The 115,343-nt window shown below is 58.7% G+C and carries 101 protein-coding genes, 1 tRNA gene and 5 pseudogenes (2 of these 107 running past the window's edge); 38 read left to right on the plus strand and 69 right to left on the minus strand.

Going from position 1 to position 115,343, the window contains the following annotated elements; genetic code table 11:
- Window positions 1-616, minus strand: partial view of a glucose 1-dehydrogenase gene (locus N3C12_03395; protein ID MCX8071487.1) — the 5' portion only. It extends 176 nt beyond the left edge of the window; 616 of the gene's 792 nt are visible here — the first part of the coding sequence; it begins with the start codon at window positions 614-616; its stop codon lies off the left edge, out of view.
- Window positions 617-622: 6 nt separating this feature from the next.
- Window positions 623-1,702: an amidohydrolase gene (locus tag N3C12_03400; protein ID MCX8071488.1), complete on the minus strand. Its 1,080-nt coding sequence runs from the start codon at window positions 1,700-1,702 to the stop codon at window positions 623-625.
- Between the two features lie 246 nt (window positions 1,703-1,948).
- Between N3C12_03400 and N3C12_03405 the strand changes: the two genes are divergently transcribed.
- Both N3C12_03405 and N3C12_03410 read left to right on the plus strand, forming a co-directional pair.
- Window positions 1,949-4,180 carry a PDZ domain-containing protein gene (locus tag N3C12_03405; GenBank protein MCX8071489.1) on the plus strand — a complete coding sequence of 744 codons (2,232 nt, stop codon included), beginning with the start codon at window positions 1,949-1,951 and terminating at the stop codon, window positions 4,178-4,180.
- Window positions 4,177-5,193: a DMT family transporter gene (locus N3C12_03410; protein ID MCX8071490.1), complete on the plus strand. Its 1,017-nt coding sequence runs from the start codon at window positions 4,177-4,179 to the stop codon at window positions 5,191-5,193. Before N3C12_03405 ends, N3C12_03410 begins: the two co-directional genes overlap by 4 nt.
- Here N3C12_03410 and N3C12_03415 read toward each other — a convergent pair.
- The 10 genes and pseudogenes from N3C12_03415 to N3C12_03460 all read right to left on the minus strand — a co-directional run bounded on the left by N3C12_03415 (window position 5,180) and on the right by N3C12_03460 (window position 11,845).
- Window positions 5,180-6,664, minus strand: a pseudogene (locus N3C12_03415) (aldehyde dehydrogenase family protein). The gene N3C12_03410 and the pseudogene N3C12_03415 overlap by 14 nt on opposite strands.
- Before the next feature lie 257 nt (window positions 6,665-6,921).
- Entirely contained in the window at window positions 6,922-7,374 is a 453-nt protein-coding gene (locus N3C12_03420) for a zinc-binding dehydrogenase (GenBank protein ID MCX8071491.1), read from the minus strand.
- A pseudogene (locus tag N3C12_03425) lies at window positions 7,372-7,701 on the minus strand (alcohol dehydrogenase catalytic domain-containing protein). The gene N3C12_03420 and the pseudogene N3C12_03425 overlap by 3 nt, the downstream one beginning before the upstream one ends.
- 141 nt (window positions 7,702-7,842) lie before the next feature.
- Entirely contained in the window at window positions 7,843-8,565 is a 723-nt protein-coding gene (locus N3C12_03430) for an acyl-CoA dehydrogenase family protein (protein ID MCX8071492.1), read from the minus strand.
- Window positions 8,566-9,033, minus strand: a complete 468-nt coding sequence (locus N3C12_03435; protein ID MCX8071493.1) for an acyl-CoA dehydrogenase family protein — start codon at window positions 9,031-9,033, stop codon at window positions 8,566-8,568.
- Window positions 9,034-9,056: 23 nt separating this feature from the next.
- Entirely contained in the window at window positions 9,057-10,136 is a 1,080-nt protein-coding gene (locus tag N3C12_03440) for an LLM class flavin-dependent oxidoreductase (protein ID MCX8071494.1), read from the minus strand.
- Window positions 10,133-10,471: pseudogene (locus tag N3C12_03445) on the minus strand (acyl-CoA dehydrogenase family protein). Before N3C12_03445 ends, N3C12_03440 begins: the two are co-directional and overlap by 4 nt.
- Window positions 10,472-10,492: 21 nt before the next feature.
- Entirely contained in the window at window positions 10,493-10,636 is a 144-nt protein-coding gene (locus N3C12_03450; protein ID MCX8071495.1) for an acyl-CoA dehydrogenase family protein, read from the minus strand.
- Between the two features lie 38 nt (window positions 10,637-10,674).
- The gene (locus N3C12_03455) at window positions 10,675-11,229 is read right to left on the minus strand and encodes an acyl-CoA dehydrogenase family protein (protein ID MCX8071496.1); all 555 of its coding nucleotides are present in this window, start codon (window positions 11,227-11,229) and stop codon (window positions 10,675-10,677) included.
- Window positions 11,230-11,236: 7 nt separating this feature from the next.
- Entirely contained in the window at window positions 11,237-11,845 is a 609-nt protein-coding gene (locus N3C12_03460; GenBank protein ID MCX8071497.1) for an XRE family transcriptional regulator, read from the minus strand.
- Window positions 11,846-11,981: 136 nt separating this feature from the next.
- Between N3C12_03460 and N3C12_03465 the strand changes: the two genes are divergently transcribed.
- A complete protein-coding gene (locus tag N3C12_03465; protein MCX8071498.1) occupies window positions 11,982-12,926 on the plus strand; it encodes a diacylglycerol kinase family lipid kinase in 945 nt (314 codons plus the stop codon).
- A 70-nt stretch (window positions 12,927-12,996) separates the two neighbouring features.
- Here the strand turns inward: N3C12_03465 and N3C12_03470 are convergent, their stop codons facing one another.
- Genes N3C12_03470 through N3C12_03485 form a run of 4 tightly spaced genes read right to left on the minus strand, consistent with a single transcriptional unit; the run spans window position 12,997 to window position 19,218 of the window.
- Entirely contained in the window at window positions 12,997-15,597 is a 2,601-nt protein-coding gene (locus tag N3C12_03470) for a hypothetical protein (protein ID MCX8071499.1), read from the minus strand.
- A gap of 38 nt (window positions 15,598-15,635) precedes the next feature.
- Window positions 15,636-16,877 carry an insulinase family protein gene (locus tag N3C12_03475; protein ID MCX8071500.1) on the minus strand — a complete coding sequence of 414 codons (1,242 nt, stop codon included), beginning with the start codon at window positions 16,875-16,877 and terminating at the stop codon, window positions 15,636-15,638.
- Window positions 16,874-17,476 carry an orotate phosphoribosyltransferase gene (gene pyrE, locus N3C12_03480; protein ID MCX8071501.1) on the minus strand — a complete coding sequence of 201 codons (603 nt, stop codon included), beginning with the start codon at window positions 17,474-17,476 and terminating at the stop codon, window positions 16,874-16,876. The genes N3C12_03475 and pyrE overlap by 4 nt, the downstream gene beginning before the upstream one ends.
- Window positions 17,473-19,218, minus strand: a complete 1,746-nt coding sequence (locus tag N3C12_03485; GenBank protein ID MCX8071502.1) for a hypothetical protein — start codon at window positions 19,216-19,218, stop codon at window positions 17,473-17,475. The genes pyrE and N3C12_03485 overlap by 4 nt, the downstream gene beginning before the upstream one ends.
- A 93-nt stretch (window positions 19,219-19,311) precedes the next feature.
- Between N3C12_03485 and N3C12_03490 the strand changes: the two genes are divergently transcribed.
- Complete coding sequence (locus tag N3C12_03490) at window positions 19,312-20,292, plus strand: ATP-binding cassette domain-containing protein (GenBank protein MCX8071503.1); 981 nt, start codon at window positions 19,312-19,314, stop codon at window positions 20,290-20,292.
- A gap of 13 nt (window positions 20,293-20,305) precedes the next feature.
- The gene (locus N3C12_03495) at window positions 20,306-21,085 is read left to right on the plus strand and encodes an ABC transporter permease (protein MCX8071504.1); all 780 of its coding nucleotides are present in this window, start codon (window positions 20,306-20,308) and stop codon (window positions 21,083-21,085) included.
- A 32-nt stretch (window positions 21,086-21,117) separates the two neighbouring features.
- Here the strand turns inward: N3C12_03495 and hemW are convergent, their stop codons facing one another.
- Both hemW and lexA read right to left on the minus strand, forming a co-directional pair.
- Window positions 21,118-22,344 carry a radical SAM family heme chaperone HemW gene (gene hemW / locus N3C12_03500; GenBank protein MCX8071505.1) on the minus strand — a complete coding sequence of 409 codons (1,227 nt, stop codon included), beginning with the start codon at window positions 22,342-22,344 and terminating at the stop codon, window positions 21,118-21,120.
- A complete protein-coding gene (gene lexA / locus N3C12_03505; protein ID MCX8071506.1) occupies window positions 22,341-22,946 on the minus strand; it encodes a transcriptional repressor LexA in 606 nt (201 codons plus the stop codon). Before lexA ends, hemW begins: the two co-directional genes overlap by 4 nt.
- 433 nt (window positions 22,947-23,379) lie before the next feature.
- Here lexA and N3C12_03510 point away from each other — a divergent pair, with 433 nt between their 5' ends.
- Together N3C12_03510 and N3C12_03515 are read left to right on the plus strand one after the other, a co-directional pair.
- The gene (locus tag N3C12_03510) at window positions 23,380-25,035 is read left to right on the plus strand and encodes a sigma-54 dependent transcriptional regulator (GenBank protein MCX8071507.1); all 1,656 of its coding nucleotides are present in this window, start codon (window positions 23,380-23,382) and stop codon (window positions 25,033-25,035) included.
- Between the two features lie 367 nt (window positions 25,036-25,402).
- On the plus strand, window positions 25,403-26,590 hold the full coding sequence (locus N3C12_03515) for a cytochrome P450 (protein ID MCX8071508.1): 1,188 nt from the start codon (window positions 25,403-25,405) through the stop codon (window positions 26,588-26,590).
- An 80-nt stretch (window positions 26,591-26,670) separates the two neighbouring features.
- On the opposite strand, the gene N3C12_03520 is transcribed toward N3C12_03515, so the two are convergent.
- Together N3C12_03520 and N3C12_03525 are read right to left on the minus strand one after the other, a co-directional pair.
- The gene (locus N3C12_03520; protein ID MCX8071509.1) at window positions 26,671-27,405 is read right to left on the minus strand and encodes an ATP-binding cassette domain-containing protein; all 735 of its coding nucleotides are present in this window, start codon (window positions 27,403-27,405) and stop codon (window positions 26,671-26,673) included.
- A complete protein-coding gene (locus N3C12_03525) occupies window positions 27,402-28,877 on the minus strand; it encodes an ABC transporter substrate-binding protein/permease (GenBank protein ID MCX8071510.1) in 1,476 nt (491 codons plus the stop codon). The genes N3C12_03520 and N3C12_03525 overlap by 4 nt, the downstream gene beginning before the upstream one ends.
- Before the next feature lie 1,148 nt (window positions 28,878-30,025).
- On the opposite strand from N3C12_03525, the gene N3C12_03530 reads away from it, so the two are divergent.
- Window positions 30,026-34,360 (plus strand): S8 family serine peptidase, encoded by a 4,335-nt coding sequence (locus N3C12_03530; GenBank protein ID MCX8071511.1) that lies wholly within the window; start codon window positions 30,026-30,028, stop codon window positions 34,358-34,360.
- On the opposite strand, the gene gspN is transcribed toward N3C12_03530, so the two are convergent.
- The 12 genes from gspN to N3C12_03590 all read right to left on the minus strand — a co-directional run bounded on the left by gspN (window position 34,357) and on the right by N3C12_03590 (window position 48,148).
- A complete protein-coding gene (gspN, locus tag N3C12_03535; GenBank protein ID MCX8071512.1) occupies window positions 34,357-35,262 on the minus strand; it encodes a type II secretion system protein GspN in 906 nt (301 codons plus the stop codon). The genes N3C12_03530 and gspN overlap by 4 nt on opposite strands.
- Before the next feature lie 29 nt (window positions 35,263-35,291).
- On the minus strand, window positions 35,292-35,894 hold the full coding sequence (locus tag N3C12_03540; GenBank protein ID MCX8071513.1) for a type II secretion system protein M: 603 nt from the start codon (window positions 35,892-35,894) through the stop codon (window positions 35,292-35,294).
- Window positions 35,894-37,411: a pilus assembly protein PilM gene (pilM, locus tag N3C12_03545; protein MCX8071514.1), complete on the minus strand. Its 1,518-nt coding sequence runs from the start codon at window positions 37,409-37,411 to the stop codon at window positions 35,894-35,896. The genes N3C12_03540 and pilM overlap by 1 nt, the downstream gene beginning before the upstream one ends.
- Before the next feature lie 24 nt (window positions 37,412-37,435).
- Window positions 37,436-38,620, minus strand: coding sequence for a type II secretion system protein GspK (locus N3C12_03550; GenBank protein ID MCX8071515.1), 1,185 nt, complete (start codon window positions 38,618-38,620; stop codon window positions 37,436-37,438).
- Window positions 38,613-39,365, minus strand: a complete 753-nt coding sequence (locus tag N3C12_03555) for a prepilin-type N-terminal cleavage/methylation domain-containing protein (GenBank protein MCX8071516.1) — start codon at window positions 39,363-39,365, stop codon at window positions 38,613-38,615. Before N3C12_03555 ends, N3C12_03550 begins: the two co-directional genes overlap by 8 nt.
- Window positions 39,349-39,747 (minus strand): prepilin-type N-terminal cleavage/methylation domain-containing protein, encoded by a 399-nt coding sequence (locus N3C12_03560; protein MCX8071517.1) that lies wholly within the window; start codon window positions 39,745-39,747, stop codon window positions 39,349-39,351. Before N3C12_03560 ends, N3C12_03555 begins: the two co-directional genes overlap by 17 nt.
- Entirely contained in the window at window positions 39,737-40,333 is a 597-nt protein-coding gene (locus tag N3C12_03565; protein ID MCX8071518.1) for a GspH/FimT family pseudopilin, read from the minus strand. The genes N3C12_03560 and N3C12_03565 overlap by 11 nt, the downstream gene beginning before the upstream one ends.
- A gap of 413 nt (window positions 40,334-40,746) precedes the next feature.
- Entirely contained in the window at window positions 40,747-41,160 is a 414-nt protein-coding gene (gspG, locus tag N3C12_03570) for a type II secretion system major pseudopilin GspG (GenBank protein ID MCX8071519.1), read from the minus strand.
- A gap of 88 nt (window positions 41,161-41,248) precedes the next feature.
- Window positions 41,249-42,481 carry a type II secretion system inner membrane protein GspF gene (gene gspF, locus N3C12_03575; protein ID MCX8071520.1) on the minus strand — a complete coding sequence of 411 codons (1,233 nt, stop codon included), beginning with the start codon at window positions 42,479-42,481 and terminating at the stop codon, window positions 41,249-41,251.
- Window positions 42,482-42,536: 55 nt separating this feature from the next.
- Complete coding sequence (gspE, locus tag N3C12_03580; protein ID MCX8071521.1) at window positions 42,537-44,246, minus strand: type II secretion system ATPase GspE; 1,710 nt, start codon at window positions 44,244-44,246, stop codon at window positions 42,537-42,539.
- A gap of 4 nt (window positions 44,247-44,250) precedes the next feature.
- Complete coding sequence (gene gspD / locus N3C12_03585; GenBank protein MCX8071522.1) at window positions 44,251-47,118, minus strand: type II secretion system secretin GspD; 2,868 nt, start codon at window positions 47,116-47,118, stop codon at window positions 44,251-44,253.
- Window positions 47,119-47,140: 22 nt separating this feature from the next.
- Window positions 47,141-48,148 (minus strand): PDZ domain-containing protein, encoded by a 1,008-nt coding sequence (locus tag N3C12_03590; protein ID MCX8071523.1) that lies wholly within the window; start codon window positions 48,146-48,148, stop codon window positions 47,141-47,143.
- Between the two features lie 130 nt (window positions 48,149-48,278).
- On the opposite strand from N3C12_03590, the gene N3C12_03595 reads away from it, so the two are divergent.
- From N3C12_03595 to N3C12_03635, 9 genes are all read left to right on the plus strand, one after another.
- Window positions 48,279-48,656, plus strand: coding sequence for an iron-sulfur cluster assembly accessory protein (locus N3C12_03595; GenBank protein MCX8071524.1), 378 nt, complete (start codon window positions 48,279-48,281; stop codon window positions 48,654-48,656).
- A 38-nt stretch (window positions 48,657-48,694) separates the two neighbouring features.
- Entirely contained in the window at window positions 48,695-49,360 is a 666-nt protein-coding gene (locus tag N3C12_03600; protein MCX8071525.1) for a bifunctional precorrin-2 dehydrogenase/sirohydrochlorin ferrochelatase, read from the plus strand.
- Entirely contained in the window at window positions 49,357-50,190 is an 834-nt protein-coding gene (locus N3C12_03605; protein ID MCX8071526.1) for a cytochrome c biogenesis protein, read from the plus strand. Before N3C12_03600 ends, N3C12_03605 begins: the two co-directional genes overlap by 4 nt.
- Window positions 50,172-51,455 carry a glutamyl-tRNA reductase gene (gene hemA / locus N3C12_03610; GenBank protein ID MCX8071527.1) on the plus strand — a complete coding sequence of 428 codons (1,284 nt, stop codon included), beginning with the start codon at window positions 50,172-50,174 and terminating at the stop codon, window positions 51,453-51,455. The genes N3C12_03605 and hemA overlap by 19 nt, the downstream gene beginning before the upstream one ends.
- Window positions 51,452-52,378, plus strand: a complete 927-nt coding sequence (gene hemC, locus N3C12_03615; protein MCX8071528.1) for a hydroxymethylbilane synthase — start codon at window positions 51,452-51,454, stop codon at window positions 52,376-52,378. Before hemA ends, hemC begins: the two co-directional genes overlap by 4 nt.
- 10 nt (window positions 52,379-52,388) lie before the next feature.
- The gene (cobA, locus tag N3C12_03620; protein ID MCX8071529.1) at window positions 52,389-53,924 is read left to right on the plus strand and encodes a uroporphyrinogen-III C-methyltransferase; all 1,536 of its coding nucleotides are present in this window, start codon (window positions 52,389-52,391) and stop codon (window positions 53,922-53,924) included.
- Complete coding sequence (gene hemB, locus N3C12_03625) at window positions 53,924-54,901, plus strand: porphobilinogen synthase (protein MCX8071530.1); 978 nt, start codon at window positions 53,924-53,926, stop codon at window positions 54,899-54,901. Before cobA ends, hemB begins: the two co-directional genes overlap by 1 nt.
- A 128-nt stretch (window positions 54,902-55,029) precedes the next feature.
- Complete coding sequence (gene infA, locus N3C12_03630; GenBank protein ID MCX8071531.1) at window positions 55,030-55,248, plus strand: translation initiation factor IF-1; 219 nt, start codon at window positions 55,030-55,032, stop codon at window positions 55,246-55,248.
- Between the two features lie 553 nt (window positions 55,249-55,801).
- Window positions 55,802-57,637 (plus strand): GAF domain-containing sensor histidine kinase, encoded by a 1,836-nt coding sequence (locus tag N3C12_03635; GenBank protein MCX8071532.1) that lies wholly within the window; start codon window positions 55,802-55,804, stop codon window positions 57,635-57,637.
- 872 nt (window positions 57,638-58,509) lie between these two features.
- On the opposite strand, the gene dksA is transcribed toward N3C12_03635, so the two are convergent.
- The 3 genes from dksA to nadB all read right to left on the minus strand — a co-directional run bounded on the left by dksA (window position 58,510) and on the right by nadB (window position 61,822).
- Window positions 58,510-58,902, minus strand: coding sequence for an RNA polymerase-binding protein DksA (gene dksA / locus N3C12_03640; GenBank protein ID MCX8071533.1), 393 nt, complete (start codon window positions 58,900-58,902; stop codon window positions 58,510-58,512).
- Window positions 58,903-58,945: 43 nt separating this feature from the next.
- Window positions 58,946-60,109 carry a 1-deoxy-D-xylulose-5-phosphate reductoisomerase gene (locus tag N3C12_03645; protein MCX8071534.1) on the minus strand — a complete coding sequence of 388 codons (1,164 nt, stop codon included), beginning with the start codon at window positions 60,107-60,109 and terminating at the stop codon, window positions 58,946-58,948.
- A gap of 93 nt (window positions 60,110-60,202) precedes the next feature.
- Window positions 60,203-61,822: an L-aspartate oxidase gene (nadB, locus tag N3C12_03650; protein ID MCX8071535.1), complete on the minus strand. Its 1,620-nt coding sequence runs from the start codon at window positions 61,820-61,822 to the stop codon at window positions 60,203-60,205.
- 107 nt (window positions 61,823-61,929) lie between these two features.
- Between nadB and N3C12_03655 the strand changes: the two genes are divergently transcribed.
- Window positions 61,930-62,002: transfer RNA gene (locus N3C12_03655), tRNA-Ala, on the plus strand.
- Between the two features lie 367 nt (window positions 62,003-62,369).
- Here the strand turns inward: N3C12_03655 and N3C12_03660 are convergent.
- The 13 genes from N3C12_03660 to N3C12_03720 form a co-directional block, all read right to left on the minus strand.
- A complete protein-coding gene (locus N3C12_03660; GenBank protein ID MCX8071536.1) occupies window positions 62,370-63,518 on the minus strand; it encodes an acyl-CoA dehydrogenase family protein in 1,149 nt (382 codons plus the stop codon).
- 36 nt (window positions 63,519-63,554) lie between these two features.
- Window positions 63,555-64,739: a patatin-like phospholipase family protein gene (locus tag N3C12_03665; GenBank protein MCX8071537.1), complete on the minus strand. Its 1,185-nt coding sequence runs from the start codon at window positions 64,737-64,739 to the stop codon at window positions 63,555-63,557.
- Between the two features lie 181 nt (window positions 64,740-64,920).
- The gene (locus tag N3C12_03670; GenBank protein ID MCX8071538.1) at window positions 64,921-65,901 is read right to left on the minus strand and encodes a deoxyhypusine synthase family protein; all 981 of its coding nucleotides are present in this window, start codon (window positions 65,899-65,901) and stop codon (window positions 64,921-64,923) included.
- A 64-nt stretch (window positions 65,902-65,965) separates the two neighbouring features.
- A complete protein-coding gene (locus tag N3C12_03675) occupies window positions 65,966-66,427 on the minus strand; it encodes a hypothetical protein (protein ID MCX8071539.1) in 462 nt (153 codons plus the stop codon).
- Window positions 66,428-66,433: 6 nt separating this feature from the next.
- On the minus strand, window positions 66,434-66,913 hold the full coding sequence (locus tag N3C12_03680) for a cytochrome c-type biogenesis protein CcmH (protein MCX8071540.1): 480 nt from the start codon (window positions 66,911-66,913) through the stop codon (window positions 66,434-66,436).
- A gap of 44 nt (window positions 66,914-66,957) precedes the next feature.
- Window positions 66,958-68,952, minus strand: a complete 1,995-nt coding sequence (locus N3C12_03685) for a heme lyase CcmF/NrfE family subunit (protein MCX8071541.1) — start codon at window positions 68,950-68,952, stop codon at window positions 66,958-66,960.
- 99 nt (window positions 68,953-69,051) lie between these two features.
- Entirely contained in the window at window positions 69,052-69,498 is a 447-nt protein-coding gene (locus N3C12_03690; protein MCX8071542.1) for a cytochrome c maturation protein CcmE, read from the minus strand.
- Between the two features lie 184 nt (window positions 69,499-69,682).
- Window positions 69,683-70,477 carry an acyl-ACP--UDP-N-acetylglucosamine O-acyltransferase gene (gene lpxA, locus N3C12_03695; protein MCX8071543.1) on the minus strand — a complete coding sequence of 265 codons (795 nt, stop codon included), beginning with the start codon at window positions 70,475-70,477 and terminating at the stop codon, window positions 69,683-69,685.
- 6 nt (window positions 70,478-70,483) lie between these two features.
- Window positions 70,484-70,675, minus strand: a complete 192-nt coding sequence (locus N3C12_03700; GenBank protein MCX8071544.1) for a DNA gyrase inhibitor YacG — start codon at window positions 70,673-70,675, stop codon at window positions 70,484-70,486.
- A 16-nt stretch (window positions 70,676-70,691) separates the two neighbouring features.
- The gene (locus tag N3C12_03705) at window positions 70,692-70,892 is read right to left on the minus strand and encodes a CcmD family protein (GenBank protein ID MCX8071545.1); all 201 of its coding nucleotides are present in this window, start codon (window positions 70,890-70,892) and stop codon (window positions 70,692-70,694) included.
- A 13-nt stretch (window positions 70,893-70,905) separates the two neighbouring features.
- A complete protein-coding gene (gene ccsA / locus N3C12_03710; protein MCX8071546.1) occupies window positions 70,906-71,613 on the minus strand; it encodes a cytochrome c biogenesis protein CcsA in 708 nt (235 codons plus the stop codon).
- Window positions 71,613-72,272, minus strand: coding sequence for a heme exporter protein CcmB (locus tag N3C12_03715; protein MCX8071547.1), 660 nt, complete (start codon window positions 72,270-72,272; stop codon window positions 71,613-71,615). Before N3C12_03715 ends, ccsA begins: the two co-directional genes overlap by 1 nt.
- 28 nt (window positions 72,273-72,300) lie before the next feature.
- Window positions 72,301-73,050, minus strand: coding sequence for an ABC transporter ATP-binding protein (locus N3C12_03720; protein MCX8071548.1), 750 nt, complete (start codon window positions 73,048-73,050; stop codon window positions 72,301-72,303).
- A gap of 128 nt (window positions 73,051-73,178) precedes the next feature.
- On the opposite strand from N3C12_03720, the gene N3C12_03725 reads away from it, so the two are divergent.
- The 8 genes from N3C12_03725 to N3C12_03760 all read left to right on the plus strand — a co-directional run bounded on the left by N3C12_03725 (window position 73,179) and on the right by N3C12_03760 (window position 79,269).
- The gene (locus N3C12_03725; GenBank protein MCX8071549.1) at window positions 73,179-73,709 is read left to right on the plus strand and encodes a DUF177 domain-containing protein; all 531 of its coding nucleotides are present in this window, start codon (window positions 73,179-73,181) and stop codon (window positions 73,707-73,709) included.
- A 68-nt stretch (window positions 73,710-73,777) separates the two neighbouring features.
- Entirely contained in the window at window positions 73,778-73,960 is a 183-nt protein-coding gene (gene rpmF, locus N3C12_03730) for a 50S ribosomal protein L32 (protein MCX8071550.1), read from the plus strand.
- Complete coding sequence (gene fabD / locus N3C12_03735; protein MCX8071551.1) at window positions 73,960-74,883, plus strand: ACP S-malonyltransferase; 924 nt, start codon at window positions 73,960-73,962, stop codon at window positions 74,881-74,883. The genes rpmF and fabD overlap by 1 nt, the downstream gene beginning before the upstream one ends.
- Window positions 74,880-75,629: a 3-oxoacyl-[acyl-carrier-protein] reductase gene (fabG, locus tag N3C12_03740; protein MCX8071552.1), complete on the plus strand. Its 750-nt coding sequence runs from the start codon at window positions 74,880-74,882 to the stop codon at window positions 75,627-75,629. Before fabD ends, fabG begins: the two co-directional genes overlap by 4 nt.
- 87 nt (window positions 75,630-75,716) lie before the next feature.
- The gene (gene acpP / locus N3C12_03745; protein ID MCX8071553.1) at window positions 75,717-75,965 is read left to right on the plus strand and encodes an acyl carrier protein; all 249 of its coding nucleotides are present in this window, start codon (window positions 75,717-75,719) and stop codon (window positions 75,963-75,965) included.
- Window positions 75,962-77,212, plus strand: coding sequence for a serine hydroxymethyltransferase (locus N3C12_03750; protein MCX8071554.1), 1,251 nt, complete (start codon window positions 75,962-75,964; stop codon window positions 77,210-77,212). Before acpP ends, N3C12_03750 begins: the two co-directional genes overlap by 4 nt.
- Window positions 77,209-77,625 (plus strand): copper resistance protein CopC, encoded by a 417-nt coding sequence (locus N3C12_03755; GenBank protein ID MCX8071555.1) that lies wholly within the window; start codon window positions 77,209-77,211, stop codon window positions 77,623-77,625. Before N3C12_03750 ends, N3C12_03755 begins: the two co-directional genes overlap by 4 nt.
- A 24-nt stretch (window positions 77,626-77,649) precedes the next feature.
- The gene (locus N3C12_03760; GenBank protein MCX8071556.1) at window positions 77,650-79,269 is read left to right on the plus strand and encodes a CopD family protein; all 1,620 of its coding nucleotides are present in this window, start codon (window positions 77,650-77,652) and stop codon (window positions 79,267-79,269) included.
- Here the strand turns inward: N3C12_03760 and N3C12_03765 are convergent.
- A complete protein-coding gene (locus N3C12_03765) occupies window positions 79,251-80,624 on the minus strand; it encodes an MFS transporter (protein MCX8071557.1) in 1,374 nt (457 codons plus the stop codon). The genes N3C12_03760 and N3C12_03765 overlap by 19 nt on opposite strands.
- 418 nt (window positions 80,625-81,042) lie before the next feature.
- Here N3C12_03765 and N3C12_03770 point away from each other — a divergent pair, with 418 nt between their 5' ends.
- On the plus strand, window positions 81,043-82,809 hold the full coding sequence (locus N3C12_03770; protein MCX8071558.1) for a PAS domain-containing sensor histidine kinase: 1,767 nt from the start codon (window positions 81,043-81,045) through the stop codon (window positions 82,807-82,809).
- Window positions 82,810-82,812: 3 nt separating this feature from the next.
- Here N3C12_03770 and N3C12_03775 read toward each other — a convergent pair whose 3' ends face one another.
- Genes N3C12_03775 through N3C12_03785 form a run of 3 tightly spaced genes read right to left on the minus strand, consistent with a single transcriptional unit; the run spans window position 82,813 to window position 84,060 of the window.
- Window positions 82,813-83,085, minus strand: a complete 273-nt coding sequence (locus tag N3C12_03775; GenBank protein ID MCX8071559.1) for a DUF507 family protein — start codon at window positions 83,083-83,085, stop codon at window positions 82,813-82,815.
- A 10-nt stretch (window positions 83,086-83,095) separates the two neighbouring features.
- A complete protein-coding gene (locus tag N3C12_03780; protein ID MCX8071560.1) occupies window positions 83,096-83,371 on the minus strand; it encodes a DUF507 family protein in 276 nt (91 codons plus the stop codon).
- A gap of 47 nt (window positions 83,372-83,418) precedes the next feature.
- Complete coding sequence (locus N3C12_03785) at window positions 83,419-84,060, minus strand: transcriptional regulator (protein ID MCX8071561.1); 642 nt, start codon at window positions 84,058-84,060, stop codon at window positions 83,419-83,421.
- A gap of 271 nt (window positions 84,061-84,331) precedes the next feature.
- Here N3C12_03785 and N3C12_03790 point away from each other — a divergent pair, with 271 nt between their 5' ends.
- Both N3C12_03790 and N3C12_03795 read left to right on the plus strand, forming a co-directional pair.
- A complete protein-coding gene (locus N3C12_03790; protein ID MCX8071562.1) occupies window positions 84,332-85,183 on the plus strand; it encodes a carbon-nitrogen hydrolase family protein in 852 nt (283 codons plus the stop codon).
- A gap of 117 nt (window positions 85,184-85,300) precedes the next feature.
- Window positions 85,301-86,518, plus strand: coding sequence for a molybdopterin molybdotransferase MoeA (locus tag N3C12_03795; protein ID MCX8071563.1), 1,218 nt, complete (start codon window positions 85,301-85,303; stop codon window positions 86,516-86,518).
- On the opposite strand, the gene N3C12_03800 is transcribed toward N3C12_03795, so the two are convergent.
- The gene (locus tag N3C12_03800) at window positions 86,515-86,724 is read right to left on the minus strand and encodes an alpha/beta hydrolase (protein MCX8071564.1); all 210 of its coding nucleotides are present in this window, start codon (window positions 86,722-86,724) and stop codon (window positions 86,515-86,517) included. The genes N3C12_03795 and N3C12_03800 overlap by 4 nt on opposite strands.
- Window positions 86,724-87,356: an alpha/beta hydrolase gene (locus N3C12_03805; GenBank protein ID MCX8071565.1), complete on the minus strand. Its 633-nt coding sequence runs from the start codon at window positions 87,354-87,356 to the stop codon at window positions 86,724-86,726. Before N3C12_03805 ends, N3C12_03800 begins: the two co-directional genes overlap by 1 nt.
- Window positions 87,357-87,761: 405 nt before the next feature.
- Between N3C12_03805 and N3C12_03810 the strand changes: the two genes are divergently transcribed.
- Entirely contained in the window at window positions 87,762-89,480 is a 1,719-nt protein-coding gene (locus N3C12_03810) for a matrixin family metalloprotease (protein MCX8071566.1), read from the plus strand.
- Between the two features lie 64 nt (window positions 89,481-89,544).
- Complete coding sequence (locus tag N3C12_03815; protein MCX8071567.1) at window positions 89,545-91,461, plus strand: molybdopterin biosynthesis protein; 1,917 nt, start codon at window positions 89,545-89,547, stop codon at window positions 91,459-91,461.
- A gap of 26 nt (window positions 91,462-91,487) precedes the next feature.
- On the opposite strand, the gene N3C12_03820 is transcribed toward N3C12_03815, so the two are convergent.
- The 11 genes from N3C12_03820 to lptC all read right to left on the minus strand — a co-directional run bounded on the left by N3C12_03820 (window position 91,488) and on the right by lptC (window position 102,686).
- Window positions 91,488-93,359, minus strand: a complete 1,872-nt coding sequence (locus N3C12_03820) for a trypsin-like serine protease (GenBank protein MCX8071568.1) — start codon at window positions 93,357-93,359, stop codon at window positions 91,488-91,490.
- 45 nt (window positions 93,360-93,404) lie between these two features.
- The gene (locus N3C12_03825; GenBank protein MCX8071569.1) at window positions 93,405-94,823 is read right to left on the minus strand and encodes a hypothetical protein; all 1,419 of its coding nucleotides are present in this window, start codon (window positions 94,821-94,823) and stop codon (window positions 93,405-93,407) included.
- A 232-nt stretch (window positions 94,824-95,055) separates the two neighbouring features.
- The gene (ahcY, locus tag N3C12_03830; GenBank protein MCX8071570.1) at window positions 95,056-96,330 is read right to left on the minus strand and encodes an adenosylhomocysteinase; all 1,275 of its coding nucleotides are present in this window, start codon (window positions 96,328-96,330) and stop codon (window positions 95,056-95,058) included.
- A gap of 128 nt (window positions 96,331-96,458) precedes the next feature.
- On the minus strand, window positions 96,459-97,673 hold the full coding sequence (gene metK, locus N3C12_03835) for a methionine adenosyltransferase (protein MCX8071571.1): 1,215 nt from the start codon (window positions 97,671-97,673) through the stop codon (window positions 96,459-96,461).
- A gap of 223 nt (window positions 97,674-97,896) precedes the next feature.
- A complete protein-coding gene (locus tag N3C12_03840) occupies window positions 97,897-98,178 on the minus strand; it encodes an HPr family phosphocarrier protein (GenBank protein MCX8071572.1) in 282 nt (93 codons plus the stop codon).
- Window positions 98,179-98,237: 59 nt separating this feature from the next.
- The gene (locus N3C12_03845) at window positions 98,238-98,699 is read right to left on the minus strand and encodes a PTS sugar transporter subunit IIA (protein MCX8071573.1); all 462 of its coding nucleotides are present in this window, start codon (window positions 98,697-98,699) and stop codon (window positions 98,238-98,240) included.
- A 27-nt stretch (window positions 98,700-98,726) separates the two neighbouring features.
- Window positions 98,727-99,254, minus strand: a complete 528-nt coding sequence (raiA, locus tag N3C12_03850) for a ribosome-associated translation inhibitor RaiA (GenBank protein MCX8071574.1) — start codon at window positions 99,252-99,254, stop codon at window positions 98,727-98,729.
- A gap of 25 nt (window positions 99,255-99,279) precedes the next feature.
- Window positions 99,280-100,773, minus strand: coding sequence for an RNA polymerase factor sigma-54 (rpoN, locus tag N3C12_03855; GenBank protein MCX8071575.1), 1,494 nt, complete (start codon window positions 100,771-100,773; stop codon window positions 99,280-99,282).
- 5 nt (window positions 100,774-100,778) lie between these two features.
- Window positions 100,779-101,531, minus strand: a complete 753-nt coding sequence (lptB, locus tag N3C12_03860) for an LPS export ABC transporter ATP-binding protein (protein MCX8071576.1) — start codon at window positions 101,529-101,531, stop codon at window positions 100,779-100,781.
- The gene (locus N3C12_03865; GenBank protein ID MCX8071577.1) at window positions 101,528-102,043 is read right to left on the minus strand and encodes a hypothetical protein; all 516 of its coding nucleotides are present in this window, start codon (window positions 102,041-102,043) and stop codon (window positions 101,528-101,530) included. Before N3C12_03865 ends, lptB begins: the two co-directional genes overlap by 4 nt.
- 46 nt (window positions 102,044-102,089) lie before the next feature.
- Entirely contained in the window at window positions 102,090-102,686 is a 597-nt protein-coding gene (lptC, locus tag N3C12_03870) for an LPS export ABC transporter periplasmic protein LptC (GenBank protein ID MCX8071578.1), read from the minus strand.
- A gap of 512 nt (window positions 102,687-103,198) precedes the next feature.
- Here lptC and N3C12_03875 point away from each other — a divergent pair.
- The 5 genes and pseudogenes from N3C12_03875 (at window position 103,199) to N3C12_03895 (ending at window position 109,594) form a co-directional block, all read left to right on the plus strand.
- Window positions 103,199-103,402, plus strand: coding sequence for a cold shock domain-containing protein (locus tag N3C12_03875; protein ID MCX8071579.1), 204 nt, complete (start codon window positions 103,199-103,201; stop codon window positions 103,400-103,402).
- Between the two features lie 165 nt (window positions 103,403-103,567).
- A complete protein-coding gene (locus tag N3C12_03880; protein ID MCX8071580.1) occupies window positions 103,568-104,296 on the plus strand; it encodes a CDP-alcohol phosphatidyltransferase family protein in 729 nt (242 codons plus the stop codon).
- Window positions 104,297-104,475: 179 nt separating this feature from the next.
- Window positions 104,476-105,540 (plus strand): annotated as a pseudogene (locus N3C12_03885) (cyclic nucleotide-binding domain-containing protein).
- Window positions 105,541-105,658: 118 nt separating this feature from the next.
- A complete protein-coding gene (locus N3C12_03890; protein MCX8071581.1) occupies window positions 105,659-106,777 on the plus strand; it encodes an anion permease in 1,119 nt (372 codons plus the stop codon).
- Window positions 106,778-106,945: 168 nt separating this feature from the next.
- Window positions 106,946-109,594: pseudogene (locus tag N3C12_03895) on the plus strand (hypothetical protein).
- A gap of 681 nt (window positions 109,595-110,275) precedes the next feature.
- Here N3C12_03895 and N3C12_03900 read toward each other — a convergent pair.
- The gene (locus tag N3C12_03900) at window positions 110,276-111,046 is read right to left on the minus strand and encodes a 3-hydroxyacyl-CoA dehydrogenase (protein ID MCX8071582.1); all 771 of its coding nucleotides are present in this window, start codon (window positions 111,044-111,046) and stop codon (window positions 110,276-110,278) included.
- A 428-nt stretch (window positions 111,047-111,474) separates the two neighbouring features.
- Here N3C12_03900 and N3C12_03905 point away from each other — a divergent pair, with 428 nt between their 5' ends.
- Complete coding sequence (locus tag N3C12_03905) at window positions 111,475-112,275, plus strand: M48 family metallopeptidase (protein ID MCX8071583.1); 801 nt, start codon at window positions 111,475-111,477, stop codon at window positions 112,273-112,275.
- A gap of 266 nt (window positions 112,276-112,541) precedes the next feature.
- The gene (locus N3C12_03910; protein MCX8071584.1) at window positions 112,542-113,606 is read left to right on the plus strand and encodes a methyltransferase domain-containing protein; all 1,065 of its coding nucleotides are present in this window, start codon (window positions 112,542-112,544) and stop codon (window positions 113,604-113,606) included.
- A gap of 9 nt (window positions 113,607-113,615) precedes the next feature.
- Here N3C12_03910 and N3C12_03915 read toward each other — a convergent pair whose 3' ends face one another.
- The 3 genes from N3C12_03915 to N3C12_03925 all read right to left on the minus strand — a co-directional run.
- Window positions 113,616-114,623, minus strand: a complete 1,008-nt coding sequence (locus N3C12_03915) for an aldo/keto reductase (GenBank protein ID MCX8071585.1) — start codon at window positions 114,621-114,623, stop codon at window positions 113,616-113,618.
- Window positions 114,624-114,682: 59 nt separating this feature from the next.
- Window positions 114,683-114,985 (minus strand): antibiotic biosynthesis monooxygenase, encoded by a 303-nt coding sequence (locus N3C12_03920; protein MCX8071586.1) that lies wholly within the window; start codon window positions 114,983-114,985, stop codon window positions 114,683-114,685.
- An 84-nt stretch (window positions 114,986-115,069) separates the two neighbouring features.
- A protein-coding gene (locus tag N3C12_03925) for an ATP-binding protein (protein MCX8071587.1) crosses the window boundary here: on the minus strand, window positions 115,070-115,343 show its 3' end. The gene runs 845 nt beyond the window's last position; the window shows 274 of its 1,119 coding nt (coding positions 846-1,119); the start codon falls outside the window, past its right edge; it ends in the stop codon at window positions 115,070-115,072.

Here is a 115,343-nt window from a genome sequence, read left to right on the forward strand (position 1 = left end):
TCTCGTCATTTAAAAACGGCACGAGTGCACTCGTTTCCGTGGCCCCGACGGCAATTGCATTTACCCGTACTTTGGGAGCGAACTCTTGCCCGAGAACGCGGGTCATGTGAGACAGCGCGGCTTTCGCTGTGCTGTACGCCACAAAACCGGCCAACGGGAAGCGGCCGGCCGCTGAAGAAATGTTGAGGACCACGCCGCCCCCGGCGGTTCGCAGCATGTGAGGGACCGCCAGCCGTGTCAGCACGAATGCCGAGGTTACGTTGAAGTGGAATGCTTCCTCGAACATCCGCTCACTGGTGTATAGGGCTTCGCACGGAGGAGTTCCGCCAGCGTTGTTTACGACGATGTCGATGCGGCCGAAACGATCGAGCGCGGCTTGAACCACACGTTCCAGATCGCTCCGTTGGTTTACGTCGCACGGAACCGCAACGGCTTGCCGACCGAAACATCGCGCCTGTGCCGCCGTGTCTTCGATTTGCGCCTCAGTGCGTGCCGCACAAACGACATCGGCCCCCATCTCCGCAAACGCCAGGGCGCAGGCCCGTCCGATGCCACGGCCGGCACCAGTGACAATGGCGACTTTATCGGTAAGCTTGAATCGGTCGAGCAGCGCCACGGGAAATCACGCAGAAGCAGGCAGTCGATAAAATCGTTCCGCGTTCAGGCCGAAAATTTTCTCCTTCGTTGATTCCGATAAGTCCTGACGCTCACGCAAGGGGCGGGTTGACTCCGGCCATTCGCTGTCCCAGTGGGGGTAGTCGCTTGCATACAGGATAAAGTCAGGGCCAAGCTGCTCAACGGCGAGTGGGATTGCACATTCACCTGCTTCACAGCTCACATACAACTGGCCGCGCGCGATGTATTCTTTAGGCTCGTGCTTGCACTCTGGAGTCAAGCGACCACGTTTTTCGAGATGTTCCTCCATCCGCTCCATAAAATACGGCACCCAACCCACCCCAGACTCTAACAAAGCCACACGCAAGTGTGGGTGCCGCTCAAAGACGCCGCCGAGAATTAGGGCCGTGGAGGCAACCATCATGTCGAACGGGAAGCTGATCACATGAACCTTCAGATAGTTATCGAAGCGTTCCGTCCCTAATTTCGGCAAGTGAATGCCCGGGGCTCCGTGGATTCCGAGGGGCATGTCGAGCTCCTCGGCTGCTGAATAAAAGGCATCGAGGTCCGGGTGGTCTAAGTTACGGTTGCGTAATACCGCTGGAATCATAGTGACCACCAACCCTAGATCCTTGGCTTCTTTCATGATTTCGATCGAAGCGGGCACATCCTCAATGGGCACCAAAGCGGCACCGAAAAAGCGCCCACGACCCTGCTTGCAGTACCCGGCCATCCACCGATTGTACGCGCGAGCGAACTCCGCTGCGAATTTGTTGTCCACAAAACCGGGTAACCCCAGCGCCGCACTAGGAAAGAAGACAAGTCGATCAATGCCGTCCTTATCGGCATCAGCCAATACGCCTTCGGGGGTGAACGGGTTTGCGCCGCGATCGAGGCACATCCCCTCTTCCGCTCGACACCCCGCTCCAGGCCCCTTGGACTGCGGGTACGGCCTGCCCTCGATGTAAAGAGCCGTCTCGCCGTCCCCAGGATCGCTGAAACGAATCTTGTCGGGGAAGCGTTCCATCAGTTCTGCAATCAGCTCGCGACCCTCGATGACGTGTGCGTCCGCGTCGACAACCCGCATCTTAAGCTCCTTGTTTTCCTGGTGAACAGTTGTTTGCCTGAACTGCGGATTTGAATCAAGCTGCGGTCCACGCCGCGCAGGAAGGGCCACATGCAGAGTCGCGGCCGATGCTGTGGATTTGCTAGCGTGGATCCAGTGAACCTTAAGATGGCACAAGTAGTGCGGGGACTCCTTGTTCTATGGTGTGGATTTCTGATCAGCGCGAGCGGTTGTCGGAGTGCACCACCCAGCCTTCCGGTGGGGAATATGACCAACGAACCGCAAGCTGTATTCCAGGCGGCCCGCTTTCATGTGTTGTTCCTCAACGGCGGTGGAACAAAGGAGCAAAATTACCAGTCGCATTTGTTACATCTCACGCACATGGCGGCATTGTTGCGTGCTGCTGGAGTGCCGGTTGAGAATTTTACGATTCTCAGCGGGGATGGTGAGGACGCCGCAGCCGATCTCGCGGTTCGCCCCCGCAGTCGGCTGGGGAAGAGATTTTGGCTTGTGGAGCATAGCCCTGGTGCGGCTTGGCTTCGCCCGCCGCTGAAGTTCGAGAACAGTACGCTGGCCCCCTTTCCTTTGCTGCCGGCAACGCGAGGGGTGTTGGCGAGCTGGTTTGCGCAAGCGAAGTCGCGCTTGAAACCGGGAGACACGCTTTTTTTGTTCGTCACGGACCATGGCACGAAGAACGAGGAGAACCCAGACAACAATTTCATTGTTTTGTGGGGGAAGGATGCACGCCTCTCTGTGGAGGATCTCCAGGCCCTCATCGCCCAGCTCGATCCTGAGGTTCGGGTCGTCATGGTGATGTCTCAGTGCTTCTCGGGTTCTTTTGCGCGATTAATGCTCACCAACGGAAACGAGCCCGCGGGCAACGTGTGCGGATATTTTTCCTCTACCAAAGAGCGCCCTGCCTACGGCTGCTACCCGGAGAACATGGGGCGCAATAACATAGGCCACGCGTTTCAGTTGATGCATGCGTGGTCGCGGGTTGGCAACCTCATCGAGGCTCATGAGATCGCTCTCGTGAGCGACGACACACCGGATGTGCCGCTGCGAACTTCGGAGTTGTACCTCGAATCGATTTTGCGGAAACGCGCAGCCGCGAAGGGAGTGGCTGTTGATTCCCTCGTGGACGAGCTCCTCGCTCAAGCCTGGCGCGATAAGGCCAAGTGGGAATCGAAACTGCGGCTTCTCGACCGGATCGGGCAGGCGTACGGGATGTTTTCGCCACGGTCTTTGGCAGAGCTTTCGGAGCGCACCGCCGCTCTGCCCGACTTAGCGGAGCAGTTGCAGAACGTGAGCCGCGCATGGCGTGGGGCTTGGCAAGATGCCAGTACCGCGAATTGGGAACGCTTTTTGGAACACCAGGGAGAATGGAGGACGCGCCTCGCTGCAATGGATCCGGCAAAACTCTCGGTCACTGACCGCGAGGCGTTGGCGCGAGAGCTCCTCCCAGCCCTGGAGGCCTTTACCAGGGAGCGTTCGGATGTTTGGACGCGCTTGAGCCGTTTGCGAGCGAACAGTCGAGACGCGCAGGCAGCGAGCTATCGCATGGAGGTGCGTCAGGGCGTGCTACTCCGGATGCGCTCTGTGCTCGTGCAAGTTGCAGGTCTGCACTACCTTGACACCGAGGGAAGCCCAGGGGAGCAACGTGCTTATGGTGCGCTGGTGGCTTGCGAGGAGGTTGTGCTGCCAAAAGGCAACCTTCCGCAGCCAGGCGTCCGCGTGGCAGCCCAATTTCCGCAATTCATGGAAGATGCGCGCCGGGCGCGGGCCTCGCTGCCCGCTTGGATGGGGATCCAGTTCCGAGCGCCCAACGAGGAGATGATAAGACGCAAAGGATTGCCTGCAGGCGCTGCCGCCGTGATCACGGTGTACCCAAATTCTCCGGCCGAGACCGCCGGGCTTCAGCAAGGAGACATCGTGCTCGGCCCTCCTGGGCAACCGTTTACCGAACGTGGACAAGTGAGAAGCTGGATCATGCTCTCAAAACCGGGTGAGACGTTGGAGTTAGAGATCCTCCGGGGCAACGAGCGGAAAACCATTCAGTTGGTCGCGGGCACGTATCCTCTTCGCTGGCCCACTTTACCTGGGCCCCCGCAAGTGGGCAGTGTGGCTCCGCCGTTGGAGGTAGAGACCTATCGCGGACAAGTGCCGAGGCAGCTTTCCGGAGGCCAAGCACATGTGCTTTTCTTTTGGGCCACATGGTGTGCGGCTTGCAAAGCCTCGCTCGCCGAGCTCACGGAGTTCGCCGCGGCGCGCGGTATCCGAGTCGTGGCCATTACTGATGAACCGCGCGCGCAGTTAGACCGCTTCTTTCAAACGTACCGTGGCCCGTTTCCCGAAGACGTCGCGATTGATGAGTACCGCAAGGCCTTTGTGGCTTACGGAGTGAGCGGGACTCCCACGTTCGTGCTGGTAAGCGGCGACGGACGCGTTTCCGCAGTGCGCGTTGGCTACGACGCGAAGCGAGGCCTCGGTCTCGAGTGAAGGAGATTGCGCTGGAGCCGCGGTACGATCAGTCCGCGCCGGATTTGCCTCTCGAGAGCGCGGGGAGGTTGTCACCTGAGCGAGTAGGCATCGTTCTGGTCGCGCTTTGCGCCGTGAACGGTGCCTTTGTACCTCCCGTCGCCAAGATCACGACTCGGGCTGCCGACCCGTTAGCGGTTACAATTGCCACCACGTGGTTGGCCGCAGCGACCGCCGTCGTCATCTTACTGGTGCGAAGAAGGCTCGCGGTATTTTTCCGACCAGCCGTGCTCTTTCCGTTAGCGGTTCTGGGTGCTCTGGGGACCTCCGTGGCTTTTGTTTTGTTTTTCACCGGTGCGGCTCGTGCGAGCGCAATTGAGACGCTTTTGTGTTTGCAAATCGAACCTGTGTATTCTCTCTTGTTGTCGTGGTTGGTGCTCGGCATACGGCCGACTTGGGAACGAGTGGCGGCTACTGCCCTGATTCTGAGCGGGCTGTTCGTGGCCGTTGGCGTGCAGGGGTTCAGCGTTGGCTCTGGCACTTGGTACCTGCTTGCGACACCCCTGTGCTGGCAAGTCTCACACCTCGTGGTTGTCCGTTGGTTGCGTGGGCTGGAAGCAGTGGTGCTGACGGCTGCCCGTTATATCTGGGGAGCCGTTCTCCTTTCGTTATTCACCGGTAAGGGGCCGTTAGCGGGCATCGACCGACTCGACTCGTCCCCGTTCCCGTGGGGTTGGGTCGCACTGCAGGGAGTGGTTCTCAGTTACGGGGGCACAACCTTGTGGTACGGCGCGATCGCGAGGATAGATCTCGCCAGGGCGACGGTGCTCGTGGTGCCCACGGTGCCGGTGTTGTCGATCCTTGCGAGCTTTTTCCTGCTCGGCGAGGTACCCTCGATGCAACAACTTGCAGGGGCCGCGATCACCAGTGTTGGTGTCTTCGCATTCGCACGCAAAGGCATTGAGGCAAGCGCGAGACCGCGCAGTGTGGGAGAGCCGGTGAGTGAAAATCGTCATACTCTCACGCCAGGCTGATCAGAACGTTCTTAATTTGCGTGTACTCGATCAGTGCTTCCGCGCCCGCCTCGCGACCAACGCCGCTTTCCTTGAAGCCGCCAAACGGCACCGTGTACGGCAGATTGCCATACGTGTTCACCCATACAAGGCCAGCTTGAAGCCGGTTTGCGAGCCGGTGAGCACGAGAGACGTTTGAGGTCCAAACCCCAGCCGCCAGTCCATAGCGTGTGTTGTTCGCGAGGGCGACTGCTTCCTCTTCGTTGTGAAAGCGGAAGACGGAAAGCACAGGACCAAAGATCTCCTCTTGGGCAACTCTCGAATTCGGCGGTACGTCGGCAAGGATGGACGGCGACAAGAAAAACCCAGGTTCGCGTTCCCCGCCGATACGCTGTCCACGGCACAGAAACGTAGCGCCCTCTTGCTCTGCTAGAGTTAGATAACTTTCCACGCGGGCACGATGCGCTTGCGAGATGAGCGGGCCGAGCGCAGTCGTCGGTGACAAGGGATCGCCAATGGGTAAGCCGGCACACAATGGGACGAATCGTTCAACAAACTCATGGAAGACGCTTTCGTGAACCAGGATTCGAGTCCCTGCAGCACAAGCTTGTCCGGACAAGGCGAGGCCGCCAAAGGCGATGTTGGTTACGGCGCGCTCGAGAGGAGCATCTTCAAACACAACCTGCGGTGATTTTCCTCCGAGCTCTAGAGTGATTTTTTTGAGATAGCGCCCAGCTAGCTCAGCGACGCGCCGACCCGTGGCACATCCACCCGTGAAGGAAATCTTATCGACGCCCGGATGCTCTACCAACGCCTCGCCGGTCGTTGCCGATCCGGTGATCACGTTCACCACGCCTGGGGGCACGTCGGCCTCGCGGCACAGTTCGGCAAACCGTAACGTGGAGAGCGATCCCAGCTCCGAAGGTTTGAGAACCACGGTATTGCCTGTCGCCAAGGCAGGACCGAGCTTTGACCCGATAAACACCAACGGTGTGTTCTACGGTGTAATCGCGGCCACCACCCCGTAAGGCTCGCGCCGCTAGTAGTCCAGCGAATCGTCGCCGTTCGGCAGCGGCACGACCCACCCGTAGATCTTGTCGCACCACGACGCATAGTACTCGAGATTGCGAATCAGGGCCTTTACCCCGAAGTTACGGGCTACCGTTTGTACCATGCCCACATCTAGGGACTCGATCAAATCAAGCTCCTCCCGGTGGGCGTCCGCGGCAGCAGCCAGCCGTTCCAACACGCGGCGGCGTTCAGTTGGTGGTGCCTTTCGCCAGTGGCGTTCGAAGGCTTGTCGGGCAGCTTGCACGGCGCAGTCAACGTCCTCACGGTCGGCGTCGGCGATTTCACCCCAGACCTCACCGGTTGTTGGGTCTTGTACCGGGAGCCGGGCACTACTGTGTGGTGCTTGCCACGACCCGTTCGCGAACAGCCGGGGCTCAGGAGCAAAAGCAAGCTTGGCTCGTTCGCTCGCGTGATCGATCATAACGGCATCCAAGCTTATGGGCGAATTGCGATTCGTTTGTAGGAACCCTGTCCGGCGGAGCCGGCGGCGGCAGCGGTGAAAGCTGCGTTGATCTCGTCCAGTGGAAAAACCTCGGCGGCAATATTGTGTAGCGGGTAGCCATGGCGCCCGCGCTGCAGAAACTGGAGAGCCTTCAGCAGTGAGTGGGCCGGATAGAGTGAGACGCCAACGATCGAGCGGTTAGGTCCGATCAGCAAGGAAGGGTCAGCGGCAAAGGTTCACCCGGGAACAACACTGCCAAGTGCCAGATACCGACCTCCGCGGCTGAGCATGCGAATCCCTTCTGGATAGGGCTCGGGTGTGCCCGCAACTTCGACGACGACGTCGGCTCCCCAGCCCCCGGTAAGTCGTAGGACCTCGGCGGTGCGTGCTCGGGGATCAGGCTGCTCCTTCAGGTCGATCACCGAGTCGGCGCCGAGCGAGCATGCCAGCGACAGTCGGGCCTGGTTGCCGTCGATCACGATCACGGGGTGCGCGCCGAGCTCCTTGGCTACCGCAACTGCGTACAAGCCGAGCCCACCGGCTCCCTGGATCGCAGCCGATTCGCCCCATTGGAGAGCGACTCGCTCGAAGCCGAAGATTAGCTGTGCAAGGGCACAATTTGCTCCTGCAAGTTCTTCATCACGGATTTCGTCCGGAGCACGAAAGCGCGGCTGTTCCTTGCGGATCAAGTAGTAGTCCGCGAATCCACCGACGAAGTGTGGAGTGACTTCACACGGGCGGTGCACCGTCGCAAGGCTCATCGCGCACGCGTAAGATCGCCCGCGCAAGCAAGCAGGACAGCTCTGGCACGGCACGTAATAAACCCAAACGATGCGGTCCCCCTTTCGGAGCGGGGCTCCCGCAGAATCCGTTTCCGCTCCCGGTCCGCACTTTGCCACGACACCAGTAGCTTCGTGCCCGAGTACGGTAGCACGCAGCCGACCCATACGTTCCATCTCCCCTTGCCACAGGTGCACGTCGGACCCGCAGATGTTCGCTTGCCGGATGCGCACGAGGACCTCGCCTGGTCCCGGAAGAGAAAATCATCGTAATTCTAAAGAACGCCGAGGTCCAACCAACACTGCCGCTCGCGCTGTCGTTGTCATCGGGTACCTTGCCTCCTTCGAGCCAGGGGGCCGCCGTACCGAGGGCCACAACTACGTTTCGCTTAGGCCGGTCAGCAGTCGTGAAATGATGCGCCGTTGGATTTGCCCGGTGCCTTCCACGATGTCCATGGCTTTTACGTCGCGGAACCACGTTTCCACCAGCCCGTCCTTGGTAGCACCAAGGTCTCCAAGAATTTCCATGGCTAGGCTTGTGACCTCTTGCGCAATTTGGGGGCAGTATGCTTTGGCCATCGAGGCTTCCAGGATGTTTGGCTGGCGAGTGTCCGCAAGGTAGGCGGCGCGCCAACACAACATCCGCCCGGAGACAATTTTTCGCTCCATCCAAGCAAGTTTATCCAGAGCCCGCCGGTACCAAGGACTGACGCGAGACCTGGGGCGGATCGAGCGGACGAACTCCATTGCTCGATCGTAGGCTGCTTGGGCAATGCCGATCGCCATCGCAGCCACGATCGGACGGGTGGCGTTAAAGCTCTCCATTGCGCCCTTGAAGCCAGAGCGTTCGCGGTACGCTGCTTCTCCCCCGAGCAAGTTCGCGGCCGGCACACAACAGTCTTCGAACACGAGTGCAGCGCTTTCATAAGCCACGAGACCCATTTTGTTCTCGATCCTAGCCACGCGGAATCCGGGTGTGCCGCGTTCCACCACGAAGGCGCGATGCCCGTCCCGCCCTAAAGCCGGATCCACGGTAGCCCATACGACGACCCAATCGGCGCGCGCTCCGTTCGAGCAGAACATCTTCTCGCCATTGAGAATCTACACGTCTCCCTCTCGCCGCGCGCGGGTGGAAATTGCTGCGACGTCTGAGCCAGCGCCGGGTTCGGTCATGGCGAACGCGCCCCAATGAGGCCGCGCTGGGTCGTTGAACACAGCAAAGAACCGCTCCTTCTGTTCTGGAGTTCCCAGCAGCGTAATCGGTGGGCCGCCGAGGCCAGGCCCCGGCAAGGACACCGCTACGCCCCGATCCCAGTACGCCATCTCCTCCGCCAGGATGACCCCGCGGCGTGCCGCTCGTCGTGCGGCGGCCGACGTGCTGGCTTCCTCACCCCAGCCGCGACGGCCGATTCCGAGGTCCCACACCAGTTTGTAAAATGGGCGGTCTCCTGGGATCGGCTCGTGCTTGCGGTCGGCCTCAAGGCCGAGTGGGCGCATGTGTTCGCGACCGAGCCAGCGGACCATTTCGACAAGGCGTTGTGTGTCGGTGTCGATCTCGAGTTGCAGCATATCTGCGTTCGGATACGGCGCGGTTAGGCGACTGCCCGTTCGGACTGCAGATCCCGCAACGCGGGGATCACGTACCGTTGCATCAGTTCCATGCTGTGCAGGACCTTGCGGTGGTCGAGGCCGCCCAGGCGCGTCCAGCACAACAACGTCGTGAACCCGAATAACGAGTGGAGCTGGCGAATCCGTTCGACGCATTCAATCGGTGAGCCGCAGACAACTGCACCGGCCATTTGTAATTGCTCCCACGTGACCTGTGCTGCCATGTCCCGTACGCCCACGTACGGTTCATAGGTCTTAATCGGTTGTTCACACGGCGGCGGGGCAATGTACTTGGCGAACGTTCGGTAGTACCAGATCACCGGATCGGCAAAGTCGCGGGCGGCCTGCTCTGCACTATCCCCCACGTAGATCATGATGAGCGCTGCCACTTGTTTGTTCGCCGGATCGTGGCCGTGCCGGCGCAAGGCTTCCCGGTGCGCTTGGAGGTTTTCGACCCCGGACCGGCCGCCAAAACCGAATACCGGGGCGCACAGGAGGTTGAAACCCTTCTCGCCAGCGGTGACGAAGCTTTCCGGGCTAAGCGCCGCCATCCATACAAGGGCATGGGGCTTCTGCAGCGGCTTGGGACGCACCGGCAGGTCTTCGATCTTGAAGTGGCGACCGCTGAAGTTCACGCGCTCCTTGGTCCAAGCTTGCAAAATGATCTCGAGGGATTCCTGGAACAAAGAGCGGGACTGGGTTTGATCCACTCCGTAGCCCCGGAACTCGTGCGGCTGGTAACCGCGCCCTACCCCGAAGTCCACCCGGCCGTCGCTCATGAGGTCGAGTAGCGCAAATTCTTCTGCGACACGCACTGGGTTGTGAAACGGCAAGATGACGATGCCCGTGCCCAGTCGAATGCGGTGCGTAACGGGCACGAGCGCAGCCAACATGAGCGCGGTGGAGACGCAGTACCCGTACTCCGAGAAATGGTGCTCTGCTGGCCAGACAGAATCGAAGCCGAGCTCTTCTGCTGCTTGAGGAATTTCCGGTTGTTCGTGAACGACCTGATACTCAGTTTTGCCGGCTGGGTTTTCCAACAGGTGAAGCATGCCGAACTTCATGAGCTCCCCTCCTTTTCCGATTGTTGAGGACCCGACGCCGTCGCTTGCAGCTCATGCGCATACGCATGCTCGAGATCGGTAGTGGCCGCATCTCGCCCGCCGCTCAGCAGCGTTAACACCCGCGCATCCCGCATCCATTTTTCGACGAGATGATCGCGTAGGAAGCCATGTCCCCCGAGCAACTGCACCGCTTCGCGCGTGACAAACAGGGCACACTCAGCCGCCTCGAGAAAGGCATGAGCCGCCAGCCGGGGAGCTTCCGCGCTCTTCTTTTCGTATGCATGTGCGGCACACCAAGTAATGAGCCGCGCAGACTCTATTGCTATTCGCATTTCAGCGAGCCGGAAGGCCGGCGCTTAATGTTGCGCGATAGGGCGCCCGAACACCTTACGGGTGCACGTGTAGTCGAGAGCATACTCGTGGGCGGCACGGGATACGCCGACCAGGATCGCCGCTAGTCCGATGCGGATCCGTGCCCAGACACGCTCGATCGCTTTCACCTCGGCAACTTGCCAATCAGCGCGCGCCTCCTGCAGCGTCAGGGTAGAAGCCCCAGCAGCTTCGACTCCGGCGGCTTCGGTAGGCGCGACATGAAACTGATTAGGACCAAGAACAAAAATCCCGTTCGCGGTGCGAAAGAGCACGTATGATGGCTGGCTGGGCAGTACGGTACAGTGGCGCTGATCGTTCCACCCCTCTCTTCGATGGCGAGGGGTCGCCCGTCCACGCAGCACACTCTCGTTTCTGGCTGTTCGCGGAAGCGCGCGACGATACGCTCTACGTCGCGACGGGGAAGGCCGTCGAACATGGGCAGAAGCCAAGCAAGATTTTCCAGCGTGAGGGTGGAACCGGGGTCGCCCCAAGCGAACTCCTCGAGTGCCACGACCTTGCTGAACAACCCCCGCCCACCGCCACCGAGCGATTCCGGTAGCTCCATGTCAGCAAATCCCAAATCAAGATATTGGCTGAACACCTCTTGGGGCAGGCCCTTTCGTTCGTGGCCGCGCGCCGATGGACGCAGAACATCGCGTGCGAACTGATGTGCGATATCGCGGATCAGTTGTTCTTCGGCCTCTAAGCCAAACTCGAACATCGGCGGCCTAACGCTGGTAGGAAAAGGAGCAAATCATGTACATCTCGGATTCCGTCTGCGCTGCGTTTTCCCAAAAGTGTGGAATGTCGCCTTTAAAATGGAGCACATCGCCGGGCCCGAGCAGATATTCTTGCCCGCGAATCTCGAAACGAATCCGGCCTTTCAAGCCTATGACAATCTCCTCGCCGTGGTACGAGATCGGCACCTCTTGACCGCTTTTCGCTCCGCGACCCAACCGAATGAGGAAGCCTTCCATTCTGGGGTTCACGAGGCGTTCGGCTATGTGCTCGATGACAATCGGGGCTCCCTTGATCTCGCTCACGCGCCCTTGGCCCCGCGAGGTAAAACGGAGGTCGCATGGGGGCTCGTCGAGCTCTGCAAAGTAACTAATCGGGCGGCCGAGTGCTTCCGCCAGGCGGATACAAACGGCCAATGATGGAACGAGCTTGCTGTTTTCGATCTTCAGGATCGTGCTTGGCGCAAGCCCGGCCTTTTCACCCAGCTCTCGCAATGTGAGCCCAGCTTCCTCGCGGGCGCGCCGGAATTTTTCCGCAGCTTGCCGCAGGGAGGTTCGAAGCCGTTCTTCTCGTGCTCTTTTGTGGGCGTGTCTGTTCACGCGCTGGATTCTGCCCGATAAGCAACGTTGTTGTCAATCAGCAACAAGACGCGCGGGTTACCCGGCGGGGGGCGGCGGGTAGCGTCTTTTGGCGACGTTGAGTAGTAAGGCGGCGGGACGAGGAGGACCGGAGCGAGTGGCGACGGAACAGACGCTGATCAGGGAGTTGTTTGTGCTGGTCAACCCTGTAGCTGGTGCAGGGCGAACAGCGCGTCGGTGGCCGGGAATTGCTGCTGAGCTTCAACGACTCGGATTCCGCGTGCGCGCTCATTTCAGCGAGGCTCCTGGTGCTGCGACGGAAAAGGTGAAAGAGTGGCTGCGTAGCGGGGTACGGCGTGTGGTTGCTGTCGGAGGCGACGGTACCGTGAATGAGGTTGCCAACGGGTTTTTGTCCTCGGGAACCCCACTGGTCACCGAAGCAGTGCTGTCGGTGATTCCCTCAGGCACGGGCCACGATTTTGCGCGCAGCGTCGGAATCCATTCCCTTCAGGATGCGTTTGCGGCCCTTTCGCATGGTCGGGTCTGCTCGATCGATGCCTGTCAAGCGGCGTTTGCTCAAGACGGTAGGCAGGCCTCGCGCTATTTCGTCAACGCCGCGGATGTAGGGCTCGGTGCTGCAGCCGCTGCAGCGGTAAATCGTTCGCGGAAACTGCTCGGTGGGCTGTGGACTTACGTGGCGGGTGCCGTGCGCGCTCTTTGGTCGTTCCGGTGCGCCAATGCCGTCGTGGAAGTGGACGGCACGCCAGTCACGAACGGCCCGACCGAGATGGTTCTCATCGCCAATGGGCGTTTTCATGCTGGTGGGATGCGGATGGCACCAATGGCCGATCCCAGTGACGGCTTGCTTGAGGTCCTCGTGCTGCGAGAAGTCTCGCGCCTGCATCTCTTGATGTCGCTGCTACCGCGCGTCTTTCACGGCCGCCATTTGGGGCATCCCGCGGTTACTCATGCAAGGGGAAAACGGGTGTTGGTCCGCAGCGCAGAGCCCTTGCCCTTTGAGATGGACGGGGAACAACCGGGTACGACGGACGTCGCCGTGGAAGTCGTTCCGGCTGCGTTGAGAGTCACCACATTGCCTTGAGCCGTGGCCTCAGGTGAGATTCGTCCGATGCCCACGGGAAAGGGGCGCCGCAGTCAAAATTTGGGCTCCCCTATCCCTGCGGTTGATCCGGGAGCAGCGCGAAAGACCGAAGCTGGTGAGGTTTCAATTGGCACTGCAGCCGGCCATCCTGAAAAGCGAAGGGCTCGCGTGTCCGCCGACCGTCGAGTCGTATGCTGTGGACTTTTTTGATCCGGAAGCCGAAGCGGACTGAGGCGGTGAGTTCACGGTCCCAGGGGTTCAACAACCGCAACCACAAAGCGCGGCCACGCAACGCGGGGAGCAGTGCGCTCAGGACTACGTCGCGAGGCTCGATCGAAAGGAGCGACTCACCGCCGTGAAGGATCGGACTTTCGCCGCCGATCACAGCCCAAAGCCCGGCGCTGAGGTCGCGAACCGTGTGCGCATCCACACCTTCGCTGAGCGCGATGCGGGTTTGGAAACGGCCAGAACACTGGGCTTGCGGGGTGGCAATAATCGGCCCAGCCAGTTCTGCTCGGGTCTTCAGGCCAGGCAAAGCGAGCCAGCCAACCGAACGGAGAAGGGTGATGGCAATCGTGCCATCTGGGGTCACTTCGGCCTCAGGGAGTTCCGGCGCAGTTACTGTGAGCCCGTTCACGCTGACGAAGCCATGATGGGGAAATGTTCGCGGCGGTGGGTGGACCCAATCGGGCTTTTCTTTGACCTTGGTGGAGCGGGTTGCGATGTCGAACGTGGTCGCAGCGGCGAACGCCGAAGCTGGCTGGCCTGTGGGGAATAAAAGCCTGAGCCGGTGGTCTTTTGCCGTGTTGAAGACGGTGACCTCGATGTCAAGGCGCGGAATGCCGGGAGCCACGCAAAGTTCTAGAACGAGAGGCAACGTAACCGTTTCGTCGCAGCGCTCTTCGCGCGACGCCTTTAACCCGCTCGGGACCCGTAGTTTCCGTTCGATCCGTAATGTTTGGATCCCGCTCGGGTGGTGCGTTCGGCGAAAGGCTACGCCGTCCAGTTGGGCCATACCCGGGACCGGATCGAAGTCGTACGTATCACCGCGGTCGCCCAAATCTTCCCAGTTGGCAAGCCCGACATAGCGGCTGCCGCTTGCAACGAATTCTAGGTCGAAAGTTCCGGTGGTTGTTGCCTGGACCCGCAGGAACTCGTTACGAATTTCCGTCCCTTCGTCGCACGATTCCGTCGCGGGTTGATCCTCCGTGTGCAATGGCAACTTGAGGCATCCAAATGGAGGAACATTGCGCGCAACAAACTCGATCGCCTGTGGCGGACGGCTTAGGTCGAGGCGCATGCGGGGGGCTTCGTGGTCCTCGACAACTCGCGCAGGAGTGTTGTCGATCACGAAGCCTCTGCCTACCCCCGTCGCCATGAGCAGGGGATGTAGGGAAAAATTACGCTCAGCATCCTCGCCGAATCCAAACCAGGGATGGGGATCGATCGGCAGTCGAACAATCTCCGTTCGCGGATACGGCGACGGGTTGAAAACGTAAACGGACCAAGGCTCTCTCGGAGGTGTTTCCCGGCGCTCGTCCAGGCCTGCCAGCCGGTCTAGAATGCGCCGCGTGGTCTCTTCGGCCAGTTCTCGAGCGACGTCGAATCGCGCTGCCATCTGGTCATGGACGCGGTCTTGCGAGCAGCCTCCTATAGAATCGTGGGCTTGATTTTGGAGGAGGGCCGACCAAGCCTGGTTCAGCGCGGCCCGCTCGTCGTGGCCAGTGATCGCCAATGTGAGTGCAGCCCATGGCTCCAACCAATGGAGAAGAAGCGATTCACACCGGCGATTTTCCGCTTTGGCGTGCATCCGGCTCGACCAAACCCCTGGCAGCAAATTCGCGATTCGGGCTCCGCGGAGCTCGCCCGAATAAGCAGTTGTCGGGGTTGGAAGAGCGTCAGCAAATTCGTCAAGTGTCGCCCGCGTCACTCGCACGCCACTCAAAATGGAAAGGACGCGAGCGACTTCGCCAGTGTGGGGCTGAGGGAAGGCGTGGTCAATGCCGTGCATTAAGAGCACGACCGGGTCACGGCTGGATTCACAGAGATCTTTGACGACGGATTGTAAAAACCGTGCGGCTGCGTGTGGATCACGGGGCAAACCAGCGGCGTTGAAGTATCCTTTGCGCAGGTGGTGGGCTGGCAGCGCGCTCCCATCGGGTGCCACCCAAAGGAACGTGGGCGGGAGGGAGTCGAGCTCGTCGCCGTTCCCACGCCAGTAAACAAAAAGCTTGAGGCCGAAGCCGGCAAAGAGCTGCGGAAACTGCGCTGGGTGACCGAACGAGTCCGGAGTGTAGGCCACGCGCGAAGACGCTCCGAACTGTTCAGCGAGCCGCATACCGAACAGCAAGTTGCGAACGTGCGTCTCCCCAGCGGGCAAGAAAGAATCTGGCTGCACGTACCAGGGCCCCAGGGCCAATCTACCCTCGCGGCAAAATCGGCGAAGATCTATTCGGCGCTCCGGCCGGATAGCGAGGTAGTCTTCCACGATAATTGCTTGGCCATCCAGAACGAAGCGATACTCGGAATCAGCGGCAAGGAGAGCAAGAAGGCGGTCAACGGCATCGACGAGGCGCGCACGGAACTCCTGAAAAGTCCGGTACCACTCGCGATCCCAGTGCGTGTGGCTCACGAGAAAGGCGTGTAGGGCACTAGGGATGGTTCCCGACATGATGGCTGACCTCACCACCGGCAGGCGCAGACGGCCTCCTAGGTCAGCAGTGCGGCCAGTTTGCGGCCCAACCAAACTTGCCGCCAGGCGTCTTCGACCTCTTCATCGGTGAACCCGGAGATCATGTCCTCTGCTTCTTCGGGAAGGGGGAAACCCAGCACGCAATCTTCGGCGAGGGCGATCGCGCGATCGAAGAGACTGTTCCCGAGGAGAGCGTAATTGAACTTGAGCTTCTTCCGCGCCCGTTCGATCTCGGACTTGTCGAACCCCCATGCAGCGGCATCCGCGCAGATGGACTCGATGGTCTTGCGCAAGAGTTTCACCTGATCTGGTGGGCAACTCGCACCGATGACAAACACCGCCCAGTCAGGTCCCCACATGGAGCCCGTATCCACAGTGTACCCGAGGCCGAGTCGCCCGCGAATTTCTTGGAACAGTCTTGTGTCTGGCCCGTCGCCGAGTACCTCGAGAGCCACTGCAGCTGCAAAAAAATCGCGCGGTGCCGCCGGTGCCTCGAGGAGCAAGGTGACATAACCGACCGTCCCTTGCTCGTGGCGGCGCAGGACCACAACTCGGCCGGGTTCTACCGGAGGCGGTTTGGGGATCGGCTTGGGGCCCCCGCAGAAAAATTTCTCGGCCAACTTCAGAATCCTATCCGGCTCGATGCCGCCGGCTACACCGAGCGACGTTGCACCGTGGACGAAATGTTGTCCCAGGAAATCGCGAATGTGTTGTGCACTCAGCTTCTTCAGAGAGCGTGCGGTGCCCGCGATCGGATGAGCCAGTGCTCCGCGGAAGAACCGGCAGAATGCAGTTTCCTCGAGCAATTGCACAGGGTCACTTTCAAAGCCGCGGAGCTCATCCATCACTACGCGCCGCTCTACTTCCCAGCGCTCCTCCTCGATAGCAGCGTGGTAGTACTGCTCTGACAAAAGCCACAGCGCCTTTTCGACGTCTTCATTGAAACACTCGATGATGAGCGTGATGGTCTCGTAACGTGTTACCGCATTGTGATGTCCACCCAGATCAGCGGCTAGCTCCGTGAGGCGTCGGTAGTCGAGGTTTCTTGTTCGCTGGAACAGCATATGTTCCGCTGCATGAGCCAGCCCGGGGTGCCGCCCATCGAAGCGTGCGCCTGCTCGTATGCTCAGGGCCACGGCTGTCAGCGGACCGCGGTGATGTTCTACCGTGAGTCTGAGATCCCGATAACGTGTTTGGAGCTTCCTGAGCGGAACCGTGCGCGGGTGGCTGCGTGTCTGTGACCGGAGCGGAACCTTCATGATTTCATTAGGAAGCGCCGGGCCGATTCGTAGTCGGCGGCGGTGACGAGGCCCATCTCCAAAAACTCTCGGAGTAGTTCGGAGATGGTTATTAGGTGGTGGCTCGTCACCCCCACTTGCTGCAAAGCCACCCTGCCCTGTTCTTCCCGATCCACCACCACGAGGACGTCGGTGACCACGAGTCCAGCCTGGCGCAACGGGGCAAGGGCCTCGAACTTAGCACCACCGCTCGTAAGGACATCGTCGACCACTAGCGCGCGCTCACCGGCTTGAAAGCGACCTTCGACCGTTCGCTCAGTACCGTAACTCTTCGCTTCTTTGCGGGCGTATACCAATGACTTTTCCGCTGCCAGGCTCATGGAGACCCCAAGGGGGATGCCAGCGTACGGGACACCAGCGATATGGTCATAGGCGATCGGGGCTGCCGCGGCTGCGAGCCACTCGCCCACCTTTCGCAGTGCTCTTGGAAAACCAACGATGCCACGTAGATCGACGTAGTACGGCGACTCGCGGCCGTCTTTCAGTCGGAAGCGACCGAATCGCAGGGCGGCAATCTCAGCGAGAAGCTCAGCCACATCTCGCGCAGTGGGCGCCGTCATCGTTGCCGCAAACGTCTCCGCCACGCAAGCAAGGCCACGGGTAACAAGACCAACGGGGAGATCGGTGCAGGAGCGGGTTTCCCGGTATTGGGGTCGACCCGGCAACTGCATCCGTCACCACCGCCCCCCGCAGGACGCGTGGGAGACGGCGTCGGTGCCGCTGTGGTTGAAGTAGCAGTGGCCGCGGAGGTGGGATTTACAGTGTTCGTCGGAGACGGTGGTGTAGGGCTCGACGTGGAACTCGGTGTCCCCGTCACCGTCGGAGGGACAGAAGTCGATGTGGGACTTGGCTCCGTCGGCGTTACCGCTGTTGCCGACGGACTCCACGTTGCCGTGCTCGAAGGCGTTGCGGTTGGTTCCTCGTCTGGCGTGGGGGTGGGCGTGCCGCCCGCAGGTGGCTTGCCGAACATCGGGTTTGCCACGAGATAGGCATCGATGCGCGAGTCCGTGTCAGTGGGAATTAACCGCGCCTTGGAAAGAAAAACGATGTGGCTACCATCTGCGGAAATACTTGGCGAAAAACTATCGCCATCGGCACTACCACCGTCGCTGGGTTTGCTGACGAGCTGAACTTCGCCATCCGTCAGGTCGACAACGAAGACATCCTCACCGGGCCAAGGGTCATCAGTGGACAGATTGGACGCACTGGACTGAAAGACCAGAAAGCGTCCATCGCGGTCTAATGCCGGCGCTACAGAGGGCGCATTCGCCACGTCTCCAGCTTGGTTACGGCTCCCGAGTCGAGTCGTTCCTTGGAGACGATCGCGGATGAAAACCTGTGAGCGCCCGCCAGTATCTCCGTCCAGATTCGTGGCGCGCGACGCAAAGGCGACAAAGCGTCCATCGCCGCTCAGCGCCAGGGTAGCCAGCTCTGCTTGGCTCGGGCCGTTGGCTTCGCTGCCGTCACTGGCCACGCTTGCCCGCTCGATGGAGTTATTGCAGCGGTCGCGCACGAAAACGTCGCGTGCTTCGTTCCGATCTCGTTCTACGAGGTTGGTGGCATCGGAAAAAAACGCAACGACACAGCCGTCCGTACTAATCGCGGGACCTGCACTTGCTCCATTTGCGGTGCGGACTTCGGTTGCCCCAAGAGCGGTCATCGTCATCACTGTGAGTGTGCCGGACTCACGGTCCAGCACAAATACGTCACTTGCTTCATTGCGGTCATTCTCTACAAGGTCATCGGCTTGCGACGCAAACGCAATCCAACGCGCATCTGGGGAAACCGCTGGAGGCAGGTCTGGCACGGTGCCGCCACCCAGTCCTTCGTTGGCTAGCGTTAGCGGGAAGGTACGGCGCGTAGTTCGGTCGAACAAAAACAAATCGGGCGTGTGGTTAAAGTCGCCGGTGACGAGGTTGGTTGCAGCCGATCCAAAAACAACAAGTAACCCATCGTCGGCGAGAACCCCCGGAAAGCTTCCGTCGTTGGCGTCCCTGCCTAAAAAGGAGACGCTGATCCGCTCTGCAGCGAGAGTGTTTGCGTCGACAACATAGACGTCGCTCTTCCCGTTGCGGTCCCCCTCCACCAAGTTACTTGCGGCGGTCAGCAACAGAACGACGCTCCCGTTACCATTTGGGCGTGCAAAAAGAATGTCTGCATCGAGCGCACCACCAGCACTTGGCTGACTCACCCGTACGGGCAGAGAAAGCACCTCCCTCGGGCAACCTGCGGCGATAAGATACGCAAATGCGGCCGATAGCAGCCCGATCGAAAGCGCCCTCCCCGACCAAATTCTCTCCATCCGCATCCCTCCAAGGCGAGACCGCGCATAGCACATGAGCGGACCATCGGACAACGTGGCAAGGGAGAAAGAGATCGCTACAAGGGCAGAGCCATGCTGGAGGTAAGCGCTTTGCGTCCTGCTGAGCTTGTCCGTGGGTTTCCCCTTGAAAGTGCGCTGGCGGTGCAATCGCTTACCCATCGATACGGGGAGAGAGTGGCTTTGCAGGAGGTATCTTTCGAGGTCCGGCGTGGGGAAATCTTTGCCTTACTGGGCCCAAACGGCGGCGGTAAGACGACGCTATTCCGTATTCTCTCGACGCTGATTCGTCCGACGGCTGGCGCCGTGAGGGCGTTCGATGCGTCGCTTGAGGAGCCTGGAAGGATACGGAGATATATCGGAGTAGTATTTCAGCAACCGAGCCTAGATCCCAAACTTACGGTTTGGGAAAATCTTGTGGCTCATGCTCGGCTGTACGGCTGTGCCGGAGCGGAGACGGTCGAGCATGCGCGCGAACTGCTCGATCGTTTTGGTTTAGGGGATCGCATGGGCGAGTTGGTCGAGCGCTTGTCCGGTGGATTGCAGCGCCGTGTCGAGCTCGCGAAGTGTTTACTGCATCGGCCACCATTGCTTTTGCTGGACGAACCGAGCACCGGGTTGGATCCGGGCGCACGCCGGGACTTCTTCCTTCTATTACGGGAATTGCAGGAGCGCGATGGCCTCACGGTTGTCTTCACCACCCACTTTATCGAAGAGGCCGACCGATGTGATCGCGTGGCCATCTTGCATCGCGGAAGGCTCGTAGCGTTAGGGTCGCCCGCTGCCCTTAAAGCTGAAGTGGGTGGAGACGTGCTTGTGATCCGCGGCGAGCAACCAGCCAAGTTGGCGGAGGCAATCGAACGAGAGTTCCAGCTTGGAGCGCGCGTGATTGACGGGATCGTGCGGATCGAATGCCCGAAGGCACATGAATGGGTTCCCAAGCTTGTAGCGCGCTTTGGCGACGCCATCTCCTTGATCTCATACGGGCGCCCCACACTGGAGGACGTGTTTGTCCACCATACGGGGCAACGGTTCTGGGTGGCCGAGTCTGTTTGAGCGGGATTGATCGATGGTCCGCTGGCTACTTCCCGTTTGGGGGCTTTGGTGGCGTGAAATGGTGCGCTTCGTCCGGCAGAGGAGCCGGGTGACCGGGGCACTACTGCAGCCATTGGTTTTTTGGCTGTTGCTCGGGGGCGGGCTGAATGCGTCGTTTAAGCCATCCGGGCTCAGCGAGTTTTCATATGTGGAATATTTTTACCCGGGCACCATCGTGTTGGTTCTCCTGTTCACCGCGATCTTTGCGACGATCTCGACTGTGGAGGACCGAAAATCGGGGTTCCTGCAAGGGGTCCTGGTTGCGCCGGTGTCGCGGGCCGCGGTTGTGTTGGGGCAGGTACTTGGTGCGGCCACTCTAGCCACGCTTCAGGGCACGCTGATGTTATGCTTCTCGCCGCTCGTGGGGATCCACCCGAGCGTCGGTCAGTTGCTTCTGACGCTCGTGGTGATGTTGGCCCTGGCGGTGGCTTTGAGTGGACTGGGTTTGAGCATTGCGTGGCGGATGGATTCCACGCAGGGCTTTCACGCAGTGATGAACATCCTATTATTGCCCTTGTGGTTTCTCTCGGGAGCGGTGTTTCCGATTACCGGTGCACCGCGCCTAATTTCCTGGCTGATGGTGGCAAACCCGCTCATGTATGGAGTCGCCGCATTGAGACGGAGCCTTTACTGGGGACAGTTAGGTGCCAGTACTGACCTCCCGGCGCTGGGAATCGGTCTTTTGGTGACAGGCGTGTTTCTCGCTGGAACGTTTGCATTAGCGGTGTACAGCGCGGCGCGCCGTTCTTTGTAAGAGTGCCTGTGCATCGGTGGGCTCGGCAATCATCAGCAGAACTCGGCAAAAACAGAGTCAGCAAGCAAGGTGCCCCGGGGAGACAACCGCCACCCGGATGCAGTGGTTTCTAGGAGGCCCTGCTCCAACAGAGTACTGACGACTGGGAACAACGCTTCGGCGTTTGCCCGAAATCGGCGAGAGAACGCCCGAGCGTCTACCCCGTCAGCGCGACGCAAGGCAAGAAACATAAACTCGCCCGCAGCGCGGCGGTAATCGAGTGACTCGAGCGAGACCCGGGCGTGGCCCTGGTCGTGAACCTGCTCCATGTAACGTCGCGGGCTCCGTTCGTTGGCCCAGCGAACCCCCCATCCAAGATTGCCCCCCACGGGTGAGAAACCGTGGGCGCCCGCCCCAACGCCGACGTAAGGTTCCGAGCTCCAGTACTTCAAGTTATGACGGCAAACGAAACCAGACTGCGCATAGTTGGAGATTTCGTAACGGGTGTATCCGTGCTCGTGAAGCAGCTCCTCACCCAGAAGAAACATCGCGGCTTCGATGTCCTCGTCAAGCGGGACAAGACGGCCTTGTTCGCGCAGCGCGTAGAACAGAGTGCCGTCCTCGTAAGTAAGATTGTAGGCGGACAGATGGGTTGGCCCGAGCGCGCAAGCCGTGCGCAGGTCCTCCTCCCACTGCGACAAACTTTGGCCTGGTAACGCATAGATGAGATCGATGTTGATATTTTCGAATCCGGCAACAAAGGCGCCCTCGACGGCACGCAGTGCTTCTTCGGTGTTATGCACCCGACCGAGAAGCCTCAGGTGTGTCTCATTGAACGATTGCACGCCTAAGCTCAGGCGATTGATCCCGATCTCCCGAAAAGAGCGCAGCTTTGCACTGTTCACCGTCCCTGGGTTGGCCTCCACGGTGACCTCGATATCGGATTGGCAGCGCCATGAGCGGGTGATCGTAAGCAAGATCCGTTCAAGCGAGCGCGCAGAGAAAAGGGAGGGCGTACCGCCACCGAAGTAAACGCTAGTCACCTCGTGACCGGCGAACCAGTCGCTTTGGCTGTAGAATTCAATTTCGTGGATCAGAGCGTTGACGTAGTCGTCTTCCGGCCAGCGATACACGGCCACACTGTTGAAATCGCAGTACGGGCACTTCGACACGCAGTAGGGAATGTGGACGTATACACCGACGCTAGATGGCAAGGAGTTGCGGGCCGGCTGAAGAGCCGCTTGGCCACTCGTCAGTTCCGGAGCTTCGGTCAACCTCACGCGTACCTACGTAGCACGGCAATTACGATGCCCCGGATCAGTACATCTTCGGGCCTCGCCTCGATCGGCGGCATGGTTGGATGAGCAGGGACGAGCCGTATCTTTCCGTCGGGTTCCGCGTGAAACCGTTTGACGGTGGCCTCCCCGCGGACCAGAGCCACAACCGTCTCACCGTTATTCGCGCTCGCCCGCTCCTCGACGATGATATAGTCCCCGTCCAGAATCCCATCGTCGATCATCGAGTCGCCTTTAACCCGGAGCACAAAGCAGTTGGGCCGGCGTACGAAAGATTCGGGAACGGCAAACGTCCCCTCTTGCTCTAAGGCTTCGATTGGTGCTCCCGCGGCGACGTATCCCAGGAGCGGTAATTCGATTGCGCCAGCCTGGGTTCCGCGGCGAACCGGCTCGATTGATCGACTTAAGTTGGACCGACGCCGGATCCAACCACGACGTTCGAGATTTGTAAGGTGCTTGTGCACGGTGGCAACTGAGGAAAGCCCAAACTCGGCACAGATTTCACCGATTGTTGGTGCGTATCCGTTGCGTTCCAGAAACGCACAAACGAAGTCGTAAATCTCCTTTTGTCTTTTCGTAATTCCCATGTGGAATTCGCTGTCCGAGTTCGATGCTCGCCGCCTAGCGAACGAATAGCGAAACCGCAACGGTTCCTGGGTTTGAGATGATCAGGTCACCGTTCCCAAGGGCGGACCTCGACCAAGTGGCACTCGGATCATTTCGCAAAATGCACTCGTTCGACTCACTCTGATTCACCCTGGACTGGCATCGCAGCCGGCTTTGGGTCGTTGAGCCACTCACTCTGAGTGAGTGGGCCACTCACTTTGAGTAGTGGCCCGTGGATCGGGGGCGTTTTAGAAGAACACGACAGAAGTGGCGTAGAATCAATGGCTTAGCGGTGCGTCCCGAGTCGAACCGGAAAAGGTGCGGTTTTCACGGTGGGCAGGACACACGCACGAAAACGAGGCATGGCGGCTGGCAAAGCACTTGCAAAGCATCCAAGGTCCGGGAGGAGTATCTATGCACACGCCAAATGCGAAGAAGGAAGGTGAAGGAATCGCGAGGGGACAGGGTGAGTTCATCCATCCGCGCATTGCCCATTGGGTGCAGTGCCTTACTGCGGCTCTCGGTACGGGGCAGGATCCTCTTCGAACCTTGGCCCAATTGGTTTGCAAGTGGAACGCCGCCGAACGCCCCGATGAGGAAGAGCTGGAGATCGTTCGCAGTATTGCCCGTGTCTGTCAAGAACCTCCGCTACGCCTGAGCTGGATCGGGTTTTACATCCAAGAGGGCGAGAACTTCCGCGCCGTTGAGCTGCCCCGGTCCGAGGGAGAGCCTTTGCTGCCTCCACTTCCCTATTCAAGGTTTGTGCAGGGGCTGGCTGATGCTGACTTGTTGATGGAGCGGTTTGACTGTGCTCCCTGGCTACCGTTGCACTTGTTTTTGGATCCGAGCGAGAACCGAGAGGAGTTCTGTCAGATACGGCTGCTTCCTTTGTTGGTTTTGGGCAGGATGGTTGGCCTCGTTTGCTTGCTCGCACCGGAAGCGCGCCGTTGTGTGGAGGACAATCTGGTTGTCCACCTGATGATTGCCTGTGCGCCGCTGAGTTTGTGGTGGGCGTTGCGAGGACCCGGAATTGGTGGTGATCGAGAGGAGACGAACTCCTCGCAGTGGAGCGCTTCTCGGTTAGATCGTAAGGATGTTTCCAGTCGGGGTTCACTAAAACCACTGGTGTTTCCGGAGCTGGTAGGCGAAAGTTCGTCGTTTCTTCATGCGCTTGCTCTGGCCCAACGATGGGCGGCTGGCCGTGCCCCCATCTTGATCACGGGCGAGACCGGGACTGGGAAGGAGCTCCTCGCCCGGGCGATCCATGCGCTGAGCCCCCGCCGCGGTGGGCCGTGGGTGGCAGTGAATTGCCCGGCAATTCCGCGGGAGCTGGCCGAAAGCGAGTTGTTCGGTCACGAAAAGGGAGCATTCACGGGTGCTACCGAAGCACGACCGGGACGTTTCGAGCGGGCCGATGGCGGCGTGCTGTTTTTAGACGAGGTTGGAGACTTGCCCGCTACGATACAAGCAAAGCTTTTGCGCGTGCTTCAGGAGGGAGAGATCGAACGTGTTGGTTCGGCAAGGGCGAAGAAAGTGGACGTGCGGGTGATCGCCGCAACCAACCGAGACCTTAACGAGGCGGTGCGGCTTGGTGACTTCCGTCGAGACCTTTACCACCGGCTTGCGGCATTGCCCATCCACTTACCACCGTTGCGGGAGCGAATAGGAGATATCGACCTCCTCGCCTGGCATTTCCTCCAAAAGAGCTGTGATCGATATGGCAAACGGATTGATGGAATGGCGCCAGGAGTGCTCGAGAAGTTGAAGGCCTACGATTGGCCGGGAAATGTCAGAGAATTGGAATACGTGATCGAGCGAGCTGTGCTGTTGGCTGGGGGACCATTCCTTCAGGTCGAACACCTCGCGGACTTAGAGGCGGGGCAAGGTCTCGTGGGTCTCAGCCTCAACGCACAACTACGCGTGGAAAAACTCAAGCGGGTGGAAGCAACCCTACGCCAGACCCAAGGCAATTGCGCCGAAGCTGCAAGGCTCCTTGGGATGTCGCGCGGCAACTTCGCACGCTTGCTCAAGTGTCTCCGCATCGACCCCCGACGATTTCGCCTGGAATGAAATCTTTTGCCAGAGACCTGCCACTCATGCTGCAAACGCTCATCGGTGGTGGAGGGGCAGGCGTGGTGGCGCTTCTCGCGAGCAGGGACGCGTTGTGAACGCGCGAGGGCACGCTTGAGTTGCGCGCCCTCGGGTGACGACAATCAAGGCTCGGTGGTTGCTCTCGCGCCTGGCTTAGGAAGCGCCACCCCGAAAGCGGGGGTTATCCCCAAGGACGCTTGATTATCAATCAAGCGTATGATTAAGACGTTTGCTTGAGACGAAGGCGACGCGAGGGTGAAATTGCATCGAACGGAGGGCCGCCCCGGATAACGTTTTGTGGACCTGAAAGTGCACCTGTACGAATTGGCGAGGAGGTCAGAAGTCCATGCCGACTACAGTAGAGTTGTTCGGCGGCACGATGATGAGTCCCGTCCCTAACCCCTACCCCGTTTACAAGCGCCTGCGCGACGAATGGCCAGTTGCGTTGGTGGATGGGATCTTCGGTCAGCACTACCTGGTAACCCGCTACGATGACGCGATGGCGGTACTGCGTGACGCTGAGCGCTTTTCCTCCCACGCAAACGCTCGTGGGATTGGGTTGGTGTTTGGTCGCACCATCTTGGAGATGGATGGCATTGAGCACATCCGGCACCGGCGGCTGATCACTCCCGCTCTCACCCCGAGGACACTCACGAGCGGCGCCCTCCCTACGGCGATCCGAGCGATGGCGCACGAACTAATTGACCGTTTCGCTGCTCGCGGTGAGGCCGAGCTGGTGGAAGAGTTTACGTTCCTTTTCCCAATTCGGGTTTTTACTCAGCAGTTTCTGCAACTGCCTGAGCAGGACGCGAAACAGTTCCATCACTGGGCTTTGGATCTCATCAGTATCGCCGATGATCCTCCGCGCGCATTTGAGGCAGCCAACGCCATTGTGAACTACCTGCGGCCGGTGTTGGAGCGCCGACGGCGTGAGCCGGGGGATGATCTTATTAGTCTCTTGGCCACTGCGCGGGTCGATGGCGAGCAGCTTTCGGATGATGAGATCCTCAGTTTCTGCCGCTTGCTGGTCCCGGCTGGCGCAGAGACCACCTATCGGTTGTTAGGGAGCTGCTTATATGCGCTACTCACGCACTCCACCGTCCTCGAAGACGTGCGAGCCGGCCGCGTTTCCCTGGATCAAGTGATCGAGGAGACGTTGAGGTGGGAGTCACCGGTACAATATGTGACGAGAGAAACCACGGTAGACACTGAGCTTTCTGGCACCGTGATCCCGAGGAAAATGCTGGTGAGCGTTGCCTTAGGGTCCGCCAATCGTGACGAACGGAAGTACCCGGATCCCGACAGGTTTGACCCGACGCGCGACACGGAAGGGCATCTGGCGTTTGGTTTTGGGCGCCATTACTGCGCTGGTTCGCACCTGGCTCGTCTTGAAGCGCGCTTGGCTCTTGAGGTGCTATTAGGCCGATTGCCCGACCTCGTTCACGACAGAAGGTTTGCTGACAAAATTGTGGGACTAGCGTTCCGCTCGCCGGATGCATTGCATGTAAAATTTCGTACCGAAAAGATGGTCTAACGTCTGGCCTGTCAGTAGACCGCAGGGCACATTCTGCCGGGCCTTTGAATTGCCCAAAGTTGGCACGCTGCGGGACGCTTCTAACGAACCGGCTCGGCACCGACGGCGCTGTTGAGCAGCGTGGGCGGGCCGAACTGAACCAACCGTCCGCCGTTGAGAACGGCTACATGGGCAGCAAGTTGGCGCGCAAGCTGCGGTTGGTGGGTGACCATTAGCGTCGCACCTCCACGCTGCTGGAACTCCATTAAGACTTGCACGAAGCGGTCCACATTGGCGGCGTCCAAAGCAGAAGTCGGTTCATCGAGGAGCAGAAGTTGCGGTTCCATGAGCAGAGTGCGCAACAATGCCACTCGTTGCTGCTCTCCGCCCGAGAGTTGTCGAGGGTAGAGCTCGGACAGGTGGGAGATACCAAGGCGTTCAAGACCCGCGCGGGCTCGATCCCGAGCTTCACGCGGCGCCAGCCGCCGCACTCGAACGGGTGCCTCGATAAGGTTTTGCAAAACTGTGAGGTGGGGGAACAGGTGCAAATCCTGGAAAACCATGCCAACTGTCCGGCGAAGTTGCAGCAGCAGCTTTGCATCCGCGCGCTCGCAGAGGCCCGGGCGAAGTCGAATTCCGGCAACTTCGATCTCACCGCTGGCGAGCGGTGTTAGGTAGTTGAAGGTGCGCAGGAGTGTAGTCTTGCCGCTTCCCGAGGGTCCTACGATGGCGACGAGCTCTCCTGCCATAATCTCGAGTGAAACTCCCTCAAGTATGCGCTTCCCGTCGAGCGCCACAGAAACATCACGTGCACGGGCGATGCTTTGCGAACTCATTGACCCTTTCCGAGCTTTTGCTCCAACCGCCGCGCGAGGCGGGAAAGAGGAAGGCTCATCGCCATATAAAGCGCGGCGCAGAGCAATCCAGGGAGAAGCCAACTCCGCACATCGACAGCCGTGATGGTCATCTGCTTGGTGAGCTCAACGACCGTGATCACGGAGACGATGGACGAATCCTTCAGTAAAGCGATGAAATCATTAGCCGTTCCGGGCAGAGCGACACGCACTGCTTGGGGCATTAGGATTCGCCGAAGGGCCAACCAACGTGACATTCCTAAGGCAAGTGCAGCCTCTTGCTGGCCTTTGGCTACCGCACGAAAACCGGCTCGGTACAATTCCGCTTCGTAGGCGGCGTAATTCATGCCCAGACCCACCACTGCTGTCGTGAATGCGTCGATCGCGATGAGGCGCGCGAGTCCGTAGTAGAGCACGTAAAGTTGAAGGAGTACGGGCGTTCCCCGAAACAACTCCACGTACCCTTGTACAACCGCCCCAATCAATGGATTCCCGTATTCTCGAGCTATGCTCAGGATAAAACCGAACCCGACCGCAACCCCCATGGCAAGAGTCGAGAGCAGAAGGGTAACTGCTGCCGCTCTCAGAAAGAGCGCGGCCTGGTTTGCCAAATTGATCGGAGCAGCCGTTTGGTCTCCGATATGCGGCAGGCCGCGTGCTGGCTCGATTCCCCAGCGGCGGAGGATGGCTGGAAGTTCGCCACGTTGTTCTAGAGAGTCCAAGGCTTGCGAGATCGCTTGTTGCAATGCGGAATCTTGCGGACGCAGAACCATCGCATACGTGCCTGAGCCGATTTGTGCCGCTTCCACGAGGCGAGCATGACGTGGCAGGTAACGGCGTGCAATCACATCGTCGATGACGACTGCGTCGATGCGGCTGACTTCTAAGTCGGTTAGCGGCTCGTCCACACCTTCGTATAGCACGAGGCGCACGTCAGTCTGGGAGCGGAGAATTTCGTGTGCGAGCGAGTTTGCAAGCGTTCCCACGCGCTTCTCCTGGAGGTCGGCAAGCCCCCGCACCCTGTAGGCGTCCTCCAACCGAACGATCAAGCTCTCGCGGAAACTCGCGTAAGGCCGCGTTAGGGCGAATGCCCTCGCGCGTTGGGACGTCACCTCGATACCGTTGACGGCGACATCGAAATTTCCTCGTTCGAGCGAGGACAACAGGGTTGACCAATCGTTTTGCACAAATTCCGCCCGAACTCCGAGTTCTCTGGCCACCGCTTCCAGGAGCTCCACCTCGAAACCTAGGAGGCGAGTGGGATCAGTGGGGTCGCGGAACACGTAAGGCTCGCCCCCTTGCAAATCCCCGCCCCAACGAAGCACGCCCCGTTGCAGAACCCTCGCAAGGCTGGCGTCGCTACTTTGGTCGGCTGCAGTGGCCGTTGCTTGAATGAGCCCAAGGCAGGCGAAAAAGAAAATCGCGCGCAAGCCCTTGCCCGGATGTTTCAGCACCTTGTTGGCATCAATGCACCCCCTTCGTTCCCGTTGCATCGTTTCAGGAGCGAGCGGCCGTAAGTTTCGCAAGCCTCAGTGGTGTTTTAGCAGCGAAGCGAGTCCGATAGTCGTCGTGTTTGGAAGAGCGGATGCCCCAAGCGTTGTTTCCAGTCGGTACGAGACTCAGGCTGCTCAAGCGCGAACGAATTACGAAGCCACGATGACGGGAGCCACACACCAGGCTGTGGGGCCGCGGGAAGGTTCTATGTCAACGACGCAGACGAACGCGGCGTCGTCGGGATGAGTTGGCCAAAGTTGACTGAATACCAGAAAGTGCAATCGCAGGCGTTCTGGATCGCTTTCAACGCGACCAAGCGCATAACTTGCGCTCTCAGGGGGCAGCGGCAAACGCAAGCCCAGTAGCGACGGCTCCCACCTCTCGTACGCATGAAGACCTTGCTGCCAAACGCCTTGAACCTCGGCTGGCCAAGCGGCGAGTGGTCCAGGCCACGTGGCGAGCGACACCAAACGCAACTCGCGTAATTCTAAGGAACCCCCGGGGGAATTTTGTGCAAAGAGCGAGGATAACGATTGGTAGCTAGCAGCCGGAGTTCGCCATTCTCGCACGGCGCCAAGAGCGGGCGCTTCCAAAGAACCCTGCGGTGGGAGCACGGCTGGAGGCTGGGCTGTGCGCAACACCTCCGATTCGACCCTCAAAGCGGATGGCAATTCTATTTGCGCCGGGGCTTCTTCGTCAGGGTGCCACGGGTCTAAGGAAGGTGTTGGGGGGTTAACTGGCCAAGAAGCCCATGCAGCATCGTCGGTAACCAGCTGGGAGGCTGCACCACCATGCATTTCCGGACCAATGGCAGCATGTTCCTCTAGGTGTAGGGACTCTCGAGCCAAACGCCTGCGCCAGCGGGCGTCCGCCAAGCGTGAGAGGAGCGGCATCGAAACGATTAAAAGAACAGCGAGGGTGACGAACGCCACCTCCACGAGCGTAACGGCCGGCGCGGTAAGAACGAAGCGCTCCATTGCTGTACGAAAAAGCGCAAAGGCAGGGGCTTGGCAAGAACCACTACCCTAGAAGTCTTGTTACAAGTTGTGCCACTGCCCTGCCCTCTGGTATGGCGACGGGCCACGGACGCATCCACGAAGGAGTATGTATGACCAAACGAGACTGGTGGTGGGCGGTGGTGCCTGCGGTGGTAGCTTATTCGCTCGCGTCTGGATCACGCCTGTCTGCCGAGTTCCCTTATCCAGCGAATCCGCGCCCGTGTGGTGCTTCGCAAGTGGACGAGGGTTGCATCGAAGCCCGTGATTTCGCCGCTTACTTATTCTTGCCGGAGGCGACGCCTCCTCTGGTTCCCAATGATTTTACAGGGGGCTCCAGCTGGAAGCTTGGGAGTGGTCAGACTGGAAATCCCGAGATCGACTCAAGTCCGCAGGAGCTGTTCGGTGTCACGGGGAGCAGCGTCGACCGCGCCTGGCAAGTGACCACGGGGCGGCCAGATGTACTGATTGCGGTTTTAGATTCGGGCATTCGCTGGCACCGGCAACTGCCGGATCTCGTGGGCAAGTTCTACTTGAATCGCGGCGAACTTCCGATTCCGGAAAATTCTTCGAACGAGTTCGACCCTTGGGACCGCAACCGTGACGGCGTGTTCAACGTGCGAGATTACGAGGCCAGTGGGGGCTGGCCACAGGATTCCCGAGTGGGAGACGCGAATGGCAACGGGCTTTTGGATCCGGAGGATTTGATCTTTCTCTTCTCAGACGGGCGCGATGATGACGGGAATGGCTACGTGGATGACATCTCCGGGTGGGATTTCTTCGAAGATGACAACGATCCGTTGGACGAGGTGGAGTACGGCCATGGCACTGGTGAAGCGCACGACTCGACGGCCGAGGCGAACAATGGGGGCTCAGTTGGGACGTGCCCAAATTGCATGGCGTTGATGGTGCGAGTGGGGGATAGTTTTGTCGCCGAGGTGAACGCATTTGCTCGCGGAGTCCTCTTTGCCGTGGACAGCGGGGCCTCGGTCATCCAGGAGGCCCTCGGCACGCTGAACCACTCGAGCTTCGGTCAAGCAGCAATTGACTACGCCTATCGCAGAGGGGTGGTCGTGATCGCCTCGGCGGCGGACGAAGAATCCCGACATCACAACTTCCCCGCGGCGTACGAGCGGACGGTCGTTGTGAACTCGGTCACGCGGTTCGCATCGATTGCGGGGTTAACGATGGAGCCTCAGTCGTACCTTTACCTAAACGGGTGTACCAACTACGGGCCTCAGATTGCGCTTGCGGTGCCATCGACCGCGTGTTCCAGCGAGGCAACTGGACTCGCGTCTGGTATTGCTGGGCTTGTACAGTCGGCTGCACGAAACGAAGTCGATCGGGGGCGGCTCACACGATATCGCACCGATACAGGCAAGTTCGCCCCTTATGCACTCTCGGCCAACGAGGTGAAGCAACTCCTCATCCAAAGCGCGGATGATATTAACTTTGACGCTCGGCCAGACCTTGGCTTGCCGCAGAACTACCAGGTTAGCCTCGCCCTTCCACAAGGCATTCAGTCGGCGCGTTTTCCGTCCATTGCTGGTTTCGATCAATATTTCGGCTACGGGCGCATCAATGCGCGGCGCGCGGTAGAACTGGTGCGCGAAGCACGGATACCGCCTGAGGCGGAGCTGTGGAGCCCAAAGTGGTTCACAATCGTCTCGCCCGACCAGGGCAGTCTGGAGGTTGAAGGTCGTGTCGCGGCGAACCGCTCTCAGGGTTTCCACTGGGAACTGGCTGTGGCGCCGGGTGTGCAACCTGCGGAATCCGATTTTGTCATCGTGGCAACCGGAGAAGAAGAACGGGCTCGCGCAGGAATCCTCGGTCGAATCGATCTTGTCGATCTTGCGGCTCGCATGCCGCACGGGGCGGAGGGGCCACCCGTGGCGGTGGGCGGGCAGCCGGATCCGGATCGTTACACGGTCACTGTGCGCTTGCGGGTTCGCGACGCTACCGGCAATTTCGGTGAGGATCGCCGTGCTTGGTTTCTGCACCGTGACCGAGACGCGTTTCCGGGCACGCCGAAGAGGTTGGGGAGCGACGGCGCAGCGGCTCCAGTGTTCGTCGACGTGACGGGCGACGGGGCAGACGATCTTGTCGTGGCAACGTCCGAAGGGACTGTTCATCTCTTCACCGGTGCAGATTTGCAGGAGCCTCCGGGATGGCCGGTTCACACGGACCCGATGGAAGTGCATCTGGACTCACCGGCTTTTCGCAGCGGAGAGCTGAGTGTTCCCCATGCGCCCATCCTTGGCATGCCGGCGGTGGGCGACCTCGACCGTGATGGGCAGGTGGAAATCGTCGCAGCCGACTTGTACGGCAAGGTCTACGTCTGGCAGGCGAACGGGCAACGGCGCCCCGGATTCCCAGTGCGAACACACCTCGAATTTTCCTTCCCTTTAAGATCGGAACGGGAGCAATTGCCGGATATGCGCCTCGTGCCAGATCGGATACACCGGCTCGACCCTGATAACCGGTTGGCGCGAGGCTTTGTTGCGGGGCCGGTATTAGGCAACCTCGATAGTTCCGAGGATGGTTCTCTGGAAATCATTGCCGGCGCCATGGATCGTCATGTTTACGCATGGTTTTCCGATGGTCGCCCGGTCCCAGGCTGGCCGGTATTGCTGAAAGACCCGACGAAAGTCCTGAGCGTGGATCCCGTGACAAATCGGGTGCAGTTGGCGCCCGGGGCCGGTCAGCGAATGGGGACCAAGATTATCGTTCCGCCTTCCCTGGGAGACCTCGACGGCGATGGACGCCTCGAGGTGGTTGCCGCAGTGAATGAAGCGTATCGGGAAAGGATGAGCGCGGTGATTACCAACGTAGTCTTAAACTTCCTGCAAGTCGGTGGGGCGCTTGAAGGCGGCAACACGCGTGTGTACGCAATCGACTCTGCCGGTACGAATCGCGGCAGCAGGCCGGTTCCCTTTGGTTGGAATGCTGAGGCTTTTCTGCCCGGATGGCCTGTGAAGTTAGCCATGTTGACCACTGAGTTGCTTCCAGTCGTGGGCACCGGAAGCAACGGTCCGGCGGCGCTTGCTGATTTGGATCGTGACGGGAAACTAGAAGTGGCCGCGTCTTCCATGCTTGGTCCGGCGTACATTTTTCGGGCCACCGGAGAGTCGTTCCTGGGTAACGCCGCGGGCACAATCCCGCGCACCTTGGCTGCGGATGTCTTTGGGCCAGGTTCTCCGGCAGTTGATGGTCCCAGTTACCCAGCGTTGGGAGCTGTCGTTTTGGCCGAGATGTTGGGCCCCGGGCAAGGTTTTCAGGCGTTGGCTCCCACGGCTGGCCTGGGCAAGTTATTGGACGCGAATCTTCCAGCTCGCCAGTTCCCGGCGGAGAACCATTTGGCGATGTGGGACGTTATGTCCGAGGGACGGCTCGCCGATGTGGCAAAATTCCGCGTTGGCTACCCCCATGTAGTTAACGATCTGCAATTTTTCGTAGCGCCTGTGGCTGCGGATATCACGGGCGACGGTATTGCCGAGGCGATAGCGGGTAGTGGTGTTTTCGACCTCTACGCGGTTGACGCTTTCGGCGCGGAGGCACCAGGGTGGCCGAAGTTTACCGGAGGGTGGAGCATTGGCTCACCAGCAGTTGGCGACTTGGATGCTGATGGCCGACTCGAAGTTGCTGCGGTAACGCGTGAGGGCGGCTTCTTTATCTTCCGAACCCAAGGTCGCAGTTGCGGTCACATCCCGTGGCGCCAATATCATCACGATCCTTGGAGTACCGGGAACTACCACACGGACGCATGGTTGCCCGCTCCCCCTTTTGGGAGCGTGAGTCTTGTTGGTGAGAACGTAGTGGTCCTGTCAGGTCCGGCTACACCGGGTGACGATTCATGGTGTGGGGCGCCTGCACGAATTGAGCTCCGAGCGTCGTTAGAACCCGTCGTTGGGCCGGACTCGTTTGAACGCGCAACCCTTTTGCCACTGACTTCTCCGCCTCAGGCTGCAGGACGCGACAATCCGCTTAGAGTCGGGGCACGGCTTCCCGAGGGCGTTTTTGGCCGACTGTACTTTGCTGCGCGCACAGAAGACGAGGCAGGAAACCGCTCCCGGATTGTGGACTTGGGGGTCGTGGAGGTGCTCGCACCGAGCCCAACGCAACCAAAGACGGCAACACCGTCGTCCACAATGAGTCCGCTCCCGACGCCCACAGAGGCGCCCACCGCAACCTCCACTGCTACGCTGACAGCTACGTTGCCTCCTCCCACACCCACGGTGAATAGCCGCCTTCCAACCCCGACCCGCTCCGCAGTGGGCAACGCTGCAGCTCATCGAGACGACTCGGGAGCATGCGCGGTGGTCGGTGATGCTGAGAATGATCGTGGCAGCGTCCTAATGCTGTTCCTGGTTGGACTCGCAATCGCCTGGTGCCGCCCGCGCCAATGGTGGGGAATCGGGTGGCGGAAGCCAAACTGCACGGACGCTTAGCGGATCTTTGGATGGGCAAGCGTCCCGGATACGGTCACAGGGGCGTCGGGTTTGCCCCCTGCTGGTTTGGGCAGAAGTGCGAGCACCGCTTTTACGGTATCTGAGGCGCTCGTGCCTGGTGCAACCGTGAGGCGGAGATTGAGCAAACTTTCGCCGTATGGCTCTCGTAGCGTGATTTGGCCGCTGCCTTGTATGATTAGGTCCCCCGAGGCTGAAATATCGGTGAGTTCCACCTTGCCGGGCGAGACGCGAATCTTGGACTTGACCTGCTTGAACTCTAAGTCCGGCACGGGCCACCCGCTGATTTTCGCCTGGCTGAGCCGGAGGTTGTCCACGACCAGCTCGCCGTTTGCCTGACCTTGTTGAAACGCGGTGCCACGGAGTTCAAAGGCGATATTCCCAGCGACCGCCCCAGTGATTTGGCCCTCTTCAAGCTGGCTCTGTAAGGCGCGATAGCGACCCAGTTGAACCCGCTGCCATGTGAGCACACCATTAAGCCCGGCCTCACGATACTGCAGTGCACCGTCAAGCAACCCTCCGTACAGTTCGGCTCCGATCTTTGCCGCGTAGACGTTACCCCGGGCCCACTCTGACCAAAGTGGCCTCGCCCACACGCTGGAGAGTTCGAGCAGTGGTGGTCGCCCATCTTCTGCCCCACCAATACGTAACCCAGTGAGCTGGTAGCCTTTCCACACCGATAACCCTGCGCCTTGAACTCTCAGGGGCAGGGGGCCGCGGTCTAAACTGTGGAGGGCCCTTCGAATGAGGAGATCATGGGGAAACGTAAACGCCAAGGCGATCAAAAAGACCACGAAGGTGTATCCAGCATACAGCCAAAACAGCTTCCGGGTAAGGAATTCTGGAATGCCTAGTTGAGGGAGGGGGATGGGCCAGAATCGCATGGGCGACACTCTCATCGGTACCGTGTGCCTCAACTCGCCGGTATGGGACGCTCGCTCGCCTTCTCTGCGGGTTTCTCGGCAGGCTTGAGCACAGCGACAATAGCTTGAACGTCGAAGCTGTAGGGGTCGTTCATCCTCTTTTTGATAGCCACGCGGGAGAAGTGCAGCGGGTGTTCACCTTTTTCGACCCGATGCAGAAGATCCACGATTTGCGGCAGTGCGACTTGGGTCAGTTTGATTTCCACCATTTCTTCCAGAAACTCTGGAGCTTCTGGCTTCGGCCGCGTTGTGGGATTTAGGGAAACAATTTTTTCCCGGCTCACCGCCGCGGTGACGACTCCTTGTAAGTAACCCAGCAAATTGAAGTTCGGGTCAACTTCGGAGATGTCCCCGTACGCTTCGAGCTGTCGAAGCAGCTCAAGGTAGTATTCCCGCTCTCGTTGGAGCTCGGCGAGCTCCTTTTCTTTTAACGATAACCGGCGGGATAGTTGTTCCATACTTACCTGCAGGGGATCCCACACAAACGTGTACCCGAGGATCAACACTGTGGCGACCGCAGCGAAGACGAGAAGAACCCGCTCACGAGGTGCAAGTCGGTCATAATATCTCGAGAGTGAGCCAAAATCGAACACTAAATCCTCCCCGGAGAGCGGCTGGAAGCCGGTGACCCAGCCTTGTTCAGGGTGAGAATCATGCGAAAGTCGACACGACCGTCCGGTGCGGTCTTAATATCCTTCACCTGCACGTCGGCAAAATATTTGCCGTTGGCGATGGCTTCACGGATCGCGTTCGGGGTGTCTAACGAGTCGGTGTGTGCGCGGATCTTAATTTCCTCTGTGTCCATCACATACTCATCGACCTCCAGCTTCAGGTGTTCTGGAACTGCCGTACTAATCGCGTGAAGGGCGTCAATTGCAGTTGCACCACTCGGCGGCGCAACGCTCCCGAGTAGTTTGAGTCGTCTTTCCGCGGCTACGATTTCTTCTTTGATTTGCCGGCCCTCATCGACGATGCGTTGCACGTCCGGCAGAGTTTGGCGGAACACGTAACGAATCTGGCTGTTGATTGCTGCAAGTTGGGCTTCCAGGAAACGATAGTTTAAATACGTTTGGAGCACGAACAGACCGACGGCAAGCGCTCCAAGGCTCGCGGTTCCCCAGAGGGCACGCCGTAACTCTTCTTGGCCGCGATGGTATGCAAACTCGCCCCTACGAAAATTTAGGCCATAACAACGGTCTGGTTGGATCTCCCTGAGGGCTAATCCGATCGGAGCAGCAAACCCGGCGATTTGGTCGCGTAAGGTACTTGGCAGACCCTTCAGGGGAGATTCTTGGATGCGGTTTACGACCAGGCCGAGTTGGTCTTGCAGTTCGCGGGAGAGCAAATCGAAGTAGATACCTTCCCCAACCAGCACGCAGGTCGTTCCCTCGTCGAGCGGTCCTCCATTGAGAGCGAACAGCGTCCAACGCAGCTCTGCGACGATGTCGTTGATCGTGTTTTGCAGAACATCAAGGTGTCCATTGTCGCTGCTGGGGTGCTGCTCCCTTGTAACTTCAGGGGGGGTTATGGTCCGAAGTCCAACCAGTGTGCCGCCGCGATGAATGGCCACGGCCAGCCGGTCAATCTCCCCTCCAACGAACACAGCATGAGATGGCAAGGGCGCATCCAAAAGTTGCAGCACGTTGAGACTCGCGAGAGGTGCGAAGTCGACAATTTTCGGGTCAAGACCGGCAGCTTGTAAGGCCTGAAGGTGACCTTCGAGCTCCCCTCGGGGAACCAATGCCGCTAGGACGTTACTGCCGTTCTTTTCCTTTGCCAGTACTTGGTACGCTATCACAACCTCGTCGAGATCGAACGGCACTTGAGTTTCCAGTTCGTAGGGAACCGTTTGTTCTAATCGCTTCCGATCCTTGAATGGGAGAAAAAATGTCCGGAGGGTGACAACTTCTCCAGGCAGCGAAGAGACCACCGTATGAGGAGAGAAACTTATCTCAGCGAGGAAATTTCGCAGCTTGCCTTCGAGAGTGTCGGTCGAAGACAGAGGTAACTTGTGTAGTCCGACGATGCGGTAGTCGCGGAAGGAAGCCTCGATCAGGGCTGCGCGAACCTCGTGGCTTTGAACTTCGAGAGCTAATACTCGCTGGGGCATGGTCCTCTTGGCGCGTGTGCTCGGCTAAAATTCAACGAAGTCCGCGTTTTCTGCTTCGGGACGAAAAAGAACGGCGCCACCCTCCTTTTGCCAATATAGTCGTGTGAGCTTCCAACGCGTCACTGTACCACCGGTTGCGCCCGGCTGCACCTGTTTGGGATCCCGTCGAACGAGCATTACAGCGGACCGACTGATTCCTCCCATGCCAGTCATCGGATTCAAATTAACGATGGCTGTAGCTCGGATAGAGTAGACATTGCTTCGCGCGCCCAACATTGTACGAGCATTTCGGTATATGGGGTCCTGATTCGTTGAGGCCGAATTCACCAACGTAAGGACACTGCTTGCTTGTAATACTTGGCTTTGCCGCTGCTGGATGATTTCGTCCACAACCTGCGCGTCCCCAATAATCGCATTGAGGACCTCGCGCGGGGCGGTATTCGCGTTTACCTGGCTCGGAAACGGCCACCCGTACGCTGTGACGTATGGCCGGAGGCGGCGCAATTCTTCTTGTGTGACGAATCCGGGAACGGCGGTAACCTCGTCTAGCGAGCCGAAGTACAATGTCGTTAATGGCGGAGGAGTGGCTGCCGCACCGGGGGTAAGTCCAGCGGGCGCGCCAGGAGTGGGTGTCGTGCCGGGCATGTTCGGACTTCCAATTGGTCCGAAGTACAGCTCGAACAGTTGGTTCCAATAATCGTCGAGAGCGGTGATTGCTTCCGGCCGGGAGTTCATCAAACGCCCGAGAGTAAATAGCCACGCCTGATACCTTTGGGGGGCCTGCTCTGGGTTGGGATTCAGGCGTCCCGCCCGCCACTCGGCTTGGGTCTGAGGTCTCGTCAAGTTGATGTTGACCTTTCCACTCTCATCCCAGATTTCTACGCGCAGGCGTGAGTTGGGTGGGAGAGCGATCAAACCTCCGCCGTCGTCAATCTGGCAAGCTTTGCCCTCCCGCGCCTGCAGTGGGCACCATTCTTCGAGGAACGAATCGGTGAGTGGGTCCTGATCTTGAACGAGCAAGGCTTCGCCCAACGTGATACCTGAACGCGCCAGCAGTGCCGCTTGCAGGCTGTGGACGGAGTTTCGAGCCATCCGCGCGTCGATTTCTGCCGAAAAGAAGAACTCGGTTACGGTGATCGTCAGGAGAGCGACCACCGCGAGCGCCATAACCAGCGCCACGCCGCGTTCCCGCTTTCTGAAATTAGCCAAGTACAGCACCTCCTGGGCCCGGAGTTGGTGGGGGAACGTATAGAAGCAGGTCGACGCGGGTGCTGAACTCGACGTAGCCGCCACTGTTGTCGAACAGAAAGAGCTGGATTTCCACCACTGGTGGAAGGCCAACGGGTGTTTGGCCCGGTTGCACGGGAACGGTTGTATCCCATGAATTCAGCCAAGAACCGGTGGCGGGATCCAGATACCGGAGGCGGAGCCCGGCAACGCGGTCCACTAAGTAGACGTCGCTGGTCAAAGCACTCGTGGCACTTTCGTTGACAGCGGAACTTTCGGACGTGGCTTGTGCGAGTGGGTCGAGCAGGATCTCCTCGTGACGTAGCAACGCAAAGGCCCGCGGGACGTCCGGCATCGGTTCGAGCAAGTAAGATACGAAGGTTCTCCCCCCACGCCGCCCACCGACACTGCGATCGCGTTTGGTATCGATCACGAAACCAACCTGATCGGTGGGTACTGCGTCGTTTCCCGGTACTCCGATAAACCAGACGGCTCCCCGACTGGCGACGCCGGGAGCCAAGGCACGCTCGAGGTCGTCTGCCATCCGCATGACCGCATCTCTCCCCGCGGCGAAAAGTTCCGCACGTTCCTCCGCGCGCGCCTTGCCATCCAGTGTCCGCCACAGGACGCCGTAAACGGTGGTCGCCATGACCGCGAAAATGGTGATCGCGAGTAGCAATTCGAGCAGGGTGAAGCCTGCGGATGGCTTCTTATTGTGCGGCATCATGAACGAAGAATGTGACCTCGCAGGCATTAGGATTTCGAGGATCCCAGAATACCCGCAAAACGACTTGTCGCATGCCATCGAGCCCAGTTGGAAAGACCTCTTGATCGTAGAAGAAGCCGGGGTATCCATCGATCGGGCCGGCTTCGTTGCGGACGCTATCCAGCCCTTGCTGAAGCGCTTGGTAGTGCACTAGGCTGGCTCGCTCACGGGCGAGCAGAACGGCGCGGGCCAGATTTTGATCGTAAATAATCGTTGCAATGTTCCTTGCGTGCCAACCCAACAAAGTCACGAAGGCAATGGCGATCACCGCCAACGCGATGAGCACCTCGAGCAGTGTGAACCCACAGGTGGCCTTCCTTTCGGGCTGGAGTTTATCTGGCATAGCTGGGTTCCCAATAACCCAACTGGCCTCGTAACCTCTGAGCACGGGGATCGAACCACAACGTGTAAGCCTCGTGCGAGGTCGCAAGGTGAATCACCGTGGGCTCAGTGGTCCCGTCCGGATAAAAAAGGGTGAAGATGCTCCCTTGGGCAACTTTCACTCCTTCTAAGGGCAAGGCGACGTCGGAAATGAACACGTTGTCTCCCAGAGATACGCCCCGGGCGAGAGAGCCGACCTCAGAGACGAACTGAGCTAAATCCATACTTCCACTTTCATCCAGCGCGGCCCAGTACCGTTGCTGGTCGAGGTCGAAGTGCAGCCGGTAGGTCACACCGCTGAGCACGGCTTGGTTGCGCAAAAACCGGAACGTGAGCTGCAGCCGCTGTGCATGCGCAAGTAATTCGGCGCGCTCCCGGTTGCGAAAACGCGGAACGACCGCCACGAGCACCACGGATAGCAAAAGCAGGACGAGCGATAGCTCGATCAAGGTGAATCCGTGGTTGCCACCGAACCATCCCCGCCTCGCTCGAGCGAGAGAGGGCCGAGCCGTCCCTATTTCCTGAGTGTGCGCGTCCAACCAGAGCATGGTTAAGCCCTCGCCTCGTGGGAGGCGATGGCGGACATCGCTGCGCCAGCTGGGGAATCATCCCTGCTTCCAAAGACTGCAATCACCGCAGAGGAAAAAAGTGACCAACGGAGCGCATCGGTAATCCAGGTGCTTTTCCAAGACGCGGTCAGGTCGCTTGTGGAGCCCCGTCGGCGTTCCCGACCGTGCCACAGAGAATCATGCAGATCAGCGCAAGGACGAATGTTGAAGTAGACGCTTACTGGGGCCAGGGAGTGCTGCTCCGCACTGCACTCCAACAGACCGGATGAGCCATGCTTCGAGCCCAGCTTACTTTCTTGTGTGCTCGTGTTTGAGTCCCTGTCTTCCGACCAGTGAGGCGGACTGTCGTACAACAGCGGATCACCTCCCTGACCCAGCTGGTCGATCCGAGGTCAGCCGCGGTTGTCGATATCAGCGTTTTTCCCCTCCCCTCCTTCTTGTCCGTCTGCCCCGTACGACTTGATCACAACTGTGTTGCCATCCGAGAAGTACACGTAGGGGTTGCCCCATGGGTCAACCGGAATCTGCGCCAGATACCCGTCAGGATTCCAATTCCGTGCATTGGCAGGCCGCTGGACAAGTGCTTGAAGGCCATCCTGGGTGCTTGGGTAAAAACCGTTGTCTAGCTTGAACAGATTCAACGCTTGCTCAATCGCCTTGATATCGGCAGCTGCTTTGGTGCGTCGGGCCTCGTCGGTCCGACCGATAATTTTCGGCGCGACCAACGTAACGAGCAAACCGAGGATGAACACGACGACCATGATTTCGATCAGCGTGAATCCTGCGGCGTTTCTCAACGAGCGCATCGTAAAACCTCCTTCGCGATGGACTCCATGCTTGTTCGCGTTCCAGTTTAGCGAGGGTAACACCAGAAAGTGCGTGCTCAAAGGACGCTTAGCGGACAAGCTGATTCATCTCGAAGATGGGCAGTAAAATGGCGAGCACGATGAAGAGGACCACCGCCCCGCCAAATAGGATCATCAAAGGCTCTAAGATGCTCGTGATTGCGGCGACGGCCGTGGACACTTCGCTGTCGTAGGCGTCGGCCGCTTTGGTAAGCATGGTTTCGAGCTGCCCGCTTTTCTCGCCCACGGCGATCATGTGGACAAGCATCGGAGGGAACAATCCGCTCTTTTTGAGCGGCGGCGCAATGCTTTGGCCTTCGCGGATGCTGTTTCGTGCCTCTTCGATGGCCTGCGACAGCACGGCGTTACTAACAACGTGTTTCACAATTTCTAGCGCCACCAGCAGGTTGATGCCGCTGTTGAGCAATGTTGCCAAGGTGCGGGCGAAGCGTGCTAACGCAACCTTACGGATTAGGTTGCCGAAGTATGGGATCTTTAAAACGGTGCGGTCGAACCGCAGCCTGCCGGTCGGAGTACGTCGGCTCATTTGAATGGCAATCACTGATGCACCGAGAGCTGTGACAAAGAGCCACCAATAATCTTGAGCTAGCCCGCTCACCGTCAGCAAAATTCTAGTCATGAGTGGGAGCGTGGCTTGGTTTTCCGCGAAGATCTTCGTGATTTTCGGGACCACGTAAGAAAGCAAGAAGAGGAGGATTGCTGTGCCTGTCAGCGCCATGAGCGTAGGATAGGTCAGCGCCGAGCGGACTTTATTCCGCAGCTGCGCATAGTTCTCCGTGTAGTCCGCTAACCGGAGGAGTACGACATCGAGCGCACCGCTCGCTTCCCCCGCCCGTACCATATTGACATAAAGGTCGTTGAACACACGCGGGTGGGCTTTCATTGCGTCAGCCAGAGCTCCACCTTCGGTGACCAGCTCCCGCACCTGGGAGAGAACGCGCTTCGTGCGCGCACTTTCCGTTTGTTCGATGAGAGCTGAAAGGGCTTCGACCAACGGGATCTTGGCCCCGACAAGGGTGGCGAGTTGGCGCGTCAACAGGGCGAGCTCTTCAGGGGTGATCCGCTCGAAGTATCGTCCGATTTGCCATCCCCCTAGGGATTGTTCCGCCTTGCTTGTTCGTCGTTCCTGCTCGACGAGCTCGGTGGGGAAAACGCCTTCGCGCCGAAGTTTTTGCCGAGCTCCCTTGGGATTTTCAGCGTCAATGATGCCGCTGATTGCTCTCCCAGCAGCGTTAAATCCTCTATAGGCGTATACCGGCATAACCGTTACGATTAGTTCGTCCCCAGGTAGCCGAAGCTGCGGATGCCGATCTGCCTCACACGATATCGTCCTGTGTGACGCGTAAGACTTCCTCTATCGTGGTGATCCCAGCAAGCACTTTCTCGGCCCCGTCCTCTCGCAGCGTGTTCATACCGTGGGCTGTGGCTGTGCGGCGGATTGAAGCTGCGTCTGCATTTTTCATCACGAGGGAACGAATCTCGTCATCGACAACCAAAAGTTCATGGATCCCTGTCCTGCCGCGGTACCCTTTGCCCTTGCATTGGGCACAGCCTGGCCCCTGCTTGTAGATTTCCCGCCCGCCGAGCTGTTGGGGAGTGATGCCGACCTCCTCAATTTCCTCTCTTGTGGGACGGTAAGCAACTCGACACTCCGTGCAAACCCTCCGGACCAGGCGTTGCGCCATCACGGCGATCACTGAACTAGAGACCAAGAAGGGTTCGATACCCATGTCGAGCAAGCGGGTCATGGCACCGAACGAGTCGTTGGTGTGTAAAGTGGAAAACACGAGGTGGCCGGTAAGCGCCGCCTGAATTGCAATCTCAGCCGTCTCCGTGTCGCGAATCTCGCCGACCATGATCACGTCGGGATCCTGACGCAGGATTGAGCGAAGCCCGTTCGCGAAGGTCAAATCGATCTTCGGGTTCACCTGGATTTGCCCGATGCCGTGCAACTGGTACTCAATCGGATCTTCAATCGTGATGATGTTTTTATCGGTTGTGTTGATCTTAGCGAGGCAGGCGTACAACGTGGTTGTTTTACCGCTACCGGTGGGGCCCGTAACCAGGATGATCCCGTGGCTCTGGCGAATCAATCGGTTGACCGTTTCGAGCTTGTTTCCGGTCAGCCCGAGCTCCTCTAACTGGAGCAAGGTGCTGGCCCGATCGAGTAAACGCATGACGACACGCTCCCCGTGGGCGGTCGGCACGATGGAGACGCGGATGTCGATATCCTTTCCTGCCAGCCGAATGCGAATTCTCCCGTCCTGCGGGAGCCGTTTTTCCGCAATGTTCAGCCCGGCCATCACCTTGATTCGGGAAATAATAATCGGCTGGAAACGTTTTGGCGGCGAAAGGATGTCGTACAGTACGCCGTCGATCCGGAATCTGACCAAAAGGTCGCGCTCATACGGCTCAATATGGATATCGCTCGCTCGATCCTTCGAGGCTTGAAAAATTAATTGGTTCACCAGGCGGATGATCGGCGCTTCCTCGTCCGCGTCCAATAGATCCCTTGGTTCCTCAAGGTCAGCGAGTTCAAGGTCGAGCCGCTCTGTGTCCAGATCGTCCATGAGTTCGGAGGCCGACCCGGCAGTGATTTGGTCGTAGGCGCGGTTAATCGCGTCTAACACAAGTGGGGCGGGAGCGACAAACACCTTGATCGGGTGGCGTAGAAGCACGCGGAGGTCATCCAGTGCGCCAATCTGGCTTGGATCCGCAGAGGCGACCACCACCGCGTTGCCTTCTCTGGCAACGGGTAGCAGGAGGTAGCGCTTGGCGAAGTTGATGGGCACTTGTTGCACAAGATCGAGCACGTCCTCTTCCGGCAGACGATCGCGAAACGGCAGGCCGTAGTGGTGGGCCACAGCACGAGCCCAGGTTGCACTGTCAATTGCCCCCATCTCCTGGAGAACGTCGCCCAGACCTTTGCCCTCCCGCTGGCGTTCGCGTGCCTTCTCTAAAACCTCCTCGCTGAGGTTACCGTACTGCACGAGCAATGCTTCGAGGGAACGAGCCGCGACCGCCATGGAACTAGCTGAGTTTCCAGTTTGCTTCGTTCACCACGGGGATTTCAACCGCCTCCCTCCAGTGGAGGAAGGTGGGAGGATTCGTGCTGACCCGCATGCCCTCCGGATAGGAGGCAAATGCTTCGGCTGGACTGTCGAACACCTCCAGGCAGAGATACCGAGCACGGTAACCACCCGACTCGAACCGGTAAATCGCCCCCTTTTGAAACATGAGTGCAAGTGGCGCATCGCTCGGAACAGCCAGCGCTAAGAGCCCGTTGCTAGTTTCGAGACTCGGGAGTGGGCGACCCGAATCTTCCAACAACGCTAGCAAGATGTAGCGATTTGTGGAGCTTTTGGGCCGGCTTCCCACGTCCGCACCCTGCGCATCCTGCTCATGATTTCTGGACTCGACATCTGGGTCGGACTGCCGCCTCTGCTCTGGGTTGCCATTGTGATTGGCTCCGGGTTTGTAGACCTCGATGCGAGAGCGGGTTCCGCGCTCCGACGGCTCGCGGTCTTCCGGGGCGGGTTCGATGGACGGCCTCACCTCCCATGATGGCGCATATAGCTGCTCCCACCGCGGCGGACGCTGGCCCATTTCCTCGTAAGGTTTGCGAAGGACACGATCGCGTTCGGATACAGCAACGTTCCGCTGGTCTCGTTCGTTGCGAATGATGTGGGGCGTCAAGAAAATCAGCAAATTCGTCTTCCGGTTGCGGGTCGAGTCGAATCGAAAGGCATTTCCAATGACCGGAATGTCCCCCAAGAAAGGCACCTTGCTCACATTCTTCCCACGAGCTTCGAACATGATACCGCCAATGACAACGGTTTGCCCGTCACGAGTAACGACACTTGTCGTAGCCGACCGGATTGTGGTTGTCGGACCAAGCTGAGGATCGTTGGAGATCACATCGGAGACCTCTTGGAAAATATCCAACCGAACTTGCCCACCTTCGGAGATTTGCGGGGTCAATCGCAGGGTGATTCCGACATCTCGCCGCTCGATTGTCGCAAAGGTGTTACTCAAGTTCACGTCGCTCGTTGCTCGGCTGGCAATGAACGGAACGTTCTGACCAGAAACGATCTCAGCAGGTTGATTGTCGGTCGTCAGAACCGTGGGGGCTGACAAGATGTTGGCATCGGAGCGGCTCTCAAGCGCGCGCAAGAGAGCTTGTTGCGCCGGAATCGTAACACCGTTGACCGTGACCGTTTGCGAGCTCGCGGCGGCAAGCACGAGGCCCGATAAGTTGGTCGGATTGAGTAGCTGGTTGATGTTCCCGCTGAGGTTTGTGCGGCCAAAACCCACTCCATTGGGAATCTCGGTGGCTCCTTGGAGTTCGATCCCGAGTTCCCGACTCAAGTCCAAAGAGACCTCGGCAATGATTGCCTCTACGTAGACCTGTCGCCGGCGGACGTCCAATTTCTCGATCACCTCACGGAGTGTTTCAAAATCCTGCGGCGAGGCGTTGATGATGAGTGCATTCGTTGCGGGGTCAGCACTAATGCGCACCTGCCCTTCGAATTCGCTTTGCTGGCCAGGTTGTCCGCCGGCAACGCCCGGCGTGGTGCCGGCTAAGCCCGGGCGCCGTCCGGCCAAAGAGCCGGCCGCACCAAAACCTGTTTGCCCAAGGCCCAAGCCAATCCCCGGAGCGAGTCCCCCGAAGCCAAAGCCTCCGAAGCCAGGGGTGAATCCGCCGAAACCGGGGGTCCCAAACCCGCCTAGACCAAACCCCCCGCCGAAACGCCCGATGCCGCTAGTGAGGCCGCCCCGCACACCCCCGAATCCAAAGCCGCCTCGCAAGCCTCCGATGCCCCCGAATCCGAACGGGCTAAAACCACCAAAGCCGGCGCCAGCGCCGACGAGCGAAGAAAGTACTGGAATGAGTTCAAAAGCGTTTGCGTATTTGAGGTAGTAAACGTGAATCCTGCCTGTCCCCAGAGGAAGAGGCACATCCAGTCGCGCGATCAGATCTTTGATCCGCCGGGCCTCGGCTGGGCCAGCAACCAGAATCAACGAGTTAGTTCGCTCGTCCGGAATAATTTTGAAGGCACGCTCGGGGGTGACGCCACCACTAATGGCTTGACCGCCAGCTGCCGGCGTACCCGGGCGCGGTGCGGTTCCCCGACGTACTCGCGCGTCGGGTGCCGCCCCTGGTTGCGTTGCAGGAGCTCCCGTGGTTTGCGCTGAGGGTTCTTCCAAAAGCTGTTGCAGCAAAGCGGCAATGTCACCGGCGAACGCGTAATTCAGCCGCACAACTTCAATCTCTTGCTGCTGCCCCTCCACGTCTAATTGAGAGAGAATCTTCGCTAACCGATCCGTTTGTGCCGCTGTGTCAATGATGATTAGGGTGTTGGTTGGGGTGTAGGCGGTTAGCAATCCGTCGGGTGAGGCTAATGGCTGCAGGATTGCAACCATGTTATTTGCGTCCACATACTTGAGCCGAATCAGTCGCGTGATGTATTCGTCGCGCGGTTGCGGCCGCGTTTCGGGCAATACGGTATCGATGGTTGAAGTCTTCGCGTCCTTCGTCGGAAGAATTTTGATGATCGAACCAGCGGGTACCGTGGTGAAGCCTTTGACTTGAAGGACCGACTGGAAGACTAAGTATGCCTCGTCGACCGAAATTTTCCCGGGCGAAATGATGGTCACCTTGCCGCGCACCTTCTCGTCGACAATAAAGTTTTTGCCAGTGATGTCACTGATGAACTTCACTAAGACGGCAATATCAACGTCTTGGAAGTTCATCGTGATTTTGGCTGGTTCACCATCCTCCACTTGCTCTTGCACAGCGCTGGATTCTTCCTGCTGAGCGGAGGCCATCCCGATCGGGAGCGGCCATGCCCCGGTGACGGCACCAAAGACTGCAAACATAAAACCCCAACGCCGCATACCACCCCTCATGTTCCCTCGCCTAGCGGATTTTGTAGATGGTCTCGAACGGTTGCTTATTTCGGATCCCCGCCACCTTGATTTCGCTTGTGTTCCGCAATTCCTGAAACAGGGCCAAGGCTCTCGCTGGGTCACTCAAGTCTTGCCCATTAATGCTTTGGATAACATCTCCGTTGCGTAGCCCCAACTGCTCGAAAATACTCCCCTGGCGAATGGCGAACAACCGAAATCCGGTCGACTTGCCGTTTTCGAAATGCGGCACCGCCCGCATCTGGGTGAGTAGCTGATTCATATTATCGAGTTGACGATCAACTTCTGCGCGGTCGATATGGTACTCGTTCTCTGCGACTTGCTGGACATGAGGGTTCGGCGCGACGGCTGACGCGCTCGGATCGGGGACTGTGGACGGAAACGACGCATTCACAATCACCCGCTGTCCACCCGCTGTTGGCGCTCCAATCGGAAGGCCGCCAGCCCCGGGTTGAGCAAGCTCGAGGATTTCTTCAAATCCACCACGATCGAGAACGACATGGTCCCAGCGGATCTCCTTCACTGTGGCAGCGCCTGGAACTTGGTCCCCGACGCGATACACTTCTTGTTTCCGACTGGCCAGGTCCTCAATGACGCAGTAGGATGGTCCCTTCGTGTGCAGGGAGACGCCCCAAAGTTTCAAATTCAGCTTCGTTGGGGGCGGCGGCGCTTCGACCTTGACCTCTTCAACCGGCTTCGCCGGGTTGAAAATGTCTCTCGCGCTAATCGCACTGTAGGCCGCTAGCGGCCGCTTTGCAGGTTTTTGGATCGGCGGAGGCGGCGGCTTCAGCCGAACCTCAGGCGGAACCGCCAGGTGGGCCGCAATTGCCCAGCTCACCGCCGAGGCCGCGAGGTAAGCGACAAGCGTAAGCAGCGCAAAGTTGACCCATATGAGGTGGCGCGGAGAGAACTTCATCACGGCAACTGCGGTCCACGGGGTGTATAGACGAACGGGCTTTGGCGATTCAAGCAAACGACCTGCCGAGTCGATTGACTGCATGAGGTTGCACCGATACGTTTGCTTGCGACGACCCACCAACGCGAAACTTCACTCGTGTGAGACTGTTGGTTACCTGGTACAAGTATCGATGATCCTATTTTGAAGGCTGTCAACGGAGGTGTGCAGCAAGATGACCATACCCGATCGAAAGGAGTGTGATTCCGGTCACTTCGAAGTGGTCCGCCTCACGGCTGTTGCAGCAGAACAAGCCAGGCAAGCTCTGGCTCGGCGGGGGCTCGAGGATGGTGTGTTGCGGGTTGCCGTTTCGGGAGGCGGATGCTCTGGAATGCAATATTCGTTGACGGTCGAGGCTGCCCCGAAACCGGGAGACTACCTTCTCGATGACCAAGGTATCCGTGTCGCAGTGGATGAACAGGCTCTTCCGTACATCCGGGGTACGGTGATCGATTATGTCTCCGGCCTCCATAGTGCGGGGTTCAAATTTTTGAATCCGAATGCAACCCGGACCTGCGGCTGTGGGTCGTCTTTCTCAGTGGGCGATTCGTAGGGGTAAGATCGGAGCGTGTACACTCCGGAAAGGGGCAGATGAGGTATTTACCGATCTTCCTCGATTTACGTGGCGCGAGTGGGGTTGTGGTGGGAGGCGGTGAGGCCGCTTTTCACAAATGCAAAGTGCTTCTAGAAGCTGGCGCTCGGGTGACTGTGGTGAGTCCTACCCTCGTGCCCGAGTTCGCTCCGTTGCTGGCTCATGAGTCCTGCAGGCACGTTTCGAGGAATTACCAGAGGGGGGATCTGCACGGGTGTCGCATAGCGGTGGTGGCAACGGACGACCCTACAGTGCAGGAAGCCGTTGTAACCGAAGCGAACGAGCGTGGGGTCTTGGTGAATGCCGTCGATCGCCCTGACCTCTGCGCATTTGTGATGCCTGCGATTCTGTCGCGCGGCGACATCGTGATTGCCGTGGGGACGTCGGCAACCTCCCCAGGATTCGCCGCCGCTTTACGGGACCGCATTGGACGCTGGTTAGGGCCCGAGTATGTTGCCGCTTTGGGTATAGCGCGGGTTTTGCGCGAGCGGTGGCAGTCCGGGAAGATCCCGATGGAAGAGCGACGACGGAGAAGTAGATTGTTGTTGGAAGAGGATTTTTTGGCCGCTCTTCGGCGTGGAGATGTAGCTGCCGTACAGAAGAGCATCTCCTCAATTGAGGGAGAAGAGGTCGAGCTTCCTTCGCTGCAAGGGCTGAGCTCATGAATGAGCTGCCTTTAGGCCTGGCGGTTTGCGGCTATCTGCTGGCTACAGCGGCGTTTCTTTTTCATGTGGTGTCGGGATCGCGGCAAGCGAGAAAACTAGGGCACGGGGTGCTTATTGTGGCCGTCTGCGGGCATTTCCTTGCCCTAGCGATGCGGGTCTTCACCGCCGGTTATCAAGCGCTCGCGCCACTGCCAGAGCAGCTTTCGCTGATGAGCTTTTTCGCTGTTTGTGTGTACCTCCTGGTCTCCCTGCAGGTTTCCCTCGCAGCGGTGGCCGCAATTGTTGCCCCTTTGGCTGCGATCGGAACGATTGCTGCCTATTTTTTCGAGGTGGGCCACCAGGCTGTGAAGGCACCCAGCGCGGGGATTTTGTTGCCCATACACATCGGACCGACACTTCTCGGCTACGGCGTCTTTGCCCTGTCCTTTTGCCTAAGCGTGGCTTACCTGGCTCAAGAGCGACAACTGAAATCAAAGGCCCGTAGCGGCGTGTTCCGGCGCTTACCGTCGCTCGAAACGCTCGACCAGTGGAATCATCGGTTCGTCGCTTGGGGCTTTGTGTTCTTCACGATCGGTATTCTCAGTGGAGTTTGGTTGGCGAGACAAACGTGGGGAGAGCTGTGGTCCTGGGAGCCGCTTCAAACGTGGTCTGGAATCGCGTGGGTTTTCTACGCGGCTTTGTTGCACTTACGCAGCATTGGCTGGCGGGGCAGACGCGCCGCGCGGCTTGTGGTTTACTCTTTTCTCCTCCTTTTGGCTTCATTCATCGGGGTCAGCATGTTCTTCCCAGGCCGCCACGGGGTCCAAACATCATGGAGCCTCAACTCCTGATTGTAGGAGTCAACCACCACTGGGCTCCTGTTGAGGTGCGGGAACGCTTGGCGATCCAAGCAGAGGACGTTGCCGAGTTTTTAGGCTCGCTGGTGCAGTCGCCTGCAGTGGAGGAAGCGGCGCTACTTTCAACCTGTAACCGCGTGGAGGTCCTTGTGGTCACTAGGGATGGGGAGGAGGCGGTCGCAGCCGTCACTGAGCGGCTGGCCTCCGTAGGGCAGTGCCCACGGGAGGAACTCAACGACAAATTGTTTCAGTATCGAGGCAGGGAAGCGGTTCGTCACCTGTTCCGCGTGGCGGCGAGTTTGGACTCTCTGGTCGTCGGAGAACCGCAGATTTTGGGTCAGGTGAAGGAATCGTACCGCAGCGCGTCTGCGGCTGGGACGATCGGCGTTATATTACATCGCTGTTTCCACAAAGCGTTTGCGGTTGCCAAACGCGTTCGTACCCGCACCGGGATTGCCAGTCGGGCAGTGTCTGTGAGCTCGGCGGCGGTTGAGCTTGCTTCGAAGGTGTTCGATCGCCTTGATGACAAGACAGGCCTGCTGATCGGTGCCGGCACGATTGGAGAATTAGCGGCACGGCACCTTTTGTCGCACGGCTTGCGGAGCTTGTTGGTCGTCAATCGCAGCTTTGAGCGCGCCGTGGCCGTGGCGAAGCAGTTTGGGGCCACTCCCGTGCCTTTCGAGGAATTGACGCAGGCTCTGGTGTGGTCGGACCTCGTGATCGGCGCAACCGCTGCCCAGGATTTTATCTTAACCGCGGATGCCATCCGTCAGATCTTACGGCAGCGAAAATTCCGCCCCCTTTTTTTGATCGATTTGAGCGTGCCCCGGAACTTCGAGCCGAAGATTAACCAGATTGACCAAGTGTACCTGTTCGACATCGATGATTTAGCCCTCGTCGCCGAACAAAACCGCGAGCAGCGCGCTGAGGAAGCTGAGCGCGCCCAGTGGATTGTTGATGCGGAAGTGGATGCTTTTATGCGGTGGCTCCAATCGTTGCAGGTTGTGCCCACCATTGTCGCTTTGCGACATAGGTTCGAAGCCCTCCGTCAACAAGAGTTAGAACGTTTCTTGGTGAGCCACCCCGGGCTTGATCCGCGGTTGCGTCAGGAAATGATTGTATTTTCTCAATCGTTAGTCGCCAAACTCTTGCATGCTCCTCTCACTCAGCTCAAGCGTGCCGCTAGTAAAGAGGAGAGACTCTACTTGGCTGCCGCGCGAAAATTATTCCAACTGGATGAAGGCGAGGGCGATCAGTGAGCGTTCGCGTGCGCATCGCGACTCGTGGCAGCAGGCTGGCGCTGACACAAAGCGAATCCGTTGCACAGCTCATCCGCCAGGCCAGGCCGGAATGGACGGTTGAGTTGGTTTCCGTGCGAACTGCGGGGGACCGTTTTGTGAACCGACCGCTCAGCGAAATTGGCGGCAAAGGCTTGTTTGTGAAAGAAATCGAAGAGGTGTTGCTTCGCGGCGAGGCCGAGTGCGCTGTGCATTCCGCGAAAGATCTGCCGGCGCGTCTGACAGAGCGGCTGGTGATTGCAGCCGTCCCTCCTCGTGCAGACGTGGAAGATGTACTCGTAACCCCTCAGGGACACGCTCTCCATGAACTTCCTCCGGGTTGTACCCTTGGTACCAGTAGCCCACGGCGGGCCGCATTACTTCGTTGGTTACGCCCCGACGTACAGGTTGTTCCTCTGCGTGGCAACGTGGAAACGAGATTGGAGAAGATGACGCGAGGCGAAGTGGACGGAGTTCTTTTAGCCTTGGCAGGGTTACGCCGTTTGGGAATCTCGAATTTGGGAATGGTACGATTAAATCCAGCGTTCTTTCTTCCAGCAGTCGGCCAAGGCGCTTTGGTGGTCGAGACAAGGGCCGACGTTTGGGCAGAGCAATTGCGTTTTCTCCACGACGCTGTTGCCGGCTTTGCGTTGGCGGCGGAGAGGGCTTTCCTCAGCACTATCGGAGGAACTTGCCATACGTCTGTCGGGACGTACAGCATTGTCGAGGACGGAAACATCACGCTGCACGGTGTGGTGGCCGACCCGAACGGACACCAAATTGTGCGTGGCGTTTGTAAGGGAACCCTAAAGGAAGCGACAAGCGTGGGCATGGCGCTAGGCCACCAGCTCCTTGCCTGCGGGGCGTCTCAGATCCTTGCGGGGGATCGGCCGAGCTCAAAGTGAGGGGGAAGCCATGCGCGGCAAAATTGCCCTCGTAGGAGCTGGCCCGGGCGATGTCGGACTGATTACGTTGCGAGGACTAGAATGGATTCGCCGTGCCGACGTGATTGTGTACGATTACCTGGTTAATCCGAGTTTGCTCGACTGGGTAAAACCCGGCGCCGAATTGATCCTCGCGGGAAAGCACGGCGGAGGCTCGCGGGTCGAACAAGGTGAGATCACGAAAATCCTCGTAACGCAGGCGAAGGCTGGCAAAACGGTAGTGCGCCTCAAAGGAGGCGATCCTTTCGTGTTTGGCCGCGGAGGTGAAGAGGCGGAAGCAGCAAGAGATGCAGGTGTAGAATTCGAAGTTGTTCCCGGTGTGACGTCCGCCTTAGCCGTCCCGGCCTATGCGGGGATTCCCGTGACGCATCGCGAGCTCTCTTCTTCGATCGTGATTGCCACCGGTTATGAATACCCTAATAAGCCTCAGCTCGCTGTACCCTGGCAGCATCTCGGACATCGCAGCCAAACCCTGGTCTTGCTGATGACCCAGCGGCAACTCCGCAAAAATATTGAGCGGCTATTGGCGATAGGTCGTGAGCCGGACACTCCGGTCGCAGTGATCCAGTGGGGGACACGCGCGCGCCAGCGGACGGTCGTTGGCGTTCTGGGTGATATTGCGGATCAGGTAGAGGCAGCAGGACTTCGGCCCCCGGTTGTAGCCGTGATTGGCGATGTCGTGCAGCTGCGTCATCGGCTAAGCTGGTTTGAAAAGAAACCCTTGTTTGGCAAAACGGTCCTGATTACGCGGCCGAGGTTGGAGGCCAAAGAGCTTGCCGATCAGTTTCGTGACTTGGGTGCCGAGGCGATCGTGTTTCCAACCATTGAAATCGTTCCTCCTGAATCCTTCGATGCGCTCGACGGCGCATTGGCAACCCCCGGCCGGTTCAACTGGGTCGTCTTTACGAGCGCGAATGGCGTCCGGGCCTTTGTTGATCGGCTGCGCGCTTTGCGCCGAGACATCCGCGAGTGGCACCACGCTCGAATCGCGGCGATCGGACCGCAGACAGCGAAGACGGTGGAACGTTTCGCACTGCGGGTGGATGTCGTAGCGTCTGACTACCGAGCGGAGGGGCTGGTGCAGGTGTTCGCTAGTTTAGGTGTGCGGGGGCAGTCTTTTCTGCTTCCGCGCGCGGCGGGTGCGCGCGCGGTGTTGCCGGAAAGTTTAGTTGCCTTGGGGGCCGAGGTCGTGGAGGTCGAAGCCTACCGCAGTGTAGTTCCCTGCGCCGTGAATGCTCCACTCGTAGCCGACGCGGTTCGCTACAAAGCAGTTGATCTCGTGATTTTTACAAGCTCGAGCACCGTGCGTCACTTTGTGCAGCTGGTCTTTGAACAACAAGGTGTCCCCGTGCAGGGACTGCCGGTAGCGTGTATCGGGCCGGTGACGAGCGAGACGGCACGCAATTACGGGATGGATGTTCGAGTCGAACCCGAGAAATTCACCGTGCCGGCACTTGTGGATGCCGTAGTGCGCTACTTTGGCAGTAGTTCGAAAGGAGAGTGCTGATGCCTTTTCCAGAGGTTCGAATGCGTCGACTGCGGCGCGCAGAGGGGCTCCGTCGACTCGTCAGAGAGGCGACGGTGGCTGTTGATGATTTGGTTCAGCCTCTTTTTGTTGCCCCTGGCCGTGGCGTGACCCAGCCGGTACAGAGCATGTCTGGTGTGGCGCGGTTGTCTGTTGACCGTGCCGTTGAAGAGTGCCGCCGAATCGTGGACCTGGGAATTCCAGCGGTCATTTTATTTGGAATCCCAGAATTTAAGGATGCAACCGGGTCTAGCGCGTGGCGTGAAGACGGTGTCGTCCAGCAAGCCGTGAGGGCGATTAAACGTGACGTCCCGGATCTGGTCGTGATCACGGATGTTTGCCTGTGCGAGTACACGGACCACGGCCATTGCGGCGTGGTCGCGGGGACAGATGTGGATAACGACGCTACCCTTGACCTGCTGGCAAAAACGGCGGTTTCTCATGCGCAGGCCGGTGCAGACATGGTTGCTCCTTCCGACATGATGGATGGACGAATTGCCGCCATCCGAGAAGCATTGGACTCCGAGGGTTTTGAACACATTCCGATTCTTTCTTACGCCGCCAAGTTTGCCTCGGCGTTCTATGGCCCGTTTCGGGAGGCCGCAGGCTCGGCGCCTGCCTTTGGTGATCGCCGAACTTATCAAATGGACCCGGCAAACGGGAACGAGGCGCTGCGCGAAGTTGAGCTCGACTTAGACGAGGGCGCCGACGTCGTAATGGTCAAACCGGCTATGCCCTACTTGGATGTCGTATGGAGGGTCAAAGAGGCCTTTGGCTGTCCGGTGGCCGCCTACCAGGTGAGCGGCGAGTACGCGATGATCCAGGCACTCGTGCAATCGGGTTTGGTCGATGAGAAGCGGGCAATTTTAGAGAGCCTCATCGCAATTCGGCGTGCAGGGGCGGATTTCATCCTCACGTACTTCGCTGCGAAGGTAGCTGCGTGGCTGCGGTCCTCTTAGGAATAGCGAAAATCGAGAAGTAGATTTCCGCGCGCGGAAACCAGCTTGCCGCTTCTTGGCAGGTGCGACTAAGCTTTGCTAGCTTTTGTAACTAGCTTACTTGATTAATAAGGAGGAGGTTCTACTGAGTGAGTCGTGAGGATCTAATTCAGATTGAAGGCACCGTGAAGGAAGTTCTCGCAGGCGGTCAATTCTTAGTGGAATCCGACAAAGGGCAAAAGTTCATAGCGAAGATTGGTGGGCGCATGCGTCGTTATCACATCCGCGTCATCCCCGGGGACCGCGTGACTGTGGCTGTTTCCCCTTATGACCCTTCGCATGGCCTGATTATGTACCGGAGCAGCTAGAATCCATCGGGGTTGCTATTCGCACTGCGCGGCGCGTTAGCTGGCCATCCAAAGCCGGGCGATGTGGCGCGGTTTGCCAAACCGTGTCGCCGGGAATTAGGTTGGCTGCCCTCTTTTACCGAGGGCCCGTTTACTCAGGACTCCCTCAAAAGGTACAGTTCTGCAGATAAGCTGTAGGCTTGGAGGCCAACTGCTTGGCATTTCGAGCCTCCGAATCTTTCCGCGCAACATCCATTGGTAGGTGGCTGAGCACCATCGGGAGGCTCCCCGATGCCCGACCGCCTTTCATGCAAGATGCCCTGCTGGCAGAGCTAGTTTGCGGGCTCTGTTCCTGTCTTCCTGGTGGTGGTTCGCAGGTCAGTGCGGAGTTGTCGCTTGACGGGTGGCGCGCTGGTCATCTGTTCGGCTCCTCCGTGCGCTTGCCCGTCTGAAGTGGGTTCCGCGTGTGCGCGGTATGTCCTTCGAGCGATCGTGATTTGGCGACGGGTATGCCCTTGGAGTCGAAACAGTTTTCTCGTGCTTGTGTCAAATCTTAGCTGTTACAATGCCGGTGATGAGATCTGCGACCCGGGCGGCCCGAGCGTACCGTCGAGAACTGGAAATCTTGATGATCCGGCGTCAATTCGCGGGATTTTGGGTGGGGTGCGGCTTCGTTGGGCTGTTTGCGATTTTGGAGTCGCGCTTTTTTCCGGAGCGGATCCCTTACCTAGCTGCATGGCTGCTTGGCGCTGCTTCGCCGATGCTGTTGGTTTTGTGGCTGCGCCGAGTTTTACTGCGACGGTTCATGGTATCCTGGGCAACGGCAGTTGCCCTCGGGGTTACGCTGCTCACTTTGGTCGGCTACGCGGCAACCGTGGGGGCTGACTCTGCCGTTACTGGGGCGCAAGTGATGGTCGGGTTGCTCGTCGCTGCCGTGGTTTTCCCATGGCCGGCAGCGTGTCAGCTTGCGGCAGGGCTTCCGCCCTTGGTGGCCTATGGTTGGCTGGCTTGGATCCAACCTTCTGTCGCACCTGCTCCTTACATCCTTGCTGTTGTAGGCACGGCGGTTGCCGCATCTGTTTTAGTGGCGCGCCACCTTGACCTACAGCGTTGGGCGATTTTTCGCGAGTCACGGGCGCGGGACGAAGCGATGGTCGTTACCCGCTCTCTGCTGAAGATGGCCCGTGAGCTGGGCTCGGCGGTGGACCCGCGAGTGGTTCTCGACCGTATCGTTCACCGCGCGAGGGCACTGTTGCATGCCGACTGGTGTGTAATTCTACTCCGTGCACCGGACACGACGACGTTTCGCATCGCGGCGGGCTCTGCTCTACGGTTGGATCTCTTGGAGGAGGCAACAGGCCTCGAGTTTAGGATCGAGGACTACCCTACCCTGCACGGGCTTTCGGATCCCGCCACGCTTGTGGAAGTCTCTAGGCGAAATCCACCGGATGCTCGGTGGAGGGCGTTGATGCGATACTTCCGAACACGCGCCATGGTGGTTGCACCAATGGACCTGAGTGACCGTGTCATTGGTCTGCTGGCCGTTGGTCGCGGTGCGACCGATGAAGGCTTTCCTCCGCGTGACCACCGCATCTTACAAGGCATCGCCCGACAAGCGGCTATTGCATTGGAAAACGCCCGTTTGTTTTCCGATCTCGAGAAGGCCAATCGCTTAAAGTCAGAATTTGTCGCGACCATGTCTCATGAGTTGCGCACGCCTCTAAACATTGTCATCGGTTACGCCGACCTCCTTGCGGAACATGCGTTTGGCCCAGTCCCCGAGGCAGCGGCGGAGCCCCTCGAACGCATCCGTGAGCAAGGTCGCGAACTGTTGCAGTTGATCGACGCGACCTTGGACGTCAACCGGCTCGAATCAGGAAACGTCGCTCTTGACATCACTGAGGAGCGATTGAGCAAGTTCATGGCTGGACTCACGGAGCAGCTCCTGCGTTTACCTCGGGCAGCGGCCGTCGAATTTAAAGCCATGGTCCTCGCCGACGGTTGGGTGCGCACGGACGTTAATAAGGTGGCCATTATTCTGAAAAACCTAGTGGGGAATGCACTGAAATTCACTAGCGAGGGAGAGGTTCGCCTAGAAGCGGCGGTGCTCAATAGTGGCACCGTCCGATTTGTCGTGGAGGACACCGGTCCAGGGATTCCGGAAGCGGAACAGGAGAGGGTCTTTGATATGTTTTACCAAGTCCAACGCCCGGGGGAGCTTCCGCGAGGCGTGGGGCTTGGCTTGTACATCGTTCGCCAGTTTGTTTCGCTCGTGGGCGGGACGGTTGCATTGCGAAGCGAAGAGCGGAAGGGCACGACATTTGTTGTTGAAATCCCAGCGGCACGCCGCGTCACTGAGGCCTCCACGCATCCCGAATCGACGCGTCCCGAGCTGGTGCGGCACGATTAAGGTGCGAGGTTAGGCTTTGTGCGTGCGAGCACCGCCTTCTCTGACAAGCAGAGGGACGGTTTGGACTGCCCCAGGCGAGAGCGTTTTGCAGCGTTCAGGCTCGATTTACGGAGAGGTCCGACAAACGTGTCAGCGTTGGCGAGGAGACGCGGAGCTTCCACGAAATTGCTGGCGTTTCCCGCTTTGTTGCGACGACAGCCCCCGAGGGTAACGGTGCTCTGTGTTGTAGCTACTTTTTTCGACGGGCGCCCGGGGGAGACGCTTGAAGCTTGGCTGCTCGCTTTTGTTTTGTTGCCCGTGCTTTGGTGGTGGCGGCCGGAGACTTACCCGACTTCCTCGCCGTTGAGGCTCTTCCGGATGAGCCTGTTTTTCGGTGCTGTCCAATCTTCGGCACCGTAGCCCGTTTGGCTTTGGGCTCCCTTTGACTGGTCCGACCTTCGGCTTGGGGGAGAACCTGGTATTTCACCTTGCTTGCTAACTGCCCGAAAAGAATGCTCAGCATGTTAGCATCTCGGCTCGCCAAAGCATCGTTGAGCCTCTGAGAGTGGTCCTCGAGATATGTAAGCGCGTAGCGGCGCCCCCCCACCTCGACCGTATCTGGCACCCGCTCCTTAGTACGGATGATACGAACAATTTCCTGAAGGATCTCTTTGTCGAGGGGCGTGGTGGTCAACCTCAGGTCTCCCTTTCACCGCGGCAGTTGCCGCATCGCCGCAATCCGATAGCATGAAATTCAAGGCAACGAAAGCAAAAAGATCCTGTTCGGGTTTTGGCCTGCCCCCGGTCCCGTACCTCTCACGGAAGCCTCGATGGAGGGTGTTCAGGGTTGTCTAGCGTCCGCCTTTCGTGAGGTACCCCCTGCCTGAGCGCGCTCAAGAGTGTCCTGGGCGCCGTTCAAGCTCTTCTTGCTCCGCCTTACAGTTGACGCAGAAAGTGGTCACCGGGCGGACCCGAAGCCGATTGAATCCGATCGGTGCATCGCAAGATTCGCAATATCCGTACTCGCCCGACTCGATACGGCCGAGTGCTTCGTCGATTTTAGACAGCAGTTTCCGCTCGCGGTCCCGGACACGCAACAGCGCGATGTGATCTGCCTCAATGGATGCGCGGTCGCTCGGGTCGGGCGTATTGACCGTGTTGGCATTGAGTCCCCCAACAGTCTTCGTGGCTTCCGCGAGAATTTCCGCCCGGCGTTGTAGCAACAATTCCCGCAGCACCGCAATTTGCTCTGCGGTCAACGAACCGCTCATCCTTTCGGCTGGCACGGGCTGACTCCGTACCACTGCGAGCGGCAACAGTAAAGCGGAACTAAGACGCTAAGCTCGCGACCGCGGATCGAGCGTGCCGCCGCGCCCATTGGTCCGCTTCGAGAACACGGTCCAAACTAGAGACCTCTCTCGGTTCATGTGCGTGAAGCACTGCCTCAACGATTTCAGGAATGTCCACGAAACGAATGCTGCGGGAAAGGAAAGCCGCAACCGCCTCTTCGTTGGCAGCATTAAGCACGGCGGGCGCCGTTCCCCCGCGCGCCAGTGCCTCATATGCAAGTTGCAGACATGGGAACCGCTCAGGATCCGGCGACTCAAACTGAAGATGCCCAGCGCGCGCTAAGTCGAGGCGGGGGAGGTAATCGAGTGGGAGCCGGTCGGGATAACCGAGTACGTAGGCAATCGGAATCGACATGTCGGGGATGCCGAGCTGCGCCAGCAAGGATCCGTCTTGGTACTCGACAAAAGAATGGACGATGCTTTGTGGGTGAATGACAACGTCAATGCGCTCTCGTTCGAGGCCAAAAAGCCAGTGTGCCTCGATCACCTCCAGCCCTTTGTTCATCAGCGTCGCCGAGTCGACGGTAATTTTGGCCCCCATTTTCCATGTCGGATGCTGCAGTGCCTGGTCCGGAGTCACGTGCACAAGTTCCTCCTTGGGTGTTCGCAAAAAGGGGCCGCCCGAGGCGGTTAAGATGATCCTGCGCACGTGTTCGGGGCGGTGTCCTCGGAGCGCCTGAAAAATTGCATTGTGCTCGCTGTCGATCGGCCACAGTGTTGCTCCCGTTTCTTTTGCGGCTCGGGTCACCAGAGGACCGGCAGCGACCAGTACCTCTTTGTTCGCTAATGCGACTGCCTTTCCGAGTTGCACCGCCCGCAGCGTGGGGACGAGCCCAACTGCGCCGACCAGCGCAGAAACGACAAGCTCTGCCTCAGGCGCCGTGGCGCACAATTCAAGCCCTGATGGACCATGGACGACCTTGCCTCGAAAGTCCGGAAACCGCTGCCGAAATTCGTCTGCAGCGTCTTCAGACCCGACGGCAACGAGTCTGGGCTGAAACTTCCGTGCCTGGTCGACGAGTCGCTCCACGCGCGTCCCAGCCGCTAGGGCAACGACGCGAAACTTGTCGGGAAAACGACTGACCACGTCAAGCGTCGTCGTCCCGATGGATCCTGTCGAACCAAGAATGCTGATTTGCTTCATGCGACCGCAGTCATCAAAACAACGGGCGATTATCCGTTCGGGGCGTTCTCAAAAACGCTCTTTCCCCATTCGCGAACAATAATGGAGAATGCTTCAGCAGACATCGCAAACAAACGGCTCTCCCGGCACCAAGATGGTATCGCGTTTCCAATGCAGGTCATCCCGCTGCGGATAGTTGATATTGTAGTGCAGGCCGCGGCTCTCCTTTCGGGCGATTGCGCACTTGATGATCAATTCTGCCACTAAGGCGATGTTCCGGAGTTCGATCAAATCGGCCGTGATGAGAAAGTCCCAGTAGTATTGCTCGATCTCCTCTTGGAGAAGGCGAATGCGTTTGAAGGCGCGCGCCAGCCGGCGATTGGATCGGACAATGCCGACATAGTTCCACATCATGCGGCGCACCTCGTCCCAATTCTGGCTCACCACCACCATTTCATCGCTGTCTACGGCTTGTCCAGGGTTCCATTCTGGGAGATCGGGCAGGGGGTCGCGATCTTCTTGGACCAAGTGAACAGCCGCCATTGCGGCGCGGTGCCCAAACACGAGTGCCTCGAGTAAAGAATTCGATGCCAGTCGATTTGCACCGTGTAAGCCCGTCATTGCCGTCTCCCCGGCCGCATACAGTCGGCGGATGTTCGTGGCCCCATCCTTATCCGTGATCGCTCCTCCGCAGCAATAATGGGCCGCCGGTACTACAGGAATCCACTCCCGCGTGATGTCGATTCCGTATTGAAGGCAGCGCTGGTAAATTAGAGGAAAGCGCTCACGCGTGAACCCCGGGTCTCGGTGAGTAATATCGAGGTAAACGCAGTCGTACCCATGCACCTTCATCTCGTTGTCGATTGCTCGGGCAACAATGTCGCGAGGGGCAAGTTCTCTCCTGGCATCGTAATCCTGCATGAAGGCTCTACCGTCGGGAGTCCGTAACACTGCACCTTCGCCGCGCAGGGCCTCGGAAATTAAGAACGATTTTGCTTGCGGGTGGTACAAACACGTCGGATGAAATTGAAAGAACTCCATATTGGCAACGGGTACCCCTGCGCGGAACGCCATCGCAATGCCGTCGCCAGTGGCTACGTCGGGATTCGTTGTGTAGAGGTACACCTTGCCGGCACCGCCCGTCGCTAACAACGTCGCTCTCGCCTGAAACCGACAGACGGTGCCTTTGCTGATATCTAAGACGTAGGCACCCCAGCACTGAGGCTGGCGCGCAGTGGGACGGAATTTGGCGTCTATGAGCAAGTCTACCGCCAAGTGGCGCTCGAAAATGGCGATGCTTTCCTTCGAGCGTACGGCGGCCAGTAATGACCGCATGATCTCGTGTCCAGTTGCATCCGAGGCGTGCAGAATGCGTCGATGGGAGTGGCCGCCCTCTTGACCAAGGTCATACTCGCCGTCCGAATTGTTTTTCGTGTCGAAACGAGTTCCGAGCTCGATGAGCTCTCGGACATGCAGAGGACCCTCGCGGACAACGAGCTCAACGACATCTTCATGGCACAGCCCCGCACCTGCTTCGATGGTATCTCGTGCATGCTCTGCAAATGAGTCTTCCGGACTCCACACGGAGGCAATACCGCCCTGTGCATATTCGGTCGCACTCTCCGGCAGGAAATCCTTGGTGATGACCGCAACACTACCGTATGGCGCGACTTTGAGAGCGAACGTCAACCCCGCCAATCCACTACCGATTACCAGGAAGTCGTAAGCATGCACAGTTTGTGCTGTATCACAGAAGGGCCACTGGCCGCCATGTCGAGAATGATCAGGGATGACCCTTGCGAGCGTGTTCCGGCTTGGGTATTCGACTCCCAGTGACTCACGGGGCCGTAGCTCAGTTGGGAGAGCGCTAGAATCGCACTCTAGAGGTCGGGGGTTCGACTCCCCTCGGCTCCATTCCTTTGTCGCCAAGAGCCGATGGACGGCTGGGGCGCAATTCAGTCGGGTCAGCCAGCCGGACGAAAGGAACGTGATCTGGTGGTGACGGCGGTCTGCCCAACGGCTCTTTTAGGTCGCTTTTAGTCGCATGGCGAGCAGCCCGGGCCCGTAACTTCAAGGGCGACGCCTCCCTGGCCGCAAGGCGGAGGCGACAGCAAAATTGCGAATTGTGTGTGTGGCTCTGGTTCTCGTGCAACCCGCACGCGATCCTGCATGCGCAAAGCTCCCGCATTATAGGTGCCCAGCGGGAAAGTGACAGATTCATCCGCTCGGGATACACACAAGTGTCAATAATCGTGGGCCGCACACACCCACAGCAAAAGATCTAAGCCAAGCCCAAACGTCGCGCGATGATGACTTTCATGATCTCGTTCGTGCCGGCATAAATCGTTTGAACGGCGGCATCTGCGTAGTCCATAGAGATCGGGTACTCTAGCATGAAGCCGTACCCACCATGGAGCTGTAGGCACTCGCTCGTCAGCCTTTTCTGAAGTTCAGTGGTCCACCACTTCGCCATGCTGACTTCCTTGACGATTTCTTCGTTGCGGCAGTGGGCGACTAAAAGCTTGTCGATGAACGCTTGGCCAATCTCGATTTCAGTTGCGAGCTCGGCAATTTTAAACTGGGTATTTTGAAACGACGCTATCGGTTGCCCGAAAGCTTTCCGCTGCTTGACGTAGGCGATCGTGTCGTCCAATGCCCGTCGGCACGACGCCAGGGAAGCTACGGCGATGCAAAGGCGCTCCTGCTGGAGCTTTTCCATGAGCATCCGAAATCCTTCGCCTTCTCGGCCGAGTAGGTTCTCTTTGGGCACGACACAGTCGTCAAAGAAGAGCTCGCTCGTGTCTTGTCCGCGCAGCCCCAGTTTTTCCAACTTCCGGCCCCGACGAAAACCGGGGAAGGTGGACTCCACAAGCAAGAGACTGATTCCCCGATGCGGAGGCTGCGCCTCCGGATCCGTCTTGGCGACAACGATGAACAGATCTCCAATCTGACCATTCGAGATGAAGGTTTTCGCGCCATTCAAGACGTAATGATCCCCTTCCCGGCGCGCACGAGTTTTGACTGCCGCGAGATCCGAACCAACACCAGGCTCTGTCATGGCGATCCCCAAGATCAACTCTCCGCGGATCGCGGGGACCAAGTAGCGTTGTTTTTGCTCCTCGGTGCCATAAGAGGAAAGATACGGCATGCAAATGTCGGAATGCAGCGAGATCATCATGGCGTGCGCGCGTAGGTACGCCATCTCCTCCATGATAATCGCGTCGTACAAAAAATCGCCGCCGGAACCACCATATTCGACTGGCTGGTTTGCGCCAAGAAAGCCCTCGGCTCCGGCAAGCCGCCAGATCTCTCGATCTGTCATACCTTGCCGGTTCCACTTAGGAATCCGGGGTACGATCTCTCGCTCGGCAAACTTGCGAAACTGTTCCCGAAACAGTTCGTGACTGGGAGTGAAAATGTCCCGTCGCATAGGCCGTGCAGGTTATACTTGCAGAGAAATTGAGCTTCAGGCCGGACTTGCTGCTGGCAAAGTAGGAGCTTCCTCCAGGTGATCGACGGGAGGACCTGCTTCCAGCCAACTTTCTGCGGCTCGAACACCGGCCATATACATTTGGTTCAGGACGTGCCGGTCAAAATAAAGATACGATCCTGCATTGAAAACACCGTCTTTGGCCGGACGAACAGCTTCGTACAAGGTCACGGCGCGGTAAGAACCCCGGTCGAGGGCGGCAAGGCGGTTCCGCTCCAAAAGTAGCTTTCGGTCGACGTTATATGCGTTTTCTAACAGGCTATCCACGGTTCGCTCAACTGCGCGGCCGAAATGGGCCAACGGTTCAGCGCCCGCCTCGGCCGGCTCGGTGATGAGAACTGGTATGATTTCTTCGGCACCAAGGGCCACAACCGGAGCTAATGGAGTGTTGACCAGCAAGCCCCCGTCCCATAGCAAATGCGGACCGATCCGCACGGGCGGGAATAATAAAGGAATGGCGCAACTGGCCATAATCATATCGACCGTAATGGCATCGACGATGTGATAGTCCGGCGGACGGGTGAGTGGGGTCGAGCGTGTGACGAAGCGCACCACCCTCCCACTGTGGGCATCAACCGTGTTGACGGCCAAGTGGACGCGGTCGGTGGGCACCTTCTCACCGCCGAGAGCTTCAACCAATCGGTCACGTAGCGCGGTCGTGTCGGCCAAAAATGGCTCGGTGATGCCAGAGAGAAATTCACTGACCAAGTCAAAGCGCGTTGCAAGAAGGTACTCGACCAGAAAAGCGAGGAGATCGCCGGGCTGGGGCGGTAGGTGTCCACTCAGTCGTTGTGCTAGCTGGCGCCAGCGCTTACCGGGTAAGAGGAAACAGAGCGTTTCTCGGAATAATAACCGTAGGAGCGTGCGTGTTGCGCTGGAAAAGAACTGCGGGCTTGCGGTGGCCGGCGGATTGTCGCCGATGGAGTGCCAGAAGGCAAGCATCTCCTTCGGCGTTCGTCCCGCGGCAATGAGTGCTGCGTTAATGGCACCTGCCGACGTTCCCGAAATAGCAATCGGGCCCGCAGCAAAACGAGGGTCGTCGAGGAGGCGCTCGTACACACCAACCTGAAAAGCGCCACGCGCTCCTCCCCCGGAGAGCACCATGCCCATTCTTCGCTTGTATTTGGATCCCTGGTTGAGCTCTCGCCGTTCTCTCCGCACCGCACCACCTCCCAGGCTTTGTGAATGCGTTGTTGGTGCTTTACCAGCTGGCGGGTCGCCAATGAAGCAGGAGTTAACCTCGGGGGGCTTCAACCCGTACAAAGCGCACCAGGGAGTAAGAGCCTAAACCGGCCCCGCAGGGGCGCCACAGAGCTTAAGCTGGGGTCACAATCACAAAGTCCTACCACCCTAACACCCAAGCGAAGATTAACGGAGCGACAATTGTTGCATCGCTTTCGATGACGAAACGTGGCGTGTCCACACCTAACTTGCCCCAAGTGATCTTTTCGTTTGGTACGGCACCGGAATAGGATCCGTAACTCGTCGTGGAGTCGCTGATCTGGCAAAAGTAAGCCCACAGTGGCGTATCGCGGCGACCCAAATCCTGGTGGAGCATTGGGACCACGCAAATGGGGAAGTCCCCAGCGATCCCTCCACCAATTTGGAAAAAGCCGATTCCTGGCTGGGTTGCGTTGCGCAAGTACCAGTCCGCAAGCCAGGTCATGTATTCAATCCCAGACCGTACAATTTCCGGCCGGAGCTCTCGCTTGATCACATAAGCGGCAAAGATGTTGCCTGTAGTGGAATCCTCCCAGCCTGGAACAACGATGGGAACGTTGTTCTCGGCGGCAGCCACTACCCACGAATCCCGCGGGTCAATTTCGTAATACTTTTCCAGTTCACCTGAAAGAATCAATTGGAAAAAGTATTCGTGTGGAAAGTATCTCTCCCCGCGATCCTGCGCTTTCTTCCACACGCGGTAGAGATGTTGTTGGAGTCTACGGAAGGCCTCCTCCTCCGGAATGCAGGTGTCGGTGACCCGGTTGTATTGTTGCTCGAGAAGAGCCTGCTCGTCTGCTGGCGTTAAATCCCGGTAGTTCGGCACCCGTTTGTAGTGCGAGTGCGCAACGAGATTCATCACGTCCTCTTCCAAATTGGCGCCCGTAGCCGAGATGATGTGAACTTTCTTCTGCCGAATCATCTCAGCGAGGCTTTTCCCGAGCTCTCCAGTACTCATCGCGCCAGCGAGCGCGACCAGCATTTTCCCGCCGCGATCGATAAGGTCCGCATACGCACGGGCGGCGTCCATCAAAGCAGCCGCGTTGAAGTGCAAAAAGTGATGCTCCATGAAGCGTGAAATAGGCCCTAGATCCCGTTTCATCGCGCGCAACAAATTGATTCAAGGCAATCGGAGATTCAAGGGCTTGGGCCAAAAATTGTTCGCCTTACGGGGGCCGCTGTTCTTGCGTTCCCCGCGCGGTGCTCTCCCGCGCGGCTCGCGACTCCTTGTGGAGCCGCTGGCCGCACGAGAAGCAAAAACGTCCGTGAACCGGTTGCTCTGCACCGCAGCTGGGGCAAAGGTGCCGTGCTGCTACTTCACGAGCCCTGAGCGCCGGATCGCTCGAACGGGAGAGCTCATCAAGGGCAGCAAAGATGATCGGAGCATATCGATTACGGATCGCTTCGTAATCTTCGATTGTAAGCTTGTTCATCTGCAACTCGAATTCGGCCTCTTTGATCGCTGCGAGGGCCTCGTCTTTTTGCCGTTCTAGGACACTTCTTTTGTCCGCATCGAGCGAGCCTGTCGTCCCCACGGGCTCCTCTGAGATGAACTGTGACCAAAACGGCCACAGTACATAGAGAAGGCCTACGCTTGTGAGTGCAATCACGAGGAGCACGCCCATCATCGATCGTTAAAGCTCCAAGCGATCGAGTTCCTGACGTAAGCGTTTCTCATCCTCGCTGGCGAGCGGTTTACCTGTGAAGCCATTGGAAGCTGTATCTCTCCTGCCACCAGAATTTCTAGACCAACGTCGTAAGGTCCAACCGACGAACAGGAGTCCAAACCCTACCGCGAGGAATGGCATAAGCCACGCAAGCAAGTTGAAGCCACGCATCGTGGGCGATGACAGGATTTTCTCTCCGTACTTGGCCTCAAAGTACGCCAGGATTTCTCTCTTGGTTTTCCCGAGCGCGATCTGCTCGCGAATCTCTTGGCGTAAAGGAATGGCTGATCCGCAGTCAACGTGATTACAGCTATGAACGGTAAGGCCGCACCCGCACTGGCAAGTCAGAGACTCCTCAATCTCTTGAAAGTTAGCCGCCCTTTGGGGCTCAGTTGCCAGAGCCGCCACTTGGCCAACTAGAAAAACGTTCAGAACAACGAGCCTCATCGGCGCCACGAATTGCGCGCCTAAAGAAGTTCGCACACGACGGCTCATTGCGATCGCACTTCAGCGGCTGAGCGGCTGGTTTGCCACTCCCGAGCAAGTGCCCGGCGTCGTTCTGGCCAAGCCGCAATGAGGGCACCCAGGACCAGAACTGCCCCACCCCATTCTAGGAACCCCACTAGCGGGTTTATATAAGCGAGAATCGTCGCCGTTTGGGTTTTACCATCAAAACTCCCGAAGACCACGTACAAATCCGAACCCCAGTACGAGCGAACTGCAACCTCGGTGGCAGGCTGCTCCGGCTTCTTATAAAAGCGCTTTTCGGGCTTTAGGACGTCTCGCACCCGACCGTCTTGGAGGATTGATATGTGGGCTGCCAAGTGAGCACTATGCGCGGTCTCCCACGATTCCACCCGTTCGAACCGAAGTTGGTATTTCCCCACGGCGAACGACTCCCCCGGCTTGACCGTTACTTGCTCTTCGATCCGGAAGGCAGAAGTTCCGGTGATCGCCAGAAAAATCATGACCACACCGAGATGAACGATGTACCCCCCGTAGCGACGGCGGTTCTTCGCGGTGAGTTGCACCAGCGCGACATGCCATGATTCTCCAACTAACGTCTGGCGAGCTCTCATGCCCCGCCAGAACTCTTGGAGGATCGTTGTAGTCACGAACGTGCACAGACCAAAAGAGATCAAGGCATAAGCGTTGCGAACCCCGAAGCTAAAACATATCGCGCCGACCGCGAAGGCAGCACACGCGGGCCAGAGGAAATTCCCCCGTAGCGACGACCAGGAGGCTCGCCGCCAAGCGATCAACGGCCCTACTCCCATCAAGAATAGGAGGAGCAGCCCAAGCGGGGTGTTGACTCGGTTAAAAAAAGGAGGGCCTACGGTAATTTTGACGCCTCGGACGGCTTCTGAGATCACCGGGAAGATCGTTCCCCAGAACACGGCGAACGCCATCCCCACAAGAACCAAATTGTTCACTAGGAAGGCCGCCTCGCGGGACAGCATCGAATCGATTTCGTTCTCGCTGCGTAGCGCAGGCAGGCGCCACACGAGCAAGGTAAGGGAAACCGCCGCAGCGATCCCGAGAAAGCCGATAAAGAACGGGCCTAAACCCGATTGGGTAAAGGAATGAACCGACGAGATCACACCGCTGCGAGTCAGAAAGGTTCCAAACACGGTCAGGAGAAACGTCAAGATCACCAAGATCATGTTCCAGACTTTCAGCATATTCTTCTTTTCTTGGATCATGACCGAGTGGAGGTACGCAGTGCACGTGAGCCACGGCATGAAGGCAGCGTTCTCTACTGGATCCCACGCCCAGTAACCGCCCCAGCCCAGAACGCGATATGCCCAAAGCGCACCGAACAAGTTTCCCAAACTTAAAAAAAACCACGCAAACAGGGTCCACCGTCGAGTAGTGCGGATCCAGACGTCGTCCAGCCGCCCGGTTGCGAGCGCCGCCATCGCAAATGCAAACGGCACCGAGCAACCAACGTATCCCAGGTACAAAGATGGCGGGTGGATGGTCATCCAATAGTTCTGAAGGAGTGGGTTTAGATCTCGCCCGTCTCCGGGGGTAAAAGCCAAGCGTTGGAAGGGCGGTGTGACGAAAACGAGCAGGGAAACAAAAAACAGCGCAATTGCCGTGAGAGTGGCGGTGACAAATGGCATTAAGTCACGGTTTTTCTCGCGGTTTTGCAGAACAACGATGGCAGCCATGGAAGTGAGGATCGTGAGCCAGAACAGCAGAGACCCAGCTTGGCCTCCCCAAAGTGCTGCGATTGTGTAGTGAAGCGGCAGCGTACTGCTGGAGTATTGTGCGACGTACTCAACGTTGAAGTCGCGACTGACTAGCGCGCGCAGTAGGTCGGCCGCTGCTACCGCAACGAAGGCCCAACCGGCAAGCACGGCGTTCTCTGCGCTCCGAACCCACTCGCTGCGCCGCAGGAGCCCGCCCGCGAGCGACGAAAGGAAGGCGTAAAGAGTGAAAACCCAAGCAACGATGAGCGCGATTTCACCACTGTCGGTCATCAATATTCTCTCCCGGTGGCCGTGAGTTCCCGCGTGCCGCCACGAGCGGAGCCGCTTGCACCGTTAGCCTTTCGTCTCGATTACCATTGGGCCCTTTGGTTAGTTACCTGCAGCCTGCGAGCCATTGGCCGGCTCCACAGGCTCGTACTTCGAGGGGCATGACGTAAGCACGCTTTGAGCGCGGAGGACAGACCCGTCGTACTGCCCCTCGACGATCACATCGCTGCCTCCCTCGTCGCGAAACATATCGGGAACAACCCCGGCGTAATACACTCGCACGACGGACGTGGGATTGCTCTCGTCCGTAAAATCCCCGAGTTCGAACCAGACCTCCTCTCCTTTCGGCCCCGAGCGGCGCTGCACAGACCCGGGTGTAACTCGCCCTGCCACCCGCACTCCTTCGCCAATTAACGAAGTCCGGCGCTGTGCGAACTCTTCCACGGTGATGTAGTACACCGCCGCCTCGCGCACGCCGGTGTACATGAGGTACGCAACCACTCCCACGAGAACACTTGCTGCAATTTTAATGCGCACCTTACGGCTCATGGTGAGGTCCGCTTAGTGGATTGGGGTTGCAGCCGCAACAGTGCTGCGCGAAACCGCCTTCGTGCAGAGGCATTTGGTTGCTCGGAGAAGTATCGTCAGTGAACCCAATAAATGATTCTTCCTTCCAGGACGGCGTTGCTGTTTTTTGGTGAGCTGGGTCGTTCACGCGGCGGGGATCTCGCTCTTACTCGTCAGCATCCGATGGCGATCGGGGAGGCCGACACACCCCTCGGCGAGACGACCGAATGAACTGAATCAAGTAGCCGACTTCCTCCGTAAGCTGCTCCGTTTCCAGTTCATTCAATCGCTCTTGGAGATTCCCACGCCGGAGAAACAGTTGCCGAAACGCCTTCCGGATGGCCCGAACCTGGTCCGCGGTGTAGCCGGCCCGGTAGAGTCCAATGCGGTTGACGCCACGCACGGTGTGCGTACCGTCAGCAATACAAAACGGAGGGACGTCTCGGGAGGTACGAGAAAGGCCTCGCATCAAAGCAAGTTTTCCTACACGAACATACTGATGCACAACACAGTTCCCGGAGATGAACGCCCCGTCTTCTACGTGGACATGACCCCCGAGGAGCGCTCCGCTCGCCAAAACCACATTGTTTCCGAGCGTGCAATTGTGCGCGACGTGTGAGTGCGTCATGAGGAAGTTGTCATGTCCAATACGGGTGACGGAACCTTTCTGGGTCCCACGGTGGACTTGCACGAACTCGCGGATCACATTGCGATCCCCGATCTCAACCAGGGAGTCCTCCCCCTTGTAAGAGCGATCTTGCGGAACATCCCCGATCACCGCGCTCGCATGAATCCTGTTTTCCGCGCCGATCTTGGTTGGTCCCAGAACCACCGCGTGAGCACCGATCTGGGTTCGAGCTCCAATCGTGACCGCCCCCTGAATGACCACATAAGGCCCGATTTCCGCTGTCACATCGATTTCGGCCTGAGGATCGATAATGGCGGTTGGGTGAATCGGCATGGTCGATCAGTCGCGAGGCTTAGGCGCCAGAGGATCGCTCGAGTGCTCGCAGTTAGTTTCGTGAGGTTCTTCTCCAGGAATGCGGTACGCCTCGGATGCCCATCGTCCAAAGTCCACAGCCTGACAACGTTGAGAACAAAATGGCCGCCATGGATTTTCTTCCCACCGAACGGGTGTGCGGCACACAGGGCACGTCAGCGAACGCACAGCCGGATCACCTTCCGTTGGCGTGCCGACGACCTTCGGCGTCCGTGAAGGGAGTAGAGCCGCCAGAACTTTGCTGATCGAGGAGTCGTAAGAGTTCTTGCAGTTGCTCCTCGAGACGCCGAGTCCGTCTGGCCATCACCCAGAGATAGAGGAAGAGCATCGCCCAAACAGCGGTGTAGGCAGCGAATAAGAAATGCAAGGAGTCCATTCGTTTCGCCCCCTTAGTACCGCTGCAACAGAGATCGTTCTATGGCCCAAATGGTTTCTTGCAGGCGTGCTTGCGCAGCGCGCACGCGCAAGAGCCAGACAAACAATAACAACACTGCGATGAACGCGATCAGGAGAGTGATCTGCATGCGCGGATCCGTGAGGCCGGTGCCCCCTTCGCGAGTGACTAAAACGGCCGGGTGAATGGTGCGCCACCAATACACGGAGCGGTTGATGATAGGAATATCGAGCGCGCCCATGATTCCCAAAATTGCGGCATAACGTGCGCCCTGCTCCGGATCGACGGTGAGATTGCGGAGCATCAGGTAGGCAACGTAAATGAGCCAGAGAATAAGTGTGGTTGTAAGCCGCGCATCCCATGTCCACCAGGTACCCCAAATCGGCTTTGCCCAAATCGGGCCGGTGATCAAGACAAGGGTACAGTACAAAACGCCGATCTCCGCGCTCACGTAGGCGATGCGATCCCATTTGGCATCATTCCGCCAGAGGTAGATGGCGCTCGCAACCGCAGTAACCCCGAACGCGATGAATGTCACTACCGCGAGAGGAACGTGGACATAAAAGATTCGCTGGACAACCCCCTGCACGCGATCGGTTGGAACGTAGATAAACACCGCCGCCAGGGCCAAAAACATTGCGGCACCGCACGCCGGAGGCACGATGCGTTCGAGCCAGACGCCACCAATCGGGGAAGTATGCATCACTGTTCCACTACATATTCGAACAGCAACCAAGCAACAACCAGTGCTGCAATATCAAAACCTACCATTAGATGGAGCCAGGCCACGGCGTCGCCCAGTGCTTGGCCTTGCAAAGAACGCTGGGTGACTTCGACCCCACCTAAGAAGAGCGGGACCACCAGCGGTAATAACAGAAGTGGCAGCATGATTTCCCGGGCACGGGTGCGAATCGAAACCGCGGAGAAGATCGTGCCTAATGCGGATAGCCCTAAGGCGGCGAGCCCCGTGGCAACAAACCACGGCCAACAAGCGGCAGTAAGTTCGACGTCAAACAATACCACAAACAAGACAATCAGGGTCGCCGCCGCCACCAAAAGGTATACGAGGGTCGAAGTAACCTTAGCCAGGTACAGAGTCCCCCGATCGAGTGGGCTGAGCAACAGCCCTTGCCAGGCGTCGTTTCGCTCATCGGGAGCGAATGCCCGACCAAATCCGTAAACTGCGGCGAACAAAAAGGCCACCCAAAATGCGCCCGGGGCAGCGCTCGTGCGTTGGGGTGAGGTTGGGTCGAACGCAAAGCTCAGCACGAGGAGAGTCAAAACCCCCATGAGTAAGACGGCGGCCAGTACCTCCCGCGTCCGCCACTCGAGCAGCAAATCCTTCTTAACGAGCTCCCACATTGGTGTACGCTCGAGACGCGTGTTCGCCTCACATCGCGGTACGCATCCACTGCTTGTACGCATTAACCAGGACCCGCGGCATCGGGCCATCGTAAACGATACGGCCGGAGCGCAAGCAAATGACTCGTTGGCAAAAGGTTTCCGCCTGAGCGAAGTCGTGCGTCGACATCACCAACGTCCTCGCTTCACCCCTGCAGATGGTCCCCAAGTAACCCATCACTAGGTCGCGGCCCTCAGCATCGATTCCGGTTAACGGCTCGTCCAGCAGCAGTAGCTTTGGGTCGTGAATAAGCGCCCTTGCAAGTCCGGCGCGCTGCTCGAGCCCTCGCGAGAGGCTACCAACCGGGCGTTCTCGCCAGCCGATTAACCCAAGCTGCTCGCAAACTTCGGAAACCCTCTCGCGAGGCCTAGGAACACCATACAAACGCGCGTAGAGAGTGAGGTTCTCTCTTACGGTGAGCTGGGGATACAGGAGACTTGAGTGGCCCAGGTACCCAATTTGTCCACGAATCCAGCACGCCTGATCCCCAGGGGATTTTCCAAACAGCCGCAGAGTGCCCTCGCTAGGAGACCACAAGGTTGCAAAGAGTTTTAACAAGGTGCTCTTCCCCGCTCCGTTCGGGCCAACGAGCACTACCGCTTCCCCTCGGCGAATCTGGACATCCACCGAACGCAAAGCCCAATCATAGCCCAAGCGCTTTCCGAGCCCGCTCGATTGGACACAGGCTGATTGCTGAACACTGGAGTCCTGCGGCGAGCCCCGTTGCGCAAACGTCATGTGTCCATCCACCTCTCCAAGAACGGCAAAGCAAACATAAACCTCCGCCCACTGCTAGCGGTGCCTTGAACCTCTAGCAGGGCTGGGCTACGGGAATCGTGCTCGTCTTTCTTCTGGAAAGTTCCGCTGTGAAGCTTATTGTCCGCGACATTCAAGAGGAGCCACGCAGAGTCGTCTACGAGGAGCCAGTTGGTGCGCTGAACGCGCTGCTGGCCGCTGGCGGAGTGTGCGATTTTGAGCTGCCGCGCAATGCGAGCGTGCGGCTAGATTATTACCGGGTCGGCGTCGAGGTCTTCCTGCAGGGGCACATCACGGGACAGGCGATTGGCCATTGTGCTCGGTGCCTCGAAAGTTACCCCTTTGAGTTCGGCACGGACTTTTCGTTGGTGTTGGTGCCTCGGGAGGATCTCCCGGTCAATATGGAACTCACTGAGGATGATCTCGATCTCGCCTATTATCAGGGCGAAGAGATTGACCTTGGCCCGATCGTCGATGAACACATCATCCTCGCACTGCCCACGCGCCCGCTTTGCAATGAGGCGTGCCGAGGATTGTGCCCCACTTGTGGGGTGAACAGAAACATACATCCCTGCGCTTGCGAAACTGAGCAGAGGGACCCACGGTGGGCGGCCCTTAGAGAAATTAAACTGACTCGTTAGGCTGGCAACAGCTCGTCCTAGTAACAGTCGCAGAGCTTTGGCGGGGTGTATAGTGGAGGAGAATCACTATGGCTGTACCAAAAAGAAAGACATCAAAGTCCAAGCGTAACAAGCGGCGCGCTCACGACGCCTTGGTGCCAGTGACCGTCACCCTGTGCCCCGAGTGTGGAGAGCCAAAACTTCCGCACCGAGTTTGTGCGCACTGTGGGTCGTACCGAGGCCGGAAGGTCGTCAACATTGGCGTTGACTAATGAAGGCGATCTTACTCTTCCCCGGCCAAGGGTCACAGACCGTTGGCATGGGGAGAGCTCTTTACGAGCGTCACGCTTATGTAAGGGAGCTCTTTGCCGAGGCCGACGAAGTCCTGGGGTTTGGGCTCACGCGCCTTTGCCTGGAGGGGCCCGCGGACCAACTGACCCTCACCGCTAATGCTCAGCCGGCTTTGCTTTTAGTGAGCACGGCATACTGGTTTGTATTGCAGCGGGAGCACGGCATCCAGCCAGTTGCGGCTGCTGGGCACAGCTTGGGAGAGTTCAGTGCGCTGGTCGCGGCCGGGTCGCTCGTCTTTGCCGAGGCTTTGCGTTTGGTTCACGAACGGGGACGGGCCATGCAAGCCGCAGTTGCCCCAGGACGAGGTGCCATGGCGGCAATTTTCGGACTGGATGCGGATGCCCTGGCGGCTCTATGCCGCAAGCACTCGCAAGGTAGTGTGGTGTCGCCAGCGAATTTCAATGGCGCTGGGCAGATCGTGATTGCTGGTGAGAGACAGGCGGTGGGCCGGGTTGTCGCCGCAGCAAAAGAGGTAGGAGCCAAGCGGGCGGTTTTCCTTCAGGTAAGTGCTCCCTTCCATTGCGAGCTCATGGTACCGGCCGCGGCCCGCCTGGAGGAAGTCCTTTCTGAGACAAAAATTTGCCCGACAGTCTTTCCCGTGCTGTCGAACGTTACCGCGGAGCCATACCCGTCCGACGTATCGGAAATGCGACAGTTGTTGGTGCGGCAAGTAACGGCGCCAGTTCAGTGGGAACGGTGTGTCCGCTCGCTGGTCGAGTATTCGTGCGGCACAGCCATCGAGGTTGGGCCAGGGAGAGTTTTGACGAATCTTGCGAAAAGAATGGTTGCGCACTGGAACTGCCTTTCGGCGGATGATCTCGACGGACTTCGGGGGATGCCGTGAGTGGGGAGCTTGCTGGGCAGGTGGCTTTAGTGACGGGTGGCTCGCGTGGGATTGGCCGGGCCATTGCGACTAGGTTGGCCAGAGCCGGAGCGCGGGTCGTCGTAAATTACTTGCAAAACCAAGAGGCCGCATTGGCCACCGTTCAGGCAATTTCCGCTGAGGGTGGAGAAGCTGAGGCGATTGCTTTTGATGTGAGCGATGCGCAAGCTGTGCAAGGTGCCGTCAAAGAAGTGGTCGGCCGTCACGGCCGCATTGATATTCTGGTGAACAACGCTGGCGGCACATCGGATCAACTTCTTTTACGGTTGAACGAAGAGGAGTGGGATCGCGTTTTGCGGGTCAATCTGACCGGCACCTTCTTGTGCACCAAAGCCGTTCTTCGTTCGATGTTGCGTTCTCGCTACGGCCGTATCGTGAACATCAGTTCGGTGGCGGGCCATTTGGGAAACATCGGGCAGACCGCCTACTCTGCTGCGAAGGCGGGTATCGAGGGATTCTCACGATCGTTGGCGAGGGAAGTGGCGACCCGGAACATTACGGTAAATGTCGTCGCCCCAGGGTTCATTGCAACGGAAATGGTCGACAGACTCCCCGAGGAGCTAAAGCAGGTGTACCTTCAGTTGATCCCGATGGAGCGTTGGGGCAAACCTGAAGAGGTTGCAGAGACAGTCCTGTTTCTAGTACAGCCTGCGGCAGCGTACATTACCGGCCAAGTGATCGGTGTGAATGGCGGACTGTACATGTGACCGATTGTAGAGAACGCAAGCTACGTTTTTGCCCGAGCAAGTGGTCGCACAGGGCCCTGGGCCTGCATCCCTGATAGGAGGTTGATCATGGCGTCATCGGTCGAAGCAAAGGTAAAGGAGATCATTGCCGAGCAGCTTGGAGTCAGTGAGGATGAGGTGACCCCCTCGGCATCGTTTATCGAGGATTTAGGTGCTGACTCGCTCGATATCGTCGAGCTGATCATGGCCCTCGAGGAGGAATACGATTTGGAGATCAGTGACGAGGAGGCGGAAAAGATTCGTACTGTCCAAGATGTGATCGATTACATTGAGTCCCACAAGCAAAGCGCACGATGAGCGAACTCGCTCGGACCGACCCCGAGATTTATCGCATCTTGCGGCTGGAGGCCCAGCGACAGGAGTACAACCTGGAGCTGATTGCTTCCGAAAACATTGTGAGCCGTAGCGTCCTCGAGGCGCAGGGCTCCATCCTGACGAACAAGTACGCTGAAGGCTACCCGGGCAAGCGGTACTATGGGGGTTGCGAGTACGTGGACATGGCCGAGCAACTAGCCATTGATCGTGCCAAGCTCCTTTTTGGTGCAGACTATGTGAACGTGCAGCCGCACTCTGGGTCGCAGGCGAACATGGCTGTGTACTTTTCGCAGCTGGAGCCTGGGGACACGATCCTAGCGATGGACCTGACGCACGGGGGGCATTTAACCCACGGAAGCCCGGTCAACTTTTCTGGCAAGTTTTTCAAGGTGATCCCGTACGGGGTTCGGCGGGACGATGAGCGCATCGACTACGAACAAGTCGCTGCGCTTGCCCGTGAACATCGACCGCGGATGATTGTCGTGGGTTACAGTGCCTATCCACGCGAGATCGATTTCGCCAAATTTCGCGCCATTGCCGACGACGTAGGCGCGACAGTGATGGCGGACATCGCGCACTTTGCAGGTTTGGTTGCGGCAGGCATTCATCCCTCTCCGATTCCCTACTGTGAATTTGTGACCACCACGACGCACAAAACACTGCGAGGCCCCCGTGGCGGTATGATCATGTGTAAAGAGCCGTATGCGAAAAGCATCGCCTCGTCAGTGTTCCCAGGAAATCAAGGTGGGCCTCTCATGCACGTGATCGCGGCCAAAGCAGTAGCGTTCCAGGAGGCACTGCAACCGGAATTTAAGGCTTACCAACGACAAGTGGTGGCGAATGCAAAGGCGTTGTGCCGGGCGTTACAGGCGCGGGGATTTCGGGCAGTGTCAGGCGGCACCGATAACCATTTGATGCTCATTGATCTTCGGCCATCGGAGCTCACGGGTAAAGTGGCGCAAGAAACGCTCGACCGAGCCCACATTACGGTCAACAAGAATACCGTGCCCTTCGAAACCCGATCTCCATTTGTGACCAGTGGTATTCGCATTGGCACCCCCGCGGTGACGACCCGGGGCATGAAAGAAGGCGAGATGGAGATCATCGCCGATTTTATTACACGCGCGCTGCAGAACGTGGGAAACGATAAGGTCTTACAGTCTATTGCCGACGACGTGGTCTCTCTCTGCAAGAAATTCCCGATCGGCTACGAGCAGTTGTTTGGATGAGCCGGCAAGCGACGGTTTCTGCAATAGCAGGCGTTCTCTTTGCTTCGGTTCCAACTCTGAGCTTGCGGCCGAACGTGTGTTGGGCGCATGCTCGTCTGTTGCGTTCGGAACCTGTCAATCGCGAAGTGCTGCGGAGCTCACCGCCGATGATTCGCTTGTGGTTTAACGAGCTGCTCGATCGCGGCTTTCACTCAATCGAAGTATTTGTCGCTTCGGAGCTCAAGGCAAAACGCCGGCGCAACCTGGCATCCGGTTCCCCAGAGGTGAATCCAGACGATCGTACGGAGCTGCGTGTTCGCATCCCGGAGTTGTCTCCTGGAGAGTACGTGGTCGAGTACCGGGTGCTGTCGCGTGACGGTCATAGCGCCCCGGGGCGAATCACTTTTGAAATTCGGGCCCCGGAGGAGCCGTAGATTGTTCGGTCGGGTTCGGATCCCGTGGAACATTCGCTGCTCCATGGTTTGCAGCTTCTCGGTCTGATCGTCGTGGGTGGAACCTTTTGGTTCCTCCTCCTTGCATTTCTCGCGGGGATAACGTCCGAAAGGCGTGAGGCGGTGGACCTCGCTTGCTTGTGGGGGCGGCGCGCAAGCTGGACTGCTGGGCTCGCTGCCCTTGCGGACCTTTTTGTGCAAGTAGCCGAAGTGAAGGGGCGTACGGTGTTCGGCGGAGTGGATCCGACGTTGGTAGCGTCGTTCGTCGCTTCGACGACCGTAGGACAAATGGGTTTTGCACGGGCAATTCTTCTGCTGCTGTGCGGTCTAGCTTTGGCGATTCCGCTGCGAACCCCGGGGGTTCTCACTGCCCTGCCCTTCTATGTAGTGTCGGCGACACTCGCGGCTGCGGTGAGCCATGCGGGGGCGCAGCCAGAGAAAACCATCCTGGCCGTGGCATTGCACTTAGCCCACATCATGGCACTGTCTGCTTGGATTGGCGTTCTTTTGCACCTTTGGCTAGGCCGCCGACAATGGATCGAACCTGACACTGGTGACGCTGCTGCACGATGGGTCAGGCTGCTTGCGTGGTTTTCCCCAGTTGCGGGGTCTTCTGCTGCTCTCGTTTTCGTCACAGGCGTGCTCGCGGCTGTTCGTTTTGTACCCTCACTGCGGGATCTGTTTGTCTCCGCTTACGGGCTCACCCTGCTTTTGAAGCTGGTTCTCGTGGCGGTGGTCGGAGTTGCCGGCGCGTATAACTTTTTGGTCGCAGTGCCTCGCCTGAAACAAGCAGCGCGAGAATTTACCGCGGTTGCCTGGTTTTCCGCGACGCGGCGATTTCACCGCAGCTTGGAGTTGGAGGCGACAGCCGCCTTTCTCGTGGTCATCGTGGCCGGGATTGTCGGTTCCATTTCTCCCCCAGGAGCGGATGGCTCAGTAACCCTTAGCCGCGAACAGGTGGCTGTTTTGATGACTCCGAAGCTCCCCTCAACATCCTTCGTGGACCCCACGCTTTTTGTCGGCGATTGGGAGCGGAACCGCTTCGATCTTTTGTACTCCGAGTTCATGCATAATTGGTCGGGCTTAGGGGTAACGTTGATGGCCACGTTGTGGCTGCTTCAGGCCGCGGGTGGTCGAGTCGAAATGGTCGCCTCGAAGGTCTGGCCTGCTTTCCTCGTGCCTTTTGCTCTCTTCATCGCAATCTTCGCTGATCCGGAGGTATTTCTGTTGCGTCAGGTGAAGTTTCGAGAGGCACTGAGCGACCCCGTGGTGTTGGAACATCAAGCGGGTGCGATCATGGTGTTGGCTCTGGCGTGGCTCGGGTGGCGTGACCGTTATCGACCCGCCTCGCAGCGGCCGCTCGGCCCCGGACTGCCGATTTTGATGATCGTGGGAAGCGTGTTGCTACTCGGGCACGCACACGCGTCGGTACGGTCCACCCAGGAGTTGACCAACATCATCAATGTCCAACACGCCGTCTTCGGTACACTTGGCTTGCTGGCCGGCGTGACACGGTGGCTGATGCTCCGCGGTATCATCCCTTCGGCAGCGGCACGATTTCTCTGGCCCGTCTTGGTGATGCTGCTAGGCCTCTTTATGACGTTTTTCTACCGCGAGGTACTTTGAGAGGGTGTTGGCTCGCTCTGCTGCTGCCGGCGGGCGGATAAGACCTTTTGGAGATTTTTTACCTCCTCTGGTCCCCACCGGATACGGCGCATCGTCACGAGCCCGAATGCGTGGGATGCAGCCTGCAATGGTCCAACCACCCAAAGAAGTTTCCAGGCCTCCACAGGGCTGAGGGGATCGCCGTTCCCGCCTCCGAGGATTGAAAGCAGTCCGCCGCCCAAGAGAGCGCCGAGCGCTCCCATTGTCTTCAAGCCTAGGGTCCAAATACCAAAGTATGCGCCTTCGCGACGCTCTCCGGTGTGCCACTCGTCAATGTCGATAATGTCGATCGCACTAGACATTGCTAATGTGATCGAGCCCATCGAGACGCCTCCCGCCGCGGCCAAAACGAGCATGGCACCGAGATTTCCCGGGGGTACGAGAAACCAGCCCCATGGCACCAGACAACCGAGACCGAGGCCAAAGAGCAGCGCTTGGTGTTTACCGACTGCTTGGGACAACCCGCGCCACAAGGGGAACGAGCAGACGAACGCCAATCCGAACGTTAGCGCAATCGCCGGAAAAGAATCATAAAGTCCGAGCCAGTACTTGATCACGAATAGCTGGACCGCGTTCCCTAAGGATGCAGCCAGGGTCATCGCACAGAACACCGCGAAGATGCGCTGGAAGTCCACGTTTGCCATTGTGCGCCGCAAGCCCATCCAAAAGTGCGTCCAGCTCGGTGACGGAGACGATGCACCCTTGGTTTCGCGCACGCCAAGGCCAGCAGCGAGGCCGCTCCCGGCCATGATGCAGCCGAGAGCTGCTGCCGCAACGGCAAAGCCGGTGCGTGCAGTTTCAAAGTGCCCCGCGATGGCGACCGGTAGAGCGGACCCCGCGAGCCCGCCGACTACGCCAAACAAGGCTCTCACCTGCACCACCGTTGTTCGTTCGTGATAGTCGTCCGTTAGTTCGGCGCTCCACGCCAGGTACGGCGTGGCGTAAAGGGTGAACACGGTCATTAAACCAACGTAAGCACAAACTAAGTAGACAAACACAGCGCCTTCCGACCACTGGGGAGGAGCGAAGAGAAAGTAGAAGCCGAGCGCGATGGGAATACTTGCGCCCACCACAAACGGGCGCCTTCTTCCCCAACGGGAGCGCCAAGTATCTGAAAGGTAGCCGACGATTGGGTCGGTAATGGCATCCCAAAACCTTCCCAAGAACAGTGCGGTGCCCACCAGGAACGGGGTGACCTGCACGATATCGACGTAGAAAAAGAGCAAGAACTGGCTGAGAGCCGCGTTTTTCGTGCTGACGGCTACCTCGCCAATTCCGTAGAGGAGTTTTGTGGGCCAGGATAAGCGCGCGCTCACGGTCGAACCTCAATTGCTAGCCTGCGACTCGCAGGGCGCCAAGCAGTCTTCCGATCGCCGGTCGGAATTCGCGGGCATTCCGCTCCTTTTAAATGGCTGCTGGACAGATATCCTCGCCGCGTTTGGCGCACCGGTCCACCCGCCTCCGTAGCTTCCGTTCGGAGTTAGGAATCAGGCTACATTCCCGGTCTAGTTATGCGCTCTATTCGCCGCTGAGCCTCGACAACTATACCTTCACCAACTGACACCTAACGTTGCTTCTGGTAAAAGCGTCGTGGGGGCTGACGGTGCGCAACGCTTGTTCAGGTCGTTCTGACGGGATAAACGGACAGTCAGTTCCGCAGTAAATGCACCGCAGTGAGGAGCTCGCGTAGGGGCAACGGACAGTCCAAATTCGTCTGAAGGGGACGAAGCCAGAATGCAGGGACCGTTAGGGCGCGCAACCGTAGCAGCGGCCGGCCAAACGCTTGCGTTGGGACGGGGGCTGGTTGCGGCTCTTCGAGGGGAAGGTGCGGCAGAGCGCTACGCGCAGGCGCAGGCCTCTGCCATGCAGAGCGCGGTGCCGTCAATCGCACGGGCTGTCTTGGTCATCATGTGTGGGTACGTCGTCGCCCAATTGTGGTTCCGGCCTGCGCAGGTGTGGGCGGCTTGGCCGGCGTACGTGGTTCAAATCGCAACGGCGGCTTTGCTGCTAGTGGGGATGAGGTCGACCTGGCTTCGGCATCGTGCCGAGACTGCGTTTGCCGTTGGCGAGTTCGCCTTTACTACCAGTCTCGTGCTGCAGCTTTTGAGCCCTGAGACGGCACCCGCCGGCATTGCTGGCTTCATCGCAATCAAGTTGATGGCGACCGCTTTGTTTGTGCCCTGGCGTGCCCGCCGCCAGTACTTGTCGGTGGCTTACACACTGGCAATTTACGGATTGGCATTGGCGGCGGCGCCCCACCTCGCAAACGAAGACAAGAAGTTGCACCTAGTGGCCGTGCCCGTTATCGCGGGTCTCTTGTCGGCTCTGGGGACTGCGCGTGCCGTGGGATTGCGGCGGACATTGCTGGACCAGACAGCGGAGCGGGAAACGGCAGTGGCGCGCCTTCAGCTCGTGCTCGATTCGATGCCTGTTGGATGCATCATCAGCGACGCGAGTCTCCGGTATGTCTATTGGAATCGGGCCGCCGAAGATATCTTCGGTTACAAGGTGGACGAGGTGGTGGGCAAAAGCGCCGTTGATGTGATCACGCCGCCCCATCTGCGGGAATTGTCAGTTCGCGGTTTTGAAGAGCTAGCCCGCGAGGACCATATGCTCGGGCCTATGCGTTTGGAAAACGTGACCAAGGATGGGCGTACGATCGTATGCGAGTGGAGCGCGGTTGCACTCCGCAATCCCGATGGGTCGTTTGGTGGAATGTTGTCCATGTGCCAGGATGTTACTGAGAAGCACCGCGATGAGGAGGCAAGGCGAGAACTGATCGCGCAATTGCAAGAGTCAGATCGAGTTCGGGCGGCGTTTGTTGCCACGTTGTCGCATGAACTCCGTAGCCCCATCAATGTGATTCTTGGCTATCATGACTTATTACTAGAGGGCGTGTTTGGCCCCATCAGTAGCGAGCAAAGAGAAGTGATCGACCGAGTGGGACAAGCAGCGCGACAGCTTCTCGAGTTAGTGACGTCGACACTCGAGGTTAGCCGAGTCCAGGCCGGGCGCAGTGCACTGAACTTACAGTTAATCCATCCGGCGGCTCTTCTCGAGCAAATTCGCTTGGAAACTCGCGAAATGCAGGAGAAAGAAGGCGTGGAGGTCCAATGGCAGGTGCCGGAAGGTCTTCCGCCAATTTACAGTGATGCGGCGAAGCTGAAGGTGATTGTGAGGAACCTATTGTCCAATGCTTTGAAATACACGGATGAGGGTGTCGTGCGGATCAGGGCTGGAGAAGCTACGCGCGGGTTGGAAATCGAAGTTTCTGACACGGGGTATGGCATCCCACCAGATGCCCTACCCCACATTTTCGAGCCCTTCCGACAGTTCCATACACACACTGGTAGTGCAGGGGCCGGCTTGGGGTTGTACTTGGTGCGTTTATTTGCTGATCTGATCGGCGCTCAGCTCAGCGTCCAGAGTGAAGTGGGTAAGGGAACCACGTTCACAGTATCGATCCCATTGCAACCGCCAGGGACTTTGGTGCGACCGTGAATCTCAGCGTCGCCGTTTCCGCAGTTCCTCTTCGTAATACTGTCGGTAAAGGACCTCCCATTCGCGGCTACCCGGAGGGACCCGACGCGATAAGCTGGCGATCTTGCGGCGAACGAAGGCGTCGATCTGTTCGTCCACCTTGTGGTCCTGCTCGAGGACCCTTTTGATTTCATTCAGCGCTAGCCGCTGGTTACGCACCTCCGCCAGTCCCTCTCGCTGCAACGTCTCTAAAATGCGGTGGGCGAGGAACGATTTGCGCCCTTCTGAGAATTCCACGGTCACCTCGTCACAGCACAAAGCCGCGTTCGCGAGCGAGTCGCTCCTTGATGCCGAGGACGAGCTTGCGCCGATCTAGGTCTTCGCGACCTCGTACGTATTGTTCTGCCATTTCCTCAGCCTCGCGTTCTAGCGCAGCCTCCTCCTCAAAATTTTGGTATAGCAGGTCAGCGACGCGCTGCTGGATTGTAAGCGGGTCTGTCTTGGGCAGAATCAAGTCACGGTCCGTTAAGGCTCTCACGATCGCTTGGGCAAGCGCTTGCACCTGGCCCGGTTTGACTCGCATGACTCTTGTTTACGGGAACAGTGCAATGCTGACAAGCCGCGCCTAAGCTAGCGTGCCTTCGCGTGAGATTTGCGTTTTGCAACGGCGCGCTTGCGGCCACTCGCCGCCGACGTTGACTCGTGCTCATCCGCCCTCCCAGACTTCGCTCGGAGGCGTGCGAGCTTCCGCTCAACTGCGTGCAGGCTTTCCTCAATTCGATTGAGCTCTTTGCGGACGGCTGGGTGGGCGGCGAGTTTTTCCACTGACGCTCGCACCTGGGCGTCGATTCGCTGTTGCAGCAATTCAAGCTGCTTCTGCGGCACCTCGAGAAGTTCCTCTAGCAGCTTTTTGCCGGCTGCGGCACGCGCGTCCGTAGCAGCCGTGAACTGCTGCATGCTCCGATGCGCAAATTCCTCGATCGCTTCCCGCCCTCGCTCTACGCTGGACCGCAGCTCTTGCAGTGCCTCGCCACCTTGCTGAATCAGCCAGCGCAACACCGGAATGGCGACTAACGGGCGCGGTTTTTTCTGCTCCTCAAAAATGATCTGGGCAAAGGTCACCGCGGTCAGATCCTCGCCAGTTTCGTTGTCCACCACACGCACATCTTCTCCCGCGCGTACCAGGCGAGCGATCCCCTCGAGGGTGACGTACCGACTCGTTGAAGTATCGTAAAGCTTGCGGTTGCCGTAGCGCTTGATGATTCGTGCCATAACATTCGACGCTGTTCAGACCGAGTTGAGCCGCTATCACACGCTCCCTTGCCGATGCAACAGGTGCCTTCCCATGGCCCCGCCTGGCATATGAGGAAGACACCTCAGCGGAGCCGGGGAACGGGTGAGCAATCGAGACGGCTTTTTCACTCGCTCCCGATGGTCTTTCGGGTTTCTGGACCTAACAGCGAAGGGCATACCCAACGGTCCTCAGTCGAGTGAGCCCGCAGGTGTGGTGGCGAGGATCACCAGTGCTACGGCTTGCAGGCACGTGTTGCCGCGGGTAGCGTCGGTTGCCGTGGCGGAAATTCGGCGCTTCGTTGTTGCGGCGGTTCAGTTGAACGCCTCGAGCGATAAGCAACAAAACCTCGACAAGGCGGAGGGATTTATTCGCGAGGCGGCGCGGGCTGGGGCCCGTCTTGTAGTTCTCCCGGAAGTGTTTTTTTGGCGTGGTTTACCTGAACAAGAGCGAGATGCTGCGGAGCCGATTCCAGGCCCAGCGGTGACTCGCATGGGGCGCTTAGCGCGTGATCTCGGTATCTACTTGCTTGCAGGCTCTATCTTGGAGCAAGCCGACGCCAGGTTGCCGTTCAATACCAGTGTGCTGCTCGATCCGGCCGGTGAAGTCGTCGCTCGCTATCGGAAAATCCATTTATTCGACGTGCATGTTCGGGGGCGTGTGGAGATCCAAGAATCTGCTCGTCGCTCGGCAGGAAATGACGTCGTTGTGGCCTGCACTCCCTTGGGAAACCTTGGGATCGCCATTTGTTACGATTTGCGTTTCCCCGAGTTGTTTCGTGCGCAAGCGGCAAAGGGGGCGGAGATTATTCTCTTGCCGTCTGCTTTCACCTTTGTCACCGGAGCAGCGCACTGGGAACCGCTGGTGCGGGCTCGAGCCATTGAGAACCAAGTTTACTTAGTGGCCCCGAATCAGATTGGCCGGGGCGAGGGTGGGGTGGAGAACTACGGCCACTCTTGTGTGGTGGATCCATGGGGAGTGCTGTTGGCGCAGGCGCGGGACCAGGAATGTGTCGTCTATGCTGAGGTGGATCATGATTACCTCGAATCAGTCCGGAGGCAGTTGCCAGCGCTGCGTCACCGACGGCTCCGGGATGAGGCATGAGCGACGCCCAAAAACTCAGGCGCCTGGATTGGCCCCGAAGGAAGGCGTTGCTAACACACTCGGGTCGTGGAGCGGACGAACAGACCCTCTTCTGGGCGGAAAGGCTTTTTCCGCGTGGTGCCCACTGATCGAGCTCGGGCATTGATCGCTGGGATTCGGCCGATCCGCGACACGGAGCTCATCCACGTCAAAAATGCTGCGGGCCGTGTGCTTGCCGCCGCAGTGAAAGCGCGGGCAGATGTTCCGCATTTTGATCGTGCAGTGATGGACGGTTACGCAGTGCGCGCTGCGGACACCTTCGGCGCTTCCGAAAGTCAGCCCGTTTACCTGCGCGTTGTTGGCTCAGTGGAGATGGGAAAAACGGTGAGGCGCCCTATCCACCAAGGGGAAGCCATGCGCATTAGCACTGGTGGGATGCTGCCTCCGGGTGCGGACGCCGTAGTGATGATCGAGTACACGGAGGAGCTAGGCGACGCGACGGCGGAAGTGCGCCGTGGGGTGGCACCCTGGGAGAATGTTCAGCGGGTGGGCGAAGATGTAAGACGGGGTTGCTTACTATTCGATAAGGGTTGGCGTTTACGCTCCTTCGATCTCGGAGGATTAACGGGTACTGGGGTTACCCACGTGCGCGTCTTCCGTAAACCACGTGTCGCCCTGATCTCCACAGGCGACGAAATCGTCCCGCCTGACGCCAAGCCCAAGCCCGGACAGGTCCGCAACATCAATGAGTACGCGCTGGTGCCCGTCCTGGAGGATGCCGGCGCAGCAGTGACTGATTACGGCGTCATTCGCGACGACGCGGAATTGTTTTCCCGCAGCCTGGCGAAGGCGCTCGAGTCGCACGATGCGGTCATGTTGTCGGGTGGCAGCTCCGTTGGGACGAAGGACATCACTCTTGCGAGCATTGCATCTTTGCCCGGAGCATCGGTGGCTTTTCATGGGATCTCCATTGCGCCGGGTAAACCGACAATTCTTGCGTTCGCGATGAAGAAACCGATTTTGGGTATTCCCGGACACCCCATGTCGGCGTTAGTCATCGGGCTGCTGTATGCAGCTCCACTTGTACGCGTGCTTGGCGGGGAGCGACCAGAGCGTGTTTTCCAGCCTAAAAGCCGAGTTCGTGCAATCCTAAGCGAGCCGATCGCCTCCGCTCCCGGACGGGAGGATTATGTCCGTGTCAAGCTGGAGGAAACCAACGGACTTCGGCGCGCGGTTCCAATGCCTGGAAAGTCCGCGTCGGTCTTCAACTTGATTCATGCCGACGGGCTAGTGGCCGTCCCCGCCTATGCTGAAGGACTCGAAGCAGGTACCGAGGTCGAAGTCCTCTTGCTTTAAGGATCCGCTGCCCTACCGCCGGACGCAGCGAGCAGCTCTTGGGCTTTCAGCCAGTTCTCTAGAATGGAGTTCACCTGCTCCGGTGCTTCTTGCTGCACCCAGTGAGACACGCCGGATAGATAGTGGAGTTCCAGACTTTGAACGAATTGGTCGGTCCCGAAGGTGGTTTCTTTGCCCAATGCATCGTCTTCTTCTCGCCAAATCATCAGGGTGGGAACCTCGATTTGAGGATACCCCAACTTGCGCTGCCGCGTAGCAACGCCCTGTAGTAATTCAGCATGGCGGTCAGGGCACCCGGGATCGCCGCATACTGAAGGTAAACACCGACGACTTCGGGTGGAAATCGCGCTGGGTTGCGGCTCATCCGGATGAAAGCCTGGCGAATCGCCAGAAAGTCAAACGCGGCAAGAGCCCACTCCGGTAGCCAAGGTAACTGGAAAAATAATACGTACCACGAGCGAAGAAGTTGTTTTCCCCAGAGGGCGCGCTCCATCACCCCAGGATGGGGCAAGTTTAGGATCACCAGGCCGTCCAGAGGGCGAAGCCAGCGCATGGCAAAGTACCAAGCGATCAGCGCACCCCAGTCATGGCCTAAGAGCAATGTTGCCTCGCAGCGGCTCGCATCGACGAGAGTGCAAACGTCGTGCTGCGAGCATTCAATCGCATAGTCCTGAACCCGCGGTGGGCGAACACTCCCCCCGTAGCCTCGCAGGTCTGGTGCCCAGACCCGAAAACCAAGCTCGGCCAGCAACGGCATTTGGTACCGCCAGGGGTACCAGCACTCCGGAAAGCCGTGCAGACATAGGGCGAGTCGATCCCCTAGTCCCAGTTCTGCCACGTGGAAGGCTGCGTCGTCCCTCGACACTCATAGGTGCCGAACCCCCTTCACTTCGCCAGCGTACCATGTGCCTTTTGAGCTCATGACTAACGGTGTAATGAGAACGTGATGACTAGGCTACCTCCAGCAGTGAGCCTCGGTACGTCCAAGCAACCCAGGTGGGATAACTGGAGGCGAGAGTTGCCAGTCGACGGAGGGCAATCGAGAGCTCGCCGAGATTCTTGGTGCGCATCATGCGTCATCGCGTTGGCTTTCTGGTCGGCACTCGCGCCCCGCGCTGGGCTTGGTTCGGCGGTTGTCCCTGTGCCTGTGGGTGCACTCTGGCAGCATGCGCAAGCAGCGGCGCTCGTCCGAGTGACGGTTAAGGAAAGTTTCCGAAGACCTGGCGGGAGCCTTTACACGAGGGTGAGTTTGGAAATTTTGCAGGAGGTTCTTGCCGCACCGTTGCCGAGCCCGCTCATCCTAGAGTTGCCTGGTGGTGAGCGAGACGGTGAAATCGAAGTGACCTCAGGGATCCCTGACCTTGAGGTGGGGGCGACCTATGTCTTGCTGTTTACGCGCCGAATCAATGGTGCTTGGGAGCCTCTCCAATTGGAACTTGGCGTTTTCTCTGTCGCTCTTTCGGGCGACATCGATGCGCGTCGCAAAGAGTCTGCCGTTCTCATTATCGGTGCACCTGGCATCGACGGCACAGCACGGTGGACCTGGGAAGAATTTTGGCGCGAGGCGCAACAAGCTCGCCCGTCCGTTGTTGTTCCTGTGTTCCGCCGAGAGTGGCTTGCTCCGTCTGTTGGGGCACGGTTCCAGCTCGCGCGGCCACTCGCGCGTTTATTCGAAAGCGATTTGGGCATCGGGGTTCCCTTTGCCATCGACCCTCGGGGAGATGGCATTCTGGGGCCCACTGCGGCTCGAAGCGCGGTGCTCCAAGGGTTAAGCGCCTGGAGTCGACAAGACGATGCCTCGTTAGAGCTCCTCGACGGAGGCGATCTGCAAAGCCTTGATAGCTCTTGTCCGGATCCATCGGGGCAGCCATTCAAGGTCCGATTTCGAGATCCCGACAACGCGATTCCGGATCCGATCGACTGTCGGGGAATCCTTGCCTTGACCAGTTACCGAGCGACTTCGAACGAAAGCAAGATCCTGAACGGGCAAAATTTTGCACGGATCCGTTGTGCCACTCTCTCCTTCGCCGACGGGTGGGGTGGGTGCGAAGTGTGGAACCCATGCAACCTAGCCGAGATTGCGGCCCACGAGCTTGGCCATGCGATCGGCCTCGGTCACTCTTCGGAACGGGTGCCAGAGCCGAGCAGCAGGCTACGTGACGCAACCATGTATGTCCAGGCGCACTTTGATGGGCGTTGCGCAAGTTTGCGGGAAGACGACATCGACGCTTTGCGTTTTCTCTATCCGCTGCCGCCTCCCCTCTCTATCTTGGGAGACGTTCTATTGCCTCCCGCGATGATTGGAACGCCTTACAATCATGTGTTTCGTGTGGAGACGGCGGCACCGCCGGTGAAGTGGAATCTCACTCGCTCGGACTATTGTGGATTGCGACTCGACGATGACGGCCGTCTCCACGGTAGTTTGCCTGCGTGCCAGTGTTGGAGTCGCAATGTACCGCCGCCTCCGACTCCGCTGCCCACCCCGTACTTCTTCGTGATGGCCGAAGATGCAGCCTGCTCAGCGCACACCCGCTTTTTCACCATTCCGGTGGATCATGAGTCGTTGCCGCCTGGCACGCCTCTTCCGAGCTGCACGCCCACGCCAACGGGCGCAGGGATGCCGACAGGCACCGCGATACCTACGGTCCCGTGTGTTACTCGAACACCAACCTCGACTTCTACCGCGGCTCAAGTTGTGACGGCGACTCCCACCAGGGACGGCACCGTGCCCTCGACTACAGTGACCGTTGGGCAAACGCCGACGCCGACGGCACGAGGGGGATGCGTTGGCGATTGCGACGAGTCTGGAAGGGTGACGATTGACGAGGTGGTACGGATGGTAAGGGTAGCCATGGAATTGGTGGAGCTGTCGCAATGCCGTGCTGGCGATGCCAACCGCAACGGCAGCATCACCGTTGAGGAAATTCTCCTCGCCGTCAACCGACTGTTTGAGGGGTGTTAGCGGACAATTTCCGCTGGCGCGATTCTCTTGGCAGCAAGTCGGCGGTTTGCGATGAGCTGCTTGTATGTCGCGAGTACGGTTTCTTCGAAAACGGAGCCTCCGTGAGGCCGTGGATGCGCTTCTAAAGCAGGCGGGTCTCAAACCAGTGGCAGAATGCGTGCCGGTAGAGTCTAGCCTGGGCCGAGTGCTGGCTGAGCCAGTCTTCGCGATGATCTCCGTGCCCCACTATCACGCCGCCGCTATGGATGGGATTGCCGTTAGAGCCGAAGACACGTTCGGGGCCACCGAGGCGCAACCGGTGCGGCTCCAAATGGGGGCAGACGAGCGCGGGTTTTGCTTTGTCGATACCGGGCAGCCGCTCCCTGCCTGGGCAGATGCGGTGATCATGATCGAGCACGTGGTGCCGGTCGGCAACGTGGAGGTGGAAATTCGTCAGGCGGCGAGCCCTTGGCAGCACGTACGGATTGTGGGGGAAGACATCGTCGCCAGCGAACTCTTACTGCCGCGTGGCCATCGGATTCGCCCGTACGACATTGGGGCGCTGCTTGCTGCGGGCCACCTCCAGGTGTCAGTTGCCCGAAAGCCGAAGGTTGCCATTATTCCGACGGGCAACGAGTTGGTGGAACCTGGAGAACTGCTCGCTCCAGGGACGATCATCGAGTTCAACTCGCGAATGACGGCTGCATTCCTCCAGGAATGGGGAGCCGAGCCGAGCCGCTATCCTCCAGTGCCAGACGACCCTGAGGCATTGCGCTCCATTTTGGAACGCAGCGTTCTCGATCACGACGTTGTGGTTTTCATTGCTGGGTCATCCGCCGGGGAAAGGGATCACACGGTCGAAACCCTGCGCCAGGCAGGTGAGGTCTTGGTCCACGGCATTGACATTATGCCCGGAAAACCGGCGATCTGTGCACGAGTGCAGTCGAAACCCGTTGTTGGGCTTCCAGGGTATCCGGTGTCGGCCGCGATCGTCGCTTTGCAAGTGTTGCGACCTTTAGTGTACCAGGGGTTGGGTTTAGCACCCTCGTCGGTTCCTCAAATTGATGCTGTGTCCCCGCGCAAGGTTCCGTCGAAGCTAGGGATCGAGGAATTTGTTCGGGTGACTCTGGGCACCGTTGGCAAAAAGGTTATCGCCCTCCCCTTGCCACGGGGCGCAGGCGCAATCAGTACGCTGGTGCGGGCAGACGGCTTTCTGCGCATCCCGTCGGATAGTGAAGGCGTCGAGGCTGGCGCCAAGGTGCGTGTAGAACTCCTTCGTGACTGGGCGGAAATCGAGGGCACCATCTTGGTCACAGGCAGTCATGATTTGACCCTGGGACTGTTGGAGGATGTCTTGAAGCAAGCCCACCCCGAGTTACGGCTGGCGTGCTCCAACGTAGGCAGCCTTGCTGGCTTGATCGCATTGGCCCGCGGGGAGACGCACGTGGCGGGAAGCCATTTACTGGATCCTGAGAGCGGCACCTACAACCTCGTCGATGTCGAGCGAGTGGTCGGACGCAAACTTGCGGTTGTTGTGCGTTTAGCGGTGCGTGAGCAGGGCTTGATCGTTGCCTCAGGAAACCCAAAAGGCATTTGCGGGGTCAAAGATCTGGCACGGCCTGATGTGCGGTTCGTAAACCGCCAGCCCGGGGCGGGAACACGTGTGTTGCTGGACGTACTTCTCAGAAAAGAAGGGATCGACCCTCGATCCGTCCGCGGATACGAGCGAGAGGAGTTCTCCCACATGGCTGTGGCAGTGAGCGTTGCCAGCGGCCTTGCGGATTGTGCCCTCGGGCTGCGGACCGCGGCGCTCGACCTCGGCCTCGATTTCGTTCCCTTGGAACGGGAAGAATATGATCTGGTGTTTCGCCGAGATTTTTACCGCAGTGAGCGCGGGCAGCAGTTGTTCGCTGCGCTACGCTCGGAAACGTTTAAGCGGCTTGTAAGTAGACTCGAAGGGTACGACGTGAGCATGGCGGGAACGGTCCGAGAGTGGAAATAGCGTTGCACGGCGAATTCTGGGCGTGGCTACGGATCGGAGCGAGCCCGAAACGTTCCCGCGTCGTTTCTGATAGCTGCGGAAAAGTCGGCCTCCCAACAAGCGTAGTCGTTCACCAGTTGAATTTTTGCCGGGAGTGCAATGGGTAGCCCCGGGGGTAAGAAATTCGTGGTACCAGCCTTGAACAGAATGCTGGCGTTGCCCTCCGTCCCGCCGGTGAGCTGTAGCCGGGTTACGCCAAGGGGAGCTCCACTGCGATTCGTGTAACGGAAACCTTTGCCTGTTTGCACCCAACAAGGGCGATTGCGTCCGCAGAATCCACCTGGCGAGACGTTCTTTTCCCACAACAAGGTTGGTTGACCACCTTGATCCACGTAGAGGCAGACGTCGAAATCCGTGGCACCCCGCGGATCGCCGAACAATACTGGATCCGTACTTTGCCCGCGACTCCATCGCCAGACCAGCGACGGAGGGCGGTTACTCGGCGTTCCAATGCGAAGCATGCTTCCCCCTGCAACAGTCACACGCTTGCATCCGGTCTGAGGGCTGCTGCCACCCACGCAAACGCCACTGGCGCACTGATCCGGATTCGTGCACCGATTGCCATCGAAACACGGGCTTCCGTCCGGGCGCGGTGTGCCCACGCACGTACCCGACCGGCACTGATCGTTCTCCGTGCAATCATTGTCGTCGTCGCAGGGAGATCCGTCGGCCGCGCCCTGACATGTCGCGGGGATCATCGTGATCGTGATTTGATACGCACCGCTGCCCCCGTAAGGGTACACGAGTGCAGACCAAGGTCCGTTGGTGGGTGACGGGAAGCGGCAAGCCGCCATGGGGCTGCTTCCGTCGTCCTTACAATCGTAGGCCTCTCGCGTGACACCGGGAGCGCTGCGCACGTATAGATCGAAATCGCGCGTTGCATTGGAGGTCACCCGAAGTTCCACCGTTTGTGGCGGAACCTCGAAGTCGTAAGTTACGCCCTGGCCGGTACTGGCTGTCGCGGTGAACGCTAGAACGGTAACCTCGGGATCGCCCACCTGTGCTTCGCTTCCGCACGCTGTGGCATTCAGGTCACTGCCAGCTTGCGTCTCGATCCACGACCTGTAGTTGTACACGTTGGCGTCGTAACTGTCGTCAGGTGGAAGGCAGCCCTCGCTCGTTCCTCCTGACGCGATACCAGCTAGCAACGGGCCAGTGCCAAAGTCCACGAACAGGGGCCCACCGGAGTCCCCGTTGCAGGTGTTCGAGTTCGTGGCTGGATCGCCTAGGGGAGAGCGGAACGCCCAACAAACCGACGTCTGCGACGAAATGCCATTGGTGCACTCGGTCGTGACCACGTTGCCATACCGTTTGATTCCATAGTCGGTCTTGCCGCCGCCGGTGAGTCCGTAGCCGACAATGGTGCCTGGCGTGCCATTCGGTGGCGATGCCTGGGTGTTGATTCGCGCTGGTCGGATATTCCCTGCCGGTGCATCGAGGCGGAGGATCGCGACGTCTCCCTTGGGGAAGTCGAAATCGCTGCGCACGGCGATGCTTTGCACGGGAATTACCCCCACATGAGGAAGAAACACAAAGTACTGTGACGGATTCGGAGCGCCGGGCTGCCCAGGTTGGCAGTTGGCACCCACGGTGTCGCAGACACAGTGCGCAGCCGTGGCGAACGTCTGGCAGCCAATCAGCGTACCCGTGCAAATTCCGACTGCAGTTGTGGGCGAGCCCAGTTGGCTAAAGAGTAGCGCCCCAACTGGCGGATAGTTCTCGGTCGCCAGGCCATTTACAATGGGACTTTCAGACCCGATTGTGAATGCCCTGGTGCTGCCACCGCACCACAGCGCAACCAACAGAAGGGTCAAGGTTGCGACTTTTCCCGCGGCAATTGTGTTTTGCTTACTCGGCATCCGAGTCGTCCCTCCTGTTGCTGGTTTGCTCGCGTTTCTCAGCCGTTATGCCGCGCACGTACGTTGGCTGCTCGACTTCGGTTTGCGAAGTTCTTCCAGAGCGGCCTTCAGGACACGCGGTAACCGAATCACGCTATCCACCAGAGTCACTTCTGGAATCCACTCGGCAACTGCTTGCTCACCGCGGGCAGCCGAACTCGTACCCCGGATACTGCGAAACGCTTTGAGCACTGCCGGCGCCATCGGTGCCAGTTGGGTGCCCCGGATGGCAAAGATGCGGTGGCTAGGAGCTGCCAAACTAAGGTACGCAGCGCCGTAAGTTCCGCCTCCTAGAACGGTGAAAATTGTGTGGCCAGAGAGCCGTGTAGCCACATATGCCCGAAGGCACTCGGCGAGGACCTTGGGTAAGCCAAACCGTTCTTGCTTTAGATCAACGATGTGGCCTTGGCAGAAGACAAAGTTGGCGACAATGGCGTGAGCGGGCGGTGCGATTCCAGCACAAGTGCGAAGCTTTTCCACGATGGTGGTTGCCTCGACAATCCCAATTCCGCCTCGCTCATCCGCGGCTGGCCCCACGATGATCCCAAGGGCTGGCAGCTCTTCCAATATTCCCCAGGCGGCTTGGACCAAGCCACCGTGCGCAACTGCTTCTGTCGGACGCCACTGGCCCCGAAAGGAATAACGAAGGAGGTCACGCCGCCGTCGCCTAGGCTCCGCAGGCCTTTCCCCTGTGGCTGCCCAACGACGTTGGCGCTCTCGCAGCCATTCGGCTGCCTGCTGGACGCGATCTACGAGAGGCACGCGAGCCAATCCTTGCAGCTCCTCGCAGCAGCGGCCCAAGGCTTCCCGCAACGACTGGGCGTTGTCAGGCAGGACTTCCGAAACGTCACCTTGGAATCGGCGCTCCGCTGCTGAGGTGGTCTGAAGTCCTTCGGTTTCTGTCGCTTCCGGGTCAACCGCCGAAAAGAGTTTCGGACCCGTCAGTCCCCAGTGTGTTCCCTCCATCATCACGAGGCGGTCTGGCAACGCAGCCATTACCGCGGGAGCGCCAAAGCAACCGCGGGGACCCGAAATGAAAGCAATCGTCGGCCCTCCGCGTAGCGACCGCTCTGCCAACAGTACGCCAGCTGCAGAGGTGGCGGCCAGCGCCCGGGGCCCCTCTTCCACCCGAACGCCTCCTGTATCCAGCCCAAGAATTAACGGCGTCCATTCCGACGACGGTTCGGCCGCAGCCAGTGAGCCGCGAAGGAATTGGGTGAGGGCGGTAGCCTCCTCGACTCCGAGGGTTCCGCCGCGAACGTGCCCGTCCAAGAGGGCCAACAAAGTCTCTTTCCCGAAAATCCGCCCGGTGGCGAGAATCAATGGGCTGTGCTGCCGCGCCCAAACGGTGCGTAAACTCCCTGTGTCGCACAATGCCTGTGCACGATCAGCTCCGCAGAGGCTGGAGAAAGACTTCTGTCGCATCCCGGCGGATCGCTTAAGTGCCCTGCACGCAGCCAATCACTGATCCCAACCGGGCACGAGGAGCGCTGGCGGTAGACGAATCCATATAGTCAGTATGCTGACTCTGACCGCAGCACGCAACCAAAAATGGCCTGTGCCGCAGCGGAGAGCAGGCCCCTCGGGTCGAAGGCCTGGTCCACTGCGACCCGCCTGCGTGCGCTTTGCCTAGGCGTGCGGCGCACCCTGCGCCGGATCAGGTGCCCTCGCTCCAAGACGATAAGTAGGCGCGCTGTTCGGGGGTGAGCCGATCGATCCGAATGCCCATGCTATCGAGTTTCAAAGAGGCGACAATGTCCTCTACGTGTTTAGGCACGGGGTGCACGCGGACTTCTAAGCCGCCATTTCTGCTGATGCGGGCAACCCACTCCGCGCAAAGCGCCTGAGTGGCAAAACTCATATCCATGACTGCGGCTGGATGCCCCTCGGCAGCGGCTAAGTTGACCAGCCGTCCCTCGCCGATCACGTAAACCCAACGGCCGTTGCGCAGTAAGAAGCCATCGACATTCGGTCGCACGTCCTTCTGCACGCGCTGCGAGAGCTTGCGCAGAGCCTTTAGGTCGATCTCGATGTCGAAGTGACCGGAGTTCGCCAGAATTGCTCCATCCTTGAGCGACAGGAAGTGCTCCTCGCGGAGAACGTGTTTGTCGCCAGTGAGCGTAATGAAGATGTCGCCAACCTTCGCGGCCTCTTTCATTGGCATCACGCTAAAACCGTCCATCGCCGCTTCCAACGCGCGAATCGGTTCTACTTCGGTGATGATGACCCGCGCGCCCATGCCACGGGCACGTGCGGCAACTCCTTTGCCGCACCACCCATACCCAGCGACGACCACGGTGCGGCCGGCAAGCAGGATATTTGTGGCCCGAAGGATACCATCAATAGTAGACTGACCGGTACCGTAGCGGTTATCGAAAAGGTGCTTGGTGTCGGCGTCGTTCACTGCAATCACGGGAATCTTCAGGGCGCCGTCGCGCTCCATCGCCCGCAGCCGGATGACCCCGGTGGTGGTCTCCTCCATGCTGGCTCGTACCTGAGCTGCTTGTGCCGCAAACTCAGTGTGCAGGAGGGTAACGAGGTCGGCCCCATCGTCCATGGTGATGTCCGGACGCCGTTCGAGCACCGCTCGTAGATGGTTGTAGTAAGTCTTGTTGTCCTCCCCGCGCAGTGCGTAAACAGGAATCTCCTCGTACTTCACGAGCGCTGCGGCAACGTCGTCTTGGGTCGACAGCGGGTTTGACGCGCACAGAGCAACCGACGCTCCACCTGCTTTCAAGGTTCGCATCAAGTTGGCTGTTTCTGTGGTCACATGGAGGCACGCACCGAGCGTGACTCCGCGGAGCGGTTTCTCCTTGGCGAAACGATCGCGAATGCGGCGCAACACGGGCATCTGCTGATCCGCCCATTCGATGCGTCGCTTTCCGAGGGAGGCAAGTTTGAGGTCTTTTACGTCATACTGCTTACTCGGCATGCAAACTCCTTTGTGAAGATCCAAATCGGCCAACAGTGTCCTTTCGGAGCTAGATTCACTGCCCCAGAGAACGCAAGGGAACCTTCGCAGGTTCCCCTTAGAGGTTGGAGGGGGTACCGTACGAGCTCTTACGCCACGGGTTGCGTCGAGAGCTGCTGACTTACCAGGCGCGCTGGCGCTCCGACGGCACGCCGTAACTCATCGGCCCGATCCTCGCGCTCCCAAGTGAAGAAACCGTCTTCCGGTTGACGGCCAAAGTGCCCGTACGCAGCCGTACGCTTGTAAATTGGGCGTCGCAGATCGAGCGTCTGAATGATGTCTCGAGGCTTCAGTTCGAAGTATTCGCGGACGAGTTTCGCCAGCCTGTCATCGGACACCTCGCCAGTGCCGAACGTGTCCACGAGCACCGAGATGGGGTCCGCAAGACCGATGGCATACGCGAGCTGGACCTCACATTTCCTGGCAAGGCCGGCCGCGACAATGTTCTTCGCAATGTAGCGCGCCATGTATGCCGCACTGCGGTCCACCTTGGTGGGATCCTTACCTGAGAAGGCGCCACCGCCGTGCCGGCCGTAGCCCCCGTACGTGTCCACAATGATTTTTCTCCCAGTGAGCCCACAGTCACCCATCGGACCGCCAATGACGAAGCGGCCCGTCGGGTTCACGTGGATCTTGGTCTTCTCATCCACCAGTTCGGGCGGGAGGACTTTTTTGATGACCTCCTCCGTGACAAATTCGCGCAGGGTGTTGTAGCTGACGTTCTCGCTGTGCTGGGTGGATACAACGACTGCGTCGACACGGCACGGCCTGCCATCGCGGTACTCTACCGTGACCTGTGATTTTGCGTCAGGGTAAATGAATGGGTACCGGCCCGTCTTTCGCAATGCTGCCAGGTGCTGCACCAGTTGGTGGGCAAGCATGATTGGGCGGGGCATGAGTTCTGGGGTCTCATCGCAAGCGAAACCAAACATCAAGCCTTGATCGCCCGCTCCTTGCTCCTTCCCTTCACGCTCGCTCACTCCGAGGTCGATATCAGGGGACTGTCGATCGATGGCCGTGAGGATGGCACACGTGTTGGCATCAAAGCCCATTTCAGAGGAGGTGTACCCGATCTCCCGAATGGTTTCTCGCACAATTTCCGCATAAGGAACCTGCGCGTTCGTTGTAATCTCGCCCGCGACCACGACCATGCCAGTCTTGGCCAGGCTCTCGCAGGCAACGCGACTAAAGGGGTCGTGAGCAAGCAGAGCATCGAGAATGGCGTCCGAAATCTGGTCGCACATCTTGTCCGGATGTCCTTCGGAAACGGACTCGGACGTAAATAGGAAATTTTTTAATGCCATCGTTCTGTCCCTCTTTGTTCACGTACCTGGAATCTTGCGTTCAGAAGCGGATTACATGCGCAAGGCACTTAATATAGAGGCCGCGCCTTGGTCAAGCCGAACAGCCCTTTGGCCGATGCTGCGCCAAGCTCATGAATCCGCCGATGGTAAGTGATTTTCTCCGCCACCAGGAAATTGCCCACCTTTACCCTTGCAACCCCAGTTTGCGTCGGGCCACTGTGGGTCACTCTGCTTCATCGAACCCCCGCGCAAGCAGCTCTTCAATGGCGTTTAGTGCTTCCTGAGCTTGCGGCCCTTCAGCGGTAACCTCAATGCTAGTTCCTTGTCCGGCAGCAAGCATGAGGAGTCCGAGAATGCTACGGCCGTCGACAACCTGGCCGTCCTTGCAAACTTTGATTGTGGCATCAAATCGGGAAATCGTTTGCACGAGCATCGCGGCTGCCCGGGCATGTAGGCCCAGACGGTTCCGGATTGGCAACACTTTGGTAAGCACAAGCTGCTCCATCAGCGGGCAAATGCGAGCTGCATCTTTCTCTGTGAAACGGATTGGGTTCGCCCTCGACCTCAGAGTTTTTCATCTTCTTGGCGGATGATGTCATAAAGTTCCAGGGAGTCTCTTGCCACGAGGAGTCTTTGGCGAACGCCTGCGTCCTTTAAAAGTCGAGAGACGCGAGCCAAGGCCTTCAGATGAAGTCCCATAGACTCTTCGGGTAGGACCAGCAAAAAAATTAAGTGGGTCGGCTTGCCATCGATCGAATGAAAATCCACACCATCGCGATGGCGGCCAAATGCGGCGATGATTTGCTGCACGCCTTTTAACCGGCCATGAGGAATGGCGATGCCATCGCCAATCGCAGTCGTACCCCCGTGTTCCCTTTCCCACAGAACACTCAGCAACTCCTCTGCTTGGATGTTGGGGTAAACGCCGGCCACCTTTTCGGCGAGCTCGCGCAAAACCTCATCTTTAGTGCTGCCGCGAAGATCTGCGACAACCAGAGCCGGACTGAGAATATCGGTGATCCGCATACAGTGTCCGCAGTGCGTGTCTACCGATTAAGCGAGCTCTGGTTGGATGAGGGCAAGTTCACCATCCTTCTTGCGGTGCAAAATCGAGACGGAATCTGTGGCTTCGTCGTGGAAAAGAAAAAAGTCTTCGTTGGATTGCTCAAGCTGCAGCAAGGCCTCTTCCAACGACATCGGCTTTAAGGGAATGCGACGTGTAGTCACGCGCACACCCGCAGGCTGTGTCGACTCACCTTTCCGAACCGAGGCTACCTCAGGGAGTCGGGAGACTTTGTGGTCCTTTCGCTTTTCGTCCCATTTCTTAAGCTGCCGCTCGATCTTGTCGAGCGCTAGGTCAAGCGCCGAGTATAGGTCGGTAGTTTCCTCCACCGCTGTCACTTGAAGGTGACGCCCGGTAACCACGATCTCGGCACGATGGCGCTGCTTCTCCACCGCGAGAATGACATGGGCATCAAGCAAGTGCCGCGCAAACTTCTTTAGCCGCTCGACTTTTTGCGTCGCGTAGTTACGCAAGCCGTCGGATACGTTGACGTGCCGGAACGTGACAGTAATGTTCACGATGTCCCTCCTTGAGCGAAGAGCATTACAGCGAACGCCGCCGCTTCGATGACGGCAGGATCCCCATCAGCTCCCGGTATTTCGCCACGGTCCGGCGCGCGATGTCAACGTTTTCCGCAGCGAGCATCTTGGCAATTTGCTGATCGCTTAAAGGATTGCGCGGGTCTTCCTGAGCGATGATTGCGCGGATGCGCTCCTTCACACTTTCCGCGGACACCTCGTCACCATCGGCGGTGTGCAAACTCGACGTGAAGAAGAACTTGAGTTCAAAGGTGCCTTGGGGGGTGTGAACGTATTTGTTTGCGGTTGCACGGCTTACCGTCGACTCGTGCATGCCGACGTCCATCGCAACGTCTTTCAACACGAGCGGCTTTAAATGGGAGATTCCATGCTCAAAGAATTCCCTTTGGAATTTGACGATACTCTGGGTTACGAGAAGTACCGTCCGCTGTCGTTGCTGGATACTCTTGATCAGCCAGGCCGCGGAACGGAGCTTTTCTTGGACGTACTTTTTGGCCTCGCCGTTGCCCGGTGTGGAGAGAACTTGCCGGTAGTAGTTGCTGACCCTTAAGCGAGGGAGACCATCGTCGTTGAGCGTGACAACAAACTCATCCCCAATTTTGTGGACAAAGACGTCCGGAGTGACGTAGCGCACCTCGCCCTCGTCAAAGTCCCGGCCGGGCTTAGGCTCGAGCGTTGCGATGTATTTGGCCGCATCAGCAACCTCGGCAGTGGAAGTGCCGAGCTCCTTCGCAATCCGGTCATAACGACGACCCTCGAGAAGCGGCAGGCAGTCATGCACGATGCGGTACGCAAGCGAATCCTCTTTCCCCTCGACACGGAGCTGGATGAGCAAACATTCCCTCAGGTCTCGCGCACCGACCCCTGGTGGATCCAGCTCCTGAATGCGGTGCAGCACGCGCTCGACAACATCGAAATCTTGCCTCAGTTGGAATGCAACGTCCTCGAGCGCCACCGTCAGGTAGCCATCCTCGTCCAAATGCCCCAGCAGAACGGCGGCAATTGGCTCTTCCTCAGGCGGAATCCCGTTCATGCGCAACTGCCAAATCAGATGCTCAGTCAACGACATCTGCTTCAGTGGCAGGTTCTCTAGAGGACGGCGCTGTTCGTCTTCCTCGTCCCGATCCACCGGCTCTTCGGCCGCAGCGGCTTGCCAGTCGTTACTGTAGTTTTGCAAATACTCTTTCCAGTCGATGTCGCTGAGGTGCTCCGATGCGTTCACTTCCTCGGTGGTTTCCCTCGTGGGAAGTGCTTCTGACCACTCTCCATCCCCAGTGGCCGCTCCGAGACCCCCTTCGTCGGTCAGCTTTTGGCGCTCGATCGCTGGGGAGGTCTCTTCTACGTCCTCTTCGAGAGTTGGGTTTTCTTCCAACTCCTGGCTAACAATCTCCTCCAACTCCTGACGCGAAACCTGGAGAATCTTGATGGCCTGACGCAACTGCGGCGTCATGACCAACTGTTGGCTGAGCTTCTGGTAGAGCTTCGTTTCCAGCGCCATGAGCGTTACAACTGGAAATGATTCCCCAGATACGTGTTCCGTGCACGCTCGCTCGCGGTGATTACCTCGGGCGACCCCTGCTCGATGACGACGCCATCAGCAAGGATGTAAGCGCGATCACAGATGCCCAGGGTTTCCCGTACGTTGTGGTCCGTAATCAACACCCCAATTCCTCGCTGCTTTAGCTGGCTGACGATTTGTTGCACGTCCAGAATAGCAAGAGGGTCTATGCCTGCAAAAGGTTCGTCAAGCAACATGAAATGCGGTTGAGTCACGAGTGCGCGCGCAATTTCCACCCGCCGCCTCTCGCCACCGGAAAGTTCGAAGCCTTTGTTGTTCGCCACATGTCGCACCCCGAGTTCTTCCATCAGTTCTTGTGCACGTGCCTTGCGCTGTGCACGAGTCAGCGGCAACGTTTCTAGGACTGCGAGAAGGTTCTCTTCGACGGTGAGTTTACGAAAGATGGATGCCTCCTGCGGGAGGTAACCGATGCCGATGCGGGCACGTGCGTAGAGCGGCAAGTCGCTAATGTCGCGCCCGTTGAGCAAGACGCGACCAGCATCAGGACGCACCAAACCGACGAGGATGTGGAAGGTGGTGGTTTTTCCAGCGCCGTTTGGGCCCAAAAGGCCCACAATTTCGCCTCCGCGCACCTCGAGTGAAACATTGCGGACAACCTGTCGCCCGCGGTAACTCTTACAAAGCTCAACTCCAGACAGTGTGCGGCTCCTGGCCGGCGACTCGGGGGAAATACTCATGGCTTCTCGGCGGGCTGTTCCCTTCTTAACGCAGGATGTGCGCCTCCCGGATAGAGAATGGCTTGAACGCGTCCCCGCCCTCCGTCCACAACGCTCCGCCGCTCTTGGATGAACACGGTCACTGTATCCCCGCGCACCTCGTTCTGGCCATCGTGGAGTATCGCGTCGCCGCGTAGGATGGCCGTGCCGTTGGCTTGATCGAAAATCGCTTCTTTCGCCGTGGCCCAGCGGTTGCCTTGCGAAAGCCGAACACTTCCGATGGCGCGAACTTCACGAATTTGCATTTCTTTTCCCGGTGCAAGGGAGATGTGGAGTTCGTTAGCCGAGAGAGCAGCGTCCGCTTGCCGGACCTCCACGTTGCCATAGTACGTGAGAAGGTGCGATTCGTATTGGAACTCCAGCCGGTCAGCCTTCACAACGATCGGCGCATGGCTGTTGGCGAAGGAAAGTGCACTAAACCAGTCCGCCTCTCCCTTAGGGGCATCTTCGGCACACCAAGAGGTTCGCGGCATGAATGCCAACGCCAACACAACACCTGCCAATAACCTTCGCAAAGATTTAAAGAGGTGCGTGGGGAAACTCCCTTTGAACCTGATTTGGATGCAAGACGGTGTGCACCTCACCTTCCAAAAACAATGTGCTCAACCGCAAATCCACTGTGAGGCGTGAGCCTGTTAACTCTAGGCCGCCACCGGCCAGGTGGATCGGCCCTGGAGCCACAATTGTTTCACGAGAACGCTCGTATAAGGCTGAGGGGATCCGCAACATGTAGGGGCCCAGAGAAAATTCCACGTCTCCGGCCACCTCCACAGAATCGATCTCTCCGTCGGCAAGGCGCAGGCGCCCAGAGTTACTGCGGATGCCAATCCACTGTCGCTCGTCCAGGTACCATTTCAAATTCACGTTCCGAATGGAAGCCTCGCGGTGCGTCTGGCTATATTCCACGTCAGCGGCGGACACCTCCCAAACCGTTCGACCATCTTTTACTTGCGAACGATGAAACGCCCGCGCCCGTTGTGTGACCCCGGGCGCTAGCTGTGCGATCAGAGGCGCGGCCGAACGAGCGGCGCGAACCGTTCTCCACAGTTGCACGACCAAAACCGCAGCGAGTATGGCGACTGCGGCGAGGAGGAAGTGAAAAGCACGTAGGCTCATTGTTGACTCAGCAGGAACCTTGTTATCACCAGCGCCTAGGAGCGTAAAGCTTGGGCTATGTGCCACTTGTCGACACGCCGAGCAAGCAAGTGAAGTGGTTCGGTGTCGGGTAGGATTTTGCGTCACGCCTGGCGCGCGTGCACGCGATTCGCCCACCGGTGGAGATTGGTATTTCTGGAGTAAGCTACGAGCTGCATCGGTTGATTGGTCTCAGCGCAGGTCCAGCGGAAGGGAGCGCATTTCACCCCCCGTGGCTGGCTCCGGTGCTCGATTGAGGGTTCGGGTTGACGCTTCTCAAACCTTCGGAGGTGGAGCCCTCCGCAACCACGGCGGGTAAGGAGGTTCGGCCGCTTATGTTGCCTTTTTAAAGCGAAGCGTGCTAGTTGCGGGCCTGTGGTTCGTGGTGAAGGCGGCGTACAGTCGAGTTACCCGCGAGTGATCGAGCGGAGCGCGGCTAGGCGTGGCGGCTTTCCCCGAAACACGAGAAATTAGCTGTACGAGGGGAAAGCAACATGGTGCAAGGTACGGTGAAGTGGTTCAATGGGCAGAAAGGCTACGGCTTCATTACCAAAGACGACGGCCAGGACGTCTTTGTGCACTACACGGCGATCAACGGCCAAGGCTTTCGCTCATTGCAGGAGGGCCAGCGCGTGGAGTTTGAGATCACGCAAGGCCCGAAAGGATTACAAGCCGCCAACGTTACAAAGATCTCGTAGCGTTGTTCTCATTGGTCCCACGTTGGGCTTCCTGACCGGGGCATGGGAAGCCGGTGCGGCAACCCGGGCCGCACTGTTGCGGCGGGCGGCGGTAGCGCCCGTCATGTGGTGGCGTGTTGGTCGGTGGGCCCAGTGGTACGCTGTGCACATGGACCTGGTGCCGGAATGAACACAACCCAGTTGGCAGCCTGGTCGGTGCACCTTTACACGGCTCTCGGGGCCGTTCTTGGCTTTCTTGCCCTGGAAGCAATTGCGCGAGATCAGTACGCACTCGCATTTTTGTGGATGGCAGTTGCGACGATCATCGACAGCACAGATGGCAGCCTCGCGCGGCGGTTTCGGGTTAAACAGGTTCTCCCCACCTTTGACGGAGCTCGGCTTGACGATATTGTGGATTACTTGAACTACGTCGTCGTTCCGATTGTGTTGGCTTACGATGCCGGACTCGTACCGGCCACAATGTGGGGACGCCTTGTCTGTGCCGCACCGCTCTTGGCCAGCGGCTACGGGTTTTGCCAAGTGGATGCGAAGACCGCGGACCACTTTTTTAAGGGCTTCCCTTCTTATTGGAACATTGTCGTCTTTTACTTGTACGTGCTCGGTACGCCGACTTGGTTCAATACGTTCACGCTGCTGGTGTTCTCTGTGCTCGTTTTCGTGCCGATTCGGTATCTTTACCCAAGCCGAAATCCCGTGGCGCGGCGCGTGACGATTCTCTTAGGGCTGGTATGGGGAGTGTGTCTGTTTACGCTGCTCGCGCAGTTCCCTTATCCTTCCAAGGTGCTTGGCTGGCTCTCGTTGTTCTATCCACTTTATTACCTAGGCCTCTCGATCCACCTGGATTGGAGGCTACGGAAAGCAGCTAACCCTTCGTCTACTCAGGGTGCTGCTTAGGAATCGCCGCACGACTTCAGAGCGCGAAGACAGTCGCTGCGACCGTTAGTTAAAGGGGAGCGTCCGTGGATTCTTTAGTCGACGTACTGCGCCGGATTCCCCTTTTTGCCTCACTACCGCGGGGAAGTTTCGCGAAGATCATCGCTGACCTCATCGAGGAACATCATCCTGTGGGTGCTGTGCTCTGCTTTGAAGGTGAGCCAGCGCGGGATTTCTTTATCGTACGGGAGGGGTCGGCTGCTGTCTTGATCAACCGGGATCGTGGCCACCGGGAGCTTGTCGCGACCATCGACCCGGGAGATTGGTTCGGAGAAAGAGCACTGTTTGCCGAGTTTCCACGCAGCGCAACGGTGGTCGCTACGGTACCCATGGCGGTTTGGAGACTGAGCAAAGAGAAGTTCGACGCCCTCTTGGAAGAAAACCCTTGGGTCATCCGCCACCTCACGCAGGTGCTCAGCGAGCGCCTTTATCAAGCGAATCGCGAACTCAGCGCCTGGCAACACAAGTGGGCCGAGCATGTTCGCCAGTGGCTCGCCGATCAAGCCCCGACCGTTCGCGAATACGCCCTTTACCTTGCTCTGCTGCCGGCGGTAACGAACGAGGCGCTCAAAGTCGTCGCTGCGGTGACGAAGCGCCAAGGAGCAGACGACCTCAGCGAACCCAACTGGGCCCGCTTTCTTCGACAGATAACGAACAGGCAGGTGCCCCAGGCGGCAACCCGTGAGCTCTTGCTGAGAGAAGCGAGACGACAATGGGGAGACGAAGAACTTGCTCGCCGGCGACGAACCTTGGCTGCCAAGGCAGAGGAAATGGAGCAATGGGATCTAGCCGCCGTCCTTTACGAACAAGGCGGTGAACCCGGTGAATCAGATCGCTTGCGCGCGCGATCGGGTGGCGATAGCGAGGCGTTGGTTGCGGGGATCTCAAGCTTGTCTGTAGGCGTGTCAGGAAGAACGTCAGGAAGCGTTTTGATCCAGGATCGATGGCAGAATACCCGCCGGCTACAGAGCCTTGCGCCCGAAGAAAACGCACCGAACCGGGAACCAAGGACCGCGTTTTTGTGGAGCCACCCATGGCTCTCCGCCGTAGCCGCAGTGGTCATCGCTGGTGGGGGATGGTTTTTGCCTGTTCCCGCCGGACTCTCCCCCGAGGCGATCAAAATGCTTGCGGTTCTCGCCGCAGCCGGATTGCTCTGGATTACCGAGGCATTGCCAGATTACGTGGTTGCCTTGGCGATGATCCTCGCGTGGGTTCTATTCCGCATCGTTCCCCGGATGTTGCCGTCTCGGGGTTCACGCAAGACACCTTCTTTCTCATCATTGGGGTGCTCGGAGTGGGGGGCTCCTTATTGGGGTGCTCGGAGTGGGGGTCTCCTTGCAGGCCTCGGGGCTGTTGTTTCGCCTCCCCCTACAAGTGTTGCGGCGCTTTCCGTTAAGCCAACGCGGCCAATGCGTCGGACTAACAGTAAGTGGCACTCTCATGACGCCGGCTTTGCCGGATGTGACATCGGGCGTCGCCATCGCTAGCCCCGTGGTCTTGGCCCTTTCGGACTCCTTGGGATACGCTCGCAAGAGCAATGGTTCGGCAGGCCTAGCCATGGCTGCCTTGCTGGGCTTCGGCCAGATGAGCCCTTTTTTCTTGACTGGTGCCGCGGAAAATCTCCTCGCGTGGAGTCTCTTGCCCGAGGCAGCGCAGGTACAGGTCACCTGGCTCTCCTGGCTCGGCGGTGCGCTAGTTTTAGCGGGCACGACTTTAATTCTGGGGCTGCTGTTCACCTGGTGGCTTCTCCCTGTCGAACACCCACCCAAGGCATCGCACGGACTCATCCAAGCACAATTGGAAGCGCTAGGCCCGATGTCAGCCTCCGAGGGCATCAACGCGCTCGTGCTTGGGGCGGCCGTCGTTGGCTGGATCACTACCCCGCTTCACGGGGTGAGCGTGGGATGGATTGCGATGGCTGCACTCACCGCGTTACTGGTTTGCAATTTGCCCGGCCGTGTTACATTCCGCTCAGCAATCTACTGGGACTTTTTGTTTTACCTTGGGGCCGCGCTGAGCCTGACTGAAGTTGTCCGGCATTTGGCAATCGACCAGTGGCTTGTGGCTCGTTTGGCCCCGATTCTCGCCCCTGCGACCCAGTGGCCAATGGTATTCTATCCCTTGGTTGCCTGTACGCTTTACTGCGCCCGCTTTGTGTTGCCGAGTCTTCCGCTCGTTTCGCTTTGGGTCATTGGCCTCTTACCGATTTGCTCCGCAGCCGGCTTACACCCCTTGCCCCTCTTGCTGGTGACAAGTGCGGCTGTCGCCATATGGTTCATGCCATACCAAAGTCCCGCCTACCTAGCGCTGTACTTCGGGACGAAGGAAAGGTCGTTCACCCACCGGCAGGTGCGTGCGCTCGCGTGGTCGTACGGACTCACGTATCTCGTCGGTATCGTACTGTCGGTGCCCTACTGGCGCTTGTTGGGTTGGGTGCCGTGAAGGGCCTTCTGGTCGGACGCGACTTCCTTACCTCACAGGGGTTTCGGGAAAAGTCGCTCTTGCATTGTGTAGTCCAACTGGCTGAAATGATCCCGACCAGGCGAGGGAGAACAACGCGTGCGTAGTTGTAAGCTATTTCGTTGTGCATGGTCCTGGGTAGTTCGCGTTGTGCTCTCATGGCTCTGGCACTTCCTCGTTGTGCTGCCCTGCGCCCACGGGTTTGTCGCTTTTGAGAGCGGCCCGGTGCGCCCATTGGCGCTAGCCCCTGACGGCAGTCGCTTATTTGCGGTCAACACGCCAGACAATCGACTCGAAGTGTTCACAGTCAACGGCGACGGTTCGTTGACGCACTTGACGTCCGTTTCCGTCGGGCTCGAGCCCGTGGCAGTTGCGGCTCGCTCTGCGGAGGAAGTGTGGGTGGTGAATCACTTGTCGGACAGCGTGAGCGTGGTTCGGCTTCATCCATTGCCTGGAAGGGTTGAGCGTACGTTGCTCGTTGGGGACGAACCCAGGGACATTGTGTTCGCCGGACCTAACCGCTCGCTCGCGTTCATCACCGCGGCACACCGGGGACAGAATGTGCCGTTTGATCCACAGTTCACGACGCCCGGTGTGGGGCGAGCAGATGTGTGGGTCTTCGATGTAGAAAACTTGGGTGGGAGTTTGGGTGGTACGCCAGTGACGATTCTTCATTTGTTCGGCGACACCCCGCGGGGGCTGGCCGCTACGCCAGATGGAAGCCGCGTCTACGCAGCGGTTTTCCACTCGGGGAATCAAACGACTGCTATTGGGGAGGCCGTGGTTTGCGATGGTGGAGCTCAAGCCGGTCCATGCACGGTTTCTGGCGTCGTTGTACCGGGAGGACTGCCCGCGCCGAACGAAAACTTTGAACACAAACGCGGCCCGGAAGTGGGGCTCATCGTCAAGTACGATCGCACCTCTGGTCGCTGGCTCGACAGTGCGGGGCGGGATTGGAGCAATGCGGTTCGATTCCATCTGCCCGACTACGATGTGTTCACGATCGACGCGACAACATCCCCACCGCAAGAGATCCCGCAGCAACGGTACGCGGGCGTGGGAACCATTTTATTCAACTTGGCTGTGAACCCGGCTAGCGGCCGCGTGTACGTCTCCAACACCGAGGCACTCAACGAGGTACGCTTTGAAGGCCCAGGCATTTTCGGCGGGTCGACAGTTCGGGGCCGACTCCATCAGGCCCGCATCACGGTGCTCGACGGGACGAGTGTGCAACCGCGGCACCTCAACAAGCATATCCGTTACGATCTCTTTCCTGCACCGGCAGCGGTTAACCGCGCCAGCTTAGCGACGCCGCTCGATGTCGTGGTGACGAACGATGGAAGTACGCTTTACGTTGCTGCCTTCGGGTCCAGTAAAGTTGGGGTCTTCTCAACGAGTGAGCTCGAAACGGACACATTCGTCCCGTCGGCCAAAAATCACATTGAAGTCGCCGGTGGCGGGCCCGCGGGATTAGCGCTGAACGAAGCGGCGAATCGGCTATATGTGCTCACTCGCTTCGACAACGCGATTGCGGTGATCGACTTAGCGAAGCGCAGTGAAGTGCAGCGTGTGTGGCTGAATAACCCAGAACCCTTTTCCATCGTTGCGGGAAGACGATTCCTCTACGATGCTCGCTTGACCTCGAGCAACGGTGAAGCCTCGTGTGCGAGCTGCCACGTATTTGCCGACGTGGACTCGTTAGCGTGGGATCTGGGGAATCCAGACGATGTTGTACAGCCAAATCCAAACCCTTTCCGCATCGGGCCGGTCGGTGATGCGAGCTTTCATCCTCTCAAGGGTCCGATGACGACGCAGACGCTCCGTGGCCTCGCCAACCACGGCCCCATGCACTGGCGTGGGGACCGCACCGGAGGGCATGTCCCCGGGGGATCGCCCTTAGATGAGGCAGCGGCCTTCAAAGCATTCAACGTTGCATTCCCGAGTCTGCTCGGGCGAAAGCAGCCTCTTTCGGACGAACAAATGCAGCGGTTCACGGACTTCATTTTAAAGGTCGTGCCACCGCCAAATCCGGTGCGTAACCTCGATAACTCGCTGACGCCAGAGCAGCAGGCAGGCCGGAATTTCTTCTTCAATACGGCCGTTGATGCCGGGAGTTTGACGTGTAACTTTTGCCACACGCTCAATCCGTCGCTGGGCTTCTTCGGTACCGATGGCCGCTCGAGCTTCGAAGGGGAAACCCAACACTTTAAGATCCCACACCTGCGGAACGCGTACACAAAGATCGGCATGTTCGGAGTGCTCCCGAACGCCCAGCTTCCAGGCGGTTCGAGCGCTCACCAAGGCGACCAAATTCGTGGATTCGGTTTCCTTCACGACGGAAGCGTGGACACACTGTTTCGCTTCTTCACTGCGACGGTGTTTACCTTTCCGAGCGACGTAGAGCGCCGGCAGGTGGAGCAGTTTGTGCTCGCTTTCGATAGCAACTTGGCACCGATTGTGGGCCAGCAAATTACGCTGCGAGCGGACAATGGTGGTGTCGTCACTCCCCGGATTAATTTGCTCCTGAGCCGGGCGGCAGCCGGAGAGTGTGATGTTGTCGTGAAGGCGACAGTAGGCGAAGAGGCACGAGGTTGGTACCGTACGGCGGCAGGCACGTTCCAACCAGACCGAGAACAGGAACAGCCATGGAATGACGCAGAATTGCGCGCGCTGGCCAACTCTCCCGGTCAGGAAGTGACCTTTACATGCGTACCCCCAGGTGAGGGCCCGAGGATCGCTCTCGACCGTGACCAAGATGGAGTGTTCGACGGGGATGAGCGGGACGCTGGCACCGATCCCGGAAGCGCCCTTAATGTGACGAACGAAGCAATTACATGTTCTGGCGTTGGGGGGTCGATTGTTTCCTCCGCTTTGACGATCACCAAGAATCAGCCTCCGTTCGGAGACGAGCGATTTCGCCTGCGTGCCGACATTTTGTTGGGGGGGGCATCAGGCACGGTGGACCCGCAAGCCAGAGGTCTACAGCTACGAATCGATGACAGCGCGGGTAGTCCGATCTACAACCGGGTGATTCCTTGGGGTGAGACGACGAACGCGCGTTATCCGGGATGGGTGGTTAACGGCACGCGCACACGTTGGACGTATCGTGATAAAGCCAAGCAGCGCTCGCCAGGAATCGAGCGTGCTGTGGTGGAGGACCGCTCGAAGCACACCCCTGGCCTATACCGGCTCTCCGTGACTGGGTCGGCGGCAAGCTTCGCCGTCGATCCCGAGCGGCTGCCCCTTAAGCTTACGATTGTTCTCGGTGGTGCTGCCGAGGGAGCGCTGGGGCTTTGCGGGCAACTCGCGTTCAATCCGTCCGCGGGGCCGCGTCCTTCCTGCAGTGTCAGCACAAATGGCTCGACGGTGATGTGCCGCTAGGCCCGACGCGTCGAACGAGGCGCCCACGGTGCGCCCGGCACTCAAGTGGAGTGCCGGGCGCACTTGCGCGTGCCTGCGTTACACCCTTGTTGCGGGTCGTTACTTTGGTGGCATGCGTAAAGCGCCGTCGAGCCGGATCGTTTCACCGTTAATGTACGGGTTTTCGACAATGTGGGTGGCAAGGGCTGCGAACTCCGCTGGCCTTCCTAACCGTGGAGGGAACGGAATATTCGCCGCCAATGCTTGGCGTTGGGGTTCTGGCAGGAGAGCCAGCATCGGAGTGTCAAAAGTGCCGGGTGCGATCGTGACGCAACGAATCCCGTCCCGCGCTAGATCCCGCGCGATTGGCAACGTCATGCCTACAACCCCTCCTTTTGAAGCCGAATAGGCCACTTGGCCAATCTGGCCATCGAACGCCGCAACCGAAGCCGTGTTGATAATCACTCCACGCTCGCCCTCCTCATTCGGAGTGTTCTTGAGCATCTCCGTTGCCGCTAAACGAAGAACGTTGAACGTCCCGATCAAATTGACTCGGACGCAGAGCTCGAACATTTCGAGAGGCATCGGGCCAGATTTTCCCGTGGTTTTCATAGCGGTGCCTACCCCGGCGCAATTCACGTTAATATGGATCGCCCCAAAATTTGCCATCGTCTTTTGTATCGCATCCATGACTTCCTTCTCGCTCGTCACGTCCGCCGGTACGAAAATCACCCGCTCTTCGCCGAGTTCGCGCGCAAGCTCTGCACCTTTCGAGTTTGTACGGTCGAGGATCGCCACGCGCGCTCCCCTGCCCACAAAAGCACGCACGGTTGCTTCACCCAGACCCGACGCCCCCCCAGTGACTAACGCTACAGCCTTGTCCAATTGCATTCGTCCTTCCTCCTCATTCTGACCGGTCGTCTCCGCAGGCAATCCGAACCGAAGTTGGCGATGTGTACCACGCTCGTGAAAACCGTCAATCCAGCGGCTCTTGCCTCCGTCGGGGCGGACCCTCAGAGCACTGCGGTGCCACCGTAGTTAGGACCATCGCTTGCCTATGTTGATTGGGGCGAATTGCGAGCAGAGAAGTCAGAATCATGGCGCAAAGGAGGCGAGCTCACGGGTTTCAATCCGTATCGTCCGGGGTACAGCTCTACTGGAGCGCGCCAGCTCGAAAAACCCCTTTTAAACCATTAGGGATGCGGCTTAAAGAAAGTAGGTGGACGAGCGGTAGAGGTATTCAAGAAGGCCGGCCACCATCGGTAACGATCGCAGCTATGTTCTCCCGAGGAGCGCGAAGAGGGAATTGGGCTAGGTCAGTGTGGAGGAAGTGCTTTGGCTTCTTAGTCCTGGCTGTGTTGATTGCTTGCAAGACGGCGCCGTACACGAAGCGGTCCCAACTGATCCTAATCCCCGAGTCGACGGAGATTGCGCTGGGTGTCAACGCCTACCGCCAAGTCTTGGCAAAGTCGGCCGTGACGCAGGATCCAGAACTTTTGGCCCCTGTTCGAGACGTGGGTCAACGCATTGCCAAAGTTGCGGAGCGGCCAGACTATCAGTGGGAGTTCACGGTCATCGAAAAGGCCGAAGCAAACGCCTTTGCGCTACCTGGCGGCAAAGTAGCCGTCTATACCGGGATTTTCCCGCTCGCCCGTGATACCGCTGGTCTTGCCGCAGTGGTGGGCCATGAGGTTGGGCACGCGCTCGCGCGTCATGCCGGCGAACGGATGAGCCAAGGATTGCTCCTGGACGTCGTGCTGACTCTCGGGGCGGCGGCGCTAGGTGGTGGTTCTCCGGAAACCCAGAGGTTGATCTACCAAGCACTCGGACTCGGGGCGCAAATCGGGTACGTCCTTCCATTCAGTCGGAGTCAAGAGGCGGAGGCGGACTATATCGGGTTAATCCTCATGGCCAAGGCAGGCTACGACCCAGAATCGGCACTGGGCCTTTGGCAACGGTTTGCGGAGCACGACAAGGAGCGGCCGCCCGAGCTACTGTCGACTCACCCCGACCCAGCAACGCGCGCGCGTAATATGCGCAAGTGGATTCCCGAGGCAAAGCGCTACTTTGCGGCAGCATCCCCTGCTCCAGTTCTGGCCTTGCCTACTCCTAGGCGATGAGGTTCAGTGCCATTGTGGGCCGCACGGAGGAACACCGGAATCCGCTTGTTGTGCGGGACAGCCACACCACCCATCCGCTCTGCTGCGGAGGCTGTTCGCTTGTAGTTGAAAGGTCCCCCGGGGGTCCCGCATCCGCATAGATGCACTGCTTGCCTCGAAGTTCGTTTCCTGAGGAGAGCAGGAGAGCCGGGGGATTGAACAGGTGGGCTGCTTGTGAGGACGAAATAGACTAGCTCTTCAGGCTCTCGAAAATTGGAGGAATCGCTGTGGGCTCTGAACGGCTCAAAAGCTTTCTGTACTTGGTCTTTGGGTACCTGACTGGCGCAGTCACGAGCGCCATGATCCACTTAGGGGACAGACTCGGGTTGTATCGAGCTTTGCGCGCGGCGGGTCGGCCGTTATCGCCAAGCGAGCTAGCCGAGATCACTGGCCTCCATGAACGCTGGGTTCGCGAATGGCTGTACGCTCAGGCCGCTGCGCAGTTGGTGCAATACACTGGCGATGGACGTTTTGAACTCTCCCCGGAAGCATCGTGGGTGCTGGCCGACGAAACCTCACCAGTGTTTGCCGCCGGGGCGTTCCATTCTTTGCCGGAGCAACTGGGCATCGTTCGCCAACTCCCGGAGTGTTTTCGTACCGGGCTTGGGCTCCCGTACGACGCCCTAGGACCCGAGGGTGCTGCTGGGATCGAGCGCTTCCTCGCACCTTGGTTTCGGAATTTTTTGGTTCCCCTGGTCCTGCCCGCACTCGAGGGGGTCGTTCCAAAATTGGAAGCTGGGGCCAAGGTGGCCGATATTGGCTGCGGTGCGGGTGTTGCCCTTGTACAGATGGCGGAAGCGTACCCGCGGTCTGAGTTCCACGGTTACGAGGTTTCGCGGCATGCCCTCGAGCGGGCGCAAAAGAACGTGGAAGCTGCGAGGGTTCGCAACGTATTTCTCCATTGCCAAAGTGCTGAATTCGTTGGACCCGAGGCTTCGTTTGACCTCATTACGGCCTTCGACTGTATCCATGATATGCCCCGCCCGCGCGAGGTTTTGTGTGCTGTGCGAAAGGCCCTCAAACCCGATGGAACCTTTTTTGTCGCTGACATCAACACTCGCGCAACGTTCGAGGAGAATCTTGCACACCATCCACTGGCAGCAATGCTCTACGGCATTTCAGTGCTCGCGTGTTTGTCGTCGAGCTTATCGGAACATGGTGGCGTGGGCTTGGGCACTCTTGGCCTCACAGAGCCGGTGATCCGAGAGATGGCCCAGGAAGCCGGATTTCGTCGGCTCAAACGTCACGACTTCGGAAACCCAGTGAACGCGTACTACGAGTTGCGACCCTAGTCCGTAGCGTCAGCCGTGCTGCCAGAGACGCAGGAAGAGTGTGTAGCGCCCCGGCTTCGCTAACCGATCGAGCGTTTGCACTTCTTCGTCCGAAAGCCGCCAGCCGAGCGCGCCGGCGTTTTGTTCCGCTTGCGCACCATTTTTCGCGCCGGGAATCGGGATCGTGCGCTTGCACATCAACCAGTTAAGCGCAACTTGGGCGGGCGTTTTGCCGCCATGGCGCTCTCCGATCCGGCGTAGTTCCGCCACAATCGGCTCCACTTCTTCCATGGAGTATGCGGAAAAGTTGCGCTTCCCAGGTGGAGGGTTTTTCACGCTGTACTTGCCGGTCAGGCGTCCTTGCGCCAGCGGCGAGTAGGCCAAAACCACCAAACCGAGCTCGGCGCACGCTTTGAGCAAACCTTTGCGCTCCGGGTCGGTGCGGAGAAGCGAGTATTCAATTTGATTGCTCGCCAACGGAATTCCCCGCCGCGTCAGGGCAGCATGAATCGCTCTCGTTTCCTTTTCGGAGTAGTTCGACACGCCGACCGCCTTGCACAGACCCGACTGCACAGCCTCCGCTAACGCCTCGGCCATTGTTTCATGAGAGCACAGGCTAATTGGGCCGTGAATCTGGTACAGATGCACGAATGGCAGACGCAACCGATCCAGCGAGGCCCGCAGAGCATCCCTGAGCTTTGTGCGTAACGGTACTCGCCAAGGAAAGGGGATGAATTTCGTCGCTACGAGCACGCGTTCGCGATTGGTCTTGTCCTCTTCGAGAAGCCGGCCGATGATCCGCTCGCTTTCGCCGTTGCCGTACATTTCTGCCGTGTCCAGGAGTGTGATGCCGGCCGCGACTGATCTGGCATAGGCCTCCCGAATCGTATCGAAGTTGTACGACGGGTCGTAACTTCCCATGCCCCAAGTGGAAGAGTCGCCCCACGCCCACGTTCCGAGCCCCATGGGTGGTAGCGTCCACTCCGTCCCAGCGAGCGGAAACCCTGGAAAGGTTTGGTCTCGTTGATCTGTGCTCATGACCTCCTCCGCATGACTCCGATTGCGCAGGGAGCAACCGTTGATCGAGCCCGTCGGCCTTATCGCTTGCCCGCTAGCTCATGATAGGTTTCGATTTCCGGTGAACCGCTCAACAAATTGCGGACCTTGGCAAAGAATTTTTGCATCGCCTCGCTGGCTCCGTGTCGCGCCAGTGCAGCTTCGTCCGCGTACACCTCGTAAAACAGAAACTTTCCTGGCACGGTCGTCGAACGGTGGAGCACGTACATCAGCGTGTCTGGCTCGCGCTCCGTGACAAACCGAACCAACTCTTCCGCCGCTTTTTGAAACGCTTCCTCTTGGCCGGCGTGCACGTAAACCTGCGCGACCACGGTGATTGGCATATTTCCTCCCTTTAGGCCTTGCGGCTTACCCGCTATGGCCGGCAAGCGCAACCATTGCGGTATGGGTGCGGCTGCTGTCGCGCGCTATCCGATCGGCAACTCGACGAGGAACGTGGCCCCGGGACGTTGCTCCGATAGGTAAGAGAGCCTCCCACCGTGGAGGCTCTCCACGATCAACCGGGCCGAGCTCAATCCAAGGCCCGTACCTTGGGGCTTCGTACTGAAGCGTGGCTCAAAGATGTAAGGGACCAGCGCCGCCGGCACCCCAGGACCATTGTCGCTCACTTTAATGTAAGCCCTTCCCTCACCCTGCCAGAGTTGCAGGGTAACCAGGCCATCGGGCCCTGTCGCTTGCGCA

This window comes from Candidatus Binatia bacterium (assembly GCA_026415395.1).
GTDB lineage: Bacteria > Desulfobacterota > Binatia > HRBIN30 > HRBIN30 > HRBIN30.

Coding starts and splice junctions, on each gene's coding strand:
- N3C12_03660 (MCX8071536.1), bottom strand. CDS start 63,518: ATGCGACGGGACATTTTCACTCCCAGTCACGAACTGTTTCGGGAACAG.
- lptC (MCX8071578.1), bottom strand. CDS start 102,686: ATGAGCCTACGTGCTTTTCACTTCCTCCTCGCCGCAGTCGCCATACTC.
- N3C12_03680 (MCX8071540.1), bottom strand. CDS start 66,913: ATGAGGCTCGTTGTTCTGAACGTTTTTCTAGTTGGCCAAGTGGCGGCT.
- pilM (MCX8071514.1), bottom strand. CDS start 37,411: ATGCCCCAGCGAGTATTAGCTCTCGAAGTTCAAAGCCACGAGGTTCGC.
- metK (MCX8071571.1), bottom strand. CDS start 97,673: ATGGCATTAAAAAATTTCCTATTTACGTCCGAGTCCGTTTCCGAAGGA.
- N3C12_03635 (MCX8071532.1), top strand. CDS start 55,802: ATGAGATCTGCGACCCGGGCGGCCCGAGCGTACCGTCGAGAACTGGAA.
- N3C12_03455 (MCX8071496.1), bottom strand. CDS start 11,229: ATGTTCGAGTTTGGCTTAGAGGCCGAAGAACAACTGATCCGCGATATC.
- N3C12_03670 (MCX8071538.1), bottom strand. CDS start 65,901: ATGAAACGGGATCTAGGGCCTATTTCACGCTTCATGGAGCATCACTTT.
- N3C12_03720 (MCX8071548.1), bottom strand. CDS start 73,050: ATGACGTTTGCGCAACGGGGCTCGCCGCAGGACTCCAGTGTTCAGCAA.
- lptB (MCX8071576.1), bottom strand. CDS start 101,531: ATGAGTATTTCCCCCGAGTCGCCGGCCAGGAGCCGCACACTGTCTGGA.
- N3C12_03915 (MCX8071585.1), bottom strand. CDS start 114,623: ATGAGCACAGATCAACGAGACCAAACCTTTCCAGGGTTTCCGCTCGCT.
- N3C12_03555 (MCX8071516.1), bottom strand. CDS start 39,365: ATGATGCCGCACAATAAGAAGCCATCCGCAGGCTTCACCCTGCTCGAA.
- N3C12_03495 (MCX8071504.1), top strand. CDS start 20,306: ATGGTCCGCTGGCTACTTCCCGTTTGGGGGCTTTGGTGGCGTGAAATG.
- N3C12_03405 (MCX8071489.1), top strand. CDS start 1,949: ATGACCAACGAACCGCAAGCTGTATTCCAGGCGGCCCGCTTTCATGTG.
- gspE (MCX8071521.1), bottom strand. CDS start 44,246: ATGGCGGTCGCGGCTCGTTCCCTCGAAGCATTGCTCGTGCAGTACGGT.
- N3C12_03590 (MCX8071523.1), bottom strand. CDS start 48,148: ATGCAGTCAATCGACTCGGCAGGTCGTTTGCTTGAATCGCCAAAGCCC.
- N3C12_03520 (MCX8071509.1), bottom strand. CDS start 27,405: ATGAGTTCGCAAAGCATCGCCCGTGCACGTGATGTTTCTGTGGCGCTC.
- N3C12_03605 (MCX8071526.1), top strand. CDS start 49,357: ATGAATGAGCTGCCTTTAGGCCTGGCGGTTTGCGGCTATCTGCTGGCT.
- N3C12_03825 (MCX8071569.1), bottom strand. CDS start 94,823: ATGCGACAGAAGTCTTTCTCCAGCCTCTGCGGAGCTGATCGTGCACAG.
- N3C12_03880 (MCX8071580.1), top strand. CDS start 103,568: ATGAACACAACCCAGTTGGCAGCCTGGTCGGTGCACCTTTACACGGCT.
- gspN (MCX8071512.1), bottom strand. CDS start 35,262: ATGCGATTCTGGCCCATCCCCCTCCCTCAACTAGGCATTCCAGAATTC.
- N3C12_03820 (MCX8071568.1), bottom strand. CDS start 93,359: ATGCCGAGTAAGCAAAACACAATTGCCGCGGGAAAAGTCGCAACCTTG.
- ccsA (MCX8071546.1), bottom strand. CDS start 71,613: ATGCATACTTCCCCGATTGGTGGCGTCTGGCTCGAACGCATCGTGCCT.
- N3C12_03920 (MCX8071586.1), bottom strand. CDS start 114,985: ATGCCAATCACCGTGGTCGCGCAGGTTTACGTGCACGCCGGCCAAGAG.
- pyrE (MCX8071501.1), bottom strand. CDS start 17,476: ATGACGGCGCCCACTGCGCGAGATGTGGCTGAGCTTCTCGCTGAGATT.
- N3C12_03510 (MCX8071507.1), top strand. CDS start 23,380: ATGCACACGCCAAATGCGAAGAAGGAAGGTGAAGGAATCGCGAGGGGA.
- N3C12_03435 (MCX8071493.1), bottom strand. CDS start 9,033: ATGCTGCAACTCGAGATCGACACCGACACACAACGCCTTGTCGAAATG.
- N3C12_03565 (MCX8071518.1), bottom strand. CDS start 40,333: ATGCTCTGGTTGGACGCGCACACTCAGGAAATAGGGACGGCTCGGCCC.
- N3C12_03715 (MCX8071547.1), bottom strand. CDS start 72,272: ATGTGGGAGCTCGTTAAGAAGGATTTGCTGCTCGAGTGGCGGACGCGG.
- N3C12_03600 (MCX8071525.1), top strand. CDS start 48,695: ATGAGGTATTTACCGATCTTCCTCGATTTACGTGGCGCGAGTGGGGTT.
- N3C12_03685 (MCX8071541.1), bottom strand. CDS start 68,952: ATGACCGACAGTGGTGAAATCGCGCTCATCGTTGCTTGGGTTTTCACT.
- N3C12_03515 (MCX8071508.1), top strand. CDS start 25,403: ATGCCGACTACAGTAGAGTTGTTCGGCGGCACGATGATGAGTCCCGTC.
- N3C12_03755 (MCX8071555.1), top strand. CDS start 77,209: ATGAGCCGGCAAGCGACGGTTTCTGCAATAGCAGGCGTTCTCTTTGCT.
- N3C12_03595 (MCX8071524.1), top strand. CDS start 48,279: ATGACCATACCCGATCGAAAGGAGTGTGATTCCGGTCACTTCGAAGTG.
- N3C12_03840 (MCX8071572.1), bottom strand. CDS start 98,178: ATGGAGCAGCTTGTGCTTACCAAAGTGTTGCCAATCCGGAACCGTCTG.
- N3C12_03800 (MCX8071564.1), bottom strand. CDS start 86,724: ATGATTTGGCGAGAAGAAGACGATGCATTGGGCAAAGAAACCACCTTC.
- N3C12_03845 (MCX8071573.1), bottom strand. CDS start 98,699: ATGCGGATCACCGATATTCTCAGTCCGGCTCTGGTTGTCGCAGATCTT.
- N3C12_03675 (MCX8071539.1), bottom strand. CDS start 66,427: ATGATGGGCGTGCTCCTCGTGATTGCACTCACAAGCGTAGGCCTTCTC.
- N3C12_03560 (MCX8071517.1), bottom strand. CDS start 39,747: ATGCCAGATAAACTCCAGCCCGAAAGGAAGGCCACCTGTGGGTTCACA.
- N3C12_03490 (MCX8071503.1), top strand. CDS start 19,312: ATGCTGGAGGTAAGCGCTTTGCGTCCTGCTGAGCTTGTCCGTGGGTTT.
- N3C12_03780 (MCX8071560.1), bottom strand. CDS start 83,371: ATGCGAGTCAAACCGGGCCAGGTGCAAGCGCTTGCCCAAGCGATCGTG.
- N3C12_03470 (MCX8071499.1), bottom strand. CDS start 15,597: ATGTCGGGAACCATCCCTAGTGCCCTACACGCCTTTCTCGTGAGCCAC.
- N3C12_03705 (MCX8071545.1), bottom strand. CDS start 70,892: ATGGACTCCTTGCATTTCTTATTCGCTGCCTACACCGCTGTTTGGGCG.
- N3C12_03875 (MCX8071579.1), top strand. CDS start 103,199: ATGGTGCAAGGTACGGTGAAGTGGTTCAATGGGCAGAAAGGCTACGGC.
- N3C12_03475 (MCX8071500.1), bottom strand. CDS start 16,877: ATGAAGGTTCCGCTCCGGTCACAGACACGCAGCCACCCGCGCACGGTT.
- N3C12_03440 (MCX8071494.1), bottom strand. CDS start 10,136: ATGAAGTTCGGCATGCTTCACCTGTTGGAAAACCCAGCCGGCAAAACT.
- rpoN (MCX8071575.1), bottom strand. CDS start 100,773: ATGGCGCTGGAAACGAAGCTCTACCAGAAGCTCAGCCAACAGTTGGTC.
- acpP (MCX8071553.1), top strand. CDS start 75,717: ATGGCGTCATCGGTCGAAGCAAAGGTAAAGGAGATCATTGCCGAGCAG.
- fabD (MCX8071551.1), top strand. CDS start 73,960: ATGAAGGCGATCTTACTCTTCCCCGGCCAAGGGTCACAGACCGTTGGC.
- rpmF (MCX8071550.1), top strand. CDS start 73,778: ATGGCTGTACCAAAAAGAAAGACATCAAAGTCCAAGCGTAACAAGCGG.
- cobA (MCX8071529.1), top strand. CDS start 52,389: ATGCGCGGCAAAATTGCCCTCGTAGGAGCTGGCCCGGGCGATGTCGGA.
- lexA (MCX8071506.1), bottom strand. CDS start 22,946: ATGGGAATTACGAAAAGACAAAAGGAGATTTACGACTTCGTTTGTGCG.
- N3C12_03690 (MCX8071542.1), bottom strand. CDS start 69,498: ATGAGCCGTAAGGTGCGCATTAAAATTGCAGCAAGTGTTCTCGTGGGA.
- hemA (MCX8071527.1), top strand. CDS start 50,172: ATGGAGCCTCAACTCCTGATTGTAGGAGTCAACCACCACTGGGCTCCT.
- N3C12_03530 (MCX8071511.1), top strand. CDS start 30,026: ATGACCAAACGAGACTGGTGGTGGGCGGTGGTGCCTGCGGTGGTAGCT.
- lpxA (MCX8071543.1), bottom strand. CDS start 70,477: ATGCCGATTCACCCAACCGCCATTATCGATCCTCAGGCCGAAATCGAT.
- N3C12_03770 (MCX8071558.1), top strand. CDS start 81,043: ATGCAGGGACCGTTAGGGCGCGCAACCGTAGCAGCGGCCGGCCAAACG.
- N3C12_03645 (MCX8071534.1), bottom strand. CDS start 60,109: ATGAAGCAAATCAGCATTCTTGGTTCGACAGGATCCATCGGGACGACG.
- N3C12_03900 (MCX8071582.1), bottom strand. CDS start 111,046: ATGCAATTGGACAAGGCTGTAGCGTTAGTCACTGGGGGGGCGTCGGGT.
- gspF (MCX8071520.1), bottom strand. CDS start 42,481: ATGCCGGTATACGCCTATAGAGGATTTAACGCTGCTGGGAGAGCAATC.
- N3C12_03750 (MCX8071554.1), top strand. CDS start 75,962: ATGAGCGAACTCGCTCGGACCGACCCCGAGATTTATCGCATCTTGCGG.
- N3C12_03485 (MCX8071502.1), bottom strand. CDS start 19,218: ATGGAGAGAATTTGGTCGGGGAGGGCGCTTTCGATCGGGCTGCTATCG.
- N3C12_03815 (MCX8071567.1), top strand. CDS start 89,545: ATGTCGCGAGTACGGTTTCTTCGAAAACGGAGCCTCCGTGAGGCCGTG.
- gspD (MCX8071522.1), bottom strand. CDS start 47,118: ATGCGGCGTTGGGGTTTTATGTTTGCAGTCTTTGGTGCCGTCACCGGG.
- ahcY (MCX8071570.1), bottom strand. CDS start 96,330: ATGCCGAGTAAGCAGTATGACGTAAAAGACCTCAAACTTGCCTCCCTC.
- N3C12_03400 (MCX8071488.1), bottom strand. CDS start 1,702: ATGCGGGTTGTCGACGCGGACGCACACGTCATCGAGGGTCGCGAGCTG.
- gspG (MCX8071519.1), bottom strand. CDS start 41,160: ATGCGCTCGTTGAGAAACGCCGCAGGATTCACGCTGATCGAAATCATG.
- hemB (MCX8071530.1), top strand. CDS start 53,924: ATGCCTTTTCCAGAGGTTCGAATGCGTCGACTGCGGCGCGCAGAGGGG.
- N3C12_03785 (MCX8071561.1), bottom strand. CDS start 84,060: ATGGCACGAATCATCAAGCGCTACGGCAACCGCAAGCTTTACGATACT.
- N3C12_03865 (MCX8071577.1), bottom strand. CDS start 102,043: ATGCCGCGAACCTCTTGGTGTGCCGAAGATGCCCCTAAGGGAGAGGCG.